The organism is Paracoccus sp. SY (assembly GCF_002901215.1).
Classification (GTDB): domain Bacteria; phylum Pseudomonadota; class Alphaproteobacteria; order Rhodobacterales; family Rhodobacteraceae; genus Paracoccus; species Paracoccus acridae.
The window spans coordinates 109857-220230 of the sequence record NZ_NWMQ01000003.1; the positions used below are offsets into that span (position 1 = coordinate 109857).

117 protein-coding genes, 1 tRNA gene and 1 pseudogene (1 of these 119 running past the window's edge) are annotated in these 110374 nt (G+C 67.0%); 34 read left to right on the plus strand and 85 right to left on the minus strand.

Features of this window, described 5'->3' with window-relative positions:
* Together CK944_RS04320 and kynU are read right to left on the minus strand one after the other, a co-directional pair.
* Positions 1–221: the 5' end (the start) of an efflux RND transporter periplasmic adaptor subunit gene (locus CK944_RS04320; protein WP_103171814.1), read on the minus strand. It extends 844 nt beyond the left edge of the window; the window shows 221 of its 1065 coding nt (coding positions 1–221); the start codon lies at positions 219–221; its stop codon lies beyond the left edge, outside the window.
* A 65-nt stretch (positions 222–286) separates the two neighbouring features.
* Positions 287–1474: a kynureninase gene (gene kynU / locus CK944_RS04325; RefSeq protein ID WP_103171921.1), complete on the minus strand. Its 1188-nt coding sequence runs from the start codon at positions 1472–1474 to the stop codon at positions 287–289.
* A gap of 61 nt (positions 1475–1535) precedes the next feature.
* On the opposite strand from kynU, the gene CK944_RS04330 reads away from it, so the two are divergent.
* Complete coding sequence (locus CK944_RS04330; protein WP_103171815.1) at positions 1536–2330, plus strand: alpha/beta hydrolase; 795 nt, start codon at positions 1536–1538, stop codon at positions 2328–2330.
* Here CK944_RS04330 and CK944_RS04335 read toward each other — a convergent pair.
* The gene (locus CK944_RS04335) at positions 2320–2790 is read right to left on the minus strand and encodes a YbaK/EbsC family protein (protein WP_103171816.1); all 471 of its coding nucleotides are present in this window, start codon (positions 2788–2790) and stop codon (positions 2320–2322) included. The genes CK944_RS04330 and CK944_RS04335 overlap by 11 nt on opposite strands.
* Before the next feature lie 127 nt (positions 2791–2917).
* Here CK944_RS04335 and CK944_RS04340 point away from each other — a divergent pair, with 127 nt between their 5' ends.
* The 3 genes from CK944_RS04340 to CK944_RS04350 all read left to right on the plus strand — a co-directional run bounded on the left by CK944_RS04340 (position 2918) and on the right by CK944_RS04350 (position 5355).
* Positions 2918–3256 carry a hypothetical protein gene (locus CK944_RS04340; protein ID WP_103171817.1) on the plus strand — a complete coding sequence of 113 codons (339 nt, stop codon included), beginning with the start codon at positions 2918–2920 and terminating at the stop codon, positions 3254–3256.
* An 87-nt stretch (positions 3257–3343) separates the two neighbouring features.
* Positions 3344–4600 (plus strand): lytic murein transglycosylase, encoded by a 1257-nt coding sequence (locus tag CK944_RS04345; protein ID WP_103171818.1) that lies wholly within the window; start codon positions 3344–3346, stop codon positions 4598–4600.
* Between the two features lie 230 nt (positions 4601–4830).
* Complete coding sequence (locus CK944_RS04350) at positions 4831–5355, plus strand: outer membrane protein (RefSeq protein ID WP_103171819.1); 525 nt, start codon at positions 4831–4833, stop codon at positions 5353–5355.
* A 134-nt stretch (positions 5356–5489) separates the two neighbouring features.
* On the opposite strand, the gene CK944_RS04355 is transcribed toward CK944_RS04350, so the two are convergent.
* From CK944_RS04355 to CK944_RS04385, 7 genes are all read right to left on the minus strand, one after another.
* Positions 5490–5981 carry an RNA pyrophosphohydrolase gene (locus CK944_RS04355; protein ID WP_103171820.1) on the minus strand — a complete coding sequence of 164 codons (492 nt, stop codon included), beginning with the start codon at positions 5979–5981 and terminating at the stop codon, positions 5490–5492.
* Positions 5974–7404, minus strand: a complete 1431-nt coding sequence (locus CK944_RS04360; RefSeq protein ID WP_103171821.1) for a S41 family peptidase — start codon at positions 7402–7404, stop codon at positions 5974–5976. The genes CK944_RS04355 and CK944_RS04360 overlap by 8 nt, the downstream gene beginning before the upstream one ends.
* A 17-nt stretch (positions 7405–7421) precedes the next feature.
* Positions 7422–8603 carry a murein hydrolase activator EnvC gene (locus CK944_RS04365; protein WP_103171822.1) on the minus strand — a complete coding sequence of 394 codons (1182 nt, stop codon included), beginning with the start codon at positions 8601–8603 and terminating at the stop codon, positions 7422–7424.
* Positions 8600–10117 (minus strand): 2,3-bisphosphoglycerate-independent phosphoglycerate mutase, encoded by a 1518-nt coding sequence (gene gpmI, locus CK944_RS04370; protein WP_103171823.1) that lies wholly within the window; start codon positions 10115–10117, stop codon positions 8600–8602. The genes CK944_RS04365 and gpmI overlap by 4 nt, the downstream gene beginning before the upstream one ends.
* Positions 10118–10258: 141 nt before the next feature.
* Positions 10259–10726 carry a 23S rRNA (pseudouridine(1915)-N(3))-methyltransferase RlmH gene (gene rlmH, locus CK944_RS04375; RefSeq protein WP_103171824.1) on the minus strand — a complete coding sequence of 156 codons (468 nt, stop codon included), beginning with the start codon at positions 10724–10726 and terminating at the stop codon, positions 10259–10261.
* Positions 10727–10738: 12 nt separating this feature from the next.
* The gene (gene rsfS / locus CK944_RS04380; RefSeq protein WP_103171825.1) at positions 10739–11104 is read right to left on the minus strand and encodes a ribosome silencing factor; all 366 of its coding nucleotides are present in this window, start codon (positions 11102–11104) and stop codon (positions 10739–10741) included.
* 134 nt (positions 11105–11238) lie between these two features.
* Positions 11239–12594, minus strand: a complete 1356-nt coding sequence (locus CK944_RS04385; RefSeq protein WP_103171826.1) for a mechanosensitive ion channel family protein — start codon at positions 12592–12594, stop codon at positions 11239–11241.
* Positions 12595–12812: 218 nt separating this feature from the next.
* On the opposite strand from CK944_RS04385, the gene leuC reads away from it, so the two are divergent.
* Positions 12813–14237 (plus strand): 3-isopropylmalate dehydratase large subunit, encoded by a 1425-nt coding sequence (leuC, locus tag CK944_RS04390; protein WP_103171827.1) that lies wholly within the window; start codon positions 12813–12815, stop codon positions 14235–14237.
* 45 nt (positions 14238–14282) lie between these two features.
* On the opposite strand, the gene CK944_RS04395 is transcribed toward leuC, so the two are convergent.
* A complete protein-coding gene (locus CK944_RS04395; RefSeq protein ID WP_239985953.1) occupies positions 14283–14867 on the minus strand; it encodes a hypothetical protein in 585 nt (194 codons plus the stop codon).
* A 99-nt stretch (positions 14868–14966) separates the two neighbouring features.
* On the opposite strand from CK944_RS04395, the gene leuD reads away from it, so the two are divergent.
* The gene (gene leuD, locus CK944_RS04400) at positions 14967–15572 is read left to right on the plus strand and encodes a 3-isopropylmalate dehydratase small subunit (protein WP_103171828.1); all 606 of its coding nucleotides are present in this window, start codon (positions 14967–14969) and stop codon (positions 15570–15572) included.
* Between the two features lie 89 nt (positions 15573–15661).
* Here leuD and CK944_RS04405 read toward each other — a convergent pair whose 3' ends face one another.
* The 5 genes from CK944_RS04405 to CK944_RS04425 all read right to left on the minus strand — a co-directional run bounded on the left by CK944_RS04405 (position 15662) and on the right by CK944_RS04425 (position 20918).
* The gene (locus CK944_RS04405) at positions 15662–16792 is read right to left on the minus strand and encodes a site-specific DNA-methyltransferase (RefSeq protein WP_192877725.1); all 1131 of its coding nucleotides are present in this window, start codon (positions 16790–16792) and stop codon (positions 15662–15664) included.
* 92 nt (positions 16793–16884) lie between these two features.
* Positions 16885–17517 carry a ribonuclease HII gene (locus CK944_RS04410; protein WP_103171829.1) on the minus strand — a complete coding sequence of 211 codons (633 nt, stop codon included), beginning with the start codon at positions 17515–17517 and terminating at the stop codon, positions 16885–16887.
* Positions 17514–17993 (minus strand): ureidoglycolate lyase, encoded by a 480-nt coding sequence (locus tag CK944_RS04415; RefSeq protein WP_103171830.1) that lies wholly within the window; start codon positions 17991–17993, stop codon positions 17514–17516. Before CK944_RS04415 ends, CK944_RS04410 begins: the two co-directional genes overlap by 4 nt.
* Positions 17994–18015: 22 nt before the next feature.
* Entirely contained in the window at positions 18016–19716 is a 1701-nt protein-coding gene (locus CK944_RS04420) for a glycosyl transferase family 90 (RefSeq protein ID WP_103171831.1), read from the minus strand.
* Complete coding sequence (locus tag CK944_RS04425; protein ID WP_103171832.1) at positions 19713–20918, minus strand: MFS transporter; 1206 nt, start codon at positions 20916–20918, stop codon at positions 19713–19715. The genes CK944_RS04420 and CK944_RS04425 overlap by 4 nt, the downstream gene beginning before the upstream one ends.
* Positions 20919–21144: 226 nt before the next feature.
* On the opposite strand from CK944_RS04425, the gene CK944_RS04430 reads away from it, so the two are divergent.
* A complete protein-coding gene (locus CK944_RS04430) occupies positions 21145–21831 on the plus strand; it encodes a GntR family transcriptional regulator (protein ID WP_158247956.1) in 687 nt (228 codons plus the stop codon).
* Here CK944_RS04430 and CK944_RS04435 read toward each other — a convergent pair.
* Positions 21828–22976: a TRAP transporter large permease gene (locus tag CK944_RS04435; RefSeq protein WP_103171834.1), complete on the minus strand. Its 1149-nt coding sequence runs from the start codon at positions 22974–22976 to the stop codon at positions 21828–21830. The genes CK944_RS04430 and CK944_RS04435 overlap by 4 nt on opposite strands.
* Positions 22977–23210: 234 nt before the next feature.
* Here CK944_RS04435 and CK944_RS04440 point away from each other — a divergent pair, with 234 nt between their 5' ends.
* Both CK944_RS04440 and CK944_RS04445 read left to right on the plus strand, forming a co-directional pair.
* On the plus strand, positions 23211–24488 hold the full coding sequence (locus CK944_RS04440) for a L,D-transpeptidase (RefSeq protein ID WP_103171835.1): 1278 nt from the start codon (positions 23211–23213) through the stop codon (positions 24486–24488).
* Positions 24485–25243, plus strand: a complete 759-nt coding sequence (locus CK944_RS04445; RefSeq protein ID WP_239985954.1) for an extensin family protein — start codon at positions 24485–24487, stop codon at positions 25241–25243. Before CK944_RS04440 ends, CK944_RS04445 begins: the two co-directional genes overlap by 4 nt.
* Here the strand turns inward: CK944_RS04445 and CK944_RS04450 are convergent, their stop codons facing one another.
* The 20 genes from CK944_RS04450 to pobA all read right to left on the minus strand — a co-directional run bounded on the left by CK944_RS04450 (position 25244) and on the right by pobA (position 44469).
* Entirely contained in the window at positions 25244–25987 is a 744-nt protein-coding gene (locus CK944_RS04450) for a Crp/Fnr family transcriptional regulator (protein ID WP_239985955.1), read from the minus strand. It lies immediately after the preceding gene.
* A gap of 96 nt (positions 25988–26083) precedes the next feature.
* Positions 26084–27418 carry a FliI/YscN family ATPase gene (locus CK944_RS04455; RefSeq protein WP_192877726.1) on the minus strand — a complete coding sequence of 445 codons (1335 nt, stop codon included), beginning with the start codon at positions 27416–27418 and terminating at the stop codon, positions 26084–26086.
* A 167-nt stretch (positions 27419–27585) separates the two neighbouring features.
* On the minus strand, positions 27586–28806 hold the full coding sequence (locus CK944_RS04460) for a winged helix-turn-helix domain-containing protein (protein ID WP_103171836.1): 1221 nt from the start codon (positions 28804–28806) through the stop codon (positions 27586–27588).
* Between the two features lie 250 nt (positions 28807–29056).
* Positions 29057–29767, minus strand: coding sequence for an SHOCT domain-containing protein (locus CK944_RS04465; protein WP_103171837.1), 711 nt, complete (start codon positions 29765–29767; stop codon positions 29057–29059).
* Between the two features lie 91 nt (positions 29768–29858).
* Positions 29859–31028 (minus strand): UV DNA damage repair endonuclease UvsE, encoded by a 1170-nt coding sequence (gene uvsE, locus CK944_RS04470; RefSeq protein ID WP_103171838.1) that lies wholly within the window; start codon positions 31026–31028, stop codon positions 29859–29861.
* Positions 31021–32079, minus strand: a complete 1059-nt coding sequence (locus CK944_RS04475) for a DHH family phosphoesterase (RefSeq protein ID WP_205049003.1) — start codon at positions 32077–32079, stop codon at positions 31021–31023. Before CK944_RS04475 ends, uvsE begins: the two co-directional genes overlap by 8 nt.
* 54 nt (positions 32080–32133) lie before the next feature.
* Positions 32134–32910: an ABC transporter ATP-binding protein gene (locus CK944_RS04480; protein ID WP_239985956.1), complete on the minus strand. Its 777-nt coding sequence runs from the start codon at positions 32908–32910 to the stop codon at positions 32134–32136.
* The gene (locus tag CK944_RS04485) at positions 32907–33884 is read right to left on the minus strand and encodes an ABC transporter substrate-binding protein (protein WP_103171839.1); all 978 of its coding nucleotides are present in this window, start codon (positions 33882–33884) and stop codon (positions 32907–32909) included. Before CK944_RS04485 ends, CK944_RS04480 begins: the two co-directional genes overlap by 4 nt.
* A gap of 25 nt (positions 33885–33909) precedes the next feature.
* Positions 33910–34743 (minus strand): ABC transporter permease, encoded by an 834-nt coding sequence (locus tag CK944_RS04490; RefSeq protein WP_103171840.1) that lies wholly within the window; start codon positions 34741–34743, stop codon positions 33910–33912.
* A 4-nt stretch (positions 34744–34747) separates the two neighbouring features.
* Positions 34748–36100 (minus strand): LLM class flavin-dependent oxidoreductase, encoded by a 1353-nt coding sequence (locus tag CK944_RS04495; protein ID WP_103171841.1) that lies wholly within the window; start codon positions 36098–36100, stop codon positions 34748–34750.
* A 75-nt stretch (positions 36101–36175) separates the two neighbouring features.
* Complete coding sequence (msuE, locus tag CK944_RS04500; protein WP_103171842.1) at positions 36176–36733, minus strand: FMN reductase; 558 nt, start codon at positions 36731–36733, stop codon at positions 36176–36178.
* A 257-nt stretch (positions 36734–36990) separates the two neighbouring features.
* A complete protein-coding gene (locus CK944_RS04505; protein ID WP_103171843.1) occupies positions 36991–38310 on the minus strand; it encodes a TRAP transporter large permease in 1320 nt (439 codons plus the stop codon).
* Complete coding sequence (locus CK944_RS04510) at positions 38307–38828, minus strand: TRAP transporter small permease (RefSeq protein WP_103171844.1); 522 nt, start codon at positions 38826–38828, stop codon at positions 38307–38309. The genes CK944_RS04505 and CK944_RS04510 overlap by 4 nt, the downstream gene beginning before the upstream one ends.
* A gap of 17 nt (positions 38829–38845) precedes the next feature.
* The gene (locus CK944_RS04515; protein ID WP_103171845.1) at positions 38846–39874 is read right to left on the minus strand and encodes a TRAP transporter substrate-binding protein; all 1029 of its coding nucleotides are present in this window, start codon (positions 39872–39874) and stop codon (positions 38846–38848) included.
* A gap of 25 nt (positions 39875–39899) precedes the next feature.
* Positions 39900–41162, minus strand: coding sequence for a lyase family protein (locus tag CK944_RS04520; RefSeq protein WP_103171846.1), 1263 nt, complete (start codon positions 41160–41162; stop codon positions 39900–39902).
* The gene (locus tag CK944_RS23150) at positions 41159–41305 is read right to left on the minus strand and encodes a hypothetical protein (RefSeq protein WP_158247957.1); all 147 of its coding nucleotides are present in this window, start codon (positions 41303–41305) and stop codon (positions 41159–41161) included. The genes CK944_RS04520 and CK944_RS23150 overlap by 4 nt, the downstream gene beginning before the upstream one ends.
* 11 nt (positions 41306–41316) lie before the next feature.
* Entirely contained in the window at positions 41317–42009 is a 693-nt protein-coding gene (locus CK944_RS04525; protein WP_103171847.1) for a protocatechuate 3,4-dioxygenase subunit alpha, read from the minus strand.
* Between the two features lies 1 nt (position 42010).
* Complete coding sequence (gene pcaH, locus CK944_RS04530) at positions 42011–42733, minus strand: protocatechuate 3,4-dioxygenase subunit beta (RefSeq protein ID WP_103171848.1); 723 nt, start codon at positions 42731–42733, stop codon at positions 42011–42013.
* Positions 42730–43131 carry a 4-carboxymuconolactone decarboxylase gene (pcaC, locus tag CK944_RS04535; RefSeq protein ID WP_103171849.1) on the minus strand — a complete coding sequence of 134 codons (402 nt, stop codon included), beginning with the start codon at positions 43129–43131 and terminating at the stop codon, positions 42730–42732. Before pcaC ends, pcaH begins: the two co-directional genes overlap by 4 nt.
* A 168-nt stretch (positions 43132–43299) precedes the next feature.
* Entirely contained in the window at positions 43300–44469 is a 1170-nt protein-coding gene (pobA, locus tag CK944_RS04545) for a 4-hydroxybenzoate 3-monooxygenase (RefSeq protein ID WP_103171851.1), read from the minus strand.
* A gap of 110 nt (positions 44470–44579) precedes the next feature.
* Here pobA and pcaQ point away from each other — a divergent pair, with 110 nt between their 5' ends.
* From pcaQ to CK944_RS04560, 3 genes are all read left to right on the plus strand, one after another.
* Positions 44580–45530: a pca operon transcription factor PcaQ gene (gene pcaQ, locus CK944_RS04550; protein ID WP_103171852.1), complete on the plus strand. Its 951-nt coding sequence runs from the start codon at positions 44580–44582 to the stop codon at positions 45528–45530.
* Between the two features lie 492 nt (positions 45531–46022).
* Positions 46023–46991: an XdhC family protein gene (locus tag CK944_RS04555; protein ID WP_103171853.1), complete on the plus strand. Its 969-nt coding sequence runs from the start codon at positions 46023–46025 to the stop codon at positions 46989–46991.
* An 11-nt stretch (positions 46992–47002) separates the two neighbouring features.
* Positions 47003–47542 carry an NTP transferase domain-containing protein gene (locus tag CK944_RS04560; RefSeq protein ID WP_158247958.1) on the plus strand — a complete coding sequence of 180 codons (540 nt, stop codon included), beginning with the start codon at positions 47003–47005 and terminating at the stop codon, positions 47540–47542.
* 50 nt (positions 47543–47592) lie between these two features.
* On the opposite strand, the gene CK944_RS04565 is transcribed toward CK944_RS04560, so the two are convergent.
* A complete protein-coding gene (locus CK944_RS04565) occupies positions 47593–48546 on the minus strand; it encodes a 2-hydroxyacid dehydrogenase (RefSeq protein ID WP_103171855.1) in 954 nt (317 codons plus the stop codon).
* Positions 48547–48892: 346 nt separating this feature from the next.
* Here CK944_RS04565 and CK944_RS04570 point away from each other — a divergent pair, with 346 nt between their 5' ends.
* A complete protein-coding gene (locus CK944_RS04570; RefSeq protein ID WP_103171856.1) occupies positions 48893–49837 on the plus strand; it encodes a hypothetical protein in 945 nt (314 codons plus the stop codon).
* A gap of 62 nt (positions 49838–49899) precedes the next feature.
* A complete protein-coding gene (locus tag CK944_RS04575; protein ID WP_158247959.1) occupies positions 49900–50388 on the plus strand; it encodes a hypothetical protein in 489 nt (162 codons plus the stop codon).
* Between the two features lie 40 nt (positions 50389–50428).
* Here the strand turns inward: CK944_RS04575 and CK944_RS04580 are convergent.
* Positions 50429–50512 (minus strand) — tRNA-Tyr (locus tag CK944_RS04580).
* Between the two features lie 121 nt (positions 50513–50633).
* On the opposite strand from CK944_RS04580, the gene rlmB reads away from it, so the two are divergent.
* From rlmB to CK944_RS04595, 3 genes are all read left to right on the plus strand, one after another.
* A complete protein-coding gene (gene rlmB, locus CK944_RS04585) occupies positions 50634–51437 on the plus strand; it encodes a 23S rRNA (guanosine(2251)-2'-O)-methyltransferase RlmB (protein ID WP_103171858.1) in 804 nt (267 codons plus the stop codon).
* 93 nt (positions 51438–51530) lie between these two features.
* Positions 51531–51938 (plus strand): YHS domain-containing (seleno)protein, encoded by a 408-nt coding sequence (locus CK944_RS04590; protein ID WP_103171859.1) that lies wholly within the window; start codon positions 51531–51533, stop codon positions 51936–51938.
* 210 nt (positions 51939–52148) lie between these two features.
* Complete coding sequence (locus CK944_RS04595) at positions 52149–52580, plus strand: CoA-binding protein (RefSeq protein ID WP_103171860.1); 432 nt, start codon at positions 52149–52151, stop codon at positions 52578–52580.
* 35 nt (positions 52581–52615) lie between these two features.
* On the opposite strand, the gene CK944_RS04600 is transcribed toward CK944_RS04595, so the two are convergent.
* The 6 genes from CK944_RS04600 to CK944_RS04625 all read right to left on the minus strand — a co-directional run bounded on the left by CK944_RS04600 (position 52616) and on the right by CK944_RS04625 (position 58902).
* A complete protein-coding gene (locus CK944_RS04600; protein ID WP_239985957.1) occupies positions 52616–54751 on the minus strand; it encodes an OmpA family protein in 2136 nt (711 codons plus the stop codon).
* A 162-nt stretch (positions 54752–54913) separates the two neighbouring features.
* Positions 54914–55756, minus strand: coding sequence for a ferredoxin--NADP reductase (locus CK944_RS04605; RefSeq protein ID WP_103171861.1), 843 nt, complete (start codon positions 55754–55756; stop codon positions 54914–54916).
* Positions 55757–55802: 46 nt separating this feature from the next.
* Positions 55803–56189 (minus strand): DUF934 domain-containing protein, encoded by a 387-nt coding sequence (locus CK944_RS04610; protein WP_103171862.1) that lies wholly within the window; start codon positions 56187–56189, stop codon positions 55803–55805.
* Entirely contained in the window at positions 56186–56917 is a 732-nt protein-coding gene (locus tag CK944_RS04615) for a phosphoadenylyl-sulfate reductase (protein WP_103171863.1), read from the minus strand. The genes CK944_RS04610 and CK944_RS04615 overlap by 4 nt, the downstream gene beginning before the upstream one ends.
* On the minus strand, positions 56910–58568 hold the full coding sequence (locus tag CK944_RS04620; RefSeq protein WP_103171864.1) for a nitrite/sulfite reductase: 1659 nt from the start codon (positions 58566–58568) through the stop codon (positions 56910–56912). The genes CK944_RS04615 and CK944_RS04620 overlap by 8 nt, the downstream gene beginning before the upstream one ends.
* Positions 58561–58902 carry a DUF2849 domain-containing protein gene (locus CK944_RS04625; RefSeq protein WP_103171865.1) on the minus strand — a complete coding sequence of 114 codons (342 nt, stop codon included), beginning with the start codon at positions 58900–58902 and terminating at the stop codon, positions 58561–58563. Before CK944_RS04625 ends, CK944_RS04620 begins: the two co-directional genes overlap by 8 nt.
* 101 nt (positions 58903–59003) lie before the next feature.
* On the opposite strand from CK944_RS04625, the gene CK944_RS04630 reads away from it, so the two are divergent.
* The 3 genes from CK944_RS04630 to CK944_RS04640 are packed head-to-tail and all read left to right on the plus strand — an operon-like array spanning position 59004 to position 60878.
* Complete coding sequence (locus tag CK944_RS04630) at positions 59004–59519, plus strand: Lrp/AsnC family transcriptional regulator (RefSeq protein WP_103171866.1); 516 nt, start codon at positions 59004–59006, stop codon at positions 59517–59519.
* 10 nt (positions 59520–59529) lie between these two features.
* Positions 59530–59886 (plus strand): arsenate reductase (glutaredoxin), encoded by a 357-nt coding sequence (gene arsC, locus CK944_RS04635; protein WP_103171867.1) that lies wholly within the window; start codon positions 59530–59532, stop codon positions 59884–59886.
* Positions 59886–60878 carry a hypothetical protein gene (locus CK944_RS04640; protein ID WP_103171868.1) on the plus strand — a complete coding sequence of 331 codons (993 nt, stop codon included), beginning with the start codon at positions 59886–59888 and terminating at the stop codon, positions 60876–60878. Before arsC ends, CK944_RS04640 begins: the two co-directional genes overlap by 1 nt.
* Here CK944_RS04640 and CK944_RS04645 read toward each other — a convergent pair.
* The 3 genes from CK944_RS04645 to ileS all read right to left on the minus strand — a co-directional run bounded on the left by CK944_RS04645 (position 60875) and on the right by ileS (position 65413).
* Positions 60875–61288: an OsmC family protein gene (locus CK944_RS04645; protein WP_103171869.1), complete on the minus strand. Its 414-nt coding sequence runs from the start codon at positions 61286–61288 to the stop codon at positions 60875–60877. The two genes, CK944_RS04640 and CK944_RS04645, sit on opposite strands and share 4 nt — an antisense overlap.
* Positions 61289–61342: 54 nt before the next feature.
* Entirely contained in the window at positions 61343–62383 is a 1041-nt protein-coding gene (mgrA, locus tag CK944_RS04650) for an L-glyceraldehyde 3-phosphate reductase (protein WP_103171870.1), read from the minus strand.
* An 81-nt stretch (positions 62384–62464) separates the two neighbouring features.
* On the minus strand, positions 62465–65413 hold the full coding sequence (gene ileS, locus CK944_RS04655; protein WP_103171871.1) for an isoleucine--tRNA ligase: 2949 nt from the start codon (positions 65411–65413) through the stop codon (positions 62465–62467).
* A gap of 145 nt (positions 65414–65558) precedes the next feature.
* Between ileS and CK944_RS04660 the strand changes: the two genes are divergently transcribed.
* Positions 65559–66383 carry a DUF6635 family protein gene (locus CK944_RS04660; protein ID WP_239985958.1) on the plus strand — a complete coding sequence of 275 codons (825 nt, stop codon included), beginning with the start codon at positions 65559–65561 and terminating at the stop codon, positions 66381–66383.
* Here CK944_RS04660 and queF read toward each other — a convergent pair.
* Entirely contained in the window at positions 66380–66841 is a 462-nt protein-coding gene (gene queF, locus CK944_RS04665; RefSeq protein ID WP_103171931.1) for a preQ(1) synthase, read from the minus strand. The two genes, CK944_RS04660 and queF, sit on opposite strands and share 4 nt — an antisense overlap.
* Before the next feature lie 87 nt (positions 66842–66928).
* On the opposite strand from queF, the gene CK944_RS04670 reads away from it, so the two are divergent.
* Positions 66929–67360 (plus strand): group III truncated hemoglobin, encoded by a 432-nt coding sequence (locus CK944_RS04670; protein ID WP_239985959.1) that lies wholly within the window; start codon positions 66929–66931, stop codon positions 67358–67360.
* Here CK944_RS04670 and CK944_RS04675 read toward each other — a convergent pair.
* The 5 genes from CK944_RS04675 to CK944_RS04695 form a co-directional block, all read right to left on the minus strand.
* Positions 67357–68004: a trimeric intracellular cation channel family protein gene (locus tag CK944_RS04675; protein ID WP_103171872.1), complete on the minus strand. Its 648-nt coding sequence runs from the start codon at positions 68002–68004 to the stop codon at positions 67357–67359. The genes CK944_RS04670 and CK944_RS04675 overlap by 4 nt on opposite strands.
* The gene (rnhA, locus tag CK944_RS04680) at positions 68001–68468 is read right to left on the minus strand and encodes a ribonuclease HI (RefSeq protein WP_103171933.1); all 468 of its coding nucleotides are present in this window, start codon (positions 68466–68468) and stop codon (positions 68001–68003) included. Before rnhA ends, CK944_RS04675 begins: the two co-directional genes overlap by 4 nt.
* Complete coding sequence (locus CK944_RS04685; RefSeq protein ID WP_103171873.1) at positions 68461–69066, minus strand: glutathione S-transferase family protein; 606 nt, start codon at positions 69064–69066, stop codon at positions 68461–68463. The genes rnhA and CK944_RS04685 overlap by 8 nt, the downstream gene beginning before the upstream one ends.
* A 72-nt stretch (positions 69067–69138) precedes the next feature.
* The gene (ispH, locus tag CK944_RS04690; protein ID WP_103171874.1) at positions 69139–70095 is read right to left on the minus strand and encodes a 4-hydroxy-3-methylbut-2-enyl diphosphate reductase; all 957 of its coding nucleotides are present in this window, start codon (positions 70093–70095) and stop codon (positions 69139–69141) included.
* Positions 70096–70142: 47 nt separating this feature from the next.
* Positions 70143–71576, minus strand: coding sequence for a cobyric acid synthase (locus CK944_RS04695; RefSeq protein WP_103171875.1), 1434 nt, complete (start codon positions 71574–71576; stop codon positions 70143–70145).
* Between the two features lie 72 nt (positions 71577–71648).
* Between CK944_RS04695 and secG the strand changes: the two genes are divergently transcribed.
* A complete protein-coding gene (gene secG / locus CK944_RS04700; protein ID WP_103171876.1) occupies positions 71649–72212 on the plus strand; it encodes a preprotein translocase subunit SecG in 564 nt (187 codons plus the stop codon).
* 165 nt (positions 72213–72377) lie between these two features.
* Complete coding sequence (locus CK944_RS04705; protein WP_103171877.1) at positions 72378–74021, plus strand: CTP synthase; 1644 nt, start codon at positions 72378–72380, stop codon at positions 74019–74021.
* A gap of 37 nt (positions 74022–74058) precedes the next feature.
* Here the strand turns inward: CK944_RS04705 and CK944_RS04710 are convergent, their stop codons facing one another.
* The gene (locus CK944_RS04710) at positions 74059–74613 is read right to left on the minus strand and encodes an NYN domain-containing protein (RefSeq protein ID WP_103171878.1); all 555 of its coding nucleotides are present in this window, start codon (positions 74611–74613) and stop codon (positions 74059–74061) included.
* A 93-nt stretch (positions 74614–74706) separates the two neighbouring features.
* On the opposite strand from CK944_RS04710, the gene folK reads away from it, so the two are divergent.
* The 4 genes from folK to CK944_RS04730 all read left to right on the plus strand — a co-directional run bounded on the left by folK (position 74707) and on the right by CK944_RS04730 (position 78550).
* Positions 74707–75306, plus strand: a complete 600-nt coding sequence (gene folK, locus CK944_RS04715; RefSeq protein ID WP_103171879.1) for a 2-amino-4-hydroxy-6-hydroxymethyldihydropteridine diphosphokinase — start codon at positions 74707–74709, stop codon at positions 75304–75306.
* Between the two features lie 71 nt (positions 75307–75377).
* The gene (gene rpoZ / locus CK944_RS04720) at positions 75378–75731 is read left to right on the plus strand and encodes a DNA-directed RNA polymerase subunit omega (RefSeq protein WP_103171880.1); all 354 of its coding nucleotides are present in this window, start codon (positions 75378–75380) and stop codon (positions 75729–75731) included.
* Between the two features lie 30 nt (positions 75732–75761).
* Positions 75762–77876 carry a bifunctional (p)ppGpp synthetase/guanosine-3',5'-bis(diphosphate) 3'-pyrophosphohydrolase gene (locus CK944_RS04725; RefSeq protein ID WP_103171881.1) on the plus strand — a complete coding sequence of 705 codons (2115 nt, stop codon included), beginning with the start codon at positions 75762–75764 and terminating at the stop codon, positions 77874–77876.
* A 35-nt stretch (positions 77877–77911) separates the two neighbouring features.
* Positions 77912–78550, plus strand: a complete 639-nt coding sequence (locus tag CK944_RS04730; protein ID WP_103171882.1) for a DUF2062 domain-containing protein — start codon at positions 77912–77914, stop codon at positions 78548–78550.
* A 43-nt stretch (positions 78551–78593) separates the two neighbouring features.
* On the opposite strand, the gene CK944_RS04735 is transcribed toward CK944_RS04730, so the two are convergent.
* Both CK944_RS04735 and otsB read right to left on the minus strand, forming a co-directional pair.
* Complete coding sequence (locus CK944_RS04735; protein ID WP_103171883.1) at positions 78594–79949, minus strand: trehalose-6-phosphate synthase; 1356 nt, start codon at positions 79947–79949, stop codon at positions 78594–78596.
* Positions 79949–80695: a trehalose-phosphatase gene (gene otsB / locus CK944_RS04740; RefSeq protein WP_103171884.1), complete on the minus strand. Its 747-nt coding sequence runs from the start codon at positions 80693–80695 to the stop codon at positions 79949–79951. The genes CK944_RS04735 and otsB overlap by 1 nt, the downstream gene beginning before the upstream one ends.
* Positions 80696–80840: 145 nt before the next feature.
* Between otsB and CK944_RS04745 the strand changes: the two genes are divergently transcribed.
* The 3 genes from CK944_RS04745 to msrA all read left to right on the plus strand — a co-directional run bounded on the left by CK944_RS04745 (position 80841) and on the right by msrA (position 82817).
* Positions 80841–81806 (plus strand): nitronate monooxygenase family protein, encoded by a 966-nt coding sequence (locus CK944_RS04745; RefSeq protein WP_103171885.1) that lies wholly within the window; start codon positions 80841–80843, stop codon positions 81804–81806.
* Positions 81807–81867: 61 nt separating this feature from the next.
* The gene (msrB, locus tag CK944_RS04750) at positions 81868–82314 is read left to right on the plus strand and encodes a peptide-methionine (R)-S-oxide reductase MsrB (protein ID WP_103171886.1); all 447 of its coding nucleotides are present in this window, start codon (positions 81868–81870) and stop codon (positions 82312–82314) included.
* Entirely contained in the window at positions 82311–82817 is a 507-nt protein-coding gene (gene msrA / locus CK944_RS04755; RefSeq protein WP_103171887.1) for a peptide-methionine (S)-S-oxide reductase MsrA, read from the plus strand. Before msrB ends, msrA begins: the two co-directional genes overlap by 4 nt.
* A 9-nt stretch (positions 82818–82826) precedes the next feature.
* Here the strand turns inward: msrA and CK944_RS04760 are convergent, their stop codons facing one another.
* Complete coding sequence (locus CK944_RS04760; RefSeq protein ID WP_229664983.1) at positions 82827–83438, minus strand: YqgE/AlgH family protein; 612 nt, start codon at positions 83436–83438, stop codon at positions 82827–82829.
* A gap of 102 nt (positions 83439–83540) precedes the next feature.
* Here CK944_RS04760 and CK944_RS04765 point away from each other — a divergent pair, with 102 nt between their 5' ends.
* Complete coding sequence (locus CK944_RS04765) at positions 83541–84311, plus strand: protein-disulfide reductase DsbD domain-containing protein (protein WP_103171888.1); 771 nt, start codon at positions 83541–83543, stop codon at positions 84309–84311.
* Here CK944_RS04765 and CK944_RS04770 read toward each other — a convergent pair.
* From CK944_RS04770 to CK944_RS04780, 3 genes are read right to left on the minus strand one after another with little or no spacing between them, the layout of a single operon-like run.
* Complete coding sequence (locus tag CK944_RS04770) at positions 84308–85126, minus strand: uracil-DNA glycosylase family protein (protein WP_239985960.1); 819 nt, start codon at positions 85124–85126, stop codon at positions 84308–84310. The two genes, CK944_RS04765 and CK944_RS04770, sit on opposite strands and share 4 nt — an antisense overlap.
* The gene (locus CK944_RS04775; RefSeq protein ID WP_103171889.1) at positions 85126–85830 is read right to left on the minus strand and encodes a response regulator; all 705 of its coding nucleotides are present in this window, start codon (positions 85828–85830) and stop codon (positions 85126–85128) included. Before CK944_RS04775 ends, CK944_RS04770 begins: the two co-directional genes overlap by 1 nt.
* 9 nt (positions 85831–85839) lie before the next feature.
* Positions 85840–86352 (minus strand): MarR family winged helix-turn-helix transcriptional regulator, encoded by a 513-nt coding sequence (locus tag CK944_RS04780; RefSeq protein ID WP_103171890.1) that lies wholly within the window; start codon positions 86350–86352, stop codon positions 85840–85842.
* A gap of 152 nt (positions 86353–86504) precedes the next feature.
* Between CK944_RS04780 and CK944_RS04785 the strand changes: the two genes are divergently transcribed.
* Both CK944_RS04785 and CK944_RS04790 read left to right on the plus strand, forming a co-directional pair.
* Entirely contained in the window at positions 86505–87374 is an 870-nt protein-coding gene (locus CK944_RS04785; protein ID WP_103171891.1) for a branched-chain amino acid aminotransferase, read from the plus strand.
* A gap of 794 nt (positions 87375–88168) precedes the next feature.
* Positions 88169–88426 carry a hypothetical protein gene (locus CK944_RS04790; RefSeq protein WP_103171892.1) on the plus strand — a complete coding sequence of 86 codons (258 nt, stop codon included), beginning with the start codon at positions 88169–88171 and terminating at the stop codon, positions 88424–88426.
* Positions 88427–88478: 52 nt separating this feature from the next.
* Here CK944_RS04790 and CK944_RS04795 read toward each other — a convergent pair whose 3' ends face one another.
* The 24 genes and pseudogenes from CK944_RS04795 to CK944_RS04910 all read right to left on the minus strand — a co-directional run.
* Positions 88479–88670, minus strand: coding sequence for a hypothetical protein (locus tag CK944_RS04795; protein WP_229664982.1), 192 nt, complete (start codon positions 88668–88670; stop codon positions 88479–88481).
* A 60-nt stretch (positions 88671–88730) separates the two neighbouring features.
* Positions 88731–89192: a PTS sugar transporter subunit IIA gene (locus tag CK944_RS04800; protein ID WP_103171893.1), complete on the minus strand. Its 462-nt coding sequence runs from the start codon at positions 89190–89192 to the stop codon at positions 88731–88733.
* Positions 89193–89274: 82 nt separating this feature from the next.
* Positions 89275–89850, minus strand: a complete 576-nt coding sequence (gene hpf, locus CK944_RS04805) for a ribosome hibernation-promoting factor, HPF/YfiA family (RefSeq protein WP_103171894.1) — start codon at positions 89848–89850, stop codon at positions 89275–89277.
* 177 nt (positions 89851–90027) lie between these two features.
* Positions 90028–90777: an LPS export ABC transporter ATP-binding protein gene (lptB, locus tag CK944_RS04810; RefSeq protein WP_103171895.1), complete on the minus strand. Its 750-nt coding sequence runs from the start codon at positions 90775–90777 to the stop codon at positions 90028–90030.
* The gene (gene lptA, locus CK944_RS04815; protein WP_103171896.1) at positions 90777–91253 is read right to left on the minus strand and encodes a lipopolysaccharide transport periplasmic protein LptA; all 477 of its coding nucleotides are present in this window, start codon (positions 91251–91253) and stop codon (positions 90777–90779) included. Before lptA ends, lptB begins: the two co-directional genes overlap by 1 nt.
* 19 nt (positions 91254–91272) lie before the next feature.
* Positions 91273–91842, minus strand: coding sequence for a hypothetical protein (locus CK944_RS04820; RefSeq protein ID WP_103171897.1), 570 nt, complete (start codon positions 91840–91842; stop codon positions 91273–91275).
* Positions 91843–91846: 4 nt separating this feature from the next.
* The gene (locus tag CK944_RS04825; protein WP_239985961.1) at positions 91847–92791 is read right to left on the minus strand and encodes a KpsF/GutQ family sugar-phosphate isomerase; all 945 of its coding nucleotides are present in this window, start codon (positions 92789–92791) and stop codon (positions 91847–91849) included.
* Positions 92792–92863: 72 nt separating this feature from the next.
* Positions 92864–93478 (minus strand): ribonuclease D, encoded by a 615-nt coding sequence (locus tag CK944_RS04830; RefSeq protein ID WP_103171899.1) that lies wholly within the window; start codon positions 93476–93478, stop codon positions 92864–92866.
* Between the two features lie 135 nt (positions 93479–93613).
* On the minus strand, positions 93614–94309 hold the full coding sequence (locus CK944_RS23600) for a hypothetical protein (RefSeq protein WP_192877727.1): 696 nt from the start codon (positions 94307–94309) through the stop codon (positions 93614–93616).
* Between the two features lie 106 nt (positions 94310–94415).
* Positions 94416–95048 carry a 2-dehydro-3-deoxy-6-phosphogalactonate aldolase gene (locus CK944_RS04840; RefSeq protein ID WP_103171900.1) on the minus strand — a complete coding sequence of 211 codons (633 nt, stop codon included), beginning with the start codon at positions 95046–95048 and terminating at the stop codon, positions 94416–94418.
* Positions 95045–95923, minus strand: coding sequence for a 2-dehydro-3-deoxygalactonokinase (locus CK944_RS04845; RefSeq protein ID WP_103171901.1), 879 nt, complete (start codon positions 95921–95923; stop codon positions 95045–95047). The genes CK944_RS04840 and CK944_RS04845 overlap by 4 nt, the downstream gene beginning before the upstream one ends.
* Positions 95920–96891 carry an aldose epimerase family protein gene (locus CK944_RS04850; RefSeq protein WP_103171902.1) on the minus strand — a complete coding sequence of 324 codons (972 nt, stop codon included), beginning with the start codon at positions 96889–96891 and terminating at the stop codon, positions 95920–95922. The genes CK944_RS04845 and CK944_RS04850 overlap by 4 nt, the downstream gene beginning before the upstream one ends.
* Positions 96888–97730, minus strand: coding sequence for an SMP-30/gluconolactonase/LRE family protein (locus CK944_RS04855; protein WP_103171903.1), 843 nt, complete (start codon positions 97728–97730; stop codon positions 96888–96890). Before CK944_RS04855 ends, CK944_RS04850 begins: the two co-directional genes overlap by 4 nt.
* Entirely contained in the window at positions 97727–98710 is a 984-nt protein-coding gene (gene yjfF / locus CK944_RS04860) for a galactofuranose ABC transporter, permease protein YjfF (protein WP_103171904.1), read from the minus strand. Before yjfF ends, CK944_RS04855 begins: the two co-directional genes overlap by 4 nt.
* Positions 98707–99720, minus strand: a complete 1014-nt coding sequence (locus tag CK944_RS04865; protein WP_103171905.1) for an ABC transporter permease — start codon at positions 99718–99720, stop codon at positions 98707–98709. Before CK944_RS04865 ends, yjfF begins: the two co-directional genes overlap by 4 nt.
* Positions 99720–101243: a sugar ABC transporter ATP-binding protein gene (locus CK944_RS04870; RefSeq protein ID WP_239985962.1), complete on the minus strand. Its 1524-nt coding sequence runs from the start codon at positions 101241–101243 to the stop codon at positions 99720–99722. Before CK944_RS04870 ends, CK944_RS04865 begins: the two co-directional genes overlap by 1 nt.
* A gap of 24 nt (positions 101244–101267) precedes the next feature.
* Entirely contained in the window at positions 101268–102227 is a 960-nt protein-coding gene (gene ytfQ, locus CK944_RS04875) for a galactofuranose ABC transporter, galactofuranose-binding protein YtfQ (RefSeq protein WP_103171906.1), read from the minus strand.
* Positions 102228–102286: 59 nt separating this feature from the next.
* Positions 102287–103801: an aldehyde dehydrogenase (NADP(+)) gene (locus tag CK944_RS04880; protein ID WP_103171907.1), complete on the minus strand. Its 1515-nt coding sequence runs from the start codon at positions 103799–103801 to the stop codon at positions 102287–102289.
* 10 nt (positions 103802–103811) lie between these two features.
* On the minus strand, positions 103812–104723 hold the full coding sequence (locus CK944_RS04885; protein ID WP_103171908.1) for a Gfo/Idh/MocA family protein: 912 nt from the start codon (positions 104721–104723) through the stop codon (positions 103812–103814).
* Positions 104723–106465, minus strand: a complete 1743-nt coding sequence (araD, locus tag CK944_RS04890) for an L-arabinonate dehydratase (RefSeq protein WP_103171909.1) — start codon at positions 106463–106465, stop codon at positions 104723–104725. The genes CK944_RS04885 and araD overlap by 1 nt, the downstream gene beginning before the upstream one ends.
* A gap of 9 nt (positions 106466–106474) precedes the next feature.
* The gene (gene araD1, locus CK944_RS04895) at positions 106475–107464 is read right to left on the minus strand and encodes an AraD1 family protein (RefSeq protein WP_103171910.1); all 990 of its coding nucleotides are present in this window, start codon (positions 107462–107464) and stop codon (positions 106475–106477) included.
* A 4-nt stretch (positions 107465–107468) separates the two neighbouring features.
* The gene (gene mmsB, locus CK944_RS04900) at positions 107469–108674 is read right to left on the minus strand and encodes a multiple monosaccharide ABC transporter permease (protein WP_103171911.1); all 1206 of its coding nucleotides are present in this window, start codon (positions 108672–108674) and stop codon (positions 107469–107471) included.
* Positions 108671–110203 (minus strand): multiple monosaccharide ABC transporter ATP-binding protein, encoded by a 1533-nt coding sequence (gene mmsA / locus CK944_RS04905; RefSeq protein WP_103171912.1) that lies wholly within the window; start codon positions 110201–110203, stop codon positions 108671–108673. Before mmsA ends, mmsB begins: the two co-directional genes overlap by 4 nt.
* 51 nt (positions 110204–110254) lie before the next feature.
* Positions 110255–110374, minus strand: a pseudogene (locus CK944_RS04910) (sugar ABC transporter substrate-binding protein); the annotation flags it as partial.

A 110374-nucleotide genomic window follows, 5' to 3' on the forward strand; every position in this document is an offset into this window, starting at 1 on the left:
TCGCCTTCGTCCACCAGCACGCGCGTCACGCGCCCGGCCTGACGAAAGCTCATCTGCACGCTGTCTGTCGCGGCGATGCTGCCGGAGAGTTGGAGGTCAAGCCTGACCGTCTGTTCCTGGGCTGCGACCAGTTCGACGCGCAGCAGGTCGCCTTGCGCAAGCGCCGGACATCCGGGCAGGCCAAACGCAAAGACGACCCATGCAAACCGATCCGACCACATGAAACATATCCTGTCAAATGTCGCATATGTGCGGCACAAACAGGCCCGAGGGAAGCCCCCTACCCCTACGTCACGGCAGCCCTTTGCCGAAACCTTTCATCATCCCAACTGCCGTCGCGCAGAATGCGGGCCAGGGTATCGACGGCCCGTCCGACATCGTCCAGATCGTTGTACAGCGGCGCGAAACCAAAGCGCAGCACGTCGGGCGCGCGGAAATCGCCGACGACGCCCGCCGCGATCAGCGCCTGCATGACCGCATAGCCCTGGGGGTGGCGGAAGCTGACCTGCGATCCGCGCCGGGCCGGATCGCGCGGGGAATTCAGCGCGACCTCCGGGCAGGCGGCCTCGACCCCCTTGATGAAGGCCTCGGTCAGTTCGATCGACCGGGCTCGCAGGTCGGCAAGGCTGACCCCATCCCACACGTCCAGCGCCGCGTCCAAGGCCGTCAGGGCGATCACCGGGGGGGTGCCGACGCGCATCCGTTCGATCCCCGGCGCGGGCCGATAGCCCAGGTCAAAGGCGAAGGGCGCGTCATGGCCCATCCAGCCTTGCAGGATCGGCTGGGCGGCATCGGCGTGGCGGGGGTGGGTCCAGATGAAGGCCGGCGCGCCCGGTCCGCCATTGAGATACTTGTAGGTGCAGCCGACCGCGAAATCCGCATCAGCGCCGGTCAGATCCACATCCACCGCCCCTGCGGAATGGGCCAGATCCCACAGCGCCAGGGCCCCGGCGTCATGGGCGCGGGCCGTCAGCCCGGCCATGTCGTGGCGGCGGCCGGTGCGGTAATCGACCTCGGTCAGCATCAGGACGGCCAGGTCGGGGGTGATCGCGGCCTCGACCTCCTCGGGGGCGACGACGCGCAATTCGGCCCCCATCGCGCGGGCCAGGCCTTCGGCCACATAAAGGTCCGACGGGAAGTTGCCGTTGTCCGACAGGATTACCCGGCGGCCGGGGCGCAGGGCCATGGCGGCGCTGAGGGCCTGGAACACCTTGATCGACAGCGTGTCGCCCATCACCACCTGCCCCGGCCCCGCGCCGATCAGCCGGGCGATGCGGTCGCCGACCTTGCGCGGCTGAACATACCAGCCCGCCTTGTTCCAGCCGGTGATCAGCATCTCGGACCATTCATCCGACATCATGCGGGCGACCCGGTCGCTGGCCGCGACAGGCATCGGACCCAGCGAGTTTCCGTCCAGATAGGTGATCCCCCGGGGCAGGTGGAAGGCGCGGCGGGTGGCGGCGAAATCGGTCATGGCTTTCTCCATCTTGACCGCAAGCTAGCAGCAGCCTTTTCTGCCGGAAAGAGAGGGCAGCATGATCTATCACGTCACAGACTGGGACGACGCCTATGCCAACGGCGCCCATATCCCGCAGGCCGAAGGCTTCGTGCCCCGCTGGCAGTCCGCCGCGGCAGCGTTCAGGGAAGCCCACCCACCCAAGTCGCTGGGACGCGGGCATCTGTTTCATCCCGGCGGCAGGCCGAACGGGCTGATGGTCTTCATCCACGGCGGATACTGGATGCGGTTCGACCCCGGCATGTGGTCGCATCTGGCGGCGGGCGCCCTGGCGCGCGGCTGGGCGGTGGCGATGCCTGCCTATACCCTGGCCCCCCAGGCGCGAATCGCGCAGATGACGCGCGAGGTGGCAACGACGGTGACCGAGGCCGCAGGCGCAATCGGCGGCCCCATCGCGCTGACGGGCCATTCGGCGGGCGGGCATCTGGCGGCACGGATGATCTGCGACGACACCACGCTGCCCGATGCGGTGGCGGCGCGGGTCACGGCCTGCGTTCCCATTTCCCCGCTGACCGACCTGCGCCCGCTGATGCGGACCGAGATGAACGAGACGCTGCGGCTGGACGCAGCCGAGGCCGCAGCCGAAAGCCCGGCCCTGCTGGCCCCGCGCCAGGGCATCCCGGTGACCACCTGGGTCGGCGGAATGGAACGGCCCGAGTTCATCCGCCAGGCCCGCCTGCTGGCCGACATCTGGGCGGGCCTCGGCGCCCCCACCGATTGCGTGATCGACCCGGGCCTGCACCATTTTGACGTGATCGAAGGGTTGGAACGGGCCGACAGTCCGCTGCTGGACAGGCTTCTGGTCAGCCGGTGAAATCCGCCAGCCCTGCCCCGGTCAGATCCAGAAGCCGGGCGGGCGGGATGGCGAAGATGTGGCGGGGGGTGCCTGCGGCCGCCCAGACGACATTGAAATCCAGAAGGCGCGGGTCGAAGAAGGCGGTGACGGGCTTCAGATGCCCGACAGGCGCCACGCCGCCGATGGCGAAGCCCGTTTCCTCGCGGATCAGGGCGGCATCGGCCTTGCCCAGGGGTTGCCCCGCCACCCTAGTCGCCTTGGCCGGATCGACGCGGTTGCACCCGGCGGTCAGGAACAACACGACATGGCCCGTATCCTCGCCCCGGAAGATGATCGACTTGGCGATCTGGTCGACCGCGCAACCCGCCGCCCGCGCGGCTTCCTCGGCGGTGCGGGTGCTGTCCTCCATTTCAAGGATCTCGACGGCCAGGCCTGCCCTGTCCAGGGCCGTGCGAACCCGTGCCAGGCTCTTGCTCATTCCTGTCCCCCCTTTTTGTTGCGCGCCACCCTAGCGGCGGCAAGGGCGCGCGAAAAGACAGGCCATCGCCTTGCGCCCGCGCGTTAGTCATGATGTTCCAAGGCAACGCAGCAAGGAGGCCCAGCCCATGAATGTCTATACCCTTCTGGTCGAGGTGGGCCGGACCAAGGACGACGGCCTGCCCGAGGGTTCCACCGGGGCCGCGCTGATCTGCTATTCCGCCGGCCGGGACGAGGCCGAGGCGGTGCGCGAAACCGTGGCGATCCTGAAGCAGGCGGATCTTTCGCCGCTGGACGTGACCGGATACGGCACGCTGGAGGAACGCCTGGCCGAGGGCCACGAGATCGACGAGGAGGAACGCGCCCTGATGAAGCGCGCCCTGGACGAGAACTCGGTCATCATCGCCCAGATGCAGCCCTTCTTCAAAGGCGAACGGGCGTCCGACGACGGCGAGACGCTGCACTGATCGGCGCAGCGGCCCTATTCAACCGAAAGTGTATTCGCTAGACTGCCCCCCAACAACAAAAGCAGCAGTCACGACAGGCGATCCCCAATGACATTTTCCCGCATCTTCCTGACCACCGCCCTGGTGGGTGCCCTGGCATCCTGCGCAGGCCCGATGAACCGCGCGCCCGGCAACATGTCCGGCAGCGCCCCGGTCACACCCGCGCCGATCCCCGCCGCATCCCCCGGCGACGAGGCGGGTCTGCAGCGTTTCGTGCAGTCCTTCCGGTCGCGCGCCGTGGCTTCGGGCGTGTCGCCCGCCACCTATGACCGCGCCATGCGGATCGCGCGCTATAACCCCGAGGTGATCCGGCTGGACCGCAAGCAGGCCGAATTCAGCCGTCCCGTCTGGCTGTATCTGGACAGCGCCGTGTCGGACGTGCGGGTCACCACCGGCCGCCAGAAGGCCGCGCAACTGTCGGGCACCCTGTCCCAGATCGAGGCCCGCTACGGCGTGCCGCGCGAAATCGTGCTGGCCGTCTGGGGGATGGAATCGAATTTTGGCGCCAATCGCGGCAAGATGCAGATCATCCCGTCGCTGGCGACGCTGGCCTATGACGGCCGCCGGGGCGAGATGTTCCAGAACCAGCTGATCGCCGCGCTGCGCATCCTGCAGGCAGGCGACACCGATCCCGAACACATGCTGGGAAGCTGGGCGGGCGCGATGGGCCATACCCAGTTCATGCCCACGTCCTATCTGGACTATGCGGTCGATTTCACCGGCGACGGCCGCCGCGACATCTGGTCCGAGGATCCGACCGACTCGCTGGCCTCGACCGCGAACTACCTGCGCCGGAACGGCTGGGTGCCGGGCCAGGCCTGGGGGGCCGAGGTGCAGCTGCCGCCGGGCTTCAACATGGGCCTGGTGGGCAAGGGCACGCGGCGGTCGGACTGGGCCGCGCAGGGCGTGCGCCGGATCGGCGGGGGCGCGCTGCCCAGCGGCAACGGATCCATCATCATGCCGGCGGGGGCGAACGGCCCGGCCTTCCTGATCCTCGACAATTTCCGGTCGATCCTGCGCTATAACAACTCGGACAACTATGCGCTTGGCGTGGCCTTCCTGGGCGAACGCATCGCGGGCCGTCCGGGCATCCAGGGATCCTGGCCCCGCAACGACCGCCCGCTGTCCACGTCGGAACGGCAGGAAATCCAGCAGCGCCTGCGCGCCAAAGGCTTCTACCAAGGCGAGATCGACGGGCTGTTCGGGTCCGCCACGATGGAATCGGTCGCGGCCTATCAGCGGTCCATCGGCGTGACGCCCGACGGTTATCCGACCTCGATCCTGCTGGGCCAGTTGCGGCGATAAGCGAAGGGGGCGTCCGAAAGGGCGCCCTTTCGCTTTGATGGGCCAAACCGAAACGACTGCTTCTGCGACCTTGGCATCGGCATTTGGCGCCGGTGTCCAAAGCCTCGTTCACATGATCGTCAGAAAATCCCGACGCGGAAAGTTGATACACTAAGGGCCGACGCGCGCATCGCCCGATACATCCGCGAAAGCGGCGTTTCGCTCGAATCAACGTTAACGTGGAGGGAACAGTGAGACAGCATCTTGCGACGGGCGCGGCGTTTCTGGCGCTTTCGATGACTTCGGCATTTGCCGACGACTGGTCAGGGTTCTACGCGGGTGCCGGGATCGGCAGTCTCGAGGTGGATACCGATGTCGCCGGCATCAAGGAAAACGACACCGCCTACGGCATCCATGCCGGCTACAGGTTCGATGCCGGTCAATGGGTTCTCGGCGGCGAATTCGAGCATGACTGGACGGATATCGATCTTGTTCCCGGCGCCATCTCCGTGGACCGAGTGATGCGCTTGAAGGCGACCGCTGGTTACGATCTCGGGCGGACGTTGGTCTATCTTGCCGCAGGTACCGCAAAGGTGAATGTGGATGGCCTCGGCGATGACTGGGGCGGTTTCTACGGCCTTGGCGCGGCCTATGCCGTCACCCCTCAGGCCAATGTCAGCCTGGAACTGCTCGAGCATAACTTTTCCAATATCGGCGGCTCCGGCATTGATGCCGACGCCTGGAGCGCCAACGTCCGGGCATCCTGGAAGTTCTGAATGCCGATCCTTCGGCCGGCTTGGCTCGTGGCCTTGAACAGGTCACGAGCAGGTCTTGCCGATCCCGAAGTCCAAGGGCTGGCGATTGGCACCGAAGCGACCAGGCCGGTTTTTCCCAGCCCCCTGCCGCGCCCCTACCGCAGCCAGCCTTTGAACGCCGCCAGAACCTCCTCGTACACCCCGCGCTTGAAAGGCACGATGTTTTCCAGCAGCGCCGCAGCGGGCATCCAGCGCCATTCCTGGAACTCGGGATGGTCGGTGGCGATGCGGATATCGGCGTCGTCGCCCTTGAACCGCATCAGCACCCATTTCTGGCTTTGCCCGCCGTATCGGCCCTTCCAGACCTTGCCCAGAAGCTCGGGCGGCAGGTCGTAATGAACCCATCCGGGGGTTTCGGCCAGCACCTCGACCATGTCGGGGGATACGCCGGTTTCCTCGACCAACTCGCGCAGGGCGGCCTGCCGGGGATCCTCGCCCTCGTCGATACCGCCCTGGGGCATCTGCCAGGCGCCGGGCATGTCGATACGCTGACCCGCGAAGACCAGGCCTTCGGCGTTCATCAGAACGACCCCCGCGCAGGGCCGATAGGGAAGTCCCCCCGGCCCCGTCCGTTCCCCATCAGCCATTCGTCTTGGCCGCCCCGGTTCCCTCGGTCCCCGACCCCTCGCCCGTGACGGCGGGGGTGGCGGCGGTCGGCACCTGGTCGGCGCGGAAATCGACCGCCGCCAGGCCCTTGAGGATATCGACCGCATAGGCCAACTGGTAATCTTCCTCGCGCAGCTTGGCGGTGGCCTCGACTTCGGCCGCCTCGTTCTCGATCTGCTTCTTTTCGTCGTCGCTGACCGAATCGTTGTTCAGCGCGCCGCGCAGGTCGGCCTCGGACCGGCCGAAGTTCGACTGGCTGCGGGGGCCTTCCTCCTCGTCCTCGGAGGCGGGCGGGCGGGCGGGCTGTGCCACCAGGATGTCGGGCTGGATGCCCAGCGACTGGATCGACCGTCCCGACGGCGTGTAATACCGCGCCGTCGTCAGGCGGATGGCGCTGTCGGCGGTCACCGGCATCACCGTCTGAACCGATCCCTTGCCGAAGGTCTTTTCACCCACGACGATGGCGCGGCGGTGATCCTGCAACGCGCCCGCGACGATTTCCGATGCACTGGCCGAACCGCCATTGGTCAGCACGACCATCGGCTTGCCTTGCGCAAGATCGCCGGCTTCCGCGTTCCAGCGTTCGCTTTCCTCGGGGTTGCGGCCACGGGTGCTGACGATTTCGCCCGAATCCAGGAAGGCGTCGGACACGCTGATCGCCTGGTTCAGCAGGCCGCCGGGGTTGTTGCGCAGATCCAGCACGAAGCCCGTCACCTTGTCGATGCCGCCGGCCTCGGCCACGGCCTTGTCCAGTTCGGCTTTCAGCGTGTCATAGGTTTCGTCGTTGAAGGTGGACACGCGCAGCACGACCGACTTGCCCTCGATCCGGGTCTTGACCACGGTCAGCTTGATCGTGTCGCGGGTCATGGTCAGGTCGAAGGGCTCGGTCTCGCCCTCGCGCAGGATGGTCACGGTGATCTCGGACCCGATGGGGCCGCGCATCATGTCCACCGCCTGGTCCAGCGTCAGGCCCATCAGCGATTCGCCGTTCACATGGGTGATGAAATCGCCCGACTTGACCCCGGCCTGCGCGGCGGGCGTGTCGTCGATGGGGGATACGACCTTGACCAGGCCCTCCTCCTGACTGACCTCGATCCCCAGGCCGCCGAAGCTGCCGCGGGTCTGGGTCTGCATGTCCTCGTAGTCGTTGGCCGACAGGAAGGACGAATGCGGATCCAGCGAGGTCAGCATCCCGTTGATCGCGGCCTCGATCAGTTCCTTGTCGTCGGGCGCCTCGACATAGTCGGCGCGGACGCGTTCGAACACGTTGCCGAACAGTTCAAGCTGTTCATAGATCGAGGCGTTGGAACCGGTTTCCTGCGCCACCAGCGGCCCGGCGATCTGCGTAGTCAGAAGCGCACCGGCCAGAACGCCACCCACGCCTGCGATCAGATAATGTTTCATGACGGCCTTTCCTGCCTTCAATCCTGTTCAGGCTCCACGACGGGATTCAGCACGAACCATTCCGCCGGGTCCAGAGTTTCCTGTCCCTTGCGCAATTCAAGATACAGGGACTCGGTTCGCCCTGCATTGCCGCCGATGGCGGCATCGGCCACGAATTGCGCGCCGAATTCCTGCGCCGATGCCTCGGTCCCGCCCATCAGGCCGATCGGATCGCCCGCCTGCAGAACGTCGCCCACTTCCCCGAACACCTGCGACATGCCTGCGAAGACCAGAAGATAACCGCGCGCGGGCTCTATGATCATCACATTGCCGTAATCCAGAAGCGGGCCGCGATACCGGATCGTGGCGGCCCAGGGCGTCGTGACCAGGGCGGCCGGGGGCGTGGCGATCACCCAGCCGGGACGTTCGACGCCCGCGGCATCAGGCTGGCCGTAAAGGCGCAGGATGGTGCCCACCACCGGCAGCGGCAGGGTGCCCTGGGCGCCCTCGAAATCCTCCATCGGCGGGCCGACATCCAGTTGCAGCCGGGAAACGCCTGCCGCGAATTCGTCCAGCGACTGCGCCGCATCGCGCAGCTTCTGCAGTTCCGCGGGCGCATCGGCATAGCGGACCGGCAGGCTGGACCGGTCGGTGACGGCGCTTGCCAGCAGCCTGCGCGCTTCCTGGACCGAAGCCAGGCCCGTACCGAGCATCTGCGCCGCGCCGGCCTGCAGGTCGCGCACGGTGGCGATCTCGGCCAGGTCGTCCTGCAGCCGTTCGGCTTCGGTCCGCAGGCCGGGGGTGACGTCGCTCAGGACCATGCCTGAGCGGGCATTGGCAAGCGCGCCTGCCGGATGCAGCAGCATGGTGGTTTCGGGCGCCTGCTGCAGCGCCGTCATCGCCCCCAGGACCGAGGCCAGGCGTCCGCGCTGCGCCTCGAACCGGGCGCGAAGATCGGCCTCTCGGGCGCTTGCCTGCCGCAAGCCGTCGCGCAGGGCGGCAAGCCCCTGTTCATAGCCGCGGATCACCTCGGTCAGCGCCACGACCTGATCGTCAGCGGACACCGCATCAGCCAGTTTCTCAACCGCCGCGCGCAACTGGGCTGCGGCGTCCTCGGCCTCGGTCACGGCCGCCGTGACCGAAGGCTGGGTTTCCTGGGCCGACAACGGCGGCGCGGCCGCGATCAGCGCGGCAAGGATCAGGGGAAGAAACGGCTTCATGAGGTCACGATCAGGCTTTCGCCGGTCATTTCAGCGGGTTTGTCCAAGCCCATCAGATGCAGGACCGTGGGCGCCAGATCGGCCAGGCGGCCGTGGCGCAGCCGGGCGCCTGCCGGGCCATTGTGGACGATCACCGGCACGGGGTTGGTGGTATGGGCGGTATGCGGCCCACCGGTCGCGGGGTCGATCATCGTTTCGCAATTGCCGTGGTCGGCGCAGATTACCGCCGCTCCGCCGACGCGGTCCAGGGCATCCAGCATCCGGCCCAGGCCCCGGTCCACGGCCTCGCAGGCCAGGGTGGCGGCGGCAAGGCTGCCGGTATGGCCCACCATGTCGGGATTGGCGAAGTTCACCACGATCAGGTCGTATCCCGCGCCGATCACCTCTACCAGCTTGTCGGCCACCTGGTCCGCCGCCATCTCGGGCGCCAGGTCATAGGTCGCGACCTTGGGGCTGGCGGGCATGAAGCGGTCCTCGCCCGGTTCGGGCGTTTCCTTGCCTCCGTTCAGGAAGAAGGTGACATGGGGGTATTTCTCGGTCTCGGCCAGGCGGAACTGGCGCAGGCCCTTGGCGGCGACCCAGGCGCCCAGCGTGTTGACCACCTGCCGCTTGGGATAGGCGGTGGTCATGAATTCGTCGTGACGGGTGCTGTAATCGACCATGCCCAGAAGCGCAGCCCATTCCGGGCGGTCGCCAGTGTCGAAATGGTCGAAAGTCGGATCGGCAAGTGCCGTCAGGATTTCCCGCGCGCGGTCGGCCCGGAAATTCAGGCAGAAGAACCCGTCCCCGTCCATCGCGCCGTTATAGCCGTCGATGATGAAGGGCTGGATGAATTCGTCCGTCTCGGCGCGCGCATAGGCGGCGGTCACCGCCAGGTCGGCCGACAGCGCGGGTTCGCCCTGCCCGGCCACGATGGCGCGATAGGCGCGTTCGATCCGTTCCCAGCGGTTATCGCGGTCCATCGCGTAATAGCGGCCGATGACGGTGCCGATCCGCGCCCCTTCGGGCAGCGAGCCCTGCACCTCGGTGATGAAGCCCATGGCCGATTGCGGGGGCACGTCGCGCCCATCGGTGATGGCGTGCAGGACGACGGGCACGCCCGCCTCGGCGATGGCGCGGACGGCGGCCTGGACATGGACCACATGGCCGTGCACGCCGCCATCGGACACGACGCCCATCAGATGCGCGGTCCCGCCCGTCGCCCTCAGCCGTTCGACGAATCGCACCAGGGCGTCGTTGCCGACGAAGCTGCCATCCTCGATCGCAAGGTCGATCTGGCCCAGGTCCATGGCAACCACGCGGCCCGCGCCGATATTGGTGTGGCCCACCTCGGAATTGCCCATCTGGCCGCGCGGCAGGCCCACGTCGGGACCGAAGGTCGTCAGCGTCGCATGGGGGCAGTCGCGCATCAGCCGGTCGAAATTCGGGGTCGCGGCCTGATCCGGCGCGCTTTGTTCCGGCCGGTCGGAAATGCCCCAGCCGTCAAGGATGCACAGGACCACAGGTTTCGTCATATCGCCCCTCGGATGATTTGCGCCTTGTTACGCTGGCGCGGCGGTTGCGGCAACCGGAAGGCCGGGGGCCAGCCCCCGGACCCCCGGGATATTTGAGCCAAAGTGAAAACGCGCATTCACCTTCATCCCGCGCCGGCCTGTTCACGCACGGTGGTAGGGTGATCCCGCCAGGATGGTCGCGGCGCGGTAAAGCTGTTCGGCCAGCATCACCCGCACCAGCATATGCGGCCAAACCATGCGGCCGAGGCTGATCTGCCAGTCGGCCCGCGCCCGCAGCGCCGGGTCCAGCCCGTCCGCACCGCCGATCACGAAGCAGAGATCGCGCGCCCGGTCCCGCCAATCGGCCAGCCGTCCGGCGAACTCGGGCGAGGTCGGCTGGTCGCCACGTTCGTCCATCATCACCAGGGCCGCGCCTTGGGGGATCGCCCGTGACAGCAGTTCGGCCTCGGCGGCCATGCCGCCGCCGCGCTTGTCCTCGATCTCGTGGATGGTGACGGGCGGAAGGCCCAGGCTGCGCCCGGTCTTGGCGAAACGGTCCAGATAGTCCGCCACCATCGCGGCCTCGGGGCCCTTGCGCAGCCGCCCGACCGCGACGATGTCGATGCGCATCCGGTCCGCCGGTCAGTGCGCCGGGCGGGCCTGATCGCGGACGCGGCTCAGCGCGTCGGCCGGCATCCACATCTTTTCAAGCTGATAGAACTCTCGCACCTCGGGGCGGAAGACATGGACGATCACGTCGTCGGTGTCGATCAGCACCCAGTCGCCGGTGTCCTTGCCCTCGATCCGGGGGGTTCGGCCGGTCAACTGCTTCATGCGGTCGGCCAGCTTTTCGGCGATGGCACCCACCTGGCGGGAACTGCGGCCCGATGCGATCACCATGTGATCCGCCATGGCCGATCGTCCGCGCAGGTCGATCGTGACGATGTCCTCGGCCTTGTCGTCGTCAAGCGAGGACAGGATGCGGGCAAGGATCTGGTCGCTGGTCAAATCCTGCGGCGCGGGGGTCGCAGCCGGCCCCGTGGCCGGCGAGACGTCTTGTGACAGGGTTAAATCCTCCGGTCAGCGCGCCGATCGCCCCCGGCGCAGGGGATGGATCAAAGATAGCAACTTTTCAGCCCATCTCAATGTTCCCGGTCCGATTCCATTTCATCGGAATGCGGTGTGACCCTCTGGACCCGCAAAGAGGGATTGACAAGCCGAACTTCCCGCTGGGGGAAAGGAAGGGTGATCCCCTGGTCCCTGAAGGCGTCCCACAACGCCAGATAGACCTCTCCGCGCACATTGGTCAGCCCCTTGGAGGCATCGTCGATCCAGAAGCGCAGGACATAGTCGATTGCGCTGTCGCCGAAGCCCGTCACCCAGCAGACCGCCTGCCGGTCCGACATGACGCGCGGCACCGTCTTGACGGCGGCGATGGCCGTGGCGCTCACCTTGTGGGGATCGTCGTCATAGGAGGCCCGGAACTTCAGGTCCAGCCGCACGAAGTTGTCGGTATGGGACCAGTTCACCACCTGCCCGGTGACCAGATCCTCGTTCGGGATCAGGTATTCCTTGCCGTCGCGCGTGACCACGCTGACATAGCGGGCGCCCAGTTCCTGGATCCAGCCGAAGGTGTCGCCCAGGCTGATCACGTCGCCGGGCTTGATGGACTTGTCCAGAAGGATGATCACCCCCGACACCAGGTTCGACACGACCTTCTGCAGCCCGAAACCCAGGCCCACGCCCACCGCGCCGGAAAAGACCGCAAGGCCGGTCAGATCGAAGCCCACCGCCCGCAGTCCGACAACGACCGCCAGGCTGAACAGCACCACCTGCAACAGCTTGCCGGTCAGCACCCGCATGGTGGGCGAGATGTCCTCGTTGCGGGCCAGCCGGCCGGTGATCATCCGCGACAAGGCCCGCGCGGCGGCGATCAAAAGCCCCGTCACGACCAGGGCCTTCAGCACGGTCAGCGCGGACAGGCGCAGATCGTCCATGGTGATGGCGAAGCTGTCCAGGAAACGGGCCGCCGGATCGGTCAGGTCCAGCAGGAACAGCGTGACCCAGATCCAGGCGATCCAGCTGATGATCCGACGCAGCAGGCGGTTGGCGACCAGGCGCATCGCGAAGAAGATCACCAGCCAGGCCGTCGCGATGGAAGCCGCCAGCGCGATCAGCGCACTGCGCGAGGGCCAGGTGATTTCCCGCATGACGATGACCACCGTCCAGGCCAGCAGCGCGAAGATGATCAGCCCCATCCTGCGCCCGATCAGCACCCCCAGCCGCAGCCGCCATTTGGGCCAATCGACGCGATCGTGCAGCCAGGCGCCCCACAGCCCCGAGGCGACCCGGCCCACCAGCCAGGACAGCAGGATCAGCGCGGCGATGGCCGCCAGCTGATACAACCGCATGGGCAGGATCATCATCTCGAAGAACAGGGCGATGCGCGACCAGAGGCCCTGGGCGGCATCCACGATGTCCGGACCTAACGGCTCCATCCCCCCTCCGCCGCCTGGAATATTGCGTCAACGCCGAAAGGGGCATAAAAGATCGCGCATGTCCGGGTTCATCTATTTCGACATCCATGACCGCGCCCGCCTGCCGTCGCGGTTCTTCGGGGCGACGCGGCGCGTCACCGCCCGACTGTGACGGGCTGCGGTTCCGCCGCAGCCAAGCCGTTTGCCATGACCGCATCACAGCCGAAAGCCAACACGACATGACCACCGAATCCGCACGCACGCTTTACGACAAGATCTGGGACGCCCATGTGGTGGACCGCCAGGACGACGGCACCTGCCTTCTGTATATCGACCGCCACCTGGTCCACGAGGTGACCAGCCCGCAGGCCTTCGAAGGGCTGCGCATGACGGGCCGGACCGTGCGCGCGCCCGAACGCACCATCGCCGTGCCCGACCACAACGTGCCGACCACCTGGGATCGCGAACAGGGCATCGACAACGAGGAATCGCGCATCCAGGTCGATGCGCTTGACCGCAACGCCCGTGAATTCGGCGTGGTCTATTACCCGGTCAACGACATCCGCCAGGGCATCGTCCATATCGTCGGCCCCGAACAGGGCTGGACCCTGCCCGGCATGACCGTGGTCTGCGGCGACAGCCACACGGCCACCCACGGGGCCTTCGGCGCGCTTGCCCATGGCATCGGCACCAGTGAGGTGGAGCATGTGCTGGCGACCCAGACCCTGATCCAGAAGAAGTCGAAGAACATGAAGGTCGAGGTGACGGGCCGCCTTGCCCCCGGCGTCACGGCCAAGGACGTGGTGCTGGCGATCATCGGCAAGACCGGCACGGCGGGCGGCACCGGCCATGTCATCGAATATTGCGGCGAGGCGATCCGCGCCCTGTCGATGGAAGGCCGCATGACCATCTGCAACATGGCCATCGAAGGCGGCGCCCGCGCGGGCCTGATCGCGCCCGACCAGACGACTTTCGATTACGTCAAGGGCCGCCCCCATGCGCCGAAAGGCGCGCAATGGGAAGCGGCTGTGAACTGGTGGAAGACGCTTTACAGCGACGACGACGCGCATTGGGACAAGGTCGTCACCCTGCGCGGCGAGGATATCGCCCCCACCGTCACCTGGGGCACCAGCCCCGAAGACGCGCTGCCCATCACCGCCACGGTCCCCGCCCCCGAGGATTTCACCGGCGGCAAGGTCGAGGCGGCGCGCCGGTCCCTGGACTACATGGGTTTGACGCCGGGCACGCGCCTGACCGACATCGCCATCGACGCGGTCTTCATCGGGTCCTGCACCAACGGCCGGATCGAGGATCTGCGCGCCGCGGCCGACGTGCTGCGCGGTCGCAGGCTGGCCCCCGGCGTGCGCGGCATGGTCGTGCCGGGTTCGGGCCTTGTGCGCGCCCAGGCCGAGGAGGAGGGGCTGGACCAGATTTTCAAGGACGCGGGTTTCGAGTGGCGCCTTGCCGGCTGTTCGATGTGCCTGGGCATGAACCCCGACCAGCTTGCCCCCGGCGAACGCTGCGCGGCCACCAGCAACCGCAATTTTGAGGGCCGCCAGGGCTACAAGGGCCGCACGCACCTGATGTCGCCTGCCATGGCGGCGGCGGCGGGCGTGGCCGGGCATCTGGTCGATATCCGGGAATTCGCGGCCCAGCCGGCCTGAGGGGCCGCGATGGCGGGGACATTCATCCGGTTTGCGGCGGGGCGCTCAGCCCCGCCCCGTGGCGCGTGCCGTGCTGCGGCGCGCGGGATGGCGCAGCAATGCGGCGGCATTCAGGACGATCAGGGCAAGCCCGCTGTTCTCCAGCAGGAAATTCACGCTGATCCCGTGATCGCGAAGGCCGATCAGGCGGTCGACGTGATGAAAGCTCAGCGCCCTGATGGCGACAAAGGCGCACAGGACCGCCAGTCCGGTCAACGCCACCGCATTGCGCCGCATCTGCCCCCGCAGGCTGCGAAGCCCGGCCAAAAGGCCCACCGCCAAGGCCAGCAGCACCCCGGCGATGAAGGCCAGCTGCACCAGGCGGCGGTGGTCATACCAGCCTTGCGCGCGCGCCAGGCATTTGCCGGTCATGGTCACGGCGGATTGCAGATCCAGTTGCTTGTTCACCGCAAGGAATGCCAGGATCAGCGTCACCACGGCCCAGAAGCCCCTGCCCTGCCCCTTGGGCAGGCGGCGCCAGGCCAGGAAGGCCATAACGGTGCCCAAGCCATAGATCAGGACCGTCAGCCATCCGGTTGCGGTCGGATCCCCGATTTGCGGCGTCCAGCGGGCGCTGACACAGTCGATCAACCAGCTTCCAACCACGATCCCATTCCGCCCCTTGCAATGACGCCTGCCCCGGGCCTCTGACGCAACGGGGGGCCGGATACAACCACCCAAGGAACCACCATGGACAAGTTCACCACCCTGACCGGCATCGCGGCGCCCATGCCGCTGGTCAACATCGACACCGACATGATCATCCCCAAGCAGTTCCTGAAGACGATCCAGCGGTCGGGCCTTGGGGTCAATCTGTTCGACGAGCTGCGCTATGACCGGGACGGCAACGAACTGCCCGACTTCGTGCTGAACCAGCCCGCATACCGCGATGCGCAGATCCTGGTGGCGGGCGACAATTTCGGCTGCGGATCGTCGCGCGAACACGCGCCCTGGGCGCTGCTGGATTTCGGGATCCGCTGCGTCATCTCGACCAGTTTCGCCGACATCTTCTTCAACAACTGCTTCAAGAACGGCATCCTGCCCGTGGTGCTGCCCCAGGACGCCGTCGATGCGCTGATGGAGGATGCACGCAAGGGGGCCAATGCCCGCATGACGGTGGACCTGGAAAACCAGACCGTCACGACGTCCGACGGCCTGTCCTTCGCCTTCGAGATCGACCCCTTCCGCAAGCACTGCCTGCTGAACGGATTGGACGACATCGGGCTGACCATGGAAAAGGCCCCAAGCATCGACAGCTTCGAAACGCAGATGGCCCAGGCCCGGCCCTGGGTCTGACCGCATGAAAAAGCCCCGCCACCCAAGGATGGCGGGGCAAGGGGGTTCCACCTTGGCGGCAGCCGGGGGAACCTGGCGAACTGTCGATATCAGTTCGGGCGGGACACCTCACCCTCCATCTCGGCGCGGATCTGCTGGCGCAGGATGTCGATGGGGATCATCCGCCCCTCGCGCCGGTAATGCCAATAGGTCCAGCCGTTGCAGCTTGGCGCCCCTTCCAGGGCCGCGCCGACCTGGTGGATGGATCCCTTCACGTCGTTGCCGATCAGCGACCCGTCGGCGCGGACCTTGGCCTTGTGGCGGTTGTTCATGGAATAGAGTTCCTCGCCCGGGCGCAGCATCCCGCGTTCGATCACCTGGCCGAAGGGGATGCGCGGTTCCGCGCGCTTGGCCTTCGTCGTCGCCAGCGCCTCGGCGTCCAGGCGGCGGATGCGGCCGATGCGCTTTTCAGCCACGGCGCGATAGGCTTCCTCGCGCTCGATCCCGATGAAGTCGCGGCCCAGCATCTTGGCGACGGCACCCGTCGTGCCGGTGCCGAAGAACGGGTCCAGCACCACGTCGCCGGGATTGGTCGTGCCGATGATGACGCGGTGCAGCAGCGCCTCGGGCTTCTGGGTGGGATGGGCCTTGTCGCCCGCCGCGTCCTTCAGGCGCTCGCCGCCGTTGCAGATCGGGATCACCCAGTCCGACCGCATCTGCGTGCCTTCGTTCAGCGACTTCAGCGCCTCGTAGTTGAAGGTGTATTTCGAGGATTCGGACTTCGCCGCCCAGATCAGCGTTTCATGCGCGTTGGTCAGCCGCTTGCCGCGAAAGTTCGGCATCGGGTTCGACTTGCGCCAGATCACGTCGTTCATGATCCAGAAGCCCTGGTTCTGGATCTCGGCCCCCACGCGGAAGATGTTGTGATAGCTGCCGATGACCCAGATCGCCCCATTGGGCTTCAGCAGGCGGTGCGCGGCGGCCAGCCAGTCGCGGGTAAAGGCGTCATAGCTGGCGAAGCTGGAAAACTGGTCCCAATGGTCGTCCACCGCATCGACCTTGGAATTGTCCGGCCGGTGCAGGTCGCCCCGCAATTGCAGGTTATAGGGCGGGTCGGCAAAGATCAGGTCCACGCTGGCTTCGGGAAGCGCGTTCATCACCTCGATGCAATCGCCTGCCAGGATTTGATTTACGGGAAGCGGTCGCGCGGCTGCCATGCGCTGATCCTTGGTCTTTATCATCTTCGCCTCAGGGGGATATCGCCGGCTTTCTGCCGGTCTGGTATCCCGTTAACATGATTCAGACCCGAATCGGCGTCAATTTGTTTTTTGAATCAAGGGTTTGTCTCTAGGGCTTTACACAAGATGTTGTGGACCGGCTGGAACGAACGCCTATGATAGGGGGTCACGCCCAAATCTAGCAGGGCCTGCCTGTGCGCGGGGGTGGCATAGCCCGCGTTCGCCTCCCAGCCATAGCCGGGATGTTGTTGCGCCAAATCCACCATCAGCCGATCACGCGCCACCTTGGCCAGGATGGACGCTGCGGCAATCGTCACGCAGCGCGCGTCGCCGCCCACGATCGCCTCGCCCGGGCAGGACAGGTCGCGGGGAACGCGGTTGCCGTCCACCAGGACGTGACAGGGCCGTTGCCGCAGGCCCTTCACCGCCAGGCACATCGCCAGATGCGAGGCGTGATAGATGTTCAGGCGGTCGATCTCCTCGACGCCGACATGGATGATGCAGTGGTCGCAGTTGGCGGCCAGCCATTCGGCCAGAGCCTCGCGCCGCCTGGGCGTCAGTTTCTTGGAATCGTTCAGCCCGTCGGGGATGTTGTCGGGGTCCAGCACCACCGCGGCGGCGGTCACGGGACCGGCCAGGGGGCCGCGCCCGACCTCGTCCACGCCCGCCACGCGGCGGGCGCCACGCGACAGGACGGTCAGTTCAAAGCTGAAATCGGGCAGAATCATGCGGTGATGGTTACAGGGGCGATGGCGACCTCTTCAAGGTTCACGCCCTCGCCCTCGCGGTCCACCACCAGGAAATCGGCGGGCCGGTCCAGCGGCGTCAGCACGCCGTGCCAGACCCCCGCGCGCAGGTTGACGCCCATGCCCGCGGGCACCAGGAAGGCGCGGGGCGCGCCGGGCCTGCCGCCGTCGTCGGGGGCCACGACCGACAGCCAGGCATCCGCCCCCAGCGGCATGAAGGCCTGGCTGCCCAGCGGATGCCGTTCCAGCAGCGTGCAGTCATAGGGCAGGCTGACGGCTTCGCTGCGGAAGATCGAGATGATCGCCTCGCCCCCATGCCGTTCCACGGTGGCAAGCGCATGGTGGCGTTCGCAGCGGCCCGCGTTGATCATGCGGTCGGGCGTGGCGCGCGGGGTCAGCAGGTCGCCGAAGGGGGCGAAGGCTTCGGCGGTGATGGGTTCGATGCGGATGGTGGTCATGGGTTCCTCCTTTGGCCTTGGCTTACCCCGCGGCCGCCAGACCGTCGAGGATGCGGGCCATGATCGCGCACCGCGTGGCAGGACGGCGCAGCAACGCGGCCTCTTGCCGGGCGGCGGCGGACATGACCCTGCATTCGTTGGGATTTTTGCGCGCCCAAGCCAGCTTTTCGGCGATGTCGGCGCAATAGCGTTCCAGCGGGATATAGTGTTTCCACGGCTGGAAGCAGCCGGAATAGAAGACTTCCCAGCCGTCCTCCTCGGCCAGCAGGACGGACTGGCTGTCGATGGCCGCGATGAAGTTCGAGCCGTGGTCATAGCCGGTCATGCACAGTTGATAGCGGAAGCGTTGGAAGAACCCGCGATCCTGGCGCGGCGTGCAGTAAGGCGCCAGAAACGGATCGGTCGCGAACTGGCGATAGCCCCAGGCCATCACCACGCCCAGGTCGAAATCGGGGTGATCGAACCATTGCCGCACGAAGGCCAGCCTGTTGGTGTTCGACAGCCGGTCCCAGGCCGCCTGCCGCCGCGTCGGATCGTCCCCCGCCGCCGCCAGGTCGCGCAGCAGCACATGCGAGGCCGGACCCGGCTTGACCCCGCCCGTCCTTTCGCTGCCCGAGATCATGCCCCGCCAGACGACCCGGTCCAGCTTGTCCTCCCACGGGATCGGGTCGGGCACGGCGGCGGGATCGAAGCCCGGCAGGCCGATGGCATGCTGGTCCGGTAAGGGCCACAGCACGGCGTTCCGCGCGCCCCTGCGGCGATTGTGGCACAGCACCGGCGCCGCAAGGGGATCGCCCTGCGGGGACCCGAACCACCGCGAATCCTCCATGTCGATGCGCAGGGGCATGGGGCGGCCCAGGCGCAAGGCATCGTTGATGACCCCTTCGACCCGGATCAGCTTGAAGGGCCGGTCAGGCGCGGACACCGCCACATCGTCCAGAACCGCCATGCGCCGCTTGTTGCCGTTCCGGTCCGTGACGGTCTTCCGACCATCCCAGATGGAAAAATATTCCGACAGGCCGCCCTGCCCCACGCTCGGCTCTCGGCGGCCCAGGCAGAAATCCGCAACCCGGCGCACATAATCCAGATCCAGCTGTTCGGCCTTATGCTTCGATGGGGCCGGCCCGGCATCCGGCGGATCGTCGGCCTTGGGGAACCAGCCCTGCTGCCAGCCGGCATCCGGCAGGGCCAGCAACGGGTCCAGCCTTGCCGCCAGATCCGCTGGGGTATCCTGATCCAGATCGACACGGATCAGGCGCGGATCGTCCTTGAAAAACGCCTCGACCGCAGCCTGATGGGCGTGCCAGTCTGCCCTCCACAGCGCGGGAAGGTCGGCCGGATCGCAATTCCGGTGATGGGCATGGCAGCGCGCCGCCGCCCCGTTGTCGCGGTTCAGGCGGTCGCGGATCCAGTCCTCGACCTGTCGCAGGGTCAGGATGAAATGCGCCTGGGGGAAGCGGTCGGCCAGCCAGGGGAAATGGCGCCATGCCTCCAGCGGCGGACGCCAGTGGGGGGCGTCGCGGTAGAGGCCCGAAAACAGCACCGTTCCCGGCCAGCGGGTCAGGGCATCGCCGCCGCTTGCCTTGGCAAACAGGATATCCTCGGCCAAGCGTCCCCCGTCGTGGCAGACGGCCGCATGGCCGTTTCGACGAAACAGGCGGGCCAGCCGCGCCTCTCCACAGCCGTCGGGGCTGATGTGGAAGAACAGCGGCCCTGGCGTCATCCGCCGATCAGCCGCCCCGGTCGCGGCAGGAAGATCGTCAGACCCCCCAGGATCGGCAGGAACGAACACAGGAAGAACACCCGTTCGATCCCCTGCGCATCGGCCAGAACGCCCAGGGCGGCGGCGGCGATGCCACCCATGCCGAAGGAAAAGCCGAAGAACAGCCCCGCGATGGTGCCGGTCCGGCCGGGCACCAGCTCCTGCGCAAAGACCACGATGGCCGGGAAGGCCGATGCCAGGATCAGCCCGATGACGATGGCCAAGGCCCCGGTCGCCACCAGGCCCACATGCGGCAGCATCAGCGTGAAGGGCAGCACCCCCAGGATAGAAAACCAGATCACCCGCAAGGGCCCGATCCTGTCGCCGACAAGGCCGCCCAGCATCACGCCCCCGGCCATGCCCCCCAGGAACAGGAACAGCATGATCTGCGCGCCCTGCGTGGACAGGCCGAACTTCTCGATGGTGAAGAAGGTGAAATAGCTGCTCATCGAGGCGGTATAGATGTTCTTCGTGAAGGTCAGGATGGCCAGCACGGCGATGGACCGCATCACGATGCCGCGCGGCAGGCGCAGGGCGGTGTCGGGCTTGGCGGTGGCGGCGCGGCGGCGCCCCTCGGCCCAGTGGCCCACATGCCACAACAGGGCGGCGCCCAGGGCCGCGGCCACGGCGAACCAGGCCACCGCCGGCCGGCCCAGCGGCACCACGATGAAGGCCGCCAGCAGCGGACCCAGCGATTGCCCGAAATTGCCGCCCATCTGGAACAGCGACTGCGCCGTCCCGAAACGCCCGCCCGATGCCAGCCGCGCCACGCGCGAGCTTTCGGGATGGAACACCGCCGAACCGACGCCGATCAGCATCGCCCCCGCCAGAAGCATCCCATAATGATGCGCGAATGCCAGAAGCAGCACCCCGCAGAAGGTCGAGGCCATGCCGAAGGGCAGAGAACGCGGCTGGGGATGGCGGTCGGTCGCCATGCCGATCAGGGGTTGCAGCAAGGACGCCGTGACCTGAAAGGCGAAGGTCATCACCCCGATCTGCGCATAGGTCAGCGAGAATTCGACCTGCAGCAGCGGATAGATCGCCGCCAGCATCGACTGCATCACGTCGTTGACCATGTGGCACAGGCTGATGGCAGTCAGGATGCCCCAGGCGGTGCCGGGAACGGCCATGGAATTCGCGGCGGTGGCATTGGCGCGCATCATCACCCCTGGGTTTGTCTGCATATCATGCAATAGCAGCCATGCGGGCGGGCGCAAGCGGGCTTTGGCCAAAGCCCGCCCACTGACGATTTGGACAGCTTCCCTTAACGTCGTCCGCCGCCGACAGTAAGGATGTATATGTTTAGAGTAAAAAGTTAAAATGGCAAAGATCCCAGGCAACCTGGTGCGCTCGCTGCGTTCGTCGGGCGCGGCGGGGGGTGGAAGACGCATGAATACCTGGCAGTCCGTCCGGGCCGATGTCCTGGAACGGATCCGCAGCCGGGAATGGCCGCCGGGGGAGCTGATCCCCACCGAACAGGAACTGGCCGTCAGCCTGGGTTGCGCGCGCGCCACGGTGAACCGGGCGCTGCGGGAACTGGCCGACAGCGGCATCATCGAACGCCGCCGCAAGGTCGGCACGCGGGTGGCCTCGACCTCGGCCCGGCGCACGGTGCTGGACATGCCCGCGATCCGGACCGAGATCGAGGCCACGGGGGCGGTCTATTCCTATGAGCTGGCTAGCTTCACGACCCAGCTTCCCACCCCGGCCGCCGCCCGTGCGCTGCAGGTGCCCGCATCCCAGGAACTGCTGCTGATCAAGGCCAAGTACACCGCCGACGGACAGCCGCATTGCTGCGAGGCGATCTGGCTGAACACCCGGCTCCTGCCGCCCCTGACGCGACGGGATGTCGAGGACCAGTCGGCCCATGAATGGCTGGCCAGCCGGGTCGCCCTGACGCATGGCCGGTTCTCGATCCTGGCGGATGCCGCCAAGGGGGATTGCGCCCGCCACCTGGAAATCGACGAAGGAACGGCGGTTCTGACGATCGAACGCACGAACTGTTCCGACACGACGCCGGTGTCCTTTGCCCGCCAGTTCTATCCGCCCCAGCACCGTCTGGTCTCCGAGGATTAGACCAGCGTCGGAAACAGCACCAAGGCTGCAAGGACCAGAAGGTCCGGGAAAAGGAACCGGCCCAGGCCCGCAAGAACGCTGCGCAACGGCAGGTCGCGGACGGTTGCCGCGATCACCAGGGCGTTCAGCCCCAAGGGGGGCAGGATCAGCGCGATCTCGATCATCTTGACCATCAGGATGCCCGCCCAGACCGCGTCAAGGCCATAGGCCCTGGCGATGGCCAGGGCGAAAGGCAGGGTCAGGACCAGCATCGCCATGGGCTTGGCCAGCAACCCCAGAAGGACGCAGGCCAAGCCCAGCAACAGGATAACGACCAGGCGCGGCAAGTTCTGGGCAAGGCCCTGCGCCAGCAGATCCGGGGCGCCGGTCATGTCCAGAAGGAACAGGAACAGCCGCGCCGCGATCAGGGTCAGCAGGATCGTAGCCGTCTGCCGCAGGCAGTCGCGCAGGGCGGCCCACAAGGTATCAGGCGTCAAGCGGCCCTGGAAGGCGGCGAAAGCCAGCGTCAGGATCGTGCAGGCCGACAGGGCGGCGGTCGGGGTCAGGCGGCCCGACCAGATCCCGCCCACCAGGATCCCGAACAGGACGGGCACAGGCCAGAGGGCGCGCAGCGCGTCATTGCGCGACAAGGGCATGGATCGCGACGGGGGCGCCGCGTCCGGGTCGTGCCGGACCCACCACAACACGACCGCGATCATTCCTGCCAGCGACAGGGCCGCAGGCAGCAGCCCCGCCAGGAACATCGCGGCGACCGGGGTGTTCGTCAGCAGGCCCCACAGGATCAGCAGCATCGAGGGCGGCAAGAGCGCCCCCAACGTGCTGCCCATCGCGACCGAGGCACCTGCCAGTCGCGGATCATAGCCCGCGCGCAGCATCGGCGGGACGGCGATGCGCGACATGGTGACAGCGCAGGCGACCGACGATCCGCAGGTCGCGGCAAAGCCCCCGCATCCCAGGATCGCCGCGACGGCCAGACCGCCGCGCCTGCCCTGCAACAGCACGGCGGCGCCGTCATGGACCCGCGTGGCAAATCCCGCGTAAAAGGCCAGGTTGCCAAACAGCAGGACCAGCGGCACCGCCAGCAGATCCGGCGCGGCAAGAAGCGCGGCCACCCGGTCCCAGGCCTGTTCCAGCATCAGCGACATCGACGCGGACGTTCCAGGGAAATCAAGGCGATCGTCGTGTCCACGGCGGCAAGTCCCATCATCTTCATGGTCGAATTGGTCCGCCCGGCCTGCCCCCGGATCCGCCGGCGCAGCGGCAGGCTAGTGCGGCGATGCGGCAAACTCAAACTGGAATTGACCGGAATGTGACTGGCGGTCTATCTGGCGGTTCCGCGAAAGACGCGGAATGCTGCGCCTGACCCGACGGAGATTCTGATGCCGCGATTCACCCTGCGAATCCCGCTTGCCCTGATCCTTGCGGCGCTGTCTGCGCTGCCCGCGACGGCCCAGACGGATCTGCCCTTCACCGCCGCCGATATCGAGGCCGCGTCCTATGCGGGGGGCGATCTGCCCTCGGGGCGGTCGGCGCTGACGACCAAGGTGCAGGTGCTGCTGGACAGGTCCGGGATTTCTCCGGGCGTGATCGATGGCTTCAAGGGCGGCATGAGCCAGAGCGCGATCATGGCCTTTGAACGCCGGTCAGGCCTGCCCATCGACGGGGTGATGGATCCGCATGTCTGGAACCTGCTGCAGTCCTTCGCGGCCCTGCCCGCGACCAAGGATTACACCATCACGGCGGAAGACGCGCAGGGCCTTGTGGACGCGATTCCCACCGATTACGCCGAAAAGGCGCAGATGGCCGCCATGGCCCATACCAGTGTCGCCGAACGCCTGGGCGAGCGGTTCCACATGGATGAGAAATTCATCGCCTTCCTGAATCCCGGCGTTGACCTGGTGCCCGGCAACACGATCAAGGTCGTCGATACCGGCAGCCGGATGCGCGGCAGCGTCGCGCGGATCCTGGTCGATGTGAACACGCGGCGGGTCGCGGGCTTTGATGCGAACGGAAAACTGCTGGTGGATTACCCCGCGACCATCGGATCGTCGGCGACCCCCTCGCCTTCGGGGACGCATCAGGTGAAGACGGTCGCGCTGAACCCGAACTATACCTATGACCCCAAGAAGAACTTCCAGCAGGGCGACAACGACAAGGTGCTGGTGGTGCCGCCGGGGCCGAACGGGCCTGTGGGAACCGTCTGGATCGGCTTGTCCAAGCCCACCTATGGCATCCACGGCACCCCCACCCCGTCCACCCTGTTCCGCAACCAGTCGATGGGCTGCGTGCGGCTGACCAACTGGGATGCCGAGGAACTGGCCCGCATGGTCAGCCCGGACAGGACAACGGTGGAGTTCCTGCCCCAAGGCATGACCATCGCCGACGCCACCGGTGGCAACGTCGCGCCTGCCCCCGCATCCGCCGAACCGGCGGTCGCGGCCGAAACCACCACGGCGCCTGCGGAAACGGCCCCCGCCGCCCCGCTGGATTATGCCGATCCGCTGGCGGCCAAGCGCGCCCCGGCCGAGCCTGTCTATGAAAACACCTCCGAGGAGGAAGCGGATGCCCTGGCCCCGACGGGCGATCCGCTGACCGATGCCCTGACGGGCGCCCTTCCCAGCGGTTTCGTGTTGCCGCCCGTGGACGAACAACCGTGATCCGCTGGCGCGCGATCCTGTGCGCCTTGGCCCTGTGCCAGCCGGCACTTGCCGCCGCGCAGGACCGCCCGCCCGAACGTCCCGGTCCCGAGGAAGCGCAACCGCAGGCGGGGCCGGACGTTCCGCAGGAACCGGCTGTGGTCTTTGGTCCCCCTGCCCCGCCGGGTTGGTTCGTCTTGCAGGAAACGGATCAGGAATATGCCGCCTGCATGCTGGCCCTGTCCTTTCTGGGAACCGTCTATACCGAGGAACCGGCCATCACCGACCCCGAGGACCCCGACTGCGGCATTGCCCGCCCGATCCGGGTGGACCGGATCCTGCCCGACCTGAGCCTGGAGGGCGGTGCGGTCATGCGCTGCGACACGGCGCGGGCGCTTGGGTTCTGGGCGCGCGATTTCGTGCGTCCGGCGGCCATGATGCTGCCCGGCGCACCGCGTGTCACGGGCTTGCAGCTTGGCACCGCCTATGACTGCCGGCCGCGTGTGGGAACCGGCGCGGACCAGCCCAAGCTGTCGGAACATGCGCTTGGCAATGCCATCGACATCGCGGGCTTCGTGCTGGATGGTGCCGATCCGCTGATCGTCCAGCCGCGCGCCGATTCAGGCGACATGGCCGAGGCGTTCCAGCGCACCGTACGCGCGGCAGGATGCCTGTTCTTCACCACCGTGCTGGGACCCGGATCGAACGATGCGCATGACGACCACCTGCACCTTGACGTGGCGGCGCGGCGCGGCGACTGGCGGCTGTGCCAGTGATCAGCGGGGCGTGCGCTCCAGGTCCAGATAGGACGGGTCGAAGCGCGCCAGCAGGCCCAGCCCGTTCCAGTCGATGATGGTGATATCCGCGCCCAGCCAGCGGATCAGCCCCCGGTCGCGCAGATCCCGGACCGCGCGGTTCACATGGATCGGCGAATAGCCCAGGATGTCCGCCAGTTCGCGCTGCAGCAGCGGCAGGTGCAGCTGGCGGTCCGAGGCCACACCCACGGTCTGCAGCCGGACGTAAATCTCGCACAGAAGATGGGCCAGATGGGCACTGGATCGCAGGGACGCGGCGGCAACCAGCCATTGCCGGTGGATCGCCGCATCCAGCATGGTCGTCATCCACAAGAGCCGGGCCAGATGGGGAAAGCTCCTGGTGGTTTCGATCAGTTCGGCATGATCAATGAATTCCACCTCGGCCGGACCGATGGCGATGATGGAATGATCCATCCTTGACATGATGAAGGCGTGAAGATCGACAAAATCCCCCGGAACATGCAATGCCGTGATGACGCGGTCGTCGGGCCTTCCGACAAGGGCATGCGACCGGGCCGACAGGCCGCGCAGCATCATGCAGCTGCGGCTGGGGCTGCTGCCGGCGGGAACGATGACCTCGCCCGCGGCAAAGCTGGCATGTTCGGTCTTCAATGCGCGAAGACGTTCCAGGTCATTCGGGCCGAGACTGTCACGCCTTTGAAGATAGCGGATAAAATACTCGGTAATTGCCAATTCGGTCACCATCCTTTCGCGTGGTTTGGCAAATCACCCATTCCGGCGCAATGGCGCCGCGACCGACCTAACATTCATTAAGCTAACTCAGTTGCTTGGCTGTTGGTTTCAGCCCCGCGGCATTTGCCGGGCCTGGGCGGAAACCCGCAGGGCCGCGGCAAGCGCGGCAAAGCTTTCGGCGATGCCGGGGGTCTTGACCGTGACCAGATCGTCAAGCTGGGGAAACAGCTTCACCGCCTCGTCCAGACGGGGATCGGCGCCTGCGGCGTAAAGGCCCGCGCGGATCATCAGTTCGGATTCCGCATAGGCGCCCAAGGCGGCCCTGGCCTTGCCGATCATCCTGTTCTCGTCCGGGGTGGCGGCATCGGGCAAGGACCGGGACACCGATTTCACCACGTCGATCGCCGGAAAGCGGCCGCGTTCCGCGATGGTGCGGTCCAGCACCACATGCCCGTCCAGCGTGCCGCGCAGGATGTCGGCCACCGGCTCCTCCATGTCGGAACCGGCCACCAGCACGCTGAAGATGCCGGTGATGTCGCCGGTGCCTTCCAGCCCCGGACCGGACCTTTCGGCCAGGGCCATGATCAGGTTCGACACCGAGGGAGGAAAGCCGCGATAGCTGGGGGGTTCGCCGGCAGCCAAGGCAATCTCTCGATGCGCTTCGGCAAAGCGGGTGATCGAATCGGCGAGGAACAGCACATGCCGGCCCTGGTCGCGGAAATGTTCCGCCACGGCCATCGCGGCCCAGGCGCAGCGCCGCCGGATCAAGGGGGATCGGTCGGATGTCGCGGCCACGATGACCGCCCGGGCCATACCTTCCGGTCCCAGGGTCTTTTCCACGAATTCGCGCAATTCGCGTCCGCGTTCGCCGATCATGGCGATCACCACGACATCGGCCTGAACGCCCTTGGCCAGGCCCGACAGCAACGTGGACTTGCCGACGCCCGATCCGGCGAACAGCCCGATCCGCTGGCCCTTGACCAGGGGCAGCAGGGTGTCGAAGACCGCAAACCCCGTGGGCAGACGCGTCCCCAGCCGTTTTCGGCGCACCGCCGGGGGGGCTTCGCGGCGATAGGACAAGGGCTCGCGGCCCAGGGTCAGGGGCCGCCCGTCCAGCGGCTGTCCCAGCGGGTCGATGATCCGCCCGATCCAGGCGTCGCAGGGCGCAATGGTCGGCGCGAACAGCAGCTCCACCTCTGCCCCCACGGACAGCCCCTCGGCGTCGCCTTCGGGCAGCACGTCGGCATGGCGCGGCGCAAGGCCCACGATCTCTCCGGCGACCTGGCCCTTTTGCAGGGAGATCATTACCCTGTCCCCGACCGAGGCATGGCTGTTCAGCCCCTCGACCCGGATCAAGCCGGCCTGCATCGAATGCACGCGGCCGAAATGCCGGGTCAGGCGCAAGTCGGCGATGCGCGCCGCGATCGAGGTCAGTTGGTCCATGTCCGCCTTCCGTTCGACAGCCTGCAGGGCATCACGGATCTTCGGTCAGCGATGATGGTGAATCCCGCATGCCTGCCGCCAGCCCGGCAGCACATGCCGCCACAGAGACATCTTGGCGCAGAATCAGAAAGAATGGGTTAACGACCGCCCTGCCCGGAACTCAAGGATCAAGCCGGTGCCGCCTGATCGCCCCCTTCCTTCAGCCAGTCGGGGCCAAGGCGAACCTCGGTCGCCCCGGCCAAGGGCAGGACGCGTTGCAGTTCGGCCAGAAGTCCGGCCTGCCTGGCGCGACCCAGCCTGACCCCCTTTTCGGGCCAGAAGGCCCGCACGGTCAGCACGCCTCCGTCGCGTTTCGCGTCGAGCCGTCCGATAAGCCGGTCGCCCTGCATGACCGGGAACACGTAATAGCCGTATCGGCGGCGGGGCGCGGGCACGAAGATCTCGATCCTGTAATGAAAGCCGAACAACCGCCAGGCCCTTGCGCGATCACGCAAGGCGGGATCGAAGGGCGACAGCAGCCGCACCCGTTGCGATGGCGGGGGCAACATCGACAGCGTATCCAGCGACGCCACGGTCGAGACGCTGCGCCGCCGGGTTCCGTCGGCCATTTCCACGTCGATTTCGACGATCCGACCCGCGGCCAGGGCATCGGCGCACCATTGCTTCGCCTCGTCACGGGTGGCGATCTCGAAGAAGGCGGCCAGTTCGCCGCTTGTGGCAAAGCCAAGCCGGTCCAGGGCCGCCGACAAGGCCCAGTCGATGATCTGCGGCGGATCAAGCTGGATGTTGCGGTATTCGGCCGGGATCACCCGCTCCGACAGGTCGTAGATCTTGCGAAATCCGGTGCGGCGGCTGATCGCCAGCCGCCCCGATCGCCAGAGATATTCAAGCGCCGTCTTCGAGGGGTGCCAGTCCCACCATCCGCCCCCGCCGCCCCCCTTGTCCGGGCCGACATCCGTGGTGCTGGCAGGTCCCTGGTCGGCAATGCGTCGCAGAATGGCATCAATCTCTCGGTCCCAGCCCTCGCCGCGCCAGGCAGGCCAGCGTTGCTGCATCCTTGCCTCGTCGCGCGCGAATTTCAGCCGCCACATCGGATAGAACTGCATCGGGATGATGGCGGCATCATGGGTCCAATGCTCGAAGGCAAGACGCTGGCGGGCGACAAGACGATCAAGCGCCAGGGGACGATAACGGCCCCGTCGCGACCACAGGATCAGGTCATGCGCGCGCGCCAGCGTGTTGACGCTGTCCACCTGGACGAAACCCAGATCCGTCAGCACGCCCGCCAGATCGCCGCCCGTGGCTGGACCAGACTGCGGCCGCAACAGCAGGTGTCGATCCAGGAACAGCCGGCGTGCATCGGCATTTGTCAGCAGGGGCGGATTCATGCGGGCAGATTAGACACATGGGGCAAAACCGCAATCGAACAGCGAAGGGCCGACTGCCTGCCGCGGTCAGGCAGGCCCGGCCGCCAGTGACGGTCTGGGCCTGGCCTTGCCCCAGGGCATCCGCAAGGACCGGCAGCCGGGTTTGCCGCCGATCAGGGCAGGGCCAGGCGGTTCTTCCGTTCTCGTGCACGGCCATGACCCGCCATGCCGCCACGGGCCGCGGGATCGGGACGGCGGCAAGCAGTCCCCGTCAAAGCCTGTTCAGCAGATCCGCTTTCTTCGCGTCGAATTCGGCTTGCGTCAGGATCCCCCGGGACAGCAGGGCGTGAAGCTGCTCGATGGTGGCAAGGATCGCAGCATCCGTCGGGTGGGCTGCATCCGACCGCGCGGGATCGCCGGGGGTGTCGCCCGGCCCCGGCAAGGCGGCTATTGGAACCAGGCTGTCCAGCGGCACCGGGCCGTGCTGGCTGGTGAACAGAAGCGAAGATGTTCCGCCCTGCTGCTGGGACACGCCGCCGATCCGGTGATCGCCGGTATCATACAGCGACACCTGCCCGTTCCGGCGGATGGCCAAGCGGCGTGCGGCGGGAAAGACCGCATAATCCACGCCGTTCTGGCTTCCGCTTGCGGACGGCACCCCCAGGTCGGGGGGCCAGGCGGGATCGGACGCGTCCGGGACCGATGCGGGCGGGCGTTGCGCAAGGGCCTGCGCAAGGTCGGTCAGGTCGCGGATCAGATCGCCGACACGGGACTTGAGGGCGCTGTTGAACATGTCCCCGATCATCAGCATCCCGCCGCCGGACCATTGCCCCATGCCGCCAAATTCGGGATGGTCAAACTGCGCCTGCCGGGCATGGCCGCCGACAAGCGCGGACAGCATGGTCTCGGCCGCGCGGGGGCTGAAGCCGTGGCGGCGTGCGATGACCGCAACCGCTTCTCGATCCTCATCGGTGAATGACATGGTCCAGCCTCCGGTCCAGGGTGAAGGTTTCAGCGACACAGATGGCCCCTGCTCGGATGCAGGCCAGGACATTCGTTGCGTCGCGCAAGATTCAGGCCCCCATTCGCCTGGGCGCGTCCAACCGATCGCCCTCGTCCACGTCCGGCATATCCTGGACTTCGGCCCCGTCCTCGCCCATGTCCTCGGCCTCCTCCAGGCCTGCCGCGTCGTCCGGGCCCAGGCCAAACCGGGCGGCAACGTCGGGGGCATAGCGGAACAGGTCGCCCCGCAGCTTCAACAGCGACAAATCCTTGGTCTTGGCTTCCAGCATCACGTCGAAATCAAGCCCCTGGGCCTCGCGCATGAAGGTCGCGAATTCGAAGGGATTGGTGAAATCCGCATGGCCCGTCCAGATGGGCGGCAACAGCACCGTCTTGAAGCGGGATGTGGCCTTAACGACATCCCTGGTCAGCGCGCCGCCGCCGCTTGTCCCCTGGGCCCTCAGGGCCGCGCGTTCCTTGTCCGTCACCTTTCGCTTGATCTCGCGCAGTTCGGTCCTGGGAGAGGAAAAGTGGATCTTCGGCCGCACGCCCTGGGGCCAGGACCGGACAAAGCGTTCCAGGGTCGGCCGCAGCGCCAGCCCTTCGGGGTTCAGGCACCAGAAATGCTGGTAATCGAAGATCAGCGGCACCCCACAGCGGTCGTGGATCCACAGCACGTCGGCGGCGGAAAAGCGGATGTCGTCGTTTTCCAGCACCAGCCGGCGACGGACATGGTCGGGGCATTGGTTGTAGCCTTCGATCCAGCGGGCGCGGCTGGCTTCCCGGTCGTCATAGACACCGCCCACATGGGTCACCAGGACACCTTCCGGCCCCATGCCCATCCGGTCCAGCATCTCGGCCTGCGAGGCCAGGTCCCAGATGCTTTTCGCCGTCAGCGCCGGATCGGGGCTGTTCAGCAGCACGAATTGCGACGGATGAAAGGACAGCCGGATGTCCAGGTCGCGCGCCTTGCGGCCAAGCGCCGCCAGTTCGGCATCGCTTTCGGCCACCATGCCGTGGAACTGGGGCATGTCGGGGTGCGTGGCATAGGGCGCCAGATCCGAGGACAGGCGGTACATGTCGATCCCGACCTCGACCAGATAATCCAAGATCGCGTCCACATGTTCCAGCGAGGTCTTCAGGTGCGGGTTCTGCTGCCAGCGGCGGGTGTCGTTGCTTTTCATGCCCGGCCGTCCCATCACCTTGACGGGAAAGCCCAGGCGCAGCGGTCGATCAGTCATGCGCAATCTCCTCGGGGAAGCCGATCCTGGCGGCGAAGTCGGCCCAGTCGGCGGGACGCAGCGCGCCGCCCGTGGCCTGGGCATGGCCGCTGCCGTATTCCGTGCCCGCGCCGGGGGGGCGGTGATCGGCCAGAAACCGGATCAGGTCCGCGCCGGTCGCGCTGCGCGCGGCAAAGTGGACCCAGCCGGGGCGATAGCCGGTGTTGACGGCCAGCACGATCTTGTCCCGCAGCCTGCCGCGCCAGGATTGCGCGACCAGCGGATGGATCTGGCATGGCGATGAAAAGCGGATCAGCGCGACGTCGCCCCGGACCTTGGGCGGCGCACGCCGGGCGGCCTCCAGTTCCGCCGCGACCTCGGCCTTGGCCGCCTGCAGCAGCGCGGTTTCGGGATGGCCGCCCTTCAGCAGTTCCTTGGGCGAGGCGCATTTCAGCAGAAGCGCAAGCGCCGGGCTTGCATCGGCCCGGGCCGTCCGGCGCGGCGCGTTGACCAGCGACACCGCATCCCGCAGCGCCGTCTTGCCGTAGCGAGCCTGCGCCTGGGCCAGTTCGGGAAAGCCGTCGTCGGCCATGTCGCCGATCAGCCCCATGGCGGCAAGCCACAGCAGGTCGTCGGCGTTCCCCAGCTCCTGCGCGCACCAGAAGGCCAGCAGAGACGAGGTCGGCTCGGGCGTCCAGCCGTTGCCCGATATCACCGCCGCCTCGCCGGGGGTGCCGGTGGGCACATGATGATCGACCAGAACCGTGGGCACGCCGGGCAGGATGTCGCCGTCGCGGATGCCCAGATCGGTGACGACCAGCCCGCCGGGGCGCCGCGCCTCCAGTTCCTTGCGCAGGTCGGGCGACCAGGGGTTTTCGCCCTTGCCGGTGATGCGGATTTCCGCCGGGCGGCCCGCGCGTTCCAGGGCCTGCGCCAGGATCGCCGCGGCGGACAGCCCGTCGGCGTCGAAATGTCCCAGCACCAGCACGGGCCTGTCAGGCGCGAAGCGGCCGACAGCCGCGCGAAAGGCAGCGGCCACATCGTCAGGGGTCTGGGGGCGGTGGCCGGACATGGTCCCCCAACGCGGCAATCCGCGCCCGGTTTCACGCAGCCGCCGCAGGGCAGGTCAGTGCAAGCCGAACTCTGCCATGAGGCGGCGGCGCATCGCGACGAAGCGGGCTTCGCTGCGGTCGCGCGGCCGGGGCAGGTCGATGTCGATCAGGCGGGGAACGCCGCCCTTCTCGCGCGGCATGACCAGCACCCGATCGGCAAGGAAGATCGCCTCCTCCAGGTCATGGGTCACCAGGATCATCGTCGCCTGCTGTTCCTGCCAAAGGCGGGCGAGTTCGTCCTGCATGGTCATGCGCGTCATGGCATCCAGCGCCCCCAGGGGTTCGTCCAGCAACAGGATCTTTGGCTGGACGGTCAGGGCGCGGGCAATGCCGACCCGCTGGGCCATGCCGCCGGAAAGCTGTCCCGGCCAGGCGTTCTCGAACGGGGCCAGCCCCACAAGGCGGATGTGGTGGCGGGCTTCTGCCTCTGCCTTGGCCTTGGGAACGCCGCGCGCCTCAAGCCCGAAGGAGACATTGCCCAGCACCGTCAGCCAGGGCAGCAGGCGCGGTTCCTGGAAGATGATCGCCCGTTCGGTGCCGACGCCCCGGACGGGGTGGCCGTCGATCAGGACCTGGCCCGCATCCGGCTGTTCCAGTCCGGCCAGCACCCGCAACAGCGTGGTCTTGCCGCAGCCCGACGGACCCACGATGGCAAGGCTTTCGCCCGCGCGGATGCCAAGGTTCAGGTCGCGCAGGACCGGCAGCGTCTTGCCGCCAAGGGTGAAGGACTTCGACAGGCCGCGGATCGCGACCGCATCGTCCCGGAGGGCCTGATGCGCAACCATCGTCATTTGGCCGCCAGATCTTGCGCCGGAGCAAGCAGGATGTCCGCAGCCTTCAGCTTGCCACGTTCAAGCCGCCCCTCGCGTTCCAGGACGTCGATCCAGAATTGCAGGTCCCGTTCGGTGGCGCGGCCGCCCTCGCGCACGCCATAGCCCTGGAAGAACTGCGCGACCTCGGGGTTCTCTCCTCGGCCGTCCAGGACGCGGGCGAAGATGGCGCGGGTTTCTTCGGGATTGTCGCGCGCATAATCCAGCGCGCGGGCCGACCCGTCGACAAAGGCCTGTGCCTCGGCCGGGTGGGCTTCGACCCAGTCGCGGCGCAGGACGACAAAGCCGCCGGCGATCTCTCCCAGAACGTCGGTATCGTCGAAGACGGCGCGCAGACCTCCATGCTCGCGGGCAAGTCCCTCGAAGGTCGTCTGCCAATAGCCAAAGGCCGAGACATCGACCTGGCCCGACCGAAGCACCTGTTCCAGTTGCGGGCCGGGCACGGTGACAAGGTTGGCCGCATCCTGCGGCAGCCCCTTCTGGTGCAGGGCCTCGCGCACGGTATAATCCAGGTGCGCGCCCAGCGTGTTCACCGCGACGGTCTTGCCCGCGATGTCCTCGATGGTCCTGATGGGGCTGTCCTCCAGCACATAGAAGATCGACTGGACCTGGTCGTTGATGCCGTTCGAGGGATATGCCGCGACGAAGTCGGCCCCTCCGGCGATGGAATTCAGCACGGCGGCGGTCGCGGCGCTGCCGAGTTCCACGCTGCCGCCCGCCAGGGCCATCAGCGATTCGGGGCCGCCGCTGGCATAGCCGGCATTTTCCAGCGTGATACCGGTGCCCTCGAAATAGCCCAGTTCGGCGGCCAATTCATGGGCTGACAGTCCGCCATGGCTGGCAAGATAGCGGATCGTCACATCGGCCTGCACGGCGGGGGCGAAGGCAAGGCCAAGGACCGTGGTCAGGGCAAGATTGCGAAATGCGAAGGTCATGGTCGTATTCCTTGAAGGGGAAGGATCAGCGGGTGGCCTCGGCCCAGCGGCACAGACGGTGCTGCAAAAGGACGAGGACGGCGTTTGCGGCAAGGCCAAGCGCGGCCAGCAGGAAGATCGCCCCGAACATCAGGGGGATCTGGAAGTTGTACTGGGCGTTCATCACCTGGAAGCCGACGCCCTTGTTCGCGCCGATCATCTCGGCCGCGATCAGAAGCAGCAGCGCGGTGGTGGCGGAAAGCCGCAGCCCCACGAAGATCGCGGGCACCGACGCGGGCAGGACCACCCGGCGGAACACCGTCAGGCGGCTGGCGCCAAAGGTCCGCGCCATCTCGACCAGCCTGCGGTCCACCTGCTTCACGCCGCCGATGGTCGCCAGAAGGATCGGAAACAGCGTGGCCCAGAAGATGACGAAGACCTTGGACGCCTCGCCCAGTCCCAGAAGCAGGATGAACACCGGATAAAGCGCCAGGGCCGAGGTCTGGCGGAACAGTTGCAGGATCGGCTCCAGCGCGCGTTCCACCGCGGCGATCTGGCCCATGAAAAGGCCCAGGGGAATGCCGATCACGACCGCCGCACCGAAGGCCAGCCCGGACCGCTGAAGGCTGATGGCGATGTCATCCAGCAGCGCGCCCGAGGCCAGACCCTTCCACAAGGCCGCCATGATGGTGTCCAGCGGCGGGAAGACCGCCGGGTTGACCCAGCCCCGCGTGCTGGACACCTGCCACAACAGCAGGAAGGCGATCAGCAGGCCATAGCGGGACAGAAAGCCCTGTGCGCCGACCGCCGCCCGGCGCGAGACTGCGGCGACAGGGAATGGCCTGCCCTTGGCCGGGGTATCGACGGAATGCAGCGTCATCGCCTTACTCCGCCGCCTGCAGGGCCGCGCGGGCGGCGGCGTGGCGGTTGACGGGATAGGGCAGACCCAGGTTCTGACGCAGGGTGCGGCCTTCGTATTGGGTGCGGAACAGACCGCGCCGCTGCAGTTCCGGGATCACCAGGTCCACGAAGTCGGTCAGCCCCGCCGGCAACCAGGGCGGCAGGATGTTGAAGCCGTCCGCGCCCTCGTTCTCGAACCACTCCTGCAGGGTGTCGGCGATCTGGACGGGCGTGCCCACCACGGTGAAATGCCCCCGCGCCGAGGCGACCCACTGGTAAAGCTGTCGGATCGTGAACCCGTTCTCGTCGGCGATCTGGCGGATCAGGGCCTGCCGCGACTGATTGCCTTCGGTATGTTCCAGTTCCGGCAGCGGCCCGTCCAGGTCATGGCCCGTCAGGTCCAGTGACCCGCCGGTCAGCCCCTTGATCAGCGCGATGCCGTCCTCCTCCAGGATCAGGCTCGTCAGGCGGTCGTACTTTTCGCGCGCCTCGGCTTCGGACCGGCCGACGAAGGGCGAGACGCCGGGCATGATCAGGATATGGCCGGGGTCGCGCCCCAGGCCACGGGCGCGGGCCTTGATGTCGCGATAGAATTCCTGGGCGGTATCCAGCCGCTGGTGGGCCGTGAAGATCACCTCGGCCGTGGCGGCGGCAAGGCCGCGTCCGTCCTCCGACTGGCCTGCCTGCACGATGACGGGATGGCCCTGCGGGCTGCGGCTGACGTTCAGCGGGCCCTTGACCTTGAAATGCTCGCCCGCGTGATCGGCATGATGGACGCGTTCGGGGTGATAGAAAACACCGCTGTCCTTGTCGCGGATGAAGGCGTCATCCTCGAAGCTGTCCCACAGCTTGCGGACGACCTCGACATGCTCGGCCGCGCGCTTGTAACGGTCGGCATGGGGAAGCTGCCGGTCCAGGTTGAAGTTCCGGGCCGCCGCCTCGGTCGCGGTCGTCACCACGTTCCACCCGGCCCGTCCGTCCGAGATCAGGTCCAGCGAGGCGAACTTGCGGGCGGTGTTGTAGGGTTCCTCATAGGTGGTCGAGGCGGTGGCGATGAAGCCCAGGTTCCTGGTCAGGGGCGCCAGGGCCGCGAACAGGGTCACCGGCTCGAAACCGGCGACCTTGGCATTGCCCCCTTCGGTGCTGCCGCCGAAGGCCACGGCCAAGCCGTCGGCCAGGAAATAGGCATCGAACAGGCCACGCTCCGCCTCTCGGGCCAGTTCGGCATGAAAGGCGAAGCTGGTCGCACCGTCGGCAGGCTGGTCGGGATGACGCCAGGCGGCGATATGTTGGCCGCTGCCCGGCAGAAAGGCGCCAAGGCGGATTTTGCGGGTCATGATACACTCCTTCAGGATGCAGGGGGCCGCCCCACCGCGAAGGGTGGGTGGAAAGGTCATGGGTTTCGATCGGGATCAGGCGGCGGAAATGACCGCAGTCCGGGCGGTGGACAGCCAGGGCGTGAACTGCTCGACCGCCCGGTCCAGCCGCGCCAGCAGCGCGTCCGAGGCCGGAACCCCGTCGCGGAAGTCGCTGCCCTCGCCATAGACACCGGTCGGCAGGGTCGCGGCCTCGAAAAAGCCGAACAGCGGACGCAGTTGATGTTCGATCACCAGGGCATGCCTGCTGCCGCCGCCTGTGGCGGTCAGCAGCACGGGCTTGCCCGCCAGGGCGGCGGGATCGATCAGGTCGATCATGTGCTTGAACAGGCCGGTGAAGCTGCCCTTGTAGACCGGCGTGCCCACGACCAGGGCATCCGCCGACAGGATCGCGTCCATGACCCTGCGCGCAAGCGGGTCCATCTGATCGAGTGACTGGCTCTGCCCCAGGGATGGCTGCAGGTCCGAAATCTCATAGGTGGCTGCGGTGCAGCCGAAGCGGCGGGCGGCGCGAGACACGGCCAGATCCACAAGGGCCCGCGTCCGCGAGGGACTGCTGACGCTGCCCGAGAAGCCGATGATGCGTTGGGGCATTTCGCTTTCCTAATAACGACTGATATTGTCGATATTGGGCGTTCGAACTGCCAGAGGCCATTCCAAAGATCCCTGCGGATGCGAATGGAATCGTCTGCGATGCGAAGGAACGGGGGATGTTCGTTCCCTGCTTCCCCGTTCCTGCCGCTTTGTCCTGCGGGCCCCCGACGGAATACGGATCGGATCGGCGCGCGTGACCAAGCGGCCGATCCTGCCACCGGTCCGGAAGGGGACGCGAAGGGCGCTGCAGGAAACCCTCAGTTCCAGAGCCGGACAAGGCCAAGGCTGATGACCGGAAAGGCGATCAGTATGGCGATGCGGATCATGTCGCTGATCAGGAAGGGCAAAACACCGCGAAAGCTTTCGATCATCGGCACGTCGCGCGCCAAGCCGTTAATGATGAAGACGTTCATGCCCACGGGCGGGGTGATCAGGCCGACCTCGACCACGACAACGGCCAGGATGCCGAACCAGATCAGCGTTTCCTCGCGCGACATCCCGAAGTCGAGGCCGCCGATGATCGGATAGAAGATCGGGATCGTCAGCAGCAGCATGGACATGGAATCCATGACGCAGCCCAGCACCAGGTACAGCGCCATTATCGCCAGAAGGATCATCATGGGCGACAGGCCCGAGTTCTTGATCGCCGAGGCCAGCAGCATCGGTGTCTGGGTCTGCGCCAGGAAGGCGTTGAAGATCTCGGCCCCCAGAAGGATCAGGAAGATCATGGCCGAGGTTCCAGCCGTGCCGCGCAGGCAATCCATGATGCCCGGCAGGCGCATTCCCCCGTGCAGGACCGCCAGAACGCCCGTGCCGAAGGCGCCGACGGCCGCGGCCTCGGTGGGCGTGAACCAGCCCCGGTACATGCCGACGATCACCAGGGTGAAGATCAGGATCAGCGACCATGTCTCGCGCAGGGCGGACAGCCGCTGGCGCCAGGTGGCGCGGGGGCCGGCGGGGCCGTCCTCGGGGTGGCGGCGCACGAAGACCGCGACCGCCAGCATGTATCCCACCGCCGCCAGCACGCCCGGCACCATCGCGGCCACGAACATCTTGGCGATGCTCATTTCCGCCATCAGCGCATAAAGGACAAGAATGACCGAGGGCGGGATCAGGATCCCCAGCGTCCCCCCCGCCGCCAGCGATCCCGTGGCAAGCGCCCCGCTGTAGTTGTAGCGGCGCATTTCCGGCAGGGCGACCTGGCCCATGGTGGCGGCGGTGGCCAGGGACGACCCGCAGATCGCCCCGAAGGCCGCGCAGCCGCCGATCGAGGCCATGGCCAGCCCGCCCCTGCGATGGCCCAGGAAAGCCGCGGCCGTGCGATAAAGCGCGCGGCTCATCCCCGCCTTGGTCGCGAATTCACCCATCAGCACGAACAGCGGAATGACCGACAGCGAATAGGTCGAGAACTGGTAGAAGGTCGAGGTCTTGAGAAAGGCGAGCAGCGGCGTGGTGCCCGTCCACATCGCATAGCCTCCCAGCCCCACGGCCAGCATCGCCACGCCGATGGGGATGCGCACGGCCATCAGGGCCAGCAGCACCGCGAAAGAGGTCAGTCCGGCGGCGATCCCCGTCATGTCCGGGCCTTTCGCAGATGGCCGACCATGGTGGCCGCGCAGGTCGCGACCAGCAGCGCCATGGCCGGGATGATGACAGGGAATGCCCACCACAGGGGGATGCGCAGCACCATGGTCTGTTCGCCGTATTGCCGCATCTCGGCCCCGCCGTGGAACAGCCTCCAGGCCAGAAGCGCGGCGATCAGCAGAAACAGCAGGTCGCCAAACGCCTCCAGCAGGTGATTGGTGCGGGGGTTGGCCTTGCTGGTGAAGAAATCGACCAGCACGTTGCCGCCGCTGACCTGGCACCAGGGCAGGAAGCAGAAGATCGCGATCGCGCTGCCCAGTTCGACCAGTTCGAAGTCGCCGGGGACAGGCGCCCCCAAGACCGACCGCTTGATGACGCTGGCAACCGTCATCAGCATCATCGCCAGGATCACCAGCCCCCCGACAGCGGCGAAGAAGCGGCAAAGGGCGGCAAGCCAGCCCGGCACCGGGACCGGAAGGGCGTGTTCGCTCAGCGTCGCCGGGTTGGTCATGTCGCCCCCTGCCGGCTTCACTGCGCGCGCGCCTTGTCCAGCATCGCGCGGGCGTCGTCCAGCATCGCCTGGCCGTCATGGCCCGCATCGGTCATGGTCTTGACCCAGGCGTCGATCACCGGCTGGCTGGCGTCCCGCCATTCGGCCAAGTTGTCCTCGGGGATGACGGTGATGGTGTTGCCCGCATCGACGGCCTTCTGGCGCTCGGCCCTTTCGGCTTCGTCGAAGGCGGTGCCGGCAAGCGTCGCAAGGGCCGCGCCCGAATTGTCGTCGATGACCTTCTTCAGATCGTCGGGCAGCCCGTCGTAAACCGCCTGGTTCATCACCAGGGCCATCACGGCCGAGGACAGGCCGCCGTTCTCGGTCCCGAACTCGGTGTGGTTGCGGGTGACGCTTTCGATGCGCAGGCTGCCGAAAACCTCCCACGGGATGACGGCGCCGTCGATCACGCCGCTGGTCAGCGCCTGCGGCACCTCGGGGACGGGCATGCCGACGGCGGTCGCGCCCAGGGCGTTCAGCCCGTCGGTCATGGTGCGGGACGGCGCGCGGACCTTCAGCCCGGCCAGATCGGCCAGCGAGGCCACGGCCTTGTCCTTCGTGTGCAGCTTATAGGCCGAGGGCGCGTGGATCAGCAGCGGATGCACGCCCGCAAGCTCGTCGCCCATGTATTTCGCCTGGTATTCCTGCAAGGCCGCCGTGGTTTCCGCGGCGCTGCCCGACAGGAAGGGCAGTTCGAAGACCTCGGACACAGGGAAGCGGCCGGGGGTATAGCCGAACAGCGTCCAGGCCACGTCCACCACCCCGTCGCGCGCCTGGTCGAACAGTTGCGGCGGCTTGCCGCCCAGCTGCATCGAGGGATAGATCTGCACGTCGATCCGCCCGCCGGACTGTTCCTCGACCATCCTTTCCCAAGGCTCCAGCACCCCGGTCTGGATCGGCGCGTCCGCGGACAGGAAGTGGTGGACGCGCAGCGTCACCTCTTGCGCGGTCGCGGCGGTGCCCAGGCAAAGCGCGGCCACGGTGGCCAGCAGGGTCGTTCGTGTCATGTGGTTCTCCTCCCCATGGTGATCGTCAAGACTTGCCGGTGTTGCGGTCGGGCGCCAGGATGGCGGCCCAGTCATGGCCGGACTGAAGGCGCGACAGCGCGGTCGCGAGGGTATCGGCATCGTTTGCCGCGACCTGCCGAAGCGCCTCGGCGACGATGCGCAGCGCGTCGGGGCGTGGCATGTGGCGCGCCAGGTAAAATCCCGCGGCCTCGGCCAGCATCGCGCCCCGGTCGGCATCGAAGGTCCGGGCAATGCGATGGGGGTCCGGCGTCAGGCTGCGCGCCAGATCCAGGGCCAGCCGCAGGCCTGCGCCGGTGCGCACCACCATGTCGGGCAGCGTCTGCCATTCCACCGCCAAGGCCGAGCCGTCGCGTTCCTGCGCGTGGATCATCGCGCCATGCATCATCCCCACGCCGCCCGCGTTCAGGCGGGCGATGCCGACCAGGGCCTCGGCCGCGACCGGGTTCGACTTCTGCGGCATGGTCGAGGATCCGCCGCCGGTGCCCGCGCTGATCTCGCCGATCTCGGACTGGCCCAACAGGATCAGGTCGGCGCCGATCTTGCCCAGGCTGCCGGTGACCAGCGACAGCCAGCCCGCCAGTTCCGCCACCGTGTCGCGCGCCGCGTGCCAGGGCACGTCGGCAGAGCCAAGGCCCAACTGCCGCGCCACATCCGCCCGCAAGGCATCGGCATCCGCGCCGAAGGCCGCCCCGATCCCCGCCGCGCCGTGAAGCGACAGGGTCAGCAGGCGCGGGCGCAGTTCGGCCAGGCGTGCAAGATGCCGCGACAGGGGTGCGCGCCAGACGGCGATCTTGGCCCCCAGCGTGGTCGGCGCGGCGATCTGGAAGCGGGTCCGGGCCGGGATCGGCTGGGCACCAAAGGCATCGCCCCTTGCGGCCAGTTCGCGGTCAAGCGCGGTCAGCCGATCCTCGATCACCGCCAGGGCATTGCGCAGTTGCAGGATCAGCGCGCTGTCCTGGATGTCCTGCGATGTCGCGCCGTAATGGGCAAAGGCGCCATCCTCGCCGCAAGCCTTCTTCAGCGCGGCGACATAGGCCTGGGCGGGAATGCCCGCCGTGGCGGCAGCGGCGATCAGCGTCGCGGGGTCGGGGGCAAAACCGCCAGCGACCGCCGCGATCCGGTCGGCGGCGTCATGGGGGATCATCCCAAGCCGCCCCTGGGCCTGGGCCAGGGCCGCCTCGACCCGGCCCATGGCGGCAACCTGGGCCGGGGCACCCATAATGGCAGCCAGGTCGGGGTCGCTGAACTGCCCGTCGGTCAACATCATGCGATCCGCAGTCCCGCCATCGCGCGCGCCTGCTGCCAGGGGGCTGCGGGACGTTCCTGCCCTTCGGCGATCCGGGCCGCGCGGCGCACCCTGGCGGGAAGCGATCCGGTGATCGCCACGCAGAGGATGCTGGGATCGGTCATGGCACGGTCCTTCAAATGTCGAAGAAGACGGTTTCGTCGTCCCCCTGCAGGCGGATCTCGAAACGATAGACCGGTAGGCCGTCCTTGTCCTCCCCGCGCGTGGCGATCAGGGTGGCGCGGCGCTTTTCCCACTCGATCAGGTTCAGAATCGGGTCGGCTGCATTGGCCTCGGCCTCGTCGGGGAAATACATCCGCGTGTTCAGCCCGATGTTGATGCCCCGCGCCACCAGCCAGAAATTCAGATGCGGCGCCATCCGTGCCGCGGCCTCATCGGTTCTGCCCATCCAGTCGGGATGGGTATCCCGCACCCGCCGGGCCACGCCGGACAGCGTGGGATGGCGACCGGCGACCGGGCCGGGCTTCACCGTCTCAAAGGACCATTCGCCGGTCTCGAAATCGGTGATGACCCGGCCCCAGCCGCGAAAGCCATCCTCGACCGCGGCGCCGTCGGGCGTGGGATAGATGCCGTCGGCATTGGCCTGCCAGACCTCGATCAGCACGTCCTTGACGGGGCTGCCCATGCCGTCGATCACCAGGCCCTCGACCCGGATCCGCTGCCCCCTGGCGTTCGGCCCCGCGATGTCGCGGCCCAGTTCCTCGCGGTAGATGTCGAAGCCCGCGGCACCGGGCGCCAGGCCGATATGGACATAAGGCCCCGCCGTCTGAGAAGCGGTTTCGCGCAGATAATCCAGCGTCTGGCGCATGTCAGTTCCCCTCCAGCCGGTTTTCGAACAGGGTCGAGCGTCGCCCCCGCAGCACGATGTCGAACTTGTAGGCGAGGCAATCCAGCGGCACCGAGGCGTTCATGTCCAGCCGCGCGATCAACTGCTGGATCGCGTCCGGGTCCGGGATCGTGTGGACGATGGGACATTGCGCGATCAGCGGATCGCCCTCGAAGTAAAGCTGTGTGATCAGCCGCTGGCAGAAGGCCGTGCCGAAGACCGAGACATGGATATGCGCAGGCCGCCAGTTGTTGATCCAGTTGCGCCAGGGATAGGCGCCGGGCTTGACGGTGCGGAAGAAGTAATAGCCGTTCCCATCGGTCAGCGTGCGCCCGCAGCCGCCGAAATTCGGGTCGATGGGCGCCAGATAGCTGTCCTTCTTGTGGCGATACCGCCCGCCGGCATTGGCCTGCCAGATCTCGACCAGGGTGTTGGGGACAGGCCGGGCATTTTCATCCAGGACGCGGCCGTGGACGATGATCCGTTCGCCGATCGGGTCGCCGGTCTTGGCATGGTTCTTGATCAGGTCGTTGTCGATCGGGTCGATGTCGCCATGCCCGAATGTCGGGCCGGTGATCTCGCTTGCGGTGTTTTCCAGCGAGATCAGCGACAGGCGCGGGCTTCGCGCCACCGAGGTCTTGTAGTCGGGCGTCAGCGCGGGCGGCTGCCGGCGGCGGTCGCGTTGATGAAATTCGGCGGGCGTCATGGCTGGCCTTTCGTCCGGGTGTCTTGCGCGTCCATCTCGGCATAGGTCTGCTTGGCCAGCTTCAGCGCGTGATTGGCGCAGGGCACGCCGGCATAGATCGCGACATGCTGGAACACCTCGGCCACGTCGCGGCGCGAGGCACCGGTGCGGGCGGTGGCGCGGATATGCATGGGAATTTCGTCGAAATTGCCGGTCGCGGCCAGCAGCGCCAGCGTCAGCATCGACCGTTCGCGCCGGCTGATGGCATCGCTGGCCCAGACCGTGCCCCAGGCGGATGCGGTGATCAGGTCCTGGAAGGGCCGGTCCAGGTCGGTGGTGCCCGCCTCGGCGCGGTCCACATGGGCATCGCCCAGCACCTGCCGCCTGACGGTCATTCCCGTGTCATGCGGGTTGGACATGGCCAATCTCCTGAAGAAAGCGGGTAAGGATGGCTGGGTGACGCATGGGCGTTTCCCCGCAGGGGATAGGGTCCGCATCCTTCGCGCCTGTCGTATCGCAGGATGCGCAGCCCTTGGGCAGCCGCGGCAGCGACATGCAGATCGACCCGTTCGCCTGCGTCGTTTCCATCAGTATGGCAGCCCCACATAATTCTCGGCAAAGGCCTGCTGCTGCGCCCTGTTGTCGCGCAGGAAGGCGATGTCTGCCTGCTGCATCTTCAGGTCGAAGGGCGACATGTCGGGATAGCGGTGCAAAAGGCCGCTGAACCACCAGCTGAAGCGTTCCGCCTTCCAGACCCGCAGAAGGGCGCGTTCGGAATAGGCGTCGATGCCCGTGCAGTCGTTGTCGCGATAGAATTGCCGCAGCCCTTCGTGCAGGTAATGCACGTCGCTGGCGGCAAGGTTCAGGCCCTTGGCCCCCGTGGGCGGCACGATATGGGCGGCGTCGCCGCACAGGAACAGACGGCCCCATCGCATCGGCTCGGTCACGAAGGATCGCAGCGGCGCGATGGATTTCTCGATGCTGGGGCCGGTGACCAGCCGGTCGGCCACCTCGGGCGGCAGGCGGCGCTTCAGTTCGGCCCAGAAGGCGGCGTCGGTCCAGTCCGAAGGATGGTCGGACAGGGCGCACTGGATGTAATAGCGCGACAGGTTGTCGTTGCGCATCGAGCAGAGCGCGAAACCGCGCTCGGAACTGGCATAGATCAGTTCGTCATGGACCGGCGGCGTCCGCGACAGCACGCCCAGCCAGCCGAAGGGATAGGTTTTCTCGTATTCGCGCCGAACCGTCAGGGGGATCGTCTGGCGGCTGATGCCGTGAAAACCATCGCAGCCCGCCACGAAATCGCAGTCGATGCGATGCCCGGTTCCGTCCCGCGTGAAGGTGACATGGGGGCTGTCGGTATCGGCGCCGTGGATCGCCACGTCCTCGGCCCGGAACTCGGTCGGCAGGCCCGCAGCCTCGCGCGCGTCGTACAGGTCGCGCGTCACCTCGGTCTGACCATAGACGACGACCGGGGTTCCCGTCAGTCCGCTGAAATCCACATGGAACATCCGGCCGTCCACGGCGATCCGGGTGCCGTGATGAACGTGCCCCTCGGCATGAAGACGGTCGGCCACGCCCGCCTCCTCCATCAGGCGCACCAGCCCGGCTTCAAGGACGCCGGCCCTGATCCGGCCCAGGACATAGTCGCGGGTCTTGCGTTCGATCACCACGGCGTCGATGCCCTGCCGGTGCAGCAACTGCCCCAGCAGCAGACCGGCCGGACCGCCGCCGATGATGGCAACCTGTGTGCGCATGATCCCCCGCTGCCGCCGCGAACGCCCCCCATCCGCAGGACCACGATTGCATGTGCAAAGCGCCATGTAAAATGAGATAACGGCGCAGATACTTACCAGAATGAGCAAGCGTGGACCGCCGCATCAAGATTCGCCACCTGCAGGCCTTCACCGAGATCCTGCGCCAGCAAAGCCTGAAGCGCGCGGCCGAGCGGCTGTCGCTGACCCAGCCCGCCATTTCCCGCACCCTGGCCGAACTCGAGGCCATTCTGGGCGCCCAGCTTCTGACCCGCGACAGGGGCGGCGTTGCCCCCACACCGCAGGGCACGTTCTTTCTGGCCCATGCCCAGGCCAGCCTGTCCGCGCTTGAACAGGGGATGTCGGGGCTGCGGGACGGCGGCAAGGGTGCCCTGGCGCTGACAGTGGGGGCGCTGCCCTCGGTGGCGGCGCGCCTGATGCCGCAGATCGCGATCGAGATGGCGCGGCTGGCGCCCGACCTGCACCTGACCGTGGCCGACGGATCGCATGAGGCGCTGACCGACCAGTTGCGGGGCGGCGGGCTGGATCTGGTGATCGGGCGGCTGGGGGATCCCGCCACGATGCGCGGCCTCAGCTTCACGCAGCTTTACCTCGAGGAGGTGGCGGTCGTCGTGCGACCCGGCCATCCGATCCTGTCCGACCCCGACCTGCGGCGGATCGGGGACTGGACGGTGCTTTATCCCCCGCCCTGGGCCGCGATCCGGCCCATCATCGAGAGGCTGTTGATCGCCGAGGGCGTGACCCTGCCCCCGCGCCGGATCGAGACGGTCTCGGGCGCCTTCGGCCTGGCCTTGACCGCCCAAAGCGATGCGGTCTGGCTGATCTCGGCCGGGGTGGTGGCGGGCGAGGTCGCGGCCGGGCGGCTGGTGCGCCTGCCTGTCGCGACCCGCCTGACCGAGGGTCCGGTGGGCCTGATGGCGCGGGCCGCACCCGGGCCGGCGGACCATTCCGGCACGGCGCGGCAATTGTTCACGACCGCCGTCAACCGGGCGGTCGCGGTGCTTGGCCTGGATGACAGCGCGGCGGGACCAACGGCGTCATAGCCGGGACATGCCCCGGGGCCGCCAAAGCGGCGTCGGCGCGGCGATGCCTTACCCCCGTGGTGATCCCCCGGCGTATCCGGCATCTGTCATGGGCACAGCCTATCCGACCATGGCCCGAGGATCCCAAACTGCTTGCTGGCTCAGGGCGCAGCCATCCGCGGATCTCAACGAACAGGGTCGCAGCCAGCAGAAAAATGCCATCGCTCAAGGTTTTCATCGACCCGAATGCCCCTTGCAGCGTTGTCGGTTCGTGATGTTCGAACCTTTTCAATTCGTGCCTGTCTGGGTGGCCGCAAGCCTCTGTCTTGCCGCCCGACCGCTTGCCATGCCGGGCGGCGCGGGGTTGTCGGGTGTCTGTGCCTTTCCTCGGGCAAGGCCAGCCGTGCCGTTCGTCAGACTCGATCCGGGGGCGATGATGGAAAGATGCGCCCCCTTCATGCTAGGCCGGATCGTCAACGATGTTCCTGCGTCCCCACAACGAAAGATCGTGCCATGGACCTGCGACCCAGCCCTGCCTGGACGGCTCGGACCGCCAGCCACCCTGCCCTGCTGGACCCATGGGAGGCGGCCCTTGCAGCAGGGCCGGGAACGGTGATGGCGGTTCTGACCGCCACCCACGGACCCGCCTATCGCAACCCCGGCACGGCCATGGCGATCGCGGCGGATGGCAGCTTCGCCGGCACCCTGACATCAGGCTGCATCGAGGCCGACCTGATCCTGCAGGCGCAGCGCGTCCGGGCCGACGGCAGGCCCCTGCACCTGCGCTATGGGGAAGGGTCGCCCTTCATCGACCTGCGCCTGCCCTGCGGCGGCGCGATCGAGGTGATGCTGTTCCGGATCGCCGACTTCGACGTGCTGGCGGACCTGTCCGCCGCCCGCGCCGACCGCCGTCCCGTCTCGCTGAGACTGTCGCCGGACGGCCGCCTGTCCCTTGATGCCGCACCGGGCAGGGCGGCGGGCGATGTCGTCATCCCCTTCAAGGCGCCGATCCGGTTCGTGATCTTCGGTGCGGGCGCCGAGGCGGCCGTCTTTGCGGATCTGGTGAAATCCATGGGGTACGAGCATGTGCTTCTGTCGCACGAGGATCGCAACCTGGACGCGGCCCAGGCGATGGGCTGCACCGTCCGCCGCCTGGGCCCGATGCCCGATTTCGAGGAGCTTGTCCCCGACGACCGCTGCGCGGCGCTGCTGTTCTATCATGACCACGACTACGAACCCCAGATCCTGCGCGCGCTTCTGGACCGACCCGCATTCTATATCGGCGCCCAGGGCAGCCGCGCGACCCAGGCCACCCGGTTGGCGCATCTGGCCCGGATGGGCGTGCCGCCCGATCTTCTGGAACGGGTGCGCGGTCCCATCGGGTTGATCCCGTCGTCGCGCGACCCCCGGCTTCTGGCGATCTCGGTCCTGGCCGAGGTGGTGATGGCCGCGGGCGATCCGGTCGTGGCCGTGACGACCTGATGCGCCTGGGCATGATCCTGGCGGCTGGCCGGTCGCTGCGCTTCGGGGCGGATGACAAGCTGCTTGCCCCCTGGCAGGGCCGGCCGCTGATCACCTGGGCCGCCGAGGCGTTGAAGCAGTCGGGCTGCGACAGCCTGGGGGCGGTGATCTCGTCGCCCGATGTCGGCGCGGTCCTGCCGGGCGGTTTCGCCCTGCACCCCCTGCCGCCCGGACTGCCCATGTCGGCATCCTTCGGCCTTGCCTTGCGCAAGGCCCGGGATGCGGGCGCGGATGGCCTGCTGATCTGCCTGGGCGACATGCCCAACGTCCCGGCCGCGCTGTTGCAGCGGTTGCTGGCGTCAGGGGAAAGCTGCGCCTGCCTGCGGGGCGACAGGCGGATGCCGCCGGCCCATATCGCCGCCGCTGATTTCGGCCGCGCCCTTGGGCCGTCGGATGGCGATCAGGGCGCGCGGGATTTTTTGGCGACCCTGCCGCTGGATCGGCTGATCCCCATCGATGCGCGCTTGGCTCATGACATTGACCGGCCTGGCGATCTGTCGGGGCCGACTTGATACGGGATCAGACAGGCGCAAGACGAGATACGGCCAGCGGACCTCCCGCCTCAGTTGACCGGCGTCAGAAGCGGCTTGCCGGCGAAAAAGGCGTCGAGGTTGTCGATGGTCAGTTGCGACATGCGGTCGCGGGTTTCCTCGGTCCCGCTGGCATGATGCGGACAAAGCGTGACATTCGGCAGGGCGGTCAGTTCCGGATCCGGGTCAGGCTCGTTCAGATAGACGTCGAGGCCCGCATTGGCGATGCGGCCATCGCGCAGGGCCGCGATCAACGCGGCCTCGTCCACCACCGAACCGCGCGAGACGTTGACCAGCGTGCCCTGCGGTCCCAGCGCATCCAGAACCGTGGCCGAGATCAGGCCCGTGGTTCCCGCCCCGCCCGGCGTCGCCACCAGCAGGATGTCGGCCCATGATGCCAAGGCCGCCGGATCGCCGAAGTAGTCATAGTTCACGCCCGGCTTGGGATTGCGCCCAGAGTAGCCGATCTTCAGCCCCATCACCTCGCAGCGCCGGGCGATCGCCAGGCCGATATTGCCAAGGCCCAGGATCCCTGCCCGCTTGCCCGCTGTTGACATGGTCAGCGGGAACATCCCCTTGCGGGTCCAATCGCCCGAACGGACATGGGCGTCGCATTCGACCAGCCGTCGGCGCGCCGCCAGCATCAGCAGGACCGCCATGTCGGCGACGTCATCGACCAAGGCGACCGAGGTGTTGGTCAGCGTGATGCCCCGCCGCGACATCTCCTCCAGGTCGATCATGTCGAACCCCGCCGAGGAACAGGCGGCCAGCTTCAATGCGGGCAGCCTGTCCAGCATCGCCGCATCGACCGCGACATGCCCGTTCACCACCATCGCGGTGCAGACCGGGCCGGCCAGATCCAGCACCGCGCCCTTGTCGGCGGCCAGGTCAAGACGGTGCAGGGTATAGCGCGCCTCCAGCACCTCCATGAAACGGGGGCGCAGGGGATAGGCGATCAGGACATGTGGCTTTTCTGCGGACTTCATGCGTTCTCCTGGTGGCGGGCGGACTGCACCGCCGGGTCGGGGCCCAGACTGGCCGAGAGCCGCGCCCGCGTATAGGGGTGATGGGCCGCGTCGAGGATCCGGCGCTCTCGGTGTCCACGGGCGCCGTTCGGAAACGGTCGGGCTAGCGCACCTCCTCCAAGGCAGTGGGTCGGAGGTCCGGTATTTGCGACAGGTGACAAATTCCTGATCCCACGCCCGCAATGTTCTTGTTCCGTTCTATTTGTTAACGTGCAATACTGTTCCAGAATCAACCAGGAGCAGTGCATTGCCGAAACGGGCGACCATTCAATACCGGGAAGCCAGGGCGGATGGCGCGTTGCGGGGAATGGACCTGAAGGCAACCCTGGTCGATGTCCTGCGCCGCCGGGCCGAGAATCACCTGATCGGAGAGAACGCCCGGCTGAGGGCGATCGACCTGGACGGGGATGGCAGCCACGTCGTCCTGAACAAGGTTTCCTCGCCCCCCACCTGGGACGGGCCGGTCTTTTGCGGCCAGATCATCCATGTCAAGGCGGGGGCGGATATCCAGGCGGTGCTGCAGTCGCTGGACGACGACACGGACGAGTTCCTGGTCCAGAACGTCGATATCGGACGGGGCGCGCGGGTGGTGAAGGGTGTGCTGTATTTCGCGGTCAACCGGAACCATGTCGGATTGATCGAAAGCACGGCCGTCAAGGCATCCATGCTGGAACGCTATGTCACCGCCCTGCTGCGGCAGGCGGGGGAACTGGATGCCGAGGAGCGCATCATCCTTCTGGCACGGTTTCTGGCGGCCGGGGAAAAGGGGCTTAGCGAATTCAGCGACCTGACCCTGTCCGCCCGCCCTCGGTACCGCAGCCCCGGGGCCGGGGACCTGTTCACCCGGCCCATGGGCGAGGCCCGCGACGAAGGGGCCACGGTCTTCGACATGCTGCGCATGATGGGCTGGCAGGACGAGGCGCTTGCCCGGCTCGAGGCCGAGGTGCCCGAAGGGGGCCGGGTCGAAGGGCTGCTGAAGGTCTTCATCAAGGACCGGCGCCACAAGGTCCGCATCCCCAGGGCGGCCATTGAAGAAGCGCTGCGCAATCTTGATCCCGCCGATCTGGGCCTGCAGGGCGACGGCCGGGAACAGGGCGGCATGGTCAAGCTGTCGGTCGTGAAGGACGTCGCAACGGAAGGATCGCTTCTTGATCCGACCGATGCTATGCTTCGGATCGTCGAGGCCCTGAGGGAATGGGCCGCTGCCGGGAAGATAGATTGCCGCTTCGAGGGCCAAGAGTTGTTGCACTGACCGCAGGCCTGGCAGCCGGCGCAATCCTGCCGCCGGCGCTTCTGATCGGCGATCCGTCGCGGATGCTCGTGACCTTTCTGGGGCTGGTGTCGGCCAGCATCCTTCCGACGGTATCCCTTGTGATCGGCAGCCTGTCCTCATCGGGGCGTTCGGTCATGAAGATCGACGAACTGGCGCAGGAACTTTCGCGCGCCGTCCATACCCTGTTTTCGATCCTGGGCCTTGTCGCGGCTGTCGTGGCGTTGCTGATGGTGATCGCGGTCGTCCCCGATACCCCGTGGCGCCTGCCCTATTTCCTGATCCAGGTTCCCGACGCGGCGCGGCGCGCCCTGCAATCGCTGGCCTTGCTGTTCGCCGTTGCCGCCACGCTGGAAGCGGTCAAGATCCCGCGGATTCTGGCCCGCGTCCTGTCGATCAAGAAGGACATTGCGATCTTCGAGGCGCGCAAGGCCCTGGCCGACAAGTCACCCTCGGACGCGGATGTCAGGCAGATGTTCGCCAAGAAGGAAGGCTTCGGAAACACCATCCCGCTGGACAGCCTTCGATCCTGACCCACGGGCAGGGTATTCCGAATCTGATGACCAGGGGAAATGGTGGGCGACCCTGGAATCGAACCAGGCATGGGTCTCCCCGGCGGAGTTACAGTCCGCTGCCGCACCTTGCAGCACGTCGCCCGCCGAGCCAATCGGCGTGGGGGGTCATTAGCGGGCCGGGCACGGGGCGTCAAGCGGATTTCGGGGCCTTGCGCCCGGTGCGCATCCCGCGCGATGAAGGGGCCAGCCGAAAGGATGCGCGCATGACCGAGCGACCGGGAAAATCCAAGAAACCCACCTGGGTGATCGACAAGGAACGCGCCCGCCGTGCGGCTGCGGCGGAAACCGTCTGGCTGTTCGGCCTGCACGCGGTGCGCGACGCCCTGGCCAATCCCCGTCGTGAAAAGCTGCGGCTGGTGGTGACGCCCAATGCGGTGGACCGGCTGGGCGATCTTCATGGCATGGCGCCCGAGATCACCGATCCGCGAGTCTTTGCAAAGGCCGTGCCCTTGGCACCGGACAGCGTCCACCAGGGCGCCGCGCTGGAGGTGAAGCCCCTGAAATGGGGCGGTCTCAGCGATGTCGTTCTGCGCGAGGCTGCGGGCGAAAGGCGGCCCCTGCTGGTGGCGCTTGACCGCGTGACCGACCCCCACAACATCGGCGCCATCCTGCGGTCGGCCGAGGTGTTCGGCGCGCGCGCGGTCATCGCGCCCGCGCGCCATTCCGCACCTGAAACGGGCGCCCTGGCCAAGACCGCATCGGGCGCCCTGGAACGCCAGCCCTATCTGCGCGTGCCGAACCTGGCCGAGGCGCTGTCCCAACTCAAGGGCATGGGCTTCATCCTGATCGGCCTGGACGGGACCGGAACGACCGCCCTGCCCGACTTGCTGGGCACGCTTTCCGGTCGGGCGGTCTGCTTGGTCCTGGGGGCCGAGGGGCCGGGGATGCGCGAGCTGACCATGAAAAGCTGCGACCATGTCGCGCGCATTCCCTTTGCCGCCGATTTCGGATCGCTCAACGTGTCGAATGCGGCGGCGGTCGCGCTTTATGCGGCCAGCATGGCATAGGGATCACATCGCTGCGACATTTTCCGCCGCAGCGTTGAGAATCGCGGCCTGCGGTGCCAATTAGGCATCCTGCCGCCAAGAAAACGCTGAATCATGAAAACGCTGCTTCTCTCGCTGATCCTGACTTCGGCGTCTGCCCTGCCGGTCCTTGCCCAGGACTGGGCCATCGACGGATTCGATCCTGTTGGCTTTGTGGAAAACGGTCGGGCCGTTCCCGGAAGGGGCGACATTTCGACGCTGTGGAAGGGCCAGCTCTGGCACTTCGCCTCCGAGGAGAACCGCAACCGCTTCGAGGCCGATCCGCGCAGCTTCGCCCCGGCATTCGGCGGATTGTGCCCTGTCGCCCTTTCGGAAGGACGCAAGGTGCCGGGTGACCCCCGACACTTCGTCGTGATCGGGGAAAAACTATATCTTGTCGGGTCGCACCGGTCCGCCCGCAAGCTGCAGCAGGCCCCCCAGGACATTCTGGCACGCGCCCAGGAAAGCTGGAAAACCCGCTAGGGTTCGCGCGGCGATTTCAATCACGAACCTGCGATATCTCTGGAACTTTTCCGGGGTGTTGCCCATTTACCATTTGGAACATGACCTCGGAACCGTCATGTTCAGATCACTGTCCCTCGTTCCGCGACTTGCGCCCGGCCAGGCTTCTGGACCGGGCGCCTTTTCTATGCAAGTGTTCTACAACTTTTGGACGAGGAGGGGAGGCCCGTCATGGAAGTCGATTTCAAGGACGACGAGGATATCGCACGGATCGCCCGCACTGTGAGGATCGTGGCAATTGTCGGACTTTCGCCCAACGAGATGCGGCCAAGCTGGGGCGTGGCCCGCTATTTGCAGGCCAATGGCTTTCGGATCATCCCGGTCAATCCCGGACATGCGGGCGGCACGATCCTGGGCGAGACCGTCTATGCCCGCTTGGCGGATATTCCGAAATCGGCCCATGTGCAGATGGTCGACATCTTCCGCCGGTCCGAGGCGGTCGGTTCCATCGTGGATGAGGCCCTGGTTCACCTTCCCGACCTGAAGTCGATCTGGTTGCAATTGGGCATCCGCGACGACATCGCCGCCGCCAAGGCACGGGCAAGGGGCGTCACGGTCATTCAGGACCGCTGCCCCAAGATAGAATTCCCCCGCCATCTTTGACGAAAAGGCCCCGGCAATCGCCGGGGCCTTGGTCGTTACTGCGCTTCCGCCGTCTGCAGCAGGCCGGTGATCCGCCTGACCGCCGCACGGCGGTTTTCGCGGACATCGCCTTCCTGGCGAACCTGCAGGAATTGTTCGCCGTAACCCTGGACGACCATGTTTTCCGGCGGCACATCGAAATACTCGGTCAGGGCCAGGGCAACCGATTCGGCCCGCCGGTCTGACAAGGCCAGATTGGCGGCATCCGCCCCGACCGTGTCGGTATGGCCTTCGATCAGGAACATCTCGCGCGGGTTCTGGGCGATCGCATCCTGGATCACGTTGCCCAGGGTCGAAAGCTGCCTTGCCTGATCGGGGGAAATCGCCGCCGACCCGGTGTCGAAGGTGATGGCGTCGATCGTCACCGGCGGAACCAGCGCGCGCACTTCGGGAATGCTGCGGATCTGACCCAGGGTGAAGCGGCGGTCGATGGCGACCTCGCTTTGCAGGGCTTCGCGCAGCGCGGCTTCGTCCTGGAAGGCGCCGGTGGGCGCGACCGGGGCCGGGCGGGGCAAGGTCGCCACGTCCACGGGTTCGACCGGCGCGGTGTCGTCGATCAGCCGGGTCTGCGTGCCGTCCGCCGATACCAGCGTGCGCCGCAGCACCCGCAAGTCGGCATCGCGAATGGTCACGACGCGGCTGCCGTCGCTGCGGGTCACGACCGTCCGCGACGAGCCGTCGTCGAAGTTTTCGGTCGTCACGGTCGATCCGGGCTGGCGCAGCAGCGCGACCTCGTCCTTGATCAGTTCCTGGCTGCCATCGGGGCGCGTCACGACCACCCGGTCAGGGGCGGAGAGCGCGACCTGCCGGTTGTTGTTCAGATAGGTTCCGACGGCGACCGCGCCCAGGCCCAGCAACAGGGCCTTGGCCAAGTCGTTGTCATCGTCATCGTCATCATTCCGTTGCGCAGCCTGCTGGTCCCCTTGCGGGGCCAGGGCGTCGCGCAGGCTGGTCGCGAAATCCTCGTCCGAGGACCGGCTGTTTTCTTCGGTGATCTGCTGTTCGACGACCTCGCCTTGCTGATCCTCGTTCAGGGCCGCTGCGGTGGGGGCGGCGGTTTCCTGGGCCGCCTGCCGGGCAGCTTCGGTCGCAGGGGCCCCGGCTTCTGGAGCGTCGCCCGGGGCGGCGGCCTGTGTGGATCCGGCCGGTTGTCCGGCTGCGGCCGGGGGCTGGGCCTGACCTTCGGCGGCCTGTTCCGGGGCGGCGGGCGGGGTCGCCTGTTCGCGGGTCAGGGCATCGCGCAACTCGTCTTCGTCAGGGGCATTGTCGGCGGCAGGTGCGTCCTGGGCCTGGGTCTGGGCCGGATCGTTGCCGGGGGCCGCGGGCTGTCCGCCGCCGTTCTGTTCCGCCTCCAGCGCCTCGCCCAAGGGGTCGCTGCCAGCCGCCGGGGCGGCCTGCGGGCGGTCGGTCTGTTGTTCGCGGGCGGCCGCGGCGGGACGTTCCTGGTCCTGCTGCCTTGCCGCCTCGGCTTCCGCCGGAGGTTCCTGCTGTTGCTGCCGGGCTGCGGCGGCAGGACGTTCGGCCTGACCCTCACGGGTTGCCTCCTCCTGATCCGCCTGACGCGCGGCGCGTTCCTGGGCGCGCTGCGACTTGCCCTCCTGATCGGCGGGACGGTTTTCGGCCTGTGCGGGACGCTCTTGCTGCTGTTCCCGCTGGGCAGGCGCAGGCCGTTCCTCCTCGGCCGGGGCCTCGGCTGCCTGGGGTTCAGGCTGGGTTTCGGGCTGGGGCGCGGCGGCCGGTTCCGGGGCCGACGCGGCCTCCGGGGCCTCGGCAGGTTCAGGCTCGGGTGCGGCCTGTTCAGCCGGGGCAGGTTCGGCAGCCGTCTCGGCCTGGGCTGGTTCGGGGGCTGGTTCGGGTTCCGGTTCTGCCTCGGGGGCGGCAGCCGCCTCGGGCGCGGGTTCCGGCTGTGCCTCGGCCTCGGGGGCAGGTTCCGCTGCGGGTTCTGCCTCGGCAGCCGCCGGGGGTTGCTGTTCAGCGGCCGGCTCGGCTGCTTCCGCTGCGGGCTGTTCCTGGACCGGCGGCACCGGCGGCTGTTCGCCACCGGCAGGCGCGCCCTGGGCCAGGGCGGCATGCGGCACCAGCAGCGACAGGCAGGCGGCGATGGCAGTGGTGTTGTTGATCATGCGGCGCATGGGGACTCCTCTCCCTCGAACGGATCATCGGTTGCCGGAATAACCGGCATGCCGGGAACCCGGTTCCAAACATGCGCGTGACCAAGCTGTGATCGGTGGAATGGCCCAAACGAAAAAAGGCGCGGTCCTGCCGCGCCTTTTCCGTGTCTTGCCGGCTTTCTTCTAGACGCCGTCGCCGACGAAAGCCTTCTCGACCACGAATTCCTTCGGGTCCGAATTCGCCCCCTCGCGCAGGCCAAAGCCTTCCAGAACCGCCTTCACATCCACGTTGAAGGCCAGGCTGCCGCAGACCATCGCACGGTCGGTTTCCGGGCTGATCGGCGGCAGGCCCAGATCCGCGAACACCTTGCCCGAGGTCAGGTTGTCGGTGATCCGGCCCATCCGCGGCGATTGTTCCCGCGTGGTGGTGGGGTAATAGACCAGGCGGTTGGCAAAATCCTCGCCATAAATCTCGCCCAGCAGGGGATCGTGCTTCAGGTTCTCGACCAGTTCGCGGCCATAGGCCAGTTCGTCCGCCGTGCGGCAGGTGTGCATCATGATGACCTGCTCGTAACGCTCGAATGTCTCGGGGTCGCGCATCAGCGACGCGAAGGGCGCGATGCCGGTGCCGGTGGCCAGGAACCACAGCCGCTTGCCGGGCAGCAGCGCGTCCAGGACCAGCGTGCCCACGGGCTTGGGGCGCAGGATGATCTCGTCCCCTGGCTGGATGTGCTGCAATTTCGAGGTCAGCGGCCCGTCCGGGACCTTGATGGAATAGAATTCCAGTTCCTCGTCCCAGTTGGGCGAGGCGATGGAATAGGCCCGCAGCAACGGCTTGCCGTTGTCGCCCAGCAGGCCGATCATCACGAATTCACCCGACCGGAAGCGCAGGGACGCGGGCCGCGTCACGCGGAACGAAAACAGGCTGTCGGTCCAGTGCTTGACCGCCGTCACGGTCTGTGCGTCGGGCAGCGTCTTGGGGGTGGTCTGGTGGGCGGCGTCGGCCACGGGAATGTCCAGGGTCATGGGAAGTCCTGCGTGTTCTAGTCTATGGGGCGGCGGGGCGAAACCCCTAGCCTGCCAGCTTGGCGCGGTGATCGAAGTCCCGCCAATCGGCGCGCGCGATCCATTGTTCGGCGGGCTGGCGGGCGGCGATGTCTGGGGCGACCTCGACTTCGTCGAAGCCCACGCGGCGGGCCATGGCGTATTGGTCGGCGATCAGGCGCCCCGCCGCGCGCAGACGGCCGGTATAGCCCAGCTCGCGCAGCCGGCGGGCCAGGGAAAAGCCGCGACCGTCGCTGAAGGTCGGGAAGTCGATGGCGATCAGGTCGCGGTGCAGATGATCCGCCAGTTCGTCAAGCGGGGTATCGGGCGCCAGCACCACCCGCGCCTCCTCGGTCAGGGGGTGAAAGCCGTCGTCGCGCGCGATGACGCGTTCGCTGTTCAGTCGTTCGCTCATGCCGGAACCTTTCCGCGGACGATCTTGCCGCCAATGAAGTGGATGCCGCATTCGGTCTTGTCCTGCCCGCGCCAGCGTCCGGCGCGCGGATCCTCGCCCGGCTTGACGGGCGATGTGCAGGGCGCGCAGCCGATGGACGGATAGCCGCGCGCGACCAGCGGATGGCGCGGCAGGTTGTTTTCGATCATGTATTCCTGCACGTCCTCGGCCCGCCAATGGGCCAGCGGGTTGATGCGCAGGCGCGAGGGCGGCTCGGGCTCGAAGAATTCAAGCGCGGCGCGGTCGCTGTTCTGGAAGCGCTTGCGGCCCGTGATCCAGGCGTCATAGCCCGAAAGCGCCCGTTCCAGCGGCACCGTCTTGCGCAGGTCGCAGCAGGCATTGGCGTCGAACCGGTGCAGCGTGCCGTCGGGATCCTGGCGCGCGACTTCGGCATCGGCGGCACGGATCACCTGGACATTGGTCAGGCCCAGCCTGGCCGACACTTCGCGCTGGTATTCCAGCGTTTCGGGAAACAGCATCTGCGTGTCGATGAACAGCACCGGCAGCCCCGGCGCCGCGCGGCTGACCATGTGCAGCAGCACCACCGATTCCGCGCCAAAGGACGACACCAGCGCCACACGCCCCAGGTCGGGGTCGCTGACGGCGCGGCGCAGAACCTCGGTCGCGGCATGGTGGCGATAGCGGTCGTTCAGCCGCCCCGCCCGCGTGTCGAGGTTTCCGTCAAGCATCGGCAGGCTGGGGGTAGAGCGCGGCCTTGAAGGGGGCGGGACCAAGACGGCGATAGGCGTCGATGAAGCGTTCGGAGGCATCCGCGCGGACCTCCAGATAGGCGCGCAGCAGCCGGTCGATGGCGGGCACGACCTGGTCATAGGGGAAGCCCGCGCCCGCGCGTTCGCCGATGGCCGGGATGTCGTATCCGTCGCCGCCCAGCGTGATCTGGTAGTTTTCCACCCCTGCCCGGTCCAGGCCCAGGATGCCGATATGGCCCAGGTGGTGATGCCCGCAGGCGTTGATGCAGCCCGAGATGCGGATGTTCAGCTTGCCGATCTCGTCCTCGAGCCCCGCATTCTTGAAATGCGTGGCGATTTCCTGGGCGATGGGAATGGATCGCGCGGTGGCGAGCGTGCAGTAATCCATCCCTGGGCAGGCGATGATGTCGCTGGTCAGCCCGGCATTGGCCACCGCCAGCCCCGCCTGTTGCAGCGCCGCATAGACGGCGGGCAGGTCCGACTTGTGGACATGGGGCAGCACGACGTTCTGGTCGTGACTGATGCGCAGGTCGTCATGGCCGTATTGCTCCGCCAGATCGGCCAGCAGGCGCATCTGGTCGGCCGAGGCATCGCCCGGCGTCTCGCCATGCGTCTTGAAGGTGACAATCACGCTGGCATAGCCGTCGATCTTGTGGGCGTGCAGGTTGGTGTCGGTCCAGCTGCGGAAGGCGCCATTCTTGGCCCGTTCGGCCTCATAGCCATCGGTCGGGCCGTTGCGGAAGGCAGGCGCGGCGAAACGGTCGCGGAAGATCGCCAAAGCCTCGCGGTCGGCGCCATGGAAGTCGCGGCGGCGGTTCTGGAATTCCTCCTCGACCTCGGCCCTGAAGACATCCAGACCGCGTTCGTGGACGGTGATCTTGATGCGGGCCTTGTACTTGTTGTCGCGCCGTCCCGACAGGTTGTAGGTCGAGATGATCGCCTCGATATAGGCCAGCAGGTCGCCTTCGGGCAGGAAGTCGCGGATCACCTTGCCCAGCAGGGGGGTGCGGCCAAGGCCGCCGCCGACCCAGACCTCGAACCCGGTCTGGCCGTCCTTCTGCATCAGGCGCAACCCGATGTCATGGGCGGCGACAAGGGCGCGGTCGCGCTGCGCGCCGCTGATGGCGATCTTGAACTTGCGCGGCAGGAACTGGAACTCGGCGTGGTCGGTAGACCAGCTGCGCAGCAGCTCCGCATAGGGGCGCGGATCCATGTATTCATCGGCCGCCGCGCCCGCGAAGGCGTCGGTCGTGACGTTGCGGATCGTGTTGCCCGATGTCTGGATCGCGTGCATCCCGACGGATGCCAGCTTGTCCAGCATGTCGGGGATTTCCACCAGCTTGGGCCAGTTGAACTGGATGTTCTGCCGCGTCGTCCAGTGGCCGTAGCCTTTGTCATAGGTTTCGGCCAGATGGGCCAGCATCCGCATCTGGTCGGGGCTGATCGTGCCATAGGGGATGGCGATCCGCAGCATATAGGCGTGCAGTTGCAGATAAACGCCGTTCATCAGGCGCAAGGGCCGGAATTCGTCTTCCGTCAGGCTGCCGTCCAGGCGGCGTTCGACCTGGGCGCGGAACTGGGCCGCGCGGTGGCGCACATAGTCGGTATCGACGGGACGGACGTCAAACATTGCTGGCCTCGGACTGCTTGGCTTGCTTCAGGGTCTGGATGCCGTGGAAATAGTTGGACGGCCCGCGCTGCCGGAAGGCCTCGCGGAAATGGGTCGGCTCGGGGCCGTTGGGGCCGCGCCGCGCCTCGACCAGATAGGGGCCGACGACGATGTTGGACTGGCCCACCGCCTTCAGCAGCGCCAGATCGGCGATGGCCTCGTCCTCGAACAGGGTCGCCTGCGCGGGATCGGCGGTCCAGCCGTCCTCGCACATCCACACGTTATGGCCTTCGCGCAGATCGTTTGCGGTGATGACGCCGGGTTTCGCGGCCGTCGGGACGAAGGCTTTGCTCATGATACGGACCCTTTCGGATTGGTCTATCCAATATAGAATTTTGTTCTGGATCTTTACGATAGGGTCGGGAAAATAAGGACATTCAGCCCTTATGGTCGGACATGACGGAACAGCTTCCACAGATTTCGGGCTCCCCGAAAACCAATTTCCGCCTGGACGAGGTGGATCGCAAAATCCTGTCCCTGTTGCAGGAGGACGCGAGCCTGTCGCTGGACCAGATCGCCGACCGGGTGGGCGCGTCCAAGACCCCCGTCTGGAACCGCATCCGCAAGCTGCGAGAGGCCGGCGTAATCCGCCGCCAGGTGGCGATTCTGGACCCCGAGGCGCTTGGGTTGGAAGCCTGTTTCTTCGTGCTGATCCGCACCAGCGAACACGACAAGACCTGGGCCGCGCGCTTCCTCAAGGCGCTTCGCGAACGCCCCGAGGTGATCGAGGCGCACCGCCTGGCGGGCGACATCGACTATATCCTGAAGGTGCAGGTTCGGAACGCGCGCGCCTATGACCGCTTCTACCAGTCGCTGATCGGCGAGGTGAAGATCCACAACGTCACCGCCCTTCTGTCGATGGAGGAGATCAAGGCGACCAGTGCGCTTCCCATCCCCGACGGCACACGCTAGGGTTGCGGCTATGGCTGACTATACCATCTGGCATAATCCGAAATGCTCGACCTCGCGCTTCGTCCTGCAGGCTCTGCAGGATGCCCGCGTGGATCTGGAGGTGCGCGATTATCTGGCCCGGCCGCCTTCGGCCAGCGAATTGCGCGACGCGCTGGATCGGCTGGGGGTCGCGCCGCGTGCCCTGCTGCGGCGCAGGAACACGCCCCATGACGATTTGGGCCTGGGCGATCCGGCGCTGTCCGACGATGCGCTGATCGCGGCCATGGCCCAACACCCGGCGCTGATCGAACGCCCGGTGGTTTTCGGCCCCCAAGGCGCGCGGCTGTGCCGGCCCAAGGAGGCCATCTTCGACCTGCTGGCAGAGTGATGGGGCCGGACCCGTCGTCCCCGAACGTGCTGATCGTCGCCCAGGCCGGCCGGCTGGAGTTCGAGGCGATCATCTTTGCCGCCAGCCTGCGCCATGCCGCCCCCGGCTTCACCGGCCGCCTGATCGTGGCCGAACCGGGTCCCGAAGGCGCCTGGGCCGGTCACGACACGCTGATGGGCGATGACACGCGCACCATCCTGGAAAGCCTGGGTGCCGAAATCCTGCCCTTCACCGCTCGTCATTTCGGCGCGGCCTATCCCTATGGCAACAAGATCGAGGCGCTGTCGGTCCTGCCCGCCGGGGAACCCTTCGCCTTTTTCGACACCGACACGCTGGTGACGGGTCCGCTGGACCGGGTGCCATTCAACGGCCCCCCCGCGGCGTCGATGCGGCGCGAAGGCACATGGCCCGAACCGCCGCTTTACGGGCCGGGTCATGGGGCCATCTGGAAATCGCTTTACGACCGCTTCGGCCTGGATTTCGCGTCCTCGCTGGACCTGTCGCAGCCGGACGAGCATTGGGAACGATACCTGTATTTCAACGCGGGCTGGTTCTTCGGTCCCGACCCGGCGGTCTTCGGCAAACGCTTCCTCGACTGGGCGCTGTCGGTGCGGCGCGACCCGCCCGAGGAACTGGCCTGCCAGAGCCTCGATCCCTGGCTGGACCAGGTGATCCTGCCGCTGGTGATTCACAGCCTTGGCGGCGGGCGGCCCGGCCCCGAACTGGCGGGCCTGGATGGCGATGTGACCTGCCATTACCGCAAGCTGCCGCTGCTCTATGCGCGCGAATCCGACAGGGTGCTGGAGGTGCTTGAGGCCGCGGCCGCCCCCAACCGCATCAAGCGGCGGCTTAGGGACTGGGAGCCGGCAAAAAAGCTGATCTATCAAGGCAAGGGGCGCGACAAGGTCCGGCCCCTGTTCGCAGGCGGGCTGCCGCCCAGGGAAAAGCCGATCCGGCAGGCGCTGAAGAAGAACGGCTGGTGGTGGGACTAGCCGCCCTGCCCCGTTGACACCGAAATGGGTATGCCGCGCGGAAGCGAACAGCCGACCATCGAACTGCCCTTGGCCTCGTCGATCAGCGATTGCGGGTCCGATCCATCCTCCATGGTGCAGTTCACCACCATCTCGACCGCCGTGGCGATCGGGGGATCGCCCTCCAGCGTCAGATGCACCTTGACCGCGACCGAGGCGATCCCCACCCCTCGCCTGTGCGCGATATAGCGCAGGTCGTTGCAGAAGCAGCCGCCGATCGCCAGGGCCAGCAGTTGCGCGCCGTTGAAGCCCAGGCCCATGCCGCCCGCGCGACCCTCGGGCCGGTCGGCGATGATGCAGTGGCTGCCCGCCCAGCCCACGGCGGCCTCGGTCCCCGGCAGGTTCATCAGGCTGACGCTGACCACGGGCATGGCGATCCCCTTGCTGACCGATCCCAGCCTAGCACGGTCGGGGGTGGCTGTCTGTCACCCCTCGCCCGCGTCCTCGGTCGAGCCGCGCCAGATGTTCACGTCGCCGCCCACCGACAGGTCGTCGATGCGGGCCAGTTCCTCGGCGGTGAAATCCAGCCGGTCCAATGCGCCCACGCAATCCACGACCTGGGACGCGCGCGACGCCCCGATTAGCGCACTGGTCACGCGGCTGTCGCGCAGGGTCCAGGCCACGGCCATCTGCGCCAGCGTTTGTCCGCGTTCCGCCGCCAGGTCGTTCAGCCCGTTCAGCCGCCGGACCAGGTCATCGGTCAGCCAGTCCGGCGCCAGCGACTTGCCCTGCGCCGCGCGGCTGTCGGCGGGAATGCCCTTCAGGTATTTGCCGGTCAGCATCCCCTGCGCCAGGGGCGTGAAGACGATGCTGCCCATGCCTTCATGCTCCAGCGTGTCCAGAAGCGCGTCGCGTTCGATCCAGCGGTTCAGCATGTTGTAGGACGGCTGGTGGATCAGGCAGGGCGTGCCCAGGTCGCGCAGGATTTCCGCGGCTTCCCGCGTGCGCGCGCTGTTATAGCTGCTGATGCCGACATACAGCGCCCGGCCCGACCGCACGATGTGGTCCAGCGCGCACATGGTTTCCTGCAGGGGCGTGTCCGGGTCGAAGCGGTGCGAATAGAAGATATCGACATAGTCGAGGCCCATCCGCTTCAAGGACTGGTCGCAGGACGCGATCAGGTATTTGCGGCTGCCGAATTCGCCATAAGGACCGGGCCACATGCGCCAACCGGCCTTGCTGCTGATGACCATTTCGTCCCGGTGGCCCGCGAAATCGGTCCGCAGGATCTCTCCGAACGCCTCCTCGGCGCTGCCGGGGGGCGGGCCATAGTTGTTGGCCAGGTCGAAATGCGTGATTCCCAGATCGAAGGCGGTGCGACAGATGTCGCGCTTGGTGTCATGCGGGGTATCATGGCCGAAATTGTGCCACAGCCCCAGGCTGATCGCCGGCAGCAGCATCCCTGACTGGCCGCAGCGGCGGTATTGCATCCGGTCATAGCGGGCGGGGTCGGGGCTTTGCATCATGTCCTGCCGGTCTGTTTGCACATCGTGCAGGATGGGCCGGGGCCTCGCCCGCGTCAAGCGGGCGAGGCATGGTCGACGGCTTCAGGCCAAGACGTCCTCGCAACGGGCGCAGACACCCGGATGCTTGTGCGTGCCGACATCGGGCAGGATCTTCCAGCACCGCTGGCATTTTTCCCCTTCCGCCAGTTCGAAGACCACGCCGATGCCGGGGGTTTCCGCCATGCGGAAGGCCTCGGCCGGGGCCGGGTCGGCGGTCAGCGACAGATCCGAGGTGATGCAGACATCCGCGAAATCCACCGATTTCAGCGCGGCCAGCATGTCGGCGTCCTCGACATGGACGACCGGCGCGGCCTCCAGGCTGGCGCCGATGGTCTTGTCGGATCGCCTGACCTCCAGCGCGGCCGTCACCACGCGGCGGGCACGGCGCACATGGTCCCACTTGACCGCCAGCGGTTCGTTCAGCCAGTCGGCGGGGGTGTCGGGGAAATCGTGCAGATGCACGCTGTCGTCATCAGACGGGAAGCGCGACAGCCACACATCCTCGGTCGTGAAGGGCAGGATCGGGGCCAGCCAGGTGACAAGCCGGTGGAACAGGATGTCCAGCACCGTCCGCGCAGCCCGGCGGCGCGGGTCCGTCGCGGCGTCGCAGTAAAGCGAATCCTTGCGGATGTCGAAATAGAAGGCCGACAAATCCACGGTGCAGAACTGGAACAGCGTCTGGAACACGCCCTGGAAGTCGAACTGGTCATAGCCCTTGCGGACCGCGTGATCCAGTTGCGCCAGCCGGTGCAGCACCCATTGTTCCAGTTCCGGCATCTGGTCGGGCGCGATCCTTTCTGCATCCCTGAACCCATCCAAGGCGCCCAGCAGGAAGCGCAGCGTGTTGCGCAACCGGCGATAGCTGTCGGCGGTGCCCTTCAGGATCTCCGGCCCGATCCGCTGGTCGGCGGTGTAATCCGCCTGCGCCACCCACAGGCGCAGGATGTCGGCGCCGTATTGCTCGATCACCTTGGCAGGGACGATGGTGTTGCCCAGCGACTTGGACATCTTCATGCCCTTCTCGTCGAGCGTGAAGCCATGGGTGACAACATTGCGATAGGGCGCGCGGCCCCTGGTCGCGCAGCCCTGCAGCAGGGAGGACTGGAACCAGCCGCGATGCTGGTCGGTGCCTTCAAGGTACACGTCAGCGATCCCGTCCGGCGCCCCATCCGCTCGGTCGCGCAGCACGAAGGCATGGGTCGAGCCCGAGTCGAACCACACGTCCAGCACGTCCATGACCTGATCGTAATCGTCGGGGTTCACGATGCCGTCCAGAACCCGGGCCTTGAAGCCGTCGCGATACCAGACATCCGCGCCCTCGGCCTCGAAGGCCGCGATGATGCGGTCGTTCACGCGGGCATCGCGCAGCAGGAAGTCGTCGTCGGTGGGCTTGGCGCCGCGACGCACGAAGCAGGTCAGCGGCACGCCCCAGGCCCGCTGGCGCGACAGCACCCAGTCGGGGCGGTTCTCCACCATGGAATGGATCCGGTTGCGCCCGGTCTGCGGCCACCATTTCACCAGCTTGTCGATGCTGGTCAGCGCCCGGGTGCGGATCGTCTGGCCGTATTCGTTCATGCCGTCGGTCAGCGGCTTGTCGATGGCCGCGAACCATTGCGGCGTGTTGCGATAGATCAGTGGCGCCTTGGATCGCCAGCTGTGCGGATAGGAATGCTTGATCTTCCCCTTGGCCAGCAGCGCGCCCGCATAGGCCAGCTGCTTGATGACGCTGACATTGGCCGGGCCGTCCTTGCCATCCGCGTCGATGATCGCCTGCCCGCCGAACAGCGGCAGGTCGGTGCGATAGCTGCCATCCGGTTCGACGTTGTAGGTCATGGGCAGCTTGAAGCGCAGGCCCATCTGATAGTCGTCGTCGCCATGGCTTGGCGCGGTATGGACAAAGCCGGTCCCCGCGTCGTCGGTGACGTGATCGCCCGGCAGCAGGGGGACGTCATAGTCCCATTCGCCATTGCCGCCCTCGACGCCGCGCAGGGGATGCGACAGCAGCACACCCTCAAGCTCCGCCGCGGGGACATCGGCCACGCGCTGCCACTCCTCGACCTTCGCAGCCTTCATCACGCTTTCAGCCAAGGCATCGGCCAGCACCAGCAGCTCATCCGCTTGCGCGGTCGCGGTCTCGGCCACCGTCCCGACCTGATACAGGCCATAAGCGATCCCCGGATTGAACGCGACGGCCCGGTTCTGCGGGATGGTCCAGGGCGTCGTCGTCCAGATGACCACGCTTGTCGGCTTCTTCGTTGCCCAAATACCCTGCGACGATTCCACCCCGAACCGAACCCAGATCGTGTGGCTGGTGTGGTCCTTGTATTCGACCTCGGCCTCGGCCAGGGCGGTCTTCTCCACCGGCGACCACATCACGGGCTTGGACCCCTGATACAGCGCGCCGTTCATCACCAGCTTCATGAACTCGGCCGCGATCACCGCCTCGGCGTGGAAATCCATCGTCAGATAGGGATCGTCCCACTTGCCGGTGATGCCCAGGCGCTTGAATTCCTGCCGCTGGATGTCGATCCATTCGTCGGCGAAGCGGCGGCATTCCTGGCGGAACTCGACCACGTCCACGGCGTCCTTGTCGCGGCCCTCGGCGCGGTATTTCTCCTCGATCTTCCATTCGATCGGCAGGCCGTGGCAATCCCAGCCGGGCACGTATCGCGCATCGCGGCCCATCATCTGGTGGCTGCGCACGATGATGTCCTTGATGGTCTTGTTCAGCGCGTGGCCGATATGCAGGTGCCCGTTCGCATAGGGGGGGCCGTCGTGCAGGATGAAGGGCGCGCGGCCCCCCTCCTGATTGGCGGCGCGTTCGCGCAGCCGGTCATAGATGCCGATGCGCTCCCAGCGGGCCAGCCATTCGGGCTCTCGCTGCGGCAGGCCCGCGCGCATTGGGAAATCCGTCTGCGGCAGGAACACGCTGTCGCGGTAATCGGGGGCGTCGGTCGTGGAAACGGTGTCGGCGGTGGTATCGGCGGCCATCGGGGCATCCTTCGAGGGCATGAGAGGCGGTCGGGGGGTTCGGACATGCGGCGACCCGGCGGCGCGAAACCTCACGCCACCGGGTTGCTAATTCGGGATCCGAACGCCAGAAATTCCATGCCGACCTCTATAGAAAGCCGCCCGCTTGCCCGCAACCCTGACCGACGATGCCATGGCCCGCCGCCGCGCCGCCGTGTCGCGCTTTGTCCGCGCCCGGTACGGGCCGCGGGGCACGCTGCGGCTGCACCGCGCGGCGCTTGGCTGGGATCTGCTGCGCGCGCCGGTCAACGTGATGCTGTCGCCGGTCTTCCTGCTGACGCGGCTGGCGGGCTGGACATTGCCCCGGCTGGGACTGCGGCGCGCGGGGGCCTGGCTGACGGCGCGGCGGGTCTTTCTGCCATCGGACATGGGACGGGTGATCCAGGCCGACCTGGAAGGCCTGGTGGCCGATCTGGACGCGCAGGGCATCGGCCCCGCCGCCCCGCCCGCCATCACCCGCCAGGCGGCCGCCGCCCTGGCCGAGACCCGCAACGCCGTGTCCGAGATCACGACCTCGGTCATCGTGCTGGCCTCGGGCTGGCTTCTGTTCAACCGCGCGACACCCGGCGTCATATCGCTGGCAGGCCCGCTGGCCGAGATGCGCGCCCACTCCACCGCCGTCGGCGACTTCCTGCTGGGCGAGCGGCTGGGCCGCGCCTGGTACTGGGCCTTCCCGGTCGAGCTTTCGCCATGGGAAGTGATCCTGACCGGCATGGCGCTGGCGGTGATCGGATCGCTGGTCACGACCTTCGCGGGGCTGATCGCCGATCCGCTGCAGGTCGCGACCGGCACCCATCGCCGCCGCATCCTGCGCCTGCTGGACCGGTTGGACCGCGCCCAGGCCGGGCCCGGCCTTGAACGGGAACATCTGCTGGCGCGGGCGGGCGATCTGTCGGACGCCCTGCTGATGATCTGGCGGAACCTGCGCTAGCCCCGCCCGCGATAGCCAGCGACACCCTGGTCGGGCAGCCACAGCCCGGCGGGCGTCGCACCCGTCTGCCAGAAGACGTCGATGGGCATCCCGCCGCGCGGATACCAATAGCCGCCGATCCGCAGCCATTGCGGCGCGATGGTCTCGGCCAGCCGCCTGCCGATGCCGACGGTGCAATCCTCGTGAAAGGCGCCATGGTTGCGGAAGCTGCCCAGAAACAACTTCAGCGACTTCGACTCGACCAGCCAGTCACCGGGAACATAGTCGATCACCAGATGCGCAAAGTCCGGCTGGCCCGTGATCGGGCACAGGCTGGTGAATTCCGGCTGGGTGAAGCGCACGGCGTAAAGCTCGCCCGCCTGGGGGTTCGGCACGCGTTCCAGCACGGCCCGGTCGGGGCTTGCGGGCAGGTCGGTCCTGGCGCCAAGCTGGGTCAGGGCGTCGGTGTAATGGGTCATGGGGACCTCCTTTTGCAGGCCGCGCGGGTAGCAGCCACCGCCCGCCGGGTCAAACCGCGCCTTGCGCCAGGCCGCGCGCCACGCCACATGAAGGGCCTGACCAACGGACCCGCCGCCATGATCCCGCCCCGCTTCGACGTCACCCCCGACCAGATCGACCGCGTCGTCGCCGTCTTCTATGGCGCCGTCCGCCGGCACGAGGTCCTGGGCCCGGTCTTTGCCCGCTATGTGACCGACTGGCCCGCGCATGAGGCCAGGATCGCCGCTTTCTGGCGCAACGCGATCCTTTACGAACGCAGCTATGACGGCAATCCGATGCGCGTCCACATGCAGGCGGGCGACGTGCGGGCCGATCACTTCCCGATCTGGCTGGCGCTGTTCGACGAAACCCTGCGCCGCAGCCTGCCGCCCGGTCCGGCGCGGGCCTGGTCGGCCCTGGCGCATCGGATCGGCGCCGGCCTGCGCATGGGGGTCGAGGATCTGCGCGAACGCCGGATGGGCCCGCCCGTCCTGCGCTAGCGGTTGTTCCTGTCCGTCCGGGGCGGGCGCGCGCGATAGGTGGGCAGGCTCCACCCCAGCAGCAGGCTGCCCGCGCGCAGGGCCATGACCACAAGCCCGCAGAAGATCAGCGCCATCGGCCGGGGCATCCCCACGCCGATCAGCGCCACGGCGACGACCGCGCCGCCAAAGGCCGCAGTGACGTAAAGCTCTCCCTGCCTCAGGACCATGGGCAGTTCGTTGCCCACCACGTCGCGGATCAGCCCGCCGAAGGTGCCGGTGACCACGCCCATCGCCACCACGACGACCGGGCTGACGCCCATTGCAAGGGCAGCCCCCGCGCCTGCCGGGACGGCCACGGCCAGGGCGAATGCATCCAGCCAGACGATCAGGCGATAGCGGCTTTCGAACAGATGCGCGGTGAAGAAGACCAGCACCGCCGCGCCTGAGGTCAGCAGGATCAGTTCCGGCTGGCCCACCCAGAAGACCGTGTCGCGGTTCAGGACCAGGTCGCGCACCGTGCCGCCACCGATCCCGGTCAGGGTGGCGAAGAAGATGAAGCCCACCAGATCCAGCTGCGCCCGGCTGGCGACCAGGGCGCCCGTCAGGGCAAAGACCAGAACCGCCGCGTAATCCAGCAGCGGGATCAGGACGCCCGGCGTCACCCGGCAGCCCTGGCGGGCTTGAAGGGCGCCATGCCGCCCCGCGCCAGTTCGTCGGCGCGCTCGTTTTCGGGATGGCCAGCATGGCCCTTGATCCAGGCCCAGGTGACGGTGTGGCGGCGCTGCGCCTCGTCCAGGCGCTGCCACAATTCGGCGTTCTTGACGGGCTTGCGATCGGCGGTCTTCCAGCCGTTCCGCTTCCAGCCGTGGATCCACTGGGTCACGCCGTTCTTCACATAGGCGCTGTCGGTGGTGATGGTGATCGTGCTTGGCCGCGCCAGCACCTCGAGCGCGGAAATCGCGGCCATCAGTTCCATCCGGTTGTTGGTGGTCAGCGCCTCGCCCCCGGCAAGCTCGCGTTCCTTGACGATCCTGCCGCCATCCATGGCGCGCATCAGAACGCCCCAGCCGCCGGGGCCGGGATTGCCGCTGCAGGCGCCGTCGGTCCAGGCGAAAAGCTCAGCCATCCAACCCCACATATCCCGGAAGGGCCGCCACGCGGGCCAGCCATGCGTTGACGGCGGGAAAACGCGCCATGTCGAAGCCACCCCGTTCGCCCGCCGTGTGGGTATAGGCGTAAAGGCACAGATCGGCCAGGCTGGCCGCATCGCCCACCAGCCAGTCGCGCCCTGCCAGGCGGTCCTCCATCACCTGCAGCAGCGCGTGGCCGCCGTCCAGCAGCGCCTCCATCCGCTCGGGTGTGGCCTGGGCGCGGCGATGGGGATAGGTCCGCAAGGCGGCGCGCACGGCAATCACCCCTTCGTGCTGGTTCTGTTCCCAGAACATCCAGGACAGCATCTCGGCCCGCGCGAAGGGATCGGCGGGCACGAAGCCCGTCCCCTCGCCCAGCCAGCACAGGATCGCATTCGATTCGGGCAGCAGCCGCCCGTCATCCAGTTCCAGCACCGGTGCCTTGCCGAAGGGCAGCCGCCCCGAGGCCTTGGCCCCCTGCAGCGCCTCGGTCATGTATTCGACGTCAACCGTTTCGACCGTCCGCCCCAACAGCGCCAGCAGCAGCCGCACCTTGTAGCTGTTGCCTGACGAAGGCATGGAATAAAGCCGCATCCCTGGCATCTCTTGTGTCCAAATATCCTCGGGGGGTCCGGGGGGGCGAAGCGCCCCCGGCGCATGCGTGCCTCAGGCGGTTTCCCGCAAGACCTTCGGCACCTTGAATTCCACATTCTCCTGCGCGGTCTCGACGATCTCGACCGTCACGTCATAGCGGGCGCGGAAGGCGTCGATCACCTCGTTCACCAGCACCTCGGGGGCGCTTGCCCCTGCGGTGACGCCCACGGCGGTGGCCCCGTCGATGGCGCGCCAGTCGATCTGGTCGGCGCGCATCACAAGCTGCGAATAGGCGCAGCCCGCCGCCCGACCGACCTCGACCAGGCGCTTGGAATTGGACGAATTCGGCGCGCCGATCACCAAAAGCGCGTCGATCTTGTGCGCAATCGCCTTGACCGCCGCCTGCCGGTTGGTGGTGGCATAGCAGATGTCTTCCTTTGCCGGACCCGCAATGGCCGGAAACCGCGCCTGCAAGGCGGCCACGATTTCCGCCGTGTCATCGACCGACAGGGTGGTCTGGGTGATGAAGGCCAGCCGTTCGGGATCGCGGGGCGTGATCCGCGCCACATCCTCGACCGTCTCGACCAGGATCACCTCGCCCTCGGGCAACTGGCCCATGGTGCCCAGGACCTCGGGGTGGCCGGCATGGCCGATCATCACCATCTGCAGGCCTTCGGCGTGGTGGCGCGCGGCCTCGTTGTGGACCTTGGTGACCAGCGGGCAGGTCGCGTCCACATGGATCATGTTGCGCCGCCGCGCCTCGGCAGGCACGGCCTTGGGCACGCCATGGGCGGAAAAGACCACCGGGCGGTCGTCGGGCACGTCGTCCAGTTCCTCGACAAAGACCGCGCCCTGGTCGCGCAACCCGTCCACCACGAACTTGTTGTGGACGATCTCGTGCCGGACATAGACGGGGGCGCCCCATTTCTGCAGCGCCAGTTCCACGATCTTGATCGCGCGGTCCACGCCCGCGCAAAAACCGCGCGGGGCGGCAAGATACAGCATCAGGGGGGGCTTTGCGTGTTCCATCCCCCCGAGGTAGCGCGCCGGGGCCGCTTCGTCCAGCGTCAAGCCCGTCACAAACCGGCCACCGACAGCAGTCCCGCCACGTCCAGATGCGCCTCGAGGTGGTCGGCCAGATCGTCCAGCACCCGATCCACCCCCGCCTCGTATCCGGGCTGCGAAGCCACCCCCAGCCGCGCCAGCCAGGCGGCCCGGAAGCCGTCGTCGGAAAACAGCCCGTGCAGATAGGTGCCCATGATCCGCCCGTCGCGGCTGACAGCGCCGTCGGGGCCGGGAACATGGGCAAAGGGCCGCGCGCAATCGGGGCCGGTGGTGCGGCCCATGTGGATCTCGTATCCGGTAACGGTCTGTCCCAGCGCGGTCCCGGTCACGCGTTCCAGCCGCTTGTCGGGCGCCATGACCGTTTCAACGTCCAGCAGGCCAAGCCCCGCGACCTCTCCGGCCCTGCCATCGTGGCCCAAGGGATCGCGGACCACCCGCCCCAGCATCTGGAAGCCGCCGCAGAGGCCCAGCACATGCCCGCCCCGCCGCACATGGGCGGCAAGGTCGATGTCCCAGCCCTGCGCGCGCAGGAAGGCAAGATCCCCCAGCGTCGATTTCGTGCCGGGGATCACCACCACGTCGGCATCGCCGGGAATCGCCCGGCCCGGACCCAGCATGGTCAGGCGCACCCCGGGTTCCGCCGCCAGCGGATCCAGGTCGTCGAAATTGGCGATCCGCGACAGGCACAGGCAGACCACATGCAGCCCCTGCCCGGCCGAGGCTCGCAGATCCACCGCATCCTCGGACGGCAGGCGGTGCGCGTCCGCGAACCAGGGCAAAACGCCAAAGCCCCGCCAGCCGGTCGCCCCCTCGATCATCCGGTAGCCGTCATCGAACAAGCGCAGGTCGCCCCGGAACTTGTTGACCAGAAAGCCCCGGATCATCGCAGCGTCGGCCGGGTCGATCACCGCCTGCGTGCCCACGATCTGGGCGATCACCCCGCCCCGGTCGATATCGCCCGCCAGCACCACCGGCACCCCTGCTGCCCGCGCGAAGCCCATGTTGGCGATGTCGCGGGGGCGCAGGTTCACCTCGGCCGGGCTGCCCGCGCCTTCGACGATCACCAGGTCATGGGCGGCGGAGAGGCGGGCGAAGCTGTCCAGCACGCCCGCCAGCAACCGGGGACGCAGCGTCGCATAATCTCGCGCCTCGGCGCGCGCGATGGCGCGGCCCTGCAGGATCACCTGCGCGCCGGTATCGGTCTCGGGCTTCAGCAGCACCGGGTTCATGTCGGCCAGCGGTTCCAACCCGCAGGCGCGGGCCTGAAGCGCCTGCGCCCGGCCGATTTCCCCGCCATCGGCGGTGACGGCTGCGTTGTTCGACATGTTCTGCGGCTTGAAGGGCGCGACCGACAGGCCCCGGTTGCGCGCGGCGCGGCACAGGCCCGCCACCAGCAGCGACTTTCCGACATTCGATCCGGTGCCCTGGATCATCAGCGCGGGCATGGGTTTACTCTGCTTGCCAACATCTGCCCGGATGACTAGATAGGCGCGTCCGAAAGCGAAAGGCCGAAAGCCGTGGAAAACGTCGTCCTGACCATCCATCTGATCCTTGCCGTGCTGCTCACCGGCGTGGTGCTGCTGCAACGGTCCGAGGGTGGCGGGCTTGGCATGGGCGGCGGTGGCGGCGGCGTGATGACCGGCCGGCAGGCCGCGAACGCCCTGACCCGGCTGACCTGGATCTTCGGCATCGCGCTGTTCGTGACCTCGATCGCGCTGACCATCATCGCCGCGCGGCAGGTGTCCAACAGCTCGATCATGGACCAGCTGGGCGTGCCTGCAAGCCGCCAGGAATCCACGCTGCCGGCGGCCCCGGCCTATGTTCCGCCGCCCTCCTCCACGACCGGCGGCGATCCCCTGACCCCGCCCGCGCCCGATGCGCCTGCGGCGGACACCGCCGCGCCCGAGGCTGCGGCACCGGCGGTCGAGCCCGTGGCCCCGCCTGCGGCCGAGCCTGCGACCCCGGCACCCGCCGAACCCGGAGCGACCCCGCCCGCAGAACCGCAGGCCGCCACCCCGGCCCAGCCCGAGGCCCCTGCGACCCCGGCGCCCGCCGCCCCGGCCCAAGCCCCGGCGAACTAAGTCACACCACAACTAGGGGCGGGTGATCCCGCCCCCACATCAACTTGCGGTTCCTTGCGACCACGGGGCGAATCGGCTATATCTCGGGTCCCGTGATGCAGGTCGCAGGACCCGCAACCATTTTGAACTTGCGAAATCACGCTTTCAGGAATCACGGGGGCCTTCATGGCGCGTTACATCTTCATCACCGGCGGCGTCGTGTCCTCGCTCGGCAAGGGCTTGGCATCGGCGGCATTGGGCGCGCTGCTGCAGGCACGGGGCTTCACGGTGCGGCTGCGCAAGCTGGACCCCTATCTGAACGTCGATCCCGGCACCATGTCGCCCTTTGAACATGGCGAGGTCTTCGTGACCGACGACGGCGCGGAAACCGACCTGGACCTGGGCCATTACGAACGCTTCACCGGCGTCAGCGCGCGCCGCACCGACAGCGTGTCTTCGGGACGCATCTATTCCAACGTGCTGGAACGGGAACGCCGGGGCGAATACCTGGGCAAGACCATCCAGGTGATCCCCCACGTCACGAACGAGATCAAGGACTTCCTGTCCGTCGGCGATGACGAGGTCGATTTCATGCTGTGCGAGATCGGCGGCACGGTCGGCGACATCGAGGGCCTGCCCTTCTTCGAGGCGATCCGCCAGTTCATCCACGAACGCCCGCGCGGCCAGTGCATCCTGATGCACCTGACGCTGCTGCCCTATCTGGCGGCCAGCGGCGAGTTGAAGACCAAGCCCACCCAGCACAGCGTCAAGGAACTGCAATCCATCGGCCTTGCCCCCGACGTGCTGGTCTGCCGGTCCGAACACCCGATCCCGGAAAAGGAACGCGCCAAGATCGCGCTGTTCTGCAATGTCCGCCCCGACGCCGTGATCCCCGCCTATGACCTGAAGACCATCTACGAGGCGCCGCTGGCCTATCACCGCGCGGGCCTGGATCGCGCCGTGCTGGACGCCTTCGCCATCAGCCCCGCCCCGCGTCCCGACCTGTCCAAGTGGGAGGACGTGATGGACCGGCTGGAGAATGCCGAGGGCCAGGTGAACATCGCCGTGGTCGGGAAATACACCCAGCTTGAGGATGCCTATAAATCCATCGCCGAGGCCCTGACCCATGGCGGCATGGCCAACCGCGTCCGCGTCAAGGCCGACTGGGTGGACAGCGAGAAGCTGGAAGGCGAAGGCGCGCATCTTCTGGACGGATACCACGGCATCATCGTGCCCGGCGGCTTCGGCGAACGCGGGACCGAGGGGATGCTGGCCGCCGCCAGATACGCGCGGGAAAAGAAGGTGCCCTATCTGGGTATCTGCCTGGGGATGCAGATGGCCGTGATCGAGGCCGCGCGCAACCTGGCCGGAATGCCCGATGCGGGCTCCGAGGAATTCGACCACGAGGCGGGCAAGACGCGCTTCACCCCCGTCGTCTATCACCTCAAGGAATGGGTGCAGGGCAACTACACCGTGCAGCGCAAGGTGACCGACGACAAGGGCGGCACCATGCGGCTGGGCGCCTATACCGCCATCCTGACGCCCAATTCGAAGATCAGCGAAGTCTATGGCGGCGCCACGGAGATCGAGGATCGCCACCGCCACCGCTATGAGGTGGACGCCACCTATCGCGAAGCGCTTGAACAGGCGGGCCTGTGCTTCTCGGGCATGTCCCCCGACGGCAAGCTGCCCGAGGTGATCGAATATCCCGACCACCCCTGGTTCATCGGCGTGCAATCCCATCCTGAACTGAAGTCGAAGCCCTTCGAGCCTGCGCCGCTGTTTGCGGGCTTCGTACGGGCCGCGATGGAAGAAGGGCGGCTGGTCTGATCCCGTTGCCCGGCCCCGTGCGGGGCCGGGACATGCCTTAGCCTTCCGACGACGCCTGCTGATCCCGCGGCGGCCGCCCCACGATGTCGCGCAGGGCGTCCAGTTCGATGAAGTTGTCGGCCTGCCGGCGCAGGTCGTCGGCGATCATCGGCGGCTGGCTGCGGATGGTGGATACCACGGACACGCGGACCCCCTGGCGCTGCAAGGCCTCGATCAGGGGCTTGAAGTCGCCGTCGCCCGAAAACAGCACGGCATGGTCCAGCCGGGGGGCAAGCTGCATGGCGTCGATGGTCAGTTCGATGTCCATGTTGCCCTTGACCTTCCGGCGGCCCAGCGTGTCGGTATATTCCTTCGCGGGCTTCGTGACCACGCAATAGCCGTTGTAGTGCAGCCAATCCACCAGCGGGCGGATGGGGGAATAATCCTCGCCCTCCATCAGGGCGGTATAGTAATAGGCGCGCATCAGCTTGCCGCGCCGGTCGAATTCCTGCCGCAGCAGCTTGTAGTCGATGTCGAAGCCCAGAGCCTTCGCCGAAGCGTAAAGGTTGGCTCCGTCGATGAAGATCGCCAGGCGATCGTCCTTGTAAAACATAGTACTTGCCTTCAATGGGACTGCGCGGTCCGACGGGCGCGCAACCTTGCACACGCGTGTTAAACACAGGACTTCATAGAACAAAGGGGCTTCATGGAAAACTTGTCTTTCGGTATCGTTTCCCTGGGCGCGAACCTGCCGTCCGCCGCAGGCGATCCCGCACGATCTCTCCGCGAAGCCCTGAACATTCTGCATGCTGAACCGAACATTTCAATAGCGGCCATCAGCCGCATCTGGCGGACCCCCGCCGTCCCGGCGGGATCCGGCCCAGATTACGCCAATGCCGTTGCCGCCATCCGCACGGGACTGGAGGCGGCCAGCCTTCTGGACCGCCTGCACGGGATCGAGGCCCGGTTCGGCCGCGACCGCAGCACCGGCCGCTGGTCGGCGCGGGTGCTGGATCTGGATCTGATCGCGCTTGACGGCCTGATCCTGCCGGATCCCGAAACGGTGCGGCACTGGATGGGGCTTGGCGCGGCCGACCAGCAGACCCTGGCCCCCGAAAGGTTGATCCTGCCCCATCCCCGGATGCAGGATCGCGGCTTCGTCCTGGCGCCCCTGGCGGAAATCGCCCCCGGCTGGCGCCACCCCTTGACGGGACTAGGCGTGTCGCGGATGCTGGCTGCGCTTGGACCCGATGCCATGTCGGGCATGACACCGCTGCCGCCGGGCGGCGGGCTTGTCTGTTCTTGACAATTCCAGCCATGACGTTCACAACCTCGGTTTCCGCCCGGATATCCGATTCGCAACTGCACAGGTGAGACATGGCCCGAGTAACGGTTGAAGACTGCGTTGACAAAGTCCCGAACCGCTTTGATCTGGTGATGCTTGCCTCGCATCGTGCGCGTGAAATCACCGCCGGCAGCCCGCCCACGGTGGACCGCGACAACGACAAGAACCCCGTCGTCGCCCTGCGCGAGATCGCCGAGGAAACGCAGCCCGTGGACGACCTGCGCGAACGGATGATCGAATCGACCCAGACCCAGATCGAGGTCGATGAGCCGGAAGAAGACGCCATGGCCCTGCTGCTGGGCGCCGAGGTGGATCGGCCCAAGCCCGCCGACGAGGAATCCGAGGAACGGATGCTGCGCATGATGCTGGAAGCGAACCAGCGTTAAGGCGACACGAACAGGGGTCTTCGGCCAAGAATGATCGACGTCGAAGACCTTATCGCGCTTGTCCGCAACTATAACCCGCGCAGCAATGCCCGCCTGATCCGCGATGCCTATGAATACGGGATGCGGATGCATGAAGGGCAGTTCCGCCATTCGGGCGAGCCTTACTTCACCCATCCCATCGCCGTCGCCGCCATCCTGACGGAAATGCGGCTGGACGATGCGACCATCGTCACCGCCCTTCTGCACGACACGGTCGAGGATACCCGCTCGACCAAGGAAGACCTGACGGCCGCCTTCGGCCCCGAGATCGCCGATCTGGTCGATGGCGTCACCAAGCTGACCAACCTGGAACTGTCCTCGGCGCAGTCCAAACAGGCCGAGAATTTCCGCAAGCTGTTCATGGCCATGTCGCGCGACCTGCGCGTGATCCTGGTCAAGCTGGCCGACCGGCTGCACAACATGCGCACCATCCGGTCCATGCGCCCCGAAAAGCAGGTCAAGAAGGCGCGCGAGACCATGGACATCTTCGCGCCCCTGGCCGGGCGCATGGGGATGCAGTGGATGCGCGAGGAACTGGAAGACCTTGCCTTCAAGGTCATCAACCCCGAGGCGCGCAATTCCATCATCCGCCGCTTCGTCAGCCTGCAAAAGGACAGCGGCGACATCATCGGGGCGATCACCGCCGACATCCGCGTCGAACTGGAACGAGAGGGGATCGAGGCCGATGTCTTCGGCCGCGCCAAGAAGCCCTTTTCCGTTTGGCGCAAGATGCAGGAAAAGCAGTTGGCGTTTTCCCGGCTGTCCGACATCTATGGCTTCCGCATCATCACCCGGTCCGACATGGACTGCTATCGCGCGCTTGGGGTGATCCACCAGCGGTGGCGCGCCGTGCCGGGGCGGTTCAAGGACTATATCAGCCAGCCCAAGTCCAACGGCTATCGGTCCATCCATACCACCGTATCGGGCCGCGACGGCAAGCGGGTCGAGGTCCAGATCCGCACCCGGCAGATGCACGAGGTGGCCGAGGCCGGGGTTGCCGCGCATTGGGCCTATCGCGACGGGGTGCGCACCAAGAACCCCTTCGCGGTCGATCCCGCCGAATGGATCGACGCCCTGACCGACCGGCTGGAGGGCGAGGACCACAACGAGTTCCTGGAAGCCGTCAAGCTGGAGATGTACCAGGACCAGGTCTTCTGCTTCACGCCCAAGGGCGACGTGATCCAGCTTCCCAAGGGGGCGACGCCCATCGACTTCGCCTATGCGATCCATACGCGGCTGGGCAATTCCTGCGTCGGCGCCAAGGTGGACGGGATCCGCGTGCCCTTATGGACGCGGCTGAAGAACGGCCAGTCGGTCGATATCATCGCCGCCTCGGGGCAGCGCCCGCAATCGACCTGGCTGGACATCGTCGCCACCGGCCGCGCCAAGTCCGCCATCCGCCGGTCCCTGCGCGAGGAGGACCGCGACCGCTTCATCCGCCTGGGCCGGGAACTGGTGCGCGTCAGCTTCGAACATGTCGGCCGCAAGGTCACCGACAAGGCGCTGCGCACCGCCGCCAAGCAGATGGGCCTGGCCGACGGCGACGAATTGCTGGCCCGCATCGGCAGTGCGGAAAACTCGGCCAAGGAGGTGCTGCAGGTCCTGTATCCCGACCTGGCTGCCCACCAGGACGAGATCGACGGCACCCGCCCCTTCGCCGGGGTCGAGGCCGATGCCGATTTCAAGCGTGCGCCCTGCTGCCGTCCGCTGCCCGGCGAACGGATCGTCGGCATCACCTATCGCGGCAAGGGCGTGGTGATCCATGCCATCGACTGCCCGGTCCTGGCCGAATACGAGGACAGCCCCGACCGCTGGGTCGATGTGCAATGGCGCGCGGGCAGGCACCCGGCGGTCTATTCGACCGTGCTGCACCTGACGATCCGCCACGATGCCGGGGTGCTGGGCCGCATCTGCAGCCTGATCGGCGCGCAGGGGGCCAATATCTCGAACCTTGAATTCCTGGACCGCAAGCCCGACTTCTACCGCATCGAGGTCGAGGTCGAATTGCGCGACCAGGAACATCTGCACAACCTTCTGACCGCGCTTGAAGCCGAAAGCGATGTCGCGCAGGTTGCTCGTATCCGTGACATCGCGAAGAAGCCCTGAACGGATGTCGCGTTAAGACATAAGGGAACGAAACCGTGTTCAAGCGCAGCAAGCCGCGCACATACGGGCAACTGGCCAGCGAATTCGTCTATCCGCCGGGCGGGTTTCGCCGGTCCACCACCTATCTGTGGTATCGGTTGCGGCGCCTGCCGGATCAGCCGCATCGCATCGCGCGCGGCATGGCGGCGGGGGTGTTCCTGTCCTTCACCCCGCTGCACGGCTTTCACTTCATCGTCGCCGCGCTTTTGTCGCTGGCCATCCGGGGCAACGTGCTGGCGGCCTTTGTCGGCACCTTCGCGGGCAATCCGCTGACCACGCCCTTTATCGCGCTTGGCGCGGTCGGGTTGGGGCGGACGCTGCTGGGCCTGCCGGGCGACATGTCGCCGCAGGTGATCTTTCGCGAATTCGCCCGTGCCACGGCGGAAACCTGGCACAACGTCATGTCCGCCGTGGGCCCCGGTCCGACAAGTTGGAGCGGGCTTTCCGAGTTCTGGCAAGAGATCTTCCTGCCCTATGCGGTTGGCGGCGCGGTCCTGGGCGGGATCGCCGCCGTGCTGTCCTATTACCTGACGATCCCGGTCGTGCGCCGCTATCACCGGCGCAAGGCACAGGCCATGGCCGCACGCATCGCCAAGGTGCGCAAGGCTGCGGATCAGGGTCGCGGCACCGGCTGATCCTGCCCGGCGAAAGCTCAAGAGGCCGATCCTGGATTGAATGTCAGCTTCGGACCTGGGACAGCGCGTCCAGATAGGCCGCCGACCACCAGCCGACATCCTGATCCATCACCCCTTGCAGCAGGGCCGAATGGCGGGCGCGGCGTTCCTCCAGGGGCATGTCGATCGCCTGCTGCATCGCCTGGGCCAGTTCCCCCGGATCGTGGGGGTTGATGATCAGGGCATCCTCCATCACCTCGGCCGCGCCGGCAAAGCGCGACAGGATCAGGACGCCGGGATCTTCGGGATCCTGGGCCGCGACATATTCCTTGGCGACCAGGTTCATCCCGTCGGCCAGAGGCGTGACCAGGCCCACCCGCGCCTGGCGGTAAAGGCCCGCCAGTTCGTTCCGCGGGATCGGGCGGTGGATGAAGCGGATCGGCGTCCAGTTGACCGTGGCGAACTGGCCGTTGATGCGGCCTGCCAGATGTTCCGTTTCCTCGCGGATCTGCTGATAGGCGTCCACGGATTCGCGCGTGGGCGGGGCGATCTGCAGCAGCATCACCTTTTCCGTCAGCGAGGGATCGTTCTCCAGCAGATACTGGAAGGCCCGGAACCGCTGCGGGATGCCCTTGGAATAATCCAGCCGGTCCACGCCGATCATGGACAAGGCGCCCGTCAGGCTGCGCATCCGGTCTTCCTCTCGGGCGCTGCCTGCCTCGGCGACAAAGGCCGCCGCGTCGATGCCGATGGGAAAGACGCCCGCGCGAAGGGGGCGCCCGGCGATGTGGAAATCCGTGTCGGACAGCTGTTCGGCATCCGCCAGGCTGCGGGCGCTTGTCGCGAAGCGATCCAGGTCGCGCTGCGCCTGAAAGCCCACCAGATCGTAATGGGACAGCCATTCGAACAGTTCGGCCGGATTGGGCAGGGTGGCGCAATCGGCGGGTCCGGGAAAGGGGATGTGCAGGAAATGACCGATCGGACCCTGCACCCCCAGCTTGCGCAGTTCCTGGGCCAGCGGGAACAATTGATAGTCCTGCACCCAGATCTGGTCATCCGGCCGCAGATGCGGCACCAGCAGCCGGGCGATGCGTTCGTTCACCCGGCGATAACCTTCCAGATATTCCGGCAGGATCCGCATCAGGTCCGGCCGGCCATGACAGACCGGCCAAAGAACGGAATTGGAATAGCCAAGATAATAGTCGTCGTGATCCTGCACCGTCAGGTCGAACGAGGCGCGCTGGAAAGCCGCCCCTTCATGAAAGGCCAATTCTTCGCAGGGGTCCTCCACCGTCTCGCCCGAGAAGCCGACCCACAGCCCGCCGGATGTGCGCAAGGCGTCTTCCAGGGCGACGACAAGCCCGCCGGACGGACTGTCGCCCAGCGGAATGCGGTTCGATATGACGACCAGACGCGACATCAGCGCAACCCCTCCAGCGCGTCGTCCAGCCAGCGGGCAAGCGCGGCGGGATCGGGCAGGCGATGGCGGGCGACGGTTTCGCCGGCGCCGATCTTGATCCCCTGCCCGCCCAAGGCCTGGGCACGGGCCATCGCCACCTCGTCCGTCAGGTCGTCGCCCGCATAGACGGGGACACGGCCCGCAAAGGGGGCCATCGCCAGCAGCCGGTCCAGGGCACCGTCCTTGCCGCTGCCTGCCGGGCGCAATTCCATGGCCATCTTGGCCGGTTGCAGGACCAGATCCGGGTTCGCATCGGCAAGCCGGGCCATCACCTCCTCGACCACCGGGCGCAGGGACGGGTCGGCGCGGTAATGCAGCGCCACGCCATGCGGCTTGCGTTCGACCAGGATCGCGGGATGATCCGCCACCGCACCGGCCGCCGCCCGGTGCAGCGCGTCCGGGTCCAGATCGGCCTGATGCGTGGTCTCGATCACCTGGCCCGACAGCGCCAGTTCCGCCCCGTGGCTGCCCGCGATGGCACCGGGAAAATCAGGCAGGTGACGGCGCAGATCCGCGACATCCCGCCCCGAGATCAGCGCCACGGCCCCACTCAGGGCATCGTGCAGGCGCGCCAGCCGTTCCGGCAGGCCCGGCGGGATCACCACCGCGTCCGGGCGGGGTGCGATGTCCACCAGGCAGCCGTCGAAATCCAGGAACAGGGCGGTGTCCGGGGTCAGAACGGGAAGGGACAGGGCCAGCGGCTGCATCGGCACGCATTCTCCTTTGCAACGAAGATCATGATCTCAACCCCCGGACTTGGATCGGGTTCACTGGCGGACCCGGTTTTTCCGCCGCGTCAGGCTTGCCCGATCCCGACGCGCAGGCCATCGTCGCGCAAACCCGGAGGATCCCATGCTGCCGCCCATCCTGTCCAACCTGCGCATTCCCGTCGTCGCCTCCCCCATGTTCATCGTGTCGGGGCCTGATCTGGTGATCGCGCAATGCAAGGCGGGCATCGTCGGCAGCTTTCCGGCGCTGAACGCGCGCGAGAGCGACGGCGAGGCCCCCCTGCTGGACGCCTGGCTGACCCGGATCGCCGAGGAGTTGGACCGCCACAACCAGGCCAATCCCGACCGGCCCGCCGCGCCCTTCGCGGTGAACCAGATCGTGCATCGTTCCAACGCGCGCCTGGAACGCGACATCGAGATCTGCCACCGCCACAGGGTGCCGATCTGGATCACCAGCCTGGGCGCGCGGGTCGAGGTGAACCAGGCCGCCCATGATTGCGGCGGCATCGCGCTGCATGACGTGATCAACAACGTCTTCGCGAAAAAGGCCATCGAGAAGGGCGCGGACGGGCTGATCGCGGTGGCGGCGGGCGCGGGCGGCCATGCCGGTCCGCAGTCGCCCTTTGCCCTTGTCCAGGAAATCCGCGACTGGTTCGACGGCCCGCTGCTGCTGTCGGGCGCCATCGCCACGGGGCGCGCGGTGCTGGCGGCGCAGGCGATGGGGGCCGATCTGGCCTATATCGGCAGCCCCTTCATCGCGACCGAGGAAGCCAATGCGCCCGCCGACTACAAGCGGATGATCACCGAAAGCGGGGCCATGGACATCGTCACCTCGTCGCTGTTCACGGGCGTGTCGGGCAACTATCTTGCCCCCTCGATCAGGGCGGCGGGGATGGATCCCGACAACCTGGAAACCGCCGATGCCTCGGCCATGAACTTCGGCGGCGGCTCGTCCAAGGCCAAGGCCTGGAGCCAGATCTGGGGGTCCGGCCAGGGGATCGGCGCGGTCCGCGACATCGTGCCCGCCGCCACCCGCATCGACCGGCTGGCCCGCGAATACGCGGCGGCGAAGGCGGCGATCTGCGGCTGACCTTTGCGGATCGCCCCTTCGTTCCCATATAGGGGCAACAAAGGACCAGCGGAGGACAAGCATGGCCTATGAAAAGACTGCCGACGCCCTGGCGCGGCTGACGCCCGAGCAGTATCGCGTCACCCAGCAGAACGGCACCGAACGTCCCTTCACGGGCGAATACGACCATCATTTCGAGCCCGGCATCTATGTGGACGTGGTATCGGGAGAGCCGCTGTTCGCATCCTCGGCCAAATACGATTCCGGCTGCGGCTGGCCCGCCTTTACCAAGCCCATCGACGACAACATCACCGAATTGCGCGACACGTCCCATGGCATGATCCGGGTCGAGGTCCGGTCGAAGCACGGCGACAGCCACCTGGGCCATGTCTTCCCCGACGGCCCGCGCGAGGCGGGCGGTTTGCGCTATTGCATCAATTCGGCATCCCTGCGCTTCGTCCCCAGGGACCGGATGGAGGCCGAGGGCTATGGCGCCTATCTGTCCCAAGTCGAGGAGGCCGCACGATGACCGAACGCGCCGTTCTGGCCGGGGGCTGCTTCTGGGGAATGCAGGATCTGATCCGCCGCCTGCCGGGCGTCATCACGACGCGCGTGGGCTATACCGGGGGTGACGTGCCGAACGCCACCTATCGCAACCACGGCACCCATGCCGAGGGGATCGAGGTGGTCTTCGACCCGACCATCATCACCTATCGCAAGCTGCTGGAGGTGTTCTTCCAGATCCACGATCCCACCACGCCGAACCGGCAGGACAACGACATCGGCCCCAGCTATCGCTCGGCGATCTATTACGCGGACGAGGATCAGAAGCGGGTGGCCCTGGAAACCATTGCCGATGTCAACGCGTCAGGCCTGTGGCCCGGCAAGGTCGTCACCGAGGTCGAGCCTGTGGGCGATTTCTGGGAGGCCGAGCCCGACCATCAGGATTACCTGGAACGGTTCCCCAACGGCTATACCTGCCATTTCCCGCGCCCGAACTGGGTGCTGCCCCGCAAAAGCGCCGCCGAATAAGGCGGCGCCTCAGGCCCGGCCCGCCGCCGCAGAGAGCAGCGACGGGTCGATGCCCTGGGCGCGCAGGGCCGCCTGCCACTTGTCGGAATGGGCGGTGCTGAAGATCAGATCCTCGGCCCCGTCGCCCGTCAGCCAGCCGTTCTGCAGCATTTCCTGTTCCAGCTGCCCCGGCCCCCAGCCGGCATAGCCAAGCGCCAGAACCGCGGATGCCGGCCCGTGCCCATGGGCCAGATCCTCGAGGATGTCGCGGGTCGTGGTCATGGCCAGCGTCCGGCCGATGCGCAGCCGCCCTTCCGGGTCGTCGCCATGTTCGGGGACATTGTGCAAGACGAAGCCCCGCCCCGGTTCGACCGGGCCGCCGAACCGCACCTCGATCCGCCTGGCCGAGGCATCGGTGGCGATCCCAAGCTGTTCCAGCAGGTCGCCGAAGTCGATTTCCGGCATGGGCCGGTTGAGGACCAGCCCCATCGCGCCTTCGTCGGTATGGGCACAGATCAGCACGACCGAACGTTCGAACCTCGGATCGGCCATGCCCGGCATGGCGATCAGGATCTTGCCGGTCAGGTTGGTCCGGTTCTGGATGCCGACGGGTCGGCTGCCGTGCATGTCGGGACTGCTCATCGGTTCTCCTTCCCGTTCAAGATCGGTTCTGGGCCGTTTCGTTGCAAGGCCTGCGCGCGATTGTGACTTCATCCCCGTGCCGCCAACCGCTATCGCTGGGCCATGATCCGATCCCTGTCCTTCGCCTGCCTGTTCCTGTCGGCCACGGCCCTGGCGGCCGAAAGCCCGTCGCCCGGCCTGACGGATGCCCGTATCCTGCCAGGCTGGACCCTGTCTGACGGAAGCCGCATGGGGGCCATCGAGTTCCGGCTGCAACCCGGCTGGAAGACCTATTGGCGAAATCCGGGCGACAGCGGCCTGCCGCCCAGCTTCGACTGGTCGGGATCGGCCAACCTTGCCGATCTGACCCTGCATTGGCCCGCCCCCGAAGCGATCCCTTCGGGCGACGGCGTGGCGCTTGGCTATCACGACCGGCTGGTGCTGCCCTTTACCGCACGGCCCGCCGACCCGGACCAACCTGTCGATCTGTCGGTCAGCGTCGATTTCGGATTGTGCAAGGACATCTGCGTTCCGGCCCATGTCACCTTGACGGCCAGCCCGCCCGCCGATGCGGCCGATCCCGCCATCCTGTCCGCGATGGAAACCGTTCCCGGTTCTGCCACGGAACAGCCCGCCTGCACGATCGCCGCCATCGAAGACGGAATGCGCGTGACCGCCACCCTCCCTCGCCCCCTAACGCTGGCGGCGGTGGAACTGGCCGACAGCGATGTCTGGACCTCGGGGACGCAGATGCGGGTCACCCCGGACATGACCACCCTCGTGACCGATTTCGTGCCGCCCGAGGCCGCGCCCTTCGATCTGCCCCGGGACCGGCTGGTCTTCACGGTGATCGACGATGCCGGCGCGGTCGAGATGCGGGGATGCGCGGGCTAGGACAGCCCGTCAAGCCGCGCCGACAGGGACAAGAGATCCGCCCAGGCTTCGCGCTTGGCCGGGGGGTTGCGCAGCAGATAGGCGGGATGCGTCATCGGCAGCGCGGGACGGCCGAAGGCCTGGTCCCAGGTTCCGCGAAGCCGCAGGATGCCGCGCCGTCCCAGACCCGCCTCGCAGGCGATGTTGCCCATCAGCACGATCAGGTCGGGCGCGGCCAGTTCGATGTGGCGGCGCAGGAAAGGCATGCTGACGGCGATCTCGTCCGGCTGGGGGTCGCGGTTGCCGGGCGGGCGCCAGGTCAGGACATTGGTGATATACAGCGCCTTTTCCGCATCCACCGCCCGACGCGACAGGCCGATGGCGTCGAACATCCGGTCCAGCAACTGTCCCGCCCGGCCCACAAAGGGGCGGCCCTGGCGGTCCTCCTCGTCGCCCGGCGCCTCGCCCAGGATCAGGACGCGGGCGGCGGGGCTGCCGTCGGCAAAGCAGAAATTGCGCGCGCCCTTCTTCAGCTCGATCCCGTCAAAGGCTTCCTGGGCGGCGGCAAGGGCGTCCAGCGTCCCGGCCTGCGCCGCCAAGGCCTCGGCCTGGGCCACCCGGGCGGGCAGGTCGTCATCCTCCGAGGTCAGCGACAGCACCGGCGCCACGGGCGCGGCCAGCGGGATCCTGGGTGCCGCCACAGGGGCCGGCAGGTCGAAGCGGTCCAGCGGGGCATCCAGCAGGGGTTCGTCCGCGCCCATCTCGGCCTGCCATTCCAGCAGGGCAAGCGCCGTTTCCGCGTCCAGTTCGATCCCGTGCCAGGTCGGATGGTCCACTAGTCCACCACCAGCATATAGCCCGTGCCGCGCACGGTTTGCAGAAAGCGCGGCTCGCGGGGGTCGGGTTCGATCTTGCGGCGCAGGCGGGTGATCTGCACGTCGATGGCGCGTTCGCTGTTCTCGGCCTCGTCCGCGCCGCCCCGGCCCAGATCCTCGATCAGGTCGGCCCGGCTGACGGGTTCGCCCCGGCTGGCGGCCAGGCGGCGCAGCAGCGCCTGTTCCGTGCCGGTCAGGCGCAGGTGATTCTCTCCCTGCCACAACTCGCCCTTGTCGATGTCGTATCGCAACGCGCCCAGCGTCAGGAACTTGGGCTGGTGCATCTCGGGCGCGGGGATGCGGCGCAGGATCGCGCCGATGCGCAGCAACAGTTCGCGCGGCTCGAAGGGCTTGGGCAGGTAATCGTCCGCGCCCACCTCCAGCCCGGTGATGCGGTCGGCGGTCTCTCCGCGCGCGGTCAGAAGCAGGATCGGCGTCGTCAGCCGTTCGCGCAAGGACTTGGTCAGGGCAAAGCCGTCCTCGCCCGGCATCATCACGTCCATGACGATCAGGTCGAATTCCAGCCCCGCCAGAAGGCGGCGGGCCTGGGCCGCGTCGCGGGCCAGCGTCACCAGGAAACCGTTCTTGCGCAGGAACCGGCCCAGCAGCGCGCGGATGCGTTCGTCATCGTCGACGATCAGCAGATGGGCATCGTTCTGGCTCATGGCGGGCCTTTATTCGGGCAGATCCTTCATCGACTGATACTGCGCCCGCGTATCGGGGTCCATCATCGCTTCCAGCACCTGACGGAACCCCGCCACCGCCTGCGGTCCGGCCGCCCGATAGGCCTGGCGCATCCGCGCCCGCTGCGCCTCGGACAGGCGGCGCTCCAGCGCCGCGCCTTCGGCGGTCAGGTGCAGGAGACGTTCGCGCCGGTCCCGCCGGCCGACGCGGCTTTCGACCAGGCCATCCTCGATCAGGGTGCGCAGCACGCGGTTCAGCGACTGCTTCGTCACCCCCAGCACGGCCAGCAGGGACGTGACGGTCAGGCCGGGATCGCGGTGGATGAAATGCAGCGCGCGGTGATGCGCCCGGCCATAGTCCATCCCCGCCAGGATCAGGTCTGGATCGGCGGTGAAGGCGCGATAGGCGAAGAACATCGCCTCGATCCCGCGCCGGATCTGCTCGTCCGTCAGGAACAGCAGATCCTCGCCCCCAAGGGTATGCACGCGCATCGTCTCGGCCATGGTTTCCCCTTTCCTGATCGCCGCCTTGATAGGGCAGTCTTGTTGACTTTCCAAGATTCGATTGCTAGGCGTCAAGCACTTCGCGCAACAAATGTTTGGATCCGGGCCAGTTGTCGCAAGAAACGCAAAGCCCGGCGGGATTGGAGAGAAAGATGACGGCGGCCTATGACGATCGCGACGGCAAGATCTGGATGGATGGCGAACTGGTCGACTGGCGCCAAGCGAATGTGCATATCCTGACCCATGCGCTGCATTATGCAAGCTCGGTCTTCGAGGGCGAGCGGTGCTATGACGGCAAGATCTTCAAGGGCCACGAACATTCGCTGCGCCTGATCGAATCGGCGCGCCTGCTGGACATGGAATCCCCCTATACGGCGGACGAGATCGACGCCGCGAAGGAGGCCGTGCTGAAGGCCAACGGGCTGACCAACGCCTATGTCCGCGCGGTGATGTGGCGCGGCTCCGGCCCGGACATGGGCGTGTCCGCCGCGCGCAACCCGATCCGCATGGCCATCGCGGTTTGGGAATGGGGCAGCTATTACGGCGATGCCAAATGGCAGGGCGCGAAACTGGACGTGGCGAAATGGAAGCGCCCGTCGCCCGAAACCATTCCCACCGCCGCCAAGGCCGCTGGCCTCTACATGATCTGCACCATGTCCAAGCACGCGGCCGAGGCCAAGGGCTGCTCGGACGCGCTGTTCATGGACTGGGAGGGCTATGTGGCCGAGGCGACCGGCGCCAACATCTTCTTCATCCGCGACGGAGAGGTCCACACCCCCCAGGCCGACCGCTTCCTGAACGGCATCACGCGCCAGACGATCATCCAGATGCTGCGCGACAACGGCACGACGGTCCACGAGCGCCGCATCCGCCCCGAGGAACTGGAGGATTTCCAGGAATGCTTCCTGACCGGCACCGCCGCCGAGGTCACGCCCGTCGGACAGATCGGCGACTGGCACTTCCAGGTCGGCCAGACCACGCGGAAGGTGGCCGAGGACTATGAACGGCTTGTGAGGGCCTGACCGCGGCAAGGCCACCCCAAGGGGTGGCCTTTTTCCATTTTGACCGCGGATGCGTGTCTGTCCGCGTCTCGCGGCTATCGGACGTCAAACTGTTGTTTTCAAAACGGGTATCCTTCGAGAAAAATCGGTTTTTATAAACCGCGATTTCTTGCGGCATTCATGGGATCCAGTTTCATATTCAAAATATGATTATTATATTCCACGCAAACAAATGATTATTTAAAATCTCATATATTGTTTGCGGTTTTGTTGCGTATATAATTGAAAAATGTGGCGCAACATAATAATCTAATGCCGCGCCGATATTCTTGTGGCCTGGCGGGAATCGCCTTTCCGATGACAACAAGGCTCCGGTCTTCGATCGCGGGAATTTCGGCGGGTTGGTCAATGGGAGAAGGGCCAAAGACGATGACAGGGATTCGGAAACGCCCGATCATGTGCTTCCGGTCCGGCAACTGAACCAAAGCGAAATCGGATTATTGCCCTGTGCCAGGCCTGTTCCTTGAGGCGGCACATCCGAATGCCCCTACGCTGATTGCGTGACTTCAAACCGGCGCGGGCGTTCCTGGCCGTGACCTGCGGTCGGATGCCTTGCGACAGCGGGTTCGCCTGACCCCTGATGACCAGACTTACTGCAAGACCTTCCAATGCCAGCATCCTCACGACGCCGTCTCACCGGCGCTGGCATTCCTGTGCCGTTCCCATGCCGCGCCGCTTGAAACGGGTGTCGCGAGGGACGGCACCTTACCCTGAACAATCGAGTGCGCGACCCGCCTCGGCCAATGGAGTTCGTCATGTCAAGATTGCTTGTTTGTATCGCTACCGCGTCCCTGCTTTCCGTCACGACCCAGGCGGGTCTGGCGCAGGATGCCCATGAAAGGCCCGAACCTGATCCGGGACCCTCGCAGGTTTCCCAGGTCGAGGTGGAAGCCGGCAAACTGTACAGCCCCTATGACCTTGCCACCAGTGGCCTGTCGGCAAAGGACCTGGTTCCGGTCTCGAATTTCGTCTCGTCTGGAAGGATCGACCCGCCAAGCAGGAACGACAACTGACAGGCGGCTGTCTGGACAAAAGGCCGCCCCATCGGACGGCCTTGCTGTCTGCTCAGCTCATCTGCCCGCGTTCGATCCGGGCATATTCCACGAACTTGCGGTTCGCCTCGGCCCTGGCCACCGGGCGCGACCGCAAGGCCATGATTGCCGGATGCATGCCCGATTCCCGTTCATGACGGGTGAATTCGCGCAAGCGGGTGGCGCCGCGTGGTTCGGACGTGTCACTGACAGGCTTGTTCATCATGGGCCCTCCTGACTGGTGGAAGGGCCTGTATAGGACCGAATCGGCCCAAGTCCAAAGCCTTTAAGCCGCCTTGACGCCTTGGGCGGCCAGAACCGCATGCAAGGCCACCGGGTCGTCGTTCGCCCGCAATTTCGCGCGCAGATCGGTGTCGCGCAGCGTGCGGGACACAAGCGCAAGCGCCTTGAGGTGATCGACGCCGCTGGTCTCGGGCGCCAGCAGGCCAAAGATCAGATCGACAGGCTGGCGATCGACCGCGTCGAAATCCAGCGGCTTGTCCAGCCGCACGAACAGCCCCACCACCCGGTCCAGACCGTGCAGGCGCGCATGCGGCAAGGCCACGCCCTGCCCCACGCCGGTCGGCCCCAGGCTTTCCCGTTCCTGCAGCGCATCCAGAACCTCGGTCGCGTTCAGGCCGTATTCGGCATGGGCCAGATCGGCCAGTTCCTGAAACAGGCGCTTTTTCGACGTAACCTGGCCCAGGGACCGCACGGCGCCCGGTCTGAGGATTTCGGTCAACTGCATGGCTTCGCGTCTTTCCCAAGGCTCAAGCGCCCCTGCGAAGGCAGAGGCGCATCGATTCAGTCAGGGATGCCGCGCGGCGGCCTTATCCATTGCCGCGCGGGTCGATCCAGCCCACATTGCCATCTTCGCGGCGGTGGACCACATTGACGCCCCCGTGTTTTTCGTTCCGGAACACCAGAAGCGGCGTCCCCGACAACTCCATCTGCATCACCGCGTCACCCACCGACAGGGTCGGGACGCGGGTTTCCATTTCCGCGATGATGATCGGTTGCAGGCCGCTGTCCTGCGCTTCCCACTCATCCTCGTCAGCGGCCAGCACATACATGCCTGCCTGGCCGAATTCAACCGGCTCGGACCTGTCCTTGTGGTGATCCTTCAGACGGCGCTTGTAGCGGCGAAGCTGCTTGTCCATCCTTTCGCGGCAAGCCTCGAATGCGGCATAGATCTCGGTGGCGGCACCCCGCGCCGTCACGTTCAGGCCGGTGGACAGATGCACGACGGCGTCGCAGGTGAACTGGTGGGCATCCTTGGAAAAGGTGACGGTCGCGTCCGTGGGGCGCTGCGAATACTTGTCAATCGTCTCGCCCACCTGGGACTTCACATGCGTCGAAAGCGCATCGCCGATGTCGATCTGTTTTCCGCTGATGGTATAGCGCATCGTCTTTCCTCTCGGTTGCCCGTCTTCAAATGCGCCGGCCCGTCTGCCGGCACATGGCGGAAACGGGGGTGGCGGGATACGGTTCCTGCGCGTCCCGCATATGTCAATCTGGTGACAGGCCAGGGCGTCTGTCAACGGGGCGCCTGCAAAGGTCACGCAAATTCCCGCGCGCAGCCCTCAGGCCATGCGGAACCCCTCGCCCAGATAGACCTCGCGGACGCGGGGGTCGGCCACGATCTCATCGGTCGTGCCCGACATCAGCACATGCCCGTCATGCAGGATATAGGCCCGATCCACGATGCCCAGCGTTTCGCGCACATTGTGGTCGGTGATCAGAACGCCGATGCCGCGCGACTTGAGGTCATGGACCAATCCGCGAATCTCGCCCACGGCGATCGGATCGACGCCCGCGAAAGGCTCGTCCAGCAGCAGGAAGCTGGGATGCGAGGCCAGGCAGCGCGCGATCTCGGCCCGGCGGCGCTCGCCCCCGGACAGGGCAAGGGCGGGCGCGGCGCGCAGATGCTCGATGGAAAAATCGCCCAGCAGTTCTTCCAGCCGGTCGCGGCGGTGGCGGGGATCCTCGTGGACAACCTCAAGGACGGCCATGATGTTCTGCTCGACCGTCAGGCCGCGAAAGATCGACATTTCCTGCGGCAGATAGCCGATGCCCAGGCGCGCGCGGCGGAACATCGGCAGGCGGGTCGCGTCACGGCCGTCGATCAGCACCTGTCCCGCATCGGGCGGCACAAGGCCCGCGATGCAGTAAAAGCAGGTGGTCTTGCCCGATCCGTTCGGACCCAGCAGGGCCACCACCTCTCCGCGCGCCAGATCGACCGAGACATCGCGGATCACCGGACGGTTGCGATAGGACTTGCGCAACCCCCGGACCTTCAGCCCGTCCCCGCTTCGTGCCGCCGATCCCCGCATCAGTTGCCGCCCGGCTGCAGGACCGACCGCACCCGGCCCTGGACCTGCGCCGTGCCCGATTCCAGGTTCACCTGCATGGTATCGCCCGTCAGCACATTCTGCCCCTGCGTCAGCACCACGTCGCCCGTCAGCGTGACATTGCCCGATTCCACGTCATAGGTCGCCGCCTCGGCCTCGGCCGCGTCCTGGCCCGACACCAGGGTCACGTTGCCGCTGGCCTCCAGCGACCGGATGCGGCTTTGCCCGCCCTCGGCATAGATGACCGTCACGCTGTCGGCGGACAGGCGCATCTCGCCCTGGCCGATCACGACATTGCCGGTAAAGACCGCGCTGCCGTCGGCCTGGTTGACCGACAGGTTGTCCGCCGCGACCTCGACGGGGGCGGAAATATCGGCGCGCATCCCCCCGAAGGTGACGTTCTGCGCCAAAGCCGGCGAAGCGGCAAGGATCAGGGCTGTCAGCAGGGGGCGCAGCATCGGCTTGTCCTTCGATGGATCAGGGCTGGTATATCAGACGGACATCGCCCGAGAAATTCAAGATCGAAGCGTTCTGGTCCCCATCCGGCACAAGCTCCATCCGTTGCGCCGAGATCGCTCCGAAGGGCGCCTCGGCCTCGACCCCCTCCTCGGCCGCGATGCGGGACCGGTCGGTCGCGGCCTCGGCGCTTTGGGCCTCCAGCGTCCAGCCCGAGGATGTGGTCATCCGCACCCCCCCGTCCAGCCGGATGGTCCCGTCCGCGACCCCGGCACGCGGCGCGGTCAGGTCGGCGCGCAGTCCGTCGGGGCGCTGCCAGTCCAGGCGCAGGTCCTGGGCTTGCGCTTCCCCCTCGCCCGGAGAGGCTTGGGTCGCGCGCAGGGTCAGTTGGGCACCGTCGCCCGTCACGCCCGCATATTCCGGCGCCACAAGCCGGTGATCGCGGGCCATCGCCTCGGCATCCACGTCGGCATAGGGGATGCGCGATTCGCTGCCGCCATTGCGCGAGAACAGGAACAGCGTGGACAGCATGACCAGCGCCAGCAAGGGCAGCAGCACGCGCAGCCAGCGGACGACACGCGTACGGTTCATGGGCTCACACGATCCCGGCGCGAAGGCAGTCGTGGATATGCAGGATGCCCTGCGGCACATCCTCGGACACCACGAACAGGCAGGTGATCTTGCGGTCCTGCATCTGCGCCAGGGCCGCCTCGGCTAGGGCATCGGGGGCGATCACGCGCGGGTCGGGGGTCATCACCTCGGACGCGCGGTGATCCAGCAGGCCCTGCATGTGCCGGCGCAAGTCGCCATCCGTGATGATGCCGGTCAGATGCCCGGCCCCGTCGGTCACGCCCGTCACGCCAAAGCCCTTCTGGCTGATGACCAGAAGCGCGTCCGACATCGGCGCATCCTCTGACACCAGGGGCATGTCGCGGTGCATCAGGTCGCCCACCTTGGCCAGCCGCGCCCCCAGCTTGCCGCCCGGATGGAAGGTGCGGAAATGCTCGGGCGTGAACTGGCGATGCTCCATCAGCGCGACCGCCAGGGCATCGCCAAGCGCCAGCGTCATGGTGGTCGAGGTCGTGGGCACGATGCCGCTGCCGCAGGCCTCGGGCGCCACGGGCAGCACCAGCGCCACATCCGCCTGCCGCAGCAAGGTCGATTCAGGCCGCGAGGCGACCCCGATCAGCGGGATCTTGAAGCGGCGGGTATGGGCGATCAGGTCGGCCAGTTCCGGCGTCTCGCCGCTGTTGGACAGCACCAGCGCCACATCGGCCTGGGTCACCATGCCCAGGTCGCCATGGCTCGCCTCGGCCGGGTGGACGAATTGCGCGGGCGTCCCGGTGGATGCCAGCGTGGCCGCGATCTTGCGCCCGACATGGCCCGACTTGCCCATGCCCGACACGATCACACGACCCCGTGCCCCCAGGATCAGATCGACCGCGCGGGCGAAGTCGCCGTTCAGCCCCAGGGCCAAAGCTTCAAGCCCGGTGATCTCGCAGCGGATCACCCGCCGCGCCGTCTCGATGTAATCCGCCACGCGTCTGCCTTGTCTTCTGTGCCGCAAATATCCTCGGGGGTCCGGGGGCAGACAGCCCCCGGCCTTGCCCATCTAGTGCCGGAAGATGTCGTTTTCATCCCCCCAGCCCAGCAGGTCCAGATGGGCCCGGGCGGGCAGGAAGTCGAAGCAGGCCTGCGCCAGGCCCATGCGGTTCTCTCGCCGAAGGCGCTCCTCCAGCGCTTCCTTCAGCTTGTGCAGGTGCAGCACGTCGGATGCGGCATATTCCAGTTGCGCATCCGTCAAATCCGGGGCGCCCCAGTCGCTGGTCTGCTGCTGCTTGCTGACATCGACATTCACCAGCTCGCTCAGCAGGTATTTCAGCCCATGCCGGTCGGTGAAGGTCCGCACCAGCTTCGAGGCGATCTTGGTGCACCAGACGGGCGCGGTCACCACGCCAAAGGCGTTTTCCAGGGCGGCGATGTCGAAGCGGCCGAAATGGAACAGCTTCAGCACCTTCGGATCGGTCAGCATCCGGCACAGGTTCGGCGCCTCGGTCTGACCGCGCTCGATCTGGACCAGATGGGCGTTCCCGTCCCCCGACGACAACTGCACCAGGCACAGCCGGTCGCGCCTCGGGTCGAGGCCCATGGTTTCGGTGTCGATGGCCACCACCGGGCCAAGCGTCAGGTCGTCGGGAAGGTCGTTGGGGTAAAGATGTATGCTCATCGCATCGTCCGTCCGGGCCAAGGCTGTGATGGCGCCCCTCTCACCAGAAAGCGGCGCCTCATTCCAGCCTTATTCGCCCGAACGGCCAAGATCGGCGCATATGGCAGGGGACAATGCCCCCCGCCCCGGATCATCTCAGGATGACTGCGCGGCCTGGACGGCCTGCATGCAGGCATCTTCGTCGCCTGCGGCCAGGGCGTCACGCGCGGCCTGGATATGGGCGTCACGGACGGACTGATCACCGGTGCCGGCCGAAGACCCGCCGGAAACCTGACCCGCCTGTTCGGCCGCGGTCGGCTGGCCTTCCTGCTGGGCCTGCGCATCGGCGCCCGACATGGCGACGCCCGCCTGCTGGCCCGAGGCATCCTCAAGCGGCGTGTGGGTTCCGTCCTTGGCGATCCCTTCGCCCCCGGCAGCGGCCGTATCCGTCGATGCCGACCCGCTGGCCGCCGTGTCCGTCGATGTCGCGCCGGTATCGGTCGATGTGCTGCCATCGGGTGCGGCGCTGTTCATGCCGGCCGCCTCGGCCGTGTCCGCTGCGCCTGCTGCCGCCGGGTCGCTGGACGCGGACTGGGTGGTTGCCGCGCCGGTGGCTGTGGCATCGCTGGTCGTCGTGTCGGTGGACATGGAACCCGTGGCTGCGGCACCGGTGGCACCCGCGTCGGATGCCCCTTCCAGCGGCGCCAGCGATCCGTCCTTGGAAATTCCTTCGGATGCGCTGCCGGACGCACCGCCCGCTTCGGTCAGGCGCGCAAGTTCGGCGGCGCAATCGGCCTGTGCGGAAACAGCGGTCATTGCCAGCAAGGCAGCTCCGACGATCCCTGTGGTCATGGGTTTCATCTGATTCTCCCGGATGTTGTCGCGCCTTCCCCTGCGGCGCACCGGGCCCAAACGCACCCCCTCCGGGCAATGTTCCCGCAGCAAGGACAGGCTTAACTTAAGTCAACGTGCCCAAGGCCCGCCAGGCCGCCATGAAATCCTGCGCCCGCCGGCCCGTGGTCGCCGCATCCTGGCCCGGCTTGTAAAGCGCCGATCCCAGCCCGAACCCGTCCGCCCCCGCCTGGACATAGTCCGCCATGGTGGCCGGGCCGATGCCGCCGACCGGCAGCAGACGGGACCCGCGCGGCAGGACCACCCGCATGGCCTTGACGGCTGCAGGGGGGATCATCTCGGCCGGAAACAGCTTCAGCGCGACGGCCCCCGCCTCAAGCGCCGCAAAGGCCTCGCTGACGGTGCCGACGCCGGGGCAATAGGCCAGCGCCCGCCGGCGCGCCTCGGCGGCGACGCGGGGGTCGAAGTTCGGGGCGATGATGATGCGCCCGCCGACATCGGCCACCCGGCCCACCTGATCGGGCGTCAGCACGGTGCCCGCGCCCACAAGCGCATCGGGAACGGCCGCTGCCATCCGGCCGATGCTGTCCAGGGGATCGGGCGAATTCAGCGGCACTTCCAGGATGGAAAATCCCGCACCCGTCAGGGCAAGGGCGGTGTCAGCGGCCTCCTCGGGGCGCAGGCCGCGCAGGATGGCGATCAGCGGGTTCGCGGCAAAGGCGGTGTCGAAGTCGGTCATGTCAGTCCCCCTTTCAGGGCAATGTCCCAAAGCCCCCGCCGCGCCATGCCCGGCGGCGCCACATCCGCCGAAATCCCCAGCACCGCAAAGGCCGTCTGATAGCGCGCGGCCAGATCCCCGCGCCCGATGATCGTGACGGGGCCGCTGGCGTCGCGAAGGCCATGCGCGACCTCGTCCCCGATCAGCAGGCCCGACAGGTAGTCGGCGATCTGGTCCGGCGGAAGCCGGTCCATCAGCGCCAGCGTGCGGGCGCTGAAGATGCGCCCCAGAAGCGCGCCGTCCTGCCGCCCGGCCTCGACACCCCGGCGGAAGGCTTCCCCGCTGCCCGGCCCCGGCTGGACCAGGCGCCCCAGGATGGTGTGATCGCGCAGGGCCCCGAAGACCTCTCCGGTCATCACGGTGCGGAAGGCCACCAGCCTGCCGCCCTCGGCCCAGGCCCATTTGCTGTGGGTGCCGGGCAGGACGAACAGGCCGTCCCCGCCCCCGCCCGCCAGATGGCCGATGATCTCGGTCTCCTCGCCGCGCATCACGTCGGGGGCGGGGCCGTCGGGGTCGCTGACCGCGCCGGTGACGAAATGGATGCCGTCATGCAGCGTCAGGCTGCGGGCCAAGCTCGCCGCGTCCAGCGGCAGCGGCAGATAGGGCGTTTCCACCCAGCCATTGCGGCTGGTGATCATGCCCGAGGCGATGACCGGCGTGCCATCCATCCAGGGGCCGATGCGGTCGCGCAGCGCCTGACCGAAGCCGCCCGGCAGGGCGCCTGCGGCCAGGATGCCGGGGCCGTCGCCGACCTCCTCCAGCACCTCGCCCCCCTGCCCCATGCGCCAGGCCCGGAACGAGGTCGTGCCCCAGTCGATGCCGATCAGCGCCGTCATCGGGAAAACCTGTAGGCGACGTGGTGGCGCCAGGTCTCGCTGGGGCGCAGGATCGCATCGGGAAAATCGGGCCGGTTCGGCGCGTCGGGCCAGCCCTGGGTTTCCAGCGCGACACCGGCAAAGCGGTCATAGCGGCGGCCCTCCAGCCCCGCCAGCCCGTCGAAATGCACGCCGTCATAGACCTGAAGACCCGGCTGGTCCGTCTCGATCTGCATCCTGATGCCGGATTGCCCGGTCAGTTCGGCCACCACGCGCGGGGCGACGGGGCCGTCGGACAGGCAGAAATTGTGGTCGTATTCGCCCGGCTCGATCTGGCGCGGCTGGCGGAAATCGAAGCGCGTGCCCTCGACCGGCGCTGTGCCCGGCAGGGGGATCAGGTCGTCATCGACCGGAAGATAGCGGTTGGCCGCAATGCGAAGCCGGTGACTTCGCACATCGCCCCCGCCATCCAGGTTGAAATAGCCGTGATGGGCCAGGTTGCAGGGCGTCGGCGCGTCGCTCTCGGCCGACAGGTCGAAGATCAGCGCGCCGTCGCGCAAACAGATCGTAGCGCGGACGGCCATGGCGCCTGGAAAGCCCATCTCTCCATCCGGCAGCAGCAGCGACAGGGTGGCGCTGTCGTCCCCCGCATCCTCGACGGTCCAGACATGCCAGTTCGTGCCGTGCTTTCCGCCATGAAGCGTGTGGCGGTCCTTGAAGTTCGGATCGGTGCGGTATTCCCGCCCGTCCAGCGTGAACCGCGCCCCGCCGATGCGGTTGGCAAAGCGCCCGACGATCGCGCCCATGTAGATCCCGTCGCCCAGGTAATCCGCCGGATCGGGGCAGCCGAGGACCAACGGGTGATCCACGCCGTCCATGCGCAGATCCTGCACCGTCGCGCCCAGCGTCAGCACCTGCGCCGTCAGCCCGCCGCCGCGCAGGGTCAGGCGGTCCACGGAACGCCCATCGGGCAGGGTCCAGTCGCTCACAGGATCACCTGCGGTTCGGGAAGGCCGGTCAGGCCGGTCCGCACCAGATAGGTCTTGCCCTGCGCCGGGTCGGGATCCTCGATCCCGTCGAAGGCGGTTGTCACCAGCAGGTCGGACAGGTCCGCGCCCCCGAAGGACGGACAGGACGACTGCCGCCCGGCCACGTCGAAACGATGGGTCTGCTGCCCCTGGGCGTCGAAGCGGACCACCGCCCCCTGCCCCCAGATCGCGCAGCAGAAGCCCCCTTCGGCATCCGTGACCGCGCCGTCGGGCGACCAGTCCTGCGCGGACAGGTCCAGGAACACCTGCGCCTCGCCCACGGGCCAGCCCTGGTCGTCAAGGCCCTGCCGCCAGACGATGCCGCGATCCGTATCCGAATAATGCACCGTCCCCCCGTCGGCCGAAAAGCAGATCGAGTTCGGGATGGTGACCGGTGCGACCAGCCTGCGGACCTCGCCCCGGTAATACCGATAGATCGCGCCAAGGCCCGGCTCGCCGTTTCGGCCCATCGTGCTGAACCAGAAGCCGCCCTGCGGGTCCGCGCGGCCGTCGTTCGACCGAGTGGCGGGATTGTCGGCCTCGACCGCCGCGACATCTGCCAGCGATCCGTCGGCCAGCGACAGGATCGCCAGCCCCATCTCGGTCGCGATCAGCAGCCGGTCACGGTGGATCCAGCCGGCGGCCGAGGCCATGCGGTCAAAGCGCCATTCCACGGGCTGGCCGTCGTCCTGCGACAAAAGCCGCTTGCCCTTGATGTCGAACCAGAAGAACTGCCGGCGCTCGGGGTGCCAGAAGGCCCCCTCGCCCAGCCGGCATTGGCGGTTGTCGTGGATCATCATGTTCCCCTTGTGGCGTCCTGGGCCAGCCGCATCTGCGACAGTTTCAGCAGGCCCTTTTGCAGCAGGATGAAGGCCAGCAGAAGGATCCCGATGACGATCTTGGTCCACCAGGACGACAGGCTGCCGTCGAAGACGATATAGGTCTGGATCAGGCCCATCGTCAGCACGCCCACGAAGGTCCCGAACATATAGCCCGCACCCCCCGTCAGCAGCGTGCCCCCGATGACCACGGCGGCAATGGCCGTCAGTTCCGTCCCCACCGTCGCCAGCGAATAGCCCGATCCGGTATAGACCGAGAAGACGATGCCCGACAGTCCCGCCATCGCCCCCGAAAAGGCATAGACCAGCACCGTGGTGCGCCCCTGCCGGACGCCCATCAGCCGCGCCGCGGCCTCGCCCCCGCCCAGGGCATAGACGGATGCGCCGAAGCGGGTCTTGTGGGCGACGATCATGCCCAGGACGAAGGTCAGGACCATCAGCACGCCGATCAGCGTCAGCCGCCCCTTGCCGGGCATCAGCCAATAGGCCCCCTGCAGCGCCTGATAAAAGGGATGCTGGATCGGCACGGAGTCGATGGACAGGATATAGGCCGCCCCGCGTGCCAGGAACATGCCCGCCAGCGTGACGATGAAAGCGGGCATGGCCAGCCGGTCGATCAGAAAGCCCATGCCCGCGCCGAAGGCGGTGGTCAGCCCCAGCAACAGGGCGAAGACGACCAGCGGATGCAGCCCGGTGTCGCGCAGCAGGACCGCGATGAAGACGCCGGAAAAGGCGATGACCGATCCGACCGACAGGTCGATGCCCCCCGACAGGATCACCAGCGTCATGCCGACCGCGACGATGCCCAGATAGGCGTTGTCGGTCAGCAGGTTTCCGACCACCCGCGTGGACAGGATGTTCGGGAATTGCAGCCAGAAGACCAGATAGGCCAGCAGGAAGATCCCGATGGTGACATAAAGCGGCAGCGCGCGGGTGTTCATGCCTGCCTCCGTTGCGTGGCTTCGCGGCTTGCGCGGTGGCTGTCGCGCCACAAGCGCCATTCGGCGCTGATGCGCGGCGATTGCAGGACCAGGATCACCAGCACCAGCCCGGCCTTGATGATGAGGTTGTATTCCGACGGAAAGCCGATCAGCCGGATGCCGATGCTGATGGTGGTGATGATCAGCGCCCCGATGATGGATGCCGCGATGGAAAAGCGCCCGCCCAGCAGCGAATTGCCCCCGATCACCACCGCCAGGATCGCGTCCAGTTCAAGCCACAGCCCGGCATTGTTGGCATCCGCGCCCCGAATGTCGGCCGTGACGATCAGCCCCGCCAGGGCCGCGCAAAGGCCGGACGCCACATAGACCGCGATCAGCAGGACGGTCGCGTTCACCCCGGCCAGGGTGCTGGCGCGGCGGTTGATGCCGATCGCCTCGACCAGCAGGCCAAGGGCGGTGCGACGCATCAGAAGCGCGGCGGCAATGGCGGTGACGATCCAGATCATCGTGGGCACAGGCAGGCCCAGCACCACCCCCGATCCAATCCAGCCAAAGCCCGGATCGGTAAAGGTCAGGATGCGCCCTTCTGTGATCAACTGGGCGACGCCGCGCCCCATGGTCATCAGGATCAGCGTGGCGACGAAGGGCTGGATGCCCACCACCGCCACAAGCGTGCCGTTCCACAGCCCGGCAAGCGCGCCGGCGCCCAGGGCCAGCAGCAGCGCGGCGGGCAGCCCCCAGCCCGAGGCCACGGCGGATGCCGCGACCGCGCCGCAGATCGCCATGATCGTGCCGACCGACAGGTCGATCCCGCGCGTGGCGATCACCAGCGTCATGCCGACCGCCAGCAGGGCCACGGGCGCCGCGCGCTTCAGCACGTCGATGACCGGCCCAACTAGCCGCCCGTCGGTCAGCGAGACATCCAGGAAGGCCGGATAGAATGCCGTCACCACCGCCACCAGGGCGGCCAGGGCGATCAGTTGCGGGGCAAGCCGTTTCAGCAGGTCCATCACGCGGCCTCCGTGGCGGCAATGGCCTGCATGATGCGGCCGGGGGCGATCTCGTCGCCCGTCAGTTCGGCGACATGGCGGCGGTCGCGCAGCACGATCACGCGGTCGGAGACGGCGATCAGCTCGTCGATCTCGCTGCTGATGACCAGAAGCGACATGCCCTGGTCCACCAGCTGATGGATCAGGCGGACGATTTCCGCATGTGCGCCCACGTCGATGCCGCGGGTCGGTTCGTCCAGGATCAGGAAGCGCGGGTTCATCGCCAGCCAGCGGGCCAGGACGACCTTTTGCTGGTTGCCCCCCGACAGTTCGCCGATGCGCTTTTCCCGGCCCGAGGTGCGGATGTCCAGCCGCTTGATATAGTCGTCGGCCAGCCGGTTCTGTTCGGCGCGCGGGATGGGCCGCGCCCAGCCGCGCCGGGCCTGGAGGCCCAGGATGATGTTCTCTCGGATGGACAGGTCGGCCACGATGCCGTCGGTCTTTCGTTCCTCGGGGACGAAGCCGAAGCCTGCGGCGATGGCGCTGCGCGGGCTGCGCAGGTCCAGCGGTCCCTGCTGGTCGGTCGCGGTGCCGGAATGGGCGTTGCGCAACCCGAACAGCAGTTCTGCGGATTCGGTGCGGCCCGATCCCAGAAGACCGGCAAGGCCCACGACCTCGCCCTGTCCCACGGCCAGGTCGAAGGGCTCGATGGTGCCGCGCCGCCCTAGGCCGCTGAAGTCCAGCATCGGCGGGCGGGGACCGCGCGCGACGGCCTGATCGCCGGTGGCATCCTCAAGTTCACGGCCCAGCATGTGCTCGATCAGGCGCACGCGGTCCAGGCTGGCGGTGTCGGTGGTCACGATCTTGCGGCCGTTACGCAGGACCGTCACCCGGTCGGTCAGGTCGAAGACCTGGTCCAGGAAATGCGACACGAAGACGATGCCAAGCCCGCGTTCGCGCAAGGACCGCACCACATCGAAGACCATCCGCACCTCGGCCGCGTCAAGGCTGGCGGTGGGTTCGTCCAGGATCAGCACCTTGCCCGACAGGGCGACGGCGCGGGCGATGGCGACGATCTGCTGGATCGCCACGGAATAGGTGCCCAGGTCGCGGTCCACGTCCAGATCCAGCCCGTATTCCGCCAGCATCGCGCGGGCCTGCCTGCGCATCGCACGGCCGTCGATCAGGCCCCAGCGGCGCGGCTCGCGGCCGAACAGCAGGTTCTGCGCCACGGTCAAGTTCGCCAGCAGGTTCACTTCCTGATAAACGGTGCCGATGCCCAGTTCCTGCGCATGGGCCGTGGACTGCGGGTCGATGGTCGCGCCGTCCAGCGTCACCGTGCCGCCGTCGCGGCGATAAGCACCGGTCAGGCACTTGATCAGCGTGGACTTGCCCGCGCCGTTTTCGCCCAGAAGCGCATGAACCTCGCCCGCGCGCAGGTCGAAATCGACGGCGTCAAGCGCAAGCGTGCCCGGAAAGGTCTTGGTCAGGGACCGGATGGTCAGCAGCATGTCGCCCCCTTCGGCATGGTTGCCGGGCCGCATGGGGGCGGCCCGGCAGACAGGCGATCAGTAGCCCAAGCCCTTGCGGCGTTCGTATTCGCCCGCCGGATCGTCCGCCTGGGTGAACAGCTTCGATTCCGTCTGGATGAACTTCGGCGGCATGGTGCCGTCGGCCCAGTATGCCGCAAGGGCGTCGAAGGCGGGGCCCGCCATGTTGGGCGTCAGTTCGACCGTGGCATTGGCCTCTCCGTCGGCCATGGCCTTGAAGATGTCCGGGACCGCGTCGATGGACACGACCAGGATGTCTTCGCCCGGCTTCAAGCCGGCTTCCTTGATGGCCTGGATCGCGCCCACCGCCATGTCGTCGTTATGGGCGTAAAGCGCGCAGATGTCCTTGCCGCCGTTTTCGGCCTGAAGGAAGCTTTCCATGACCTCTTTGCCCAGGGCGCGGGTGAAGTCGCCCGTCTGGCTGCGCACGATGGTGAGGTTCGGGTGATCCTTGATCGCGTTCTCGAAGCCGGTCTTGCGGTCGATGGCGGGGCTTGATCCGGTGGTACCCTGCAATTCGACGATGCGGCATTCGCGGTCGCCGACCTCGTTGGCCAGCCATTCGCCCGCGACCTCGCCTTCATGGACCAGGTTCGATCCCACGGCGGTCAGATAGAGATCCTCGGAACTGTCCACCTGCCGGTCCAGCAGGACGACGGGGATCTCGGCCTCCTTGGCTTCCTGCAGGACGGAATCCCAGCCGGTCGCCACGACCGGGGCCAGCAGGATCGCGTCCACCCCTTGCGCGACAAAGGACCGGATCGCGGCGATCTGGTTTTCCTGCTTCTGCTGCGCATCCGAGAATTGCAGCTGGATGCCGCGTTCCTCGGCCTGCTGCCGGGTCAGCGTGGTTTCCGCCGCCCGCCAGCCGGATTCGGAACCGATCTGCGAGAAACCGACGGTCTCTCCTTCGGCAAAGGCGCCGCCGGCCGTGACGGCCAGAAACGCCGCCGTGCCCAACAGGGTCTTGATGGTCATGGTTTTTTCCTCCCTTTCATGATCTCGCCGGTCTTTTCGCCGGCGGATTGATGCAGGGCCTAAAGGCCCCGCAAATCCTCGGGCAACAGCGCCTCGGGGATGTTCTGATAGCTGACCGGGCGCAGGAAGCGTCGGATCGCCATGCTTCCCACGCTGGTCGCGCCGAAGTTCGTCGTGGCGGGATAAGGCCCGCCATGGACCATCGCGTCCGCGACCTCGACCCCGGTGGGCCAGCCGTTCGCCAGGATGCGGCCCGCCTTGCGTTCCAGGATCGGCATCAGCCGCGCCGCAAGGTCGATGTCGCCATCATCCAGATGCAGGGTCGCGGTCAGTTGGCCTTCCATCGCCTCGGCCACGTCCAGCATCTGGTCTCCGTCAGAGACGGTGACGATCACGCCCATGGGACCGAACACCTCCTCGGCAAGGGTGTGATCGCGCAGGAATTCCTCGGCCGTGGTCTTGTAGATGGCGGGCAGGGCGTTGCGGCCATGGCTTTCGCCCTCGAAGACCGGCGTGGCCACCCCAGCCGCACGGTTGATGCCCGCGCGGTAAGCCTCGGCGATGCCGTCGGACAGCATGACCTGGGGGCCGATCTTGGCCAGCGCATCGCCCGCAGCCTTGGCAAAGGCTTCGGCCAGAACGCCCTTGGGCATCACGATCAGGCCGGGATTGGTGCAGAACTGGCCCGCGCCCATGGTCAGGCTGCCCGCCCAGCCTTCCGCCAGCTTGGCACCCCGCGCGGCAAGCGCCTGGGGCAGGATGAAGCCGGGGTTGATGCTGCCAAGCTCGCCGAAGAAGGGGATCGGCTCGGGCCGCGCGGCGCACAGGTCGAAGAGCGCCCGGCCCCCGCGCAGGCTGCCGGTGAAGCCCACGGCCTTGATCAGCGGGTGCTGGACCAGGGCCGCGCCGACATGATGCGTGTTGCCATGGATGAAGTTGAAGACGCCGGCAGGCATTCCGGTGGACTGGACGGCGGCATGGACCGCCTCGGCCACGATCTCGCCCGTGGCGGGATGGGCGGGATGGCCCTTGACGACGACCGGGCATCCCGCCGCCAGCGCGGATGCGGTGTCACCGCCTGCTGTCGAAAAGGCCAAGGGAAAGTTCGAGGCCCCGAAGACCCCCACCGGGCCGATCGGACGCTGGATCAGCCGCAGGTCGGGCCGCGGCAGGGGCTGGCGGTCGGGCAGCGCGGGATCGTGGCGGCGGTCCAGGTAATCGCCCTTGCGGATATGGTCCGCGAACAGGCGCAACTGGCCCGTGGTGCGGCCCCGCTCGCCCTGCAGCCGCGCCTCGGGCAGGCCGGTTTCCGCCGTGCCCATGGCGGTGATCGCCTCGGCGCGTGCCTCGATCTCGTCGGCGATGGCGTCCAGGAAGCGGGCGCGCTCCTCTCGGCTGGTCGCGGCATAGGCGGCAAAGGCTGCCTCGGCTGCCTCGCAGGCGCGGTTCACCAGATCGGCGGTGCCGGCGCTGAAATCGTGGCCGTCGCCATGGGCGGGGGACGATCGGAACGTGCCTTCGCCCGTCAGCCATTCGCCTGCGACCAGATGTTTGCCATGGGGGGTGAAGGTCATTGCATTATCCTCAGAAATGAAAATCCGCGACGCTGTTGCGCCGCCCGAGGGTGAAGGCATCGGCCACCAGAACCATGGGCGCAAGGTCTGCGTCCCGGTTTCCGCCGGAAACCAGCCTTGCCATCTGCGCATAAAGCGCGGGATATTCGCCCATGATGTCGTCGGCGCCCTGGACATGGCGGCCGTCGATTTCCAGCCGGTTGCCGCCCATGCGCAGCGCCATCCGGCCCCCGTCGGTCTGAAACTCCATGTCCCAGGTCTGCGGGCCTTCCTGGCGGAAGTCGAAATCGGCGTCGATGCCCTGGCTGAACCGCAACCGCGCCGCGATGGGTGCCTGGCGGTTGGCCGGAAAATCCAGGTCGGCGGACAGCAGGCGCACGGGCTGGGGCAGGATCGCGGTCAAGATCGACAGGGCGTTGATGCCGGGGTCGAAGACGCCCATGCCGCCGGCCTCGAAGATCCAGTCCTGGCCCGGATGCCACTTGCGCACGTCTTCCCGCCAGGTGATGCGGCCGTCCTGGACGGTCTTGTCCGCCAGCCAGTCGCGCGCGGCAGCCACGGCCATCGCCATGCGCGAATGCCATGTGGCATAGATGGTGACGCCCTGCCGTTCAGCCAGGTCGCATAGGGCGTGAACCTCGGCCAGGGTGGCGCCGGGGGGCTTTTCCAGCATCAGGTGACGGCCCGCACGCAGCACCGCCTGCGCCACCTCAAAGCGGGGAACGGGCGGCAGGCAGAGGCTGACCACCGGGATGTCGGGCCGCGCATCCAGCATGGCGCCGATGTCCGTGAAGGCCTCGACGCCATCGACCGTGCCCTTTCGGCTGACGGTCGCGGCCAGTTCCCAGTCGGGGCTGACATCAAGCGCCGGCACATGCTGGTCCAGCGCGATCTTCCCGATGCCGACTAACGCGATCTTCATCAGTGGCTGTCCCGTCCGACCGGATTGCCCCGGCAACCCTTGAGGAAGTCCAGATCCGCCCCGGTATCGGCCCCTTCCACATGCGCTTGGTGCAGCCAGGCATAGCCGCTGGTCGGCAATTCATGGCTGGGCTGCCAAGCGGCAAGGCGCGCGGCCAGTTCCGTATCAGGAATGTCCAGGTGCAGGCGGCGATTCGGCACGTCCAGTTCGATAATGTCGCCGTCGCGGACCACGGCCAGCGGACCGCCTGCCGCCGCCTCGGGCGAGGTATGCAGGACCACCGTGCCATAGGCCGTGCCCGACATGCGCGCGTCGGAAATCCGCACCATGTCCGTGATGCCCTTGCGCAGCACCTTGGGCGGCAGGCCCATGTTGCCCACCTCGGCCATGCCGGGATAGCCCTTGGGGCCACAGTTCTTCATCACCATGACGCAGGTCTCGTCGATATCCAGCGCCTCGTCCTCGATCCGGGCCTTGTAGTCGTCGATATCCTCGAAGACGACCGCGCGGCCGCGATGGACCAGCAGATGCGGGCTGGCGGCGGACGGCTTCAGCACCGCCCCCCTGGGCGCCAGGTTCCCGCGCAGCACGGCAATGCCGCCCTGGGCCATCAGCGGGCGGTCGGCGGGCAGGATCACGTCCTCGTTCCAGTTGACGACATCCTTGACCTCGTCCCAGATCGTGCTGCCGCTGACGGTCAGCGCGTCCTTGTGCAGCAGCCCGGCCTCGCCCAGGCGTTTCAGCACGACGGGCAGGCCGCCGGCATAGAAGAACTCCTCCATCAGGTATTGGCCCGACGGCATCAGGTTCACGATGGTCGCCACGTCGCGGCCGCAGCGGTCCCAGTCATCCAGCGTGATGTCCACGCCCACCCGGCCTGCGATGGCCAGCAGGTGGATCACCGCATTGGTGGACCCGCCGATGGCGCCGTTGGTGCGGATGGCGTTCTCGAAGGCAGCCCGCGTCATGATGTCCGAGGGCTTCAGGTCGTCCTTGACCATCTGCACGATGCGGCGGCCCGACAGTTGCGCCATCACGCGGCGGCGGCTGTCCACGGCGGGGATCGCGGCATTGCCCGACAGCGCCATGCCCAGCGCCTCAGCCATGCTTGCCATGGTCGATGCCGTGCCCATCGTGTTGCAGGTGCCGGTGGAGCGGGACATCGAGGCCTCGGCTTCCAGGAACTCCTCCTGCGTCATCTCTCCGGCCTTCACGGCCTCGGAAAACTTCCACAGATGCGTGCCGGAGCCGACCCGTTCGCCCCGGAAATATCCGTTCAGCATCGGCCCGCCGGTGACGACGATCGACGGGATGTCGGTCGAGGCCGCGCCCATCAGCAGGGACGGCGTGGTCTTGTCGCAGCCGACCAGCAGCACCGCGCCGTCGATGGGCTGGCCGCGCATCGTTTCCTCGACCGCAAGGGCGGCCAGGTTGCGGAACATCATCGCGGTCGGGCGGAAGGTGTTTTCGGATGCGGAAAAGACCGGAACCTCGACCGGGAAGCCGCCGGCTTCCCAGACGCCCGCCTTCACCTTTTCGGCCAGTTCGCGCAGATGGCCGTTGCAGGGGGTCAGGTCGGCCCAGGTGTTCATGATGCCGATCACGGGCCGCCCGTCGAACAGGTCATGGGGCCAGCCCTGGTTCTTCATCCAGCCGCGATGATAGATCGTGTCGCGCGAGGTGCCGCCATACCAGTGCTGGGAACGAAGCTGGCGGGGCCAGGGGGCGGGTTTGAACGTCATCTTGAGCCTCTAGAGAGTGGCGACGGCGACAGGGATTTCGCCGTTCTGCTGCTGGTCCAGCGGGTTGGACAGGGGCAGGCCGAAGTCGGGCGCCTCGATCTGGAAGACATCGCCCGTCTGCGCCTTGATCCCGTCCGCGAAGGACAGCGTCGCGGTGCCGAAGAAATGGACATGCACGTCGCCCGGCTGGCGGAACAGCGCATATTTGAAGTGGTGGTGTTCCAGGTTCGCCAGCGAATGCGACATGTTGGATTCGCCCGACAGGAAGGGCTTTTCCCAGATCGCCTGGCCGTCGCGCAGGATGCGGCTGGTCCCTTCGACATGCTGCGGCAGATCGCCCACCAGCATCTCGGGGCCGAAGCTGGCCGGGCGCAGCTTGGAATGGGCCAGCCACAGGTAATTGCCGCGTTCGGTCACATGGTCGGAAAACTCGTTCGCCAGCGCGAAGCCCAGGCGGAAGGGCGTGCCGTCCGGTCCGATCAAGTAAAGGCCCGCGATCTCCGGCTCCTCGCCTGCGTCCAGGGCGAAGCCCGGCGACACCAGGGCCGCGCCGGGGGCAATCGCGTTCACGCCATTGCCCTTGTAGAACCATTCGGGCTGAACGCCGGCGGCCCCGTTCTGCGGCTTGCCCCCTTCCAGCCCCATGCGGAACATCTTCATGCTGTCGGTCAGCGCCTCGGCGTCCGTCTTGGCATGCATCGAGTTGCGCGTGGCGGCGCTGCCCAAATGCGTCAGCCCGGTGCCGGTCAGGTGCAGATGCGCGGGATCGTCGTGGTCCAGCGGCAGCAGCACCCGGCCTTCGGCCAGGGCGGCGGCCAGATCGACGGCCTCGCCCTGCCCGCGCGCCTTCACCTCGGCCGCAAGGCCGTGGCCGGCGGCGATGGCGGCCAGGGCCAGATCGCGGGTGGAACGCGCACCCGGCACGATCCAGGCGCTGTCGTTTTCGCGTGCGGCGACAACCCGGTCCCCGCCGGGGCTTTTCAGTTGCGACAGAAACATGGTTCTAGCCTTGCTTGTTCTTGTTGTAGACGTCGAAGATCACGGCGGCCAGCAGTACCAGCCCCTTGATGACCTGCTGATAGTCGATGCCGATGCCCATGATCGACATGCCGTTGTTCATCACGCCCATGATCAGCGCGCCGACCACGACCCCGATGATCCGCCCCACCCCGCCCGACATCGAGGCGCCGCCGATGAACACGGCCGCGATCACGTCAAGCTCGAACCCGACGCCGGCCTTGGGGGTGGCGCTGTTCAGGCGGGCGGTGACGATCATCCCCGCCAGGGACGCCAGCACGCCCATGTTGACGAAGGTGAAGAAGACCAGCCGTTCAGTCTTGATGCCCGACAGCTTGGCTGCCTTCTCGTTCCCGCCAAGGGCATAGATGCGCCGCCCGGTCGTCGTGGATTCCGTGAAGAAGGCGTAAAGGACGATCAGCACCGACATGACCAGCAGCACGTTCGGCAGGCCCCGGAAGCTGGCAAGCTTCCAGCCCACGAACAGAAGCGCGACCACCACCACGGCATTGCGCGCCCAGAAGAAGCCCGCGGGCTCGGGGGTGATGCCGAACTCGGCCTCGCGGGCACGGGCGCGGACGCCGGTCCAGACGATCGCGGCGGCGGCCACCGCGACCAGGATCAGGGCGGTGAAGTTCGGCTTGTCGGGGCCGAACAGGTCGGGGATGAAGCCGGTGGACAGCGCCTGGAAGGACCGCTCGAACGGGCCGATGTTCTGGCCGCCCAGCAGCCACAGCGTCAGGCCGCGAAAGACCAGCATCCCGGCCAGCGTCACGATGAAGGAGGGGATGCGCCAATAGGCGATCCAGTATCCTTGGGCGGCGCCGATCAGCCCGCCCACCACCAGCACCATGGGGATCACCACCAGGACCGGCAGGCCCATCCGCACCATCAGCACGGATGCCACCGCGCCCGTGAAGGCCGCGACGGAGCCGACCGACAGGTCGATATGGCCCGCCACGATCACCAGAAGCATCCCCAGGGCCATGATGATGACATAGGAGTTCTGCAGGAACAGGTTGGTGATGTTCTGCGCCGACAGGAAGTCCACCCCCTGGGTCGCGCGCACGATCACGAAGAAGAACAGCACGATGGCGACAAGCGCCAGCATCATCCCGTTCTCGCGCAGATGGCTGCCCAGATGGGCGCCGATGCCTGTCGTGGCAGGCTTGTTGGTCTCGGCGGTGCTCATGCAGCCTCCCCCTTCATTCCGTCTTGCAGGATCAGGGCCATGATCCGTTCCTGGCTGGCCTGTTCACGGGTCAGCTCGCCGGCGATCCGGCCCTCGTTCATCACATAGATTCGGTCGCACATGCCCAACAGTTCCGGCATTTCCGAACTGATCATGACGACGCCATGGCCCTGGGCCGCAAGCTCGTTCATGATGTTGTAGATTTCGAACTTGGCGCCCACGTCAATGCCGCGGGTCGGTTCGTCCAGGATCAGCACCTTGGGATCGGTGAACAGCCACTTGGACAGCACGACCTTCTGCTGGTTGCCGCCCGACAGGTTCACGACCCGCTGGAAGACGCTGGGCGTGCGGATGTTCATGGCCTTGCGGTATTTCTCGGCCACCTGCTGTTCGCGGCCCCGCGACAGGACGGCCCCCTTGGCGACGCCTTCCAGGTTCGCAAGCGAGATGTTGCGCAGGATCGGCTCGTCCAGGATCAGGCCCAGGGCCTTGCGGTCCTCGGTCACATAGGCCAGCCCGGCGTCGATGGCCTTGGACACGGTGGACAGGTCCGGCGTGCCGCCCGCCAGGCTCACCTCGCCCCGGATGTCGCGGCCATAGCTGCGGCCGAACAGGCTCATGGCGAATTCGGTGCGCCCCGACCCCATCAGCCCGGCGATGCCCACGATTTCCCCCTTGCGGACGGTCATGGACACGTCGCGGATCACCTGGCGCGGCTGGTCCGGGTGCATCACCGACCAGTTGCGCACCTCCATCAGCACCTCGCCGATCCTGGGCGTGCGGTCGGGATAGCGATGCGCCATGTCGCGGCCGACCATGTCGCGGATGATGCGGTCCTCGGTGATCTCGGACCGGTCCAGGGTGGACACGGTGGACCCGTCGCGGATCACGGTCACGCGGTCGGCGACGCGGCGGATCTCGTTCAGCTTGTGGCTGATGATGATCTGGGTGACGCCCTGCCCCTTCAGTTCCAGCATCAGGTCCAGAAGCTTCTGGCTGTCGTTTTCCTGAAGCGCGGCGGTCGGTTCGTCCAGGATCAGCAGGCGCACGTTCTTGGCCAGCGCCTTGGCAATCTCGACAAGCTGCTGCTTGCCCACGCCCAGCTTTTCGACCTTGGTGGTCGGCGCCTCGGTCAGGCCGACCTTCTTCAGCAGGGTTTCGGTCTTCTGATAGGCCAGGGGCCAGTTGATCACGCCGCCCGTGGCGACCTCGTTGCCCAGAAACAGGTTTTCGGCCACGGACAGAAGCGGCACCAGGGCCAGTTCCTGGTGGATGATGACGATGCCCGCCTGTTCGCTGTCGCGAATGTCGCGGAACCGGGCGGGCTTGCCGTCATACAGGATCTCGCCGTCATAGCTGCCGTGCGGATAGACGCCCGACAGCACCTTCATCAGCGTGGACTTGCCCGCGCCGTTTTCCCCGCAGATCGCGTGGATTTCGCCTTCGCGGACCGACAGGTTCACGTTGCTCAGCGCCTTGACGCCGGGAAAGGTCTTGGTGATGCCCTGCATCTCAAGAATGGCTGTCATCGTGTTCCTCCGATCATGTGGGGTCCCGGCGCAAGCCGGGACCGCCGGTGATCACTTCAACTGGTCTTCGGTGTAATAGCCCGAATCCACCAGAACCTCTTTCCAGTTGTCGGCGGTGACCGAGACAGGCTCCAGCAGATAGGACGGTACGACCTTGACGCCGTTGTCATA

Bases quoted from the DNA above. Each gene is read 5' to 3' on its own strand.
- kynU (WP_103171921.1), bottom strand. From the start codon at position 1,474: ATGACCGATTTCGCCGCCACCCGCCGCGCCTTCCACCTGCCCCGGGGG.
- CK944_RS04330 (WP_103171815.1), top strand. From the start codon at position 1,536: ATGATCTATCACGTCACAGACTGGGACGACGCCTATGCCAACGGCGCC.
- CK944_RS04335 (WP_103171816.1), bottom strand. From the start codon at position 2,790: ATGAGCAAGAGCCTGGCACGGGTTCGCACGGCCCTGGACAGGGCAGGC.
- CK944_RS04340 (WP_103171817.1), top strand. From the start codon at position 2,918: ATGAATGTCTATACCCTTCTGGTCGAGGTGGGCCGGACCAAGGACGAC.
- CK944_RS04345 (WP_103171818.1), top strand. From the start codon at position 3,344: ATGACATTTTCCCGCATCTTCCTGACCACCGCCCTGGTGGGTGCCCTG.
- CK944_RS04355 (WP_103171820.1), bottom strand. From the start codon at position 5,981: ATGGCTGATGGGGAACGGACGGGGCCGGGGGGACTTCCCTATCGGCCC.
- CK944_RS04360 (WP_103171821.1), bottom strand. From the start codon at position 7,404: ATGAAACATTATCTGATCGCAGGCGTGGGTGGCGTTCTGGCCGGTGCG.
- CK944_RS04365 (WP_103171822.1), bottom strand. From the start codon at position 8,603: ATGAAGCCGTTTCTTCCCCTGATCCTTGCCGCGCTGATCGCGGCCGCG.
- gpmI (WP_103171823.1), bottom strand. From the start codon at position 10,117: ATGACGAAACCTGTGGTCCTGTGCATCCTTGACGGCTGGGGCATTTCC.
- rlmH (WP_103171824.1), bottom strand. From the start codon at position 10,726: ATGCGCATCGACATCGTCGCGGTCGGGCGGCTGCGCAAGGGCCCCGAG.
- CK944_RS04385 (WP_103171826.1), bottom strand. From the start codon at position 12,594: ATGGAGCCGTTAGGTCCGGACATCGTGGATGCCGCCCAGGGCCTCTGG.
- leuC (WP_103171827.1), top strand. From the start codon at position 12,813: ATGACCACCGAATCCGCACGCACGCTTTACGACAAGATCTGGGACGCC.
- leuD (WP_103171828.1), top strand. From the start codon at position 14,967: ATGGACAAGTTCACCACCCTGACCGGCATCGCGGCGCCCATGCCGCTG.
- CK944_RS04405 (WP_192877725.1), bottom strand. From the start codon at position 16,792: ATGATAAAGACCAAGGATCAGCGCATGGCAGCCGCGCGACCGCTTCCC.
- CK944_RS04410 (WP_103171829.1), bottom strand. From the start codon at position 17,517: ATGATTCTGCCCGATTTCAGCTTTGAACTGACCGTCCTGTCGCGTGGC.
- CK944_RS04415 (WP_103171830.1), bottom strand. From the start codon at position 17,993: ATGACCACCATCCGCATCGAACCCATCACCGCCGAAGCCTTCGCCCCC.
- CK944_RS04420 (WP_103171831.1), bottom strand. From the start codon at position 19,716: ATGACGCCAGGGCCGCTGTTCTTCCACATCAGCCCCGACGGCTGTGGA.
- CK944_RS04425 (WP_103171832.1), bottom strand. From the start codon at position 20,918: ATGATGCGCGCCAATGCCACCGCCGCGAATTCCATGGCCGTTCCCGGC.
- CK944_RS04430 (WP_158247956.1), top strand. From the start codon at position 21,145: ATGAATACCTGGCAGTCCGTCCGGGCCGATGTCCTGGAACGGATCCGC.
- CK944_RS04435 (WP_103171834.1), bottom strand. From the start codon at position 22,976: ATGTCGCTGATGCTGGAACAGGCCTGGGACCGGGTGGCCGCGCTTCTT.
- CK944_RS04440 (WP_103171835.1), top strand. From the start codon at position 23,211: ATGCCGCGATTCACCCTGCGAATCCCGCTTGCCCTGATCCTTGCGGCG.
- CK944_RS04450 (WP_239985955.1), bottom strand. From the start codon at position 25,987: ATGGTGACCGAATTGGCAATTACCGAGTATTTTATCCGCTATCTTCAA.
- CK944_RS04455 (WP_192877726.1), bottom strand. From the start codon at position 27,418: ATGGACCAACTGACCTCGATCGCGGCGCGCATCGCCGACTTGCGCCTG.
- CK944_RS04460 (WP_103171836.1), bottom strand. From the start codon at position 28,806: ATGAATCCGCCCCTGCTGACAAATGCCGATGCACGCCGGCTGTTCCTG.
- CK944_RS04465 (WP_103171837.1), bottom strand. From the start codon at position 29,767: ATGTCATTCACCGATGAGGATCGAGAAGCGGTTGCGGTCATCGCACGC.
- uvsE (WP_103171838.1), bottom strand. From the start codon at position 31,028: ATGACTGATCGACCGCTGCGCCTGGGCTTTCCCGTCAAGGTGATGGGA.
- CK944_RS04475 (WP_205049003.1), bottom strand. From the start codon at position 32,079: ATGTCCGGCCACCGCCCCCAGACCCCTGACGATGTGGCCGCTGCCTTT.
- CK944_RS04480 (WP_239985956.1), bottom strand. From the start codon at position 32,910: ATGACGATGGTTGCGCATCAGGCCCTCCGGGACGATGCGGTCGCGATC.
- CK944_RS04485 (WP_103171839.1), bottom strand. From the start codon at position 33,884: ATGACCTTCGCATTTCGCAATCTTGCCCTGACCACGGTCCTTGGCCTT.
- CK944_RS04490 (WP_103171840.1), bottom strand. From the start codon at position 34,743: ATGACGCTGCATTCCGTCGATACCCCGGCCAAGGGCAGGCCATTCCCT.
- CK944_RS04495 (WP_103171841.1), bottom strand. From the start codon at position 36,100: ATGACCCGCAAAATCCGCCTTGGCGCCTTTCTGCCGGGCAGCGGCCAA.
- msuE (WP_103171842.1), bottom strand. From the start codon at position 36,733: ATGCCCCAACGCATCATCGGCTTCTCGGGCAGCGTCAGCAGTCCCTCG.
- CK944_RS04505 (WP_103171843.1), bottom strand. From the start codon at position 38,310: ATGACGGGGATCGCCGCCGGACTGACCTCTTTCGCGGTGCTGCTGGCC.
- CK944_RS04510 (WP_103171844.1), bottom strand. From the start codon at position 38,828: ATGACCAACCCGGCGACGCTGAGCGAACACGCCCTTCCGGTCCCGGTG.
- CK944_RS04515 (WP_103171845.1), bottom strand. From the start codon at position 39,874: ATGACACGAACGACCCTGCTGGCCACCGTGGCCGCGCTTTGCCTGGGC.
- CK944_RS04520 (WP_103171846.1), bottom strand. From the start codon at position 41,162: ATGATGTTGACCGACGGGCAGTTCAGCGACCCCGACCTGGCTGCCATT.
- CK944_RS23150 (WP_158247957.1), bottom strand. From the start codon at position 41,305: ATGACCGATCCCAGCATCCTCTGCGTGGCGATCACCGGATCGCTTCCC.
- CK944_RS04525 (WP_103171847.1), bottom strand. From the start codon at position 42,009: ATGCGCCAGACGCTGGATTATCTGCGCGAAACCGCTTCTCAGACGGCG.
- pcaH (WP_103171848.1), bottom strand. From the start codon at position 42,733: ATGACGCCCGCCGAATTTCATCAACGCGACCGCCGCCGGCAGCCGCCC.
- pcaC (WP_103171849.1), bottom strand. From the start codon at position 43,131: ATGTCCAACCCGCATGACACGGGAATGACCGTCAGGCGGCAGGTGCTG.
- pobA (WP_103171851.1), bottom strand. From the start codon at position 44,469: ATGCGCACACAGGTTGCCATCATCGGCGGCGGTCCGGCCGGTCTGCTG.
- CK944_RS04555 (WP_103171853.1), top strand. From the start codon at position 46,023: ATGGACCTGCGACCCAGCCCTGCCTGGACGGCTCGGACCGCCAGCCAC.
- CK944_RS04560 (WP_158247958.1), top strand. From the start codon at position 47,003: ATGATCCTGGCGGCTGGCCGGTCGCTGCGCTTCGGGGCGGATGACAAG.
- CK944_RS04565 (WP_103171855.1), bottom strand. From the start codon at position 48,546: ATGAAGTCCGCAGAAAAGCCACATGTCCTGATCGCCTATCCCCTGCGC.
- CK944_RS04570 (WP_103171856.1), top strand. From the start codon at position 48,893: ATGGACCTGAAGGCAACCCTGGTCGATGTCCTGCGCCGCCGGGCCGAG.
- CK944_RS04575 (WP_158247959.1), top strand. From the start codon at position 49,900: ATGCTCGTGACCTTTCTGGGGCTGGTGTCGGCCAGCATCCTTCCGACG.
- rlmB (WP_103171858.1), top strand. From the start codon at position 50,634: ATGACCGAGCGACCGGGAAAATCCAAGAAACCCACCTGGGTGATCGAC.
- CK944_RS04590 (WP_103171859.1), top strand. From the start codon at position 51,531: ATGAAAACGCTGCTTCTCTCGCTGATCCTGACTTCGGCGTCTGCCCTG.
- CK944_RS04595 (WP_103171860.1), top strand. From the start codon at position 52,149: ATGGAAGTCGATTTCAAGGACGACGAGGATATCGCACGGATCGCCCGC.
- CK944_RS04600 (WP_239985957.1), bottom strand. From the start codon at position 54,751: ATGCGCCGCATGATCAACAACACCACTGCCATCGCCGCCTGCCTGTCG.
- CK944_RS04605 (WP_103171861.1), bottom strand. From the start codon at position 55,756: ATGACCCTGGACATTCCCGTGGCCGACGCCGCCCACCAGACCACCCCC.
- CK944_RS04610 (WP_103171862.1), bottom strand. From the start codon at position 56,189: ATGAGCGAACGACTGAACAGCGAACGCGTCATCGCGCGCGACGACGGC.
- CK944_RS04615 (WP_103171863.1), bottom strand. From the start codon at position 56,917: ATGCTTGACGGAAACCTCGACACGCGGGCGGGGCGGCTGAACGACCGC.
- CK944_RS04620 (WP_103171864.1), bottom strand. From the start codon at position 58,568: ATGTTTGACGTCCGTCCCGTCGATACCGACTATGTGCGCCACCGCGCG.
- CK944_RS04625 (WP_103171865.1), bottom strand. From the start codon at position 58,902: ATGAGCAAAGCCTTCGTCCCGACGGCCGCGAAACCCGGCGTCATCACC.
- CK944_RS04630 (WP_103171866.1), top strand. From the start codon at position 59,004: ATGACGGAACAGCTTCCACAGATTTCGGGCTCCCCGAAAACCAATTTC.
- arsC (WP_103171867.1), top strand. From the start codon at position 59,530: ATGGCTGACTATACCATCTGGCATAATCCGAAATGCTCGACCTCGCGC.
- CK944_RS04640 (WP_103171868.1), top strand. From the start codon at position 59,886: ATGGGGCCGGACCCGTCGTCCCCGAACGTGCTGATCGTCGCCCAGGCC.
- CK944_RS04645 (WP_103171869.1), bottom strand. From the start codon at position 61,288: ATGCCCGTGGTCAGCGTCAGCCTGATGAACCTGCCGGGGACCGAGGCC.
- mgrA (WP_103171870.1), bottom strand. From the start codon at position 62,383: ATGATGCAAAGCCCCGACCCCGCCCGCTATGACCGGATGCAATACCGC.
- ileS (WP_103171871.1), bottom strand. From the start codon at position 65,413: ATGGCCGCCGATACCACCGCCGACACCGTTTCCACGACCGACGCCCCC.
- queF (WP_103171931.1), bottom strand. From the start codon at position 66,841: ATGACCCATTACACCGACGCCCTGACCCAGCTTGGCGCCAGGACCGAC.
- CK944_RS04670 (WP_239985959.1), top strand. From the start codon at position 66,929: ATGAAGGGCCTGACCAACGGACCCGCCGCCATGATCCCGCCCCGCTTC.
- rnhA (WP_103171933.1), bottom strand. From the start codon at position 68,468: ATGGCTGAGCTTTTCGCCTGGACCGACGGCGCCTGCAGCGGCAATCCC.
- CK944_RS04685 (WP_103171873.1), bottom strand. From the start codon at position 69,066: ATGCGGCTTTATTCCATGCCTTCGTCAGGCAACAGCTACAAGGTGCGG.
- ispH (WP_103171874.1), bottom strand. From the start codon at position 70,095: ATGGAACACGCAAAGCCCCCCCTGATGCTGTATCTTGCCGCCCCGCGC.
- CK944_RS04695 (WP_103171875.1), bottom strand. From the start codon at position 71,576: ATGCCCGCGCTGATGATCCAGGGCACCGGATCGAATGTCGGAAAGTCG.
- CK944_RS04705 (WP_103171877.1), top strand. From the start codon at position 72,378: ATGGCGCGTTACATCTTCATCACCGGCGGCGTCGTGTCCTCGCTCGGC.
- CK944_RS04710 (WP_103171878.1), bottom strand. From the start codon at position 74,613: ATGTTTTACAAGGACGATCGCCTGGCGATCTTCATCGACGGAGCCAAC.
- folK (WP_103171879.1), top strand. From the start codon at position 74,707: ATGGAAAACTTGTCTTTCGGTATCGTTTCCCTGGGCGCGAACCTGCCG.
- rpoZ (WP_103171880.1), top strand. From the start codon at position 75,378: ATGGCCCGAGTAACGGTTGAAGACTGCGTTGACAAAGTCCCGAACCGC.
- CK944_RS04725 (WP_103171881.1), top strand. From the start codon at position 75,762: ATGATCGACGTCGAAGACCTTATCGCGCTTGTCCGCAACTATAACCCG.
- CK944_RS04735 (WP_103171883.1), bottom strand. From the start codon at position 79,949: ATGTCGCGTCTGGTCGTCATATCGAACCGCATTCCGCTGGGCGACAGT.
- otsB (WP_103171884.1), bottom strand. From the start codon at position 80,695: ATGCAGCCGCTGGCCCTGTCCCTTCCCGTTCTGACCCCGGACACCGCC.
- CK944_RS04745 (WP_103171885.1), top strand. From the start codon at position 80,841: ATGCTGCCGCCCATCCTGTCCAACCTGCGCATTCCCGTCGTCGCCTCC.
- msrB (WP_103171886.1), top strand. From the start codon at position 81,868: ATGGCCTATGAAAAGACTGCCGACGCCCTGGCGCGGCTGACGCCCGAG.
- msrA (WP_103171887.1), top strand. From the start codon at position 82,311: ATGACCGAACGCGCCGTTCTGGCCGGGGGCTGCTTCTGGGGAATGCAG.
- CK944_RS04760 (WP_229664983.1), bottom strand. From the start codon at position 83,438: ATGAGCAGTCCCGACATGCACGGCAGCCGACCCGTCGGCATCCAGAAC.
- CK944_RS04765 (WP_103171888.1), top strand. From the start codon at position 83,541: ATGATCCGATCCCTGTCCTTCGCCTGCCTGTTCCTGTCGGCCACGGCC.
- CK944_RS04775 (WP_103171889.1), bottom strand. From the start codon at position 85,830: ATGAGCCAGAACGATGCCCATCTGCTGATCGTCGACGATGACGAACGC.
- CK944_RS04780 (WP_103171890.1), bottom strand. From the start codon at position 86,352: ATGGCCGAGACGATGCGCGTGCATACCCTTGGGGGCGAGGATCTGCTG.
- CK944_RS04785 (WP_103171891.1), top strand. From the start codon at position 86,505: ATGACGGCGGCCTATGACGATCGCGACGGCAAGATCTGGATGGATGGC.
- CK944_RS04790 (WP_103171892.1), top strand. From the start codon at position 88,169: ATGTCAAGATTGCTTGTTTGTATCGCTACCGCGTCCCTGCTTTCCGTC.
- CK944_RS04795 (WP_229664982.1), bottom strand. From the start codon at position 88,670: ATGATGAACAAGCCTGTCAGTGACACGTCCGAACCACGCGGCGCCACC.
- CK944_RS04800 (WP_103171893.1), bottom strand. From the start codon at position 89,192: ATGCAGTTGACCGAAATCCTCAGACCGGGCGCCGTGCGGTCCCTGGGC.
- hpf (WP_103171894.1), bottom strand. From the start codon at position 89,850: ATGCGCTATACCATCAGCGGAAAACAGATCGACATCGGCGATGCGCTT.
- lptB (WP_103171895.1), bottom strand. From the start codon at position 90,777: ATGCGGGGATCGGCGGCACGAAGCGGGGACGGGCTGAAGGTCCGGGGG.
- lptA (WP_103171896.1), bottom strand. From the start codon at position 91,253: ATGCTGCGCCCCCTGCTGACAGCCCTGATCCTTGCCGCTTCGCCGGCT.
- CK944_RS04820 (WP_103171897.1), bottom strand. From the start codon at position 91,842: ATGAACCGTACGCGTGTCGTCCGCTGGCTGCGCGTGCTGCTGCCCTTG.
- CK944_RS04830 (WP_103171899.1), bottom strand. From the start codon at position 93,478: ATGAGCATACATCTTTACCCCAACGACCTTCCCGACGACCTGACGCTT.
- CK944_RS23600 (WP_192877727.1), bottom strand. From the start codon at position 94,309: ATGACCACAGGGATCGTCGGAGCTGCCTTGCTGGCAATGACCGCTGTT.
- CK944_RS04840 (WP_103171900.1), bottom strand. From the start codon at position 95,048: ATGACCGACTTCGACACCGCCTTTGCCGCGAACCCGCTGATCGCCATC.
- CK944_RS04845 (WP_103171901.1), bottom strand. From the start codon at position 95,923: ATGACGGCGCTGATCGGCATCGACTGGGGCACGACCTCGTTCCGGGCC.
- CK944_RS04855 (WP_103171903.1), bottom strand. From the start codon at position 97,730: ATGATGATCCACGACAACCGCCAATGCCGGCTGGGCGAGGGGGCCTTC.
- yjfF (WP_103171904.1), bottom strand. From the start codon at position 98,710: ATGAACACCCGCGCGCTGCCGCTTTATGTCACCATCGGGATCTTCCTG.
- CK944_RS04865 (WP_103171905.1), bottom strand. From the start codon at position 99,720: ATGGACCTGCTGAAACGGCTTGCCCCGCAACTGATCGCCCTGGCCGCC.
- CK944_RS04870 (WP_239985962.1), bottom strand. From the start codon at position 101,243: ATGCGGCCCGGCAACCATGCCGAAGGGGGCGACATGCTGCTGACCATC.
- ytfQ (WP_103171906.1), bottom strand. From the start codon at position 102,227: ATGACCATCAAGACCCTGTTGGGCACGGCGGCGTTTCTGGCCGTCACG.
- CK944_RS04880 (WP_103171907.1), bottom strand. From the start codon at position 103,801: ATGACCTTCACCCCCCATGGCAAACATCTGGTCGCAGGCGAATGGCTG.
- CK944_RS04885 (WP_103171908.1), bottom strand. From the start codon at position 104,723: ATGAAGATCGCGTTAGTCGGCATCGGGAAGATCGCGCTGGACCAGCAT.
- araD (WP_103171909.1), bottom strand. From the start codon at position 106,465: ATGACGTTCAAACCCGCCCCCTGGCCCCGCCAGCTTCGTTCCCAGCAC.
- araD1 (WP_103171910.1), bottom strand. From the start codon at position 107,464: ATGTTTCTGTCGCAACTGAAAAGCCCCGGCGGGGACCGGGTTGTCGCC.
- mmsB (WP_103171911.1), bottom strand. From the start codon at position 108,674: ATGAGCACCGCCGAGACCAACAAGCCTGCCACGACAGGCATCGGCGCC.
- mmsA (WP_103171912.1), bottom strand. From the start codon at position 110,203: ATGACAGCCATTCTTGAGATGCAGGGCATCACCAAGACCTTTCCCGGC.